Genomic DNA, 88,337 nt, shown 5'->3' with positions numbered 1-88,337 from the left:
CAACTGGCTCAAAGCAGTCCAGCGCACCATGGGCTGGACCCAGGACACCCGAACCGCTGACCAGTAGCGACCGCCGCCGTGCCGGGGTGCCGCGCGCGTGGGGCAGCACGTGCGCGGCGCGTACTATCGGCCATGGCGGCCCCCCTCCTCCCGCCGACCACGGTTCGCGAGACGAGGGAGAGCGAGCATGCCGCAGCCGGACGCCGCGCCGCCCGCCGACCGGACGATGTGCAACCGGCCGACCACCTCGGCCCGCTGGACGTTCATCCGCACCGAGAGCGGCAGCGCGGCGTTCCTCGTCGCCGCCGCCGTCGCCGCCCTCGTCTGGGCCAACGTCGCCCCCGGCACGTACACCGACTTCTGGCACACCCACCTCTCCGTCGAGGTGGGCGACCACGGCCTCTCCCTCGATCTGCGCGAGTGGGTCAACAGCGGGCTGATGACCGTCTTCTTCCTGGTCATCGGCCTGGAGGTGCGGCGTGAGTTCGACATGGGGGAGCTGCGGGAGCTGAACCGCGTGACGCTGCCGTTCATGGCCGGGCTCGCCGGCATGGTCGTGCCGGTGCTCATCTTCCTGGCCTTCAACGCGGGCGACTCCGCGGCCTCCGGCTGGGGCGTGGCGATGTCCACGGACACCGCGTTCGCGCTCGGCATGCTGGCGCTGCTGGGCAAGAGGTTCCCGCGCCGCCTGTACACCTTCGTCCTGACCATCGCCGTCGTCGACGACTTCGTCGTCCTCGCCGTCATCGCCTTCGTCTACAGCGACCGCGTGACCTGGCTCCCGCTGCTGGTCGGCGCCGTCCTCTTCGCGGCGATCGTGGCGCTGCGGTCCTCGGGCAGCCGCCGCGGCCCGCTCTACGCGCTGCTCGGTGTCGCGATGTGGCTGGCCTTCGAGGAGTCCGGGGTGGATCCGGTCGTCGTCGGGCTGCTGATCGGGCTCATGACCTTCGCCTACCCGGCGCCGCGCAGCGACCTGGAGCGGGCCACCGGGCTGTTCCGCTCGTTCCGCGAGCAGCCGACCCCCGAGCTGGAGCGGCAGGCGCGACAGGGCATCGCCTCGGCGATCTCCCCGAACGAGCGGCTGCTGCGGATCTACCACCCGTGGAGCAGCTATCTGGTCGTGCCGCTGTTCGCGCTGGCCAACACCGGTATCGAGCTCGACGGCAACGTCCTGTCGAGCGCGGTCACCTCGCCGCTGACGGTGGGCGTCTTCCTCGCCTTCGTCGTCGGCAAGCCGCTCGGCGTCGTCGGCGCGACCGCGCTGACGACCTGGTGGAGCAAGGGCAGACTGCGCCCGCCCGTCGGCTGGGCGTCCGTCGCGGGCGGCGGCGCCATCACCGGCATCGGCTTCACCATCGCCGTCCTGATCGCCACGATGGCGTTCGACGGCACGCAGCTGGAAGAGGCGAAGATCGGCATCCTCGCCGCGGTGCTCGGCTCCGTCCTCGTCACCGCGCTCGTCGCCCTGGTGACGAGCCGGCTGCCGAAGCAGCGGCGCATCCGCGCGCTGCTGGGCACCGCGCCCGTCATCGTCGACCTCACCGTCCCCGTGGACCCCGATCGCGACCACATCCGCGGCCCGTACGAGGCGCCGGTCACGGTCGTCGAGTACGGCGACTTCGAATGCCCGTACTGCGGCAGGGCCGAGCCCGTCGTACGCGACCTCCTCGCCGACTTCGGCGACATCCGCTACGTCTGGCGCCACCTGCCGCTCACCGACGTGCACCCGCGCGCGCAGCTCGCCGCGGAGGCCGCGGAGGCGGCGGCCGAGCAGGACGCGTTCTGGCCCATGCACGACCGGCTGCTCGCCCACCAGGACCGGCTGACGCCGCGTGACCTGGTGGAGCACGCGGCGGAGCTGGGGCTCGACGTCGACCGGTTCAGCCGGGCGCTGAACTCCCGCCACGGCGCGGGCCGGGTCGACGAGGACACCGAGTCCGCGGACCTCAGCGGGGTCGCGGGCACGCCGACGTTCTTCGTCAACGGGCGCCGCCACCGGGGTGCGTACGACATCGAGAGCCTGTCGGCGGCGGTGCGGGGGGCGCGGGCGCGGGCGACGCTGGACGAGGACGAAAGAGACGACGAGGACGACGCGAACGCCGAGGACGACGCGAACGGCGAGGACGACGCGAACGGCGAGGACACCGAGGCCGGCAGGGCCGGCGGCGGGGCGTGACCTCCGCGCGCCGGGCGCGGAGGTGGGGGACCGGGGGCGGCGGGCGTCAGGTTCCGCCGCCCCCGGAGACTGCGGTGAGCAGCGCCAGCGGCGTGGCTGCCGCCCACGCCTGCGGGGAGCAGGCGTGTGGATACGGTACGGGTGCCGGGTGGTCGCTGCGTGCGTAACCGGCCAGCACCTCCGGCAGCCGCCAGCCGTGCGCCTCCGCGGTGGCCAGGAGCCCCCGGGTCAGCGTGCGGACCTCGGCGCCGAGACCGTAGCGGGCCAGACCGAGGGCGATGACGGCGTTGTCATGCGGCCAGCAGCTCCCGCGATGGTACGACAGCGGGTGGTACGGCCGTTGACCGGCCGCCAGCGTACGGACCGCCCAGCCCGAGAAGAAGTCGTCGTCGAGCAGCCGCCGTCCGGTGCGGGCGCCCCGCCCGCGGTCCAGGATCCCGGACCACAGCAGGTGCCCGGCGTCCGAGGCGAGCGCGTCGACCTGCCGGCCCCGGCCGTCGAGCGCCAGCGCCGGGAAGTCCTCCGCGGACAGCCAGAAGTCGCGGTGGAAGCGGTCGCGCAGCCCGGCGGCGAGGGCGTCGAGGCGGTCGGCGTACGGGGCGTCGCCCCAGACGCCGCGGGCGAGCCGCGCGGTGCGGACGAGGGCGTCGTACGCGTAGCCCTGCGCCTCGGCGACGGCGACGGGGCCCTCGGCCTGGGTGCCGTCCGCGAAGCAGACGGCGCCCGCGGAGTCCTTCCAGTTCTGGTTGACGAGCCCGCCGGGGTCGGGGGTGTAGACGAGCCAGCCGTGCTCCGCCAGCCCGCCGTCGCCGAGCATCCACCCCACGGCGGCCCGCGCCTGCGGCTCCAGCCGTGCGGCGAGCGCGGTGTCGGCGGTGGCCTCGGCGTACGCCTGGAGCAGGACGAGGAAGAGGGGGGTGACGTCGACCGACCCGTAGTAACGCCCGTACGGCACCTGCCGGAAGGAGGCCAGCTCGCCGTGGCGTATCTCGTGCGCGATCCGGCCGGGCTGCTCGGCGGAGAACGCGTCGTGCCGGGTGCCCTGGGTGGCGGCGAGCGCGAGGAGGGTGTCGCGGGCGAGGGCGGGGCGGTAGGGCAGCGCGAAGAGGGAGGTGAGCACGGAGTCGCGCCCGAAGAGGGTGAGAAACCACGGGATCCCGGCCCCCGGCACGGTGAGCGCTTCCGCGCGGGGCCCCGCGGCGGGCACGCGCAGCAGCGCGAGGTCGGCGAGCCCGTGCGCGCACGCCCGTGCGAGCGCGGCACGCTCACCGGGGGAGAGGGCCGGTGTGTCTGCGGGCGGTGCGGGCTCGGCCGGCGGGTGCGTGAACGCCGCGATCCCGGCGCGGAGTTCGGCGGCGGCCTGTGCGGGGGTCGCGGCGACCCCGACGTCCGGCGCGCCCTGCGGGCGCGCCTCGACGCGCAGTGCCAGCTCCGCGGCCCCGTGCGGGGGCAGGGTCAGCGTCCACGCCAGCCGCCGGGCCGTACCCGCGCCGTACTCCGCGTGCTCCGTACCCGGCGTCACCTCCTCCGGGGCCGGGTGGCACCTGACCGCCGTACGGGACAGCCACCCCTCGCCGCGGCGGTAACTGAACTCCACGCCGTCCGGAAGCTCCCGGGACTCCCACGCCGCCTCCGGCGGGCGCGGGTACGTGCGGCCGTCCGACCGCAGCTCGAACAGGTCCGCGAAGTCCGCGTCCGCCAGCAGTTCCAGACGGGCCGTCACCTCCTCCGGGCGGTTGCTGACCAGCCGCAGGCGCTCCACCAGCACGCCCGAGGCGACGGCCTGTTCGCGGAAGACCGCGTACGGGGCGGGGGAGTCGCGGATGCCCGGCGGGGTGAGGACGCAGGCGGCCGGGAGCACGCCGTCGCGGGCCGGGGTGAGGATCACGGGTTCCGCGCCGTCGACCGTGAGCCGCCAGCGGCTCAGGTGCCGGGTGTCGTGGCGGAACAGCCCGTCGGGGGACGTGCCGCGGCGGCCCGTGACGCCGCCGCCCGGGGTGAGCGCGGCGAACGTGCCGTCGCGCGCGAGCAGGACGCGTCCGCCGCTCATCTCGCCACCGCCCCCGATCCGGGCACTGCTCCCGGCCCCGGCCACGCCCCGCCGTCCGCCGCCGCCAGGTCCAGCGCCAGCGCCGCCGTCCAGCTGAAGCCCCGTGCCCCCCGGGCCGCCCCCGTCAGCGGGTCCACGTACTCCGCGAACCCCGACGCCGCCGCCCCGTCGAGCACCGCCCGCCGCAGCGCGTCCGCCGTCCCGGCCGCCCCGTGCCCGCGAAGGCCCCGCTCCAGCAGCCAGGCGGTGTTGAACCACGCCGGGCCGCGCCAGTACCGGGTGCGGTCGAACGCCCGCCCCTTCAGGTCGTACGACGCGACCAGCGGCAGCTCCCCGAGGCGGAAGTGCTCGCCCGCCAGGGTGTCGCGCAGCCCCCGCACCACCGCCGGCGGCAGGCCGGAGGCGAGCAGCGGGGTCAGCCCGGCGACGCCGTACTCCTCGATGGCCCGGTCCGTCCGCAGGTCGCGGCTGCGGAAGATGCCGGCCCCGGCGTCCCACAGCCGGGCCACCAGCGCCTCCGTCAGCCGCGCGGCCCGCTCCCGGTGCACACCCGGGTCGGCACCGAGCTCCGCCGCGATCTCCGCCATCGCCTCCTCCGAGGCGATGAGCAGCGCGTTCACGCACGGGTCCTCCACGGCGAAGCCGTGCGCCACGCCCGCGTCGGCGTAGCCGGCGTCGCGGTAGTCGGCGGCGAGGCGCACGTAGCGCCCGTAGTCGAGGTCCGTCGGCCGGTCCGCGGGGTCGCCGTGGTCGAGGTCCGCCCGGCGGAACGACGCCGCCGGGGCGGGCTCGATCCGCGCCAGCGGGCCGTCCCAGCAGGGGCTGTTGTCCATCCCGGACTCCCAGGGGTGGACGATCGCGGCCAGGCCCGCGCCGCCGAGGTCGCGGTCCTCGGCGAGGTAGCGGTGCCAGGCCAGCAGCCGCGGGCGGACGCGCGCGAGGAAGCCGCGGCGCGCGGACGCCGCCGGGTCCGCCCGGTGCACCAGCAGCGCGGCGAGCGCGTGCACCGGGGGCTGCACGATGCCGGAGGTCTGGGTGTGCGCCGGGGCGCCGGCCCGCGCCCCCGCCGCCGTACCGCGGTCCCGGCCGGCCCCGCCGTATCCGCCCGTGCGCGCGGCGGGGGAGCCCGCCGAGCGCCAGAAGTCCGGGCCGGGGAAGTACGCGGCGTGCGGCACGGCCGGGTTGAAGACGATGTGCGGGATGCGGCCGTCGCCCCACTGCGCGCCGAGCAGCATCTCCAGCTCCCGCTGCGCCCGCCGCGGCGACAGGTGCCGCAGCCCGACGGCGACGAACGCCGAGTCCCAGCTCCACTGGTGCGGGTACAGCGTGCGCGACGGCACGGTGGAGGCCCCCGTCCAGTTGCCGAGCAGCACCGCCGCCGCGGCCCGCCACGGGTCCGCCGCGCCTGCGGGCCCCGGCCCCGCGCCGCCCGTCCCGCCGGCGGGCGCCGCCGACAGCGCGGTGGCGCCCCGCCCCTTCGCGGGCACCGCCGTCATGCGCCGGCCCTGCGCAGGAAGCCCGGCACGGCGGCGACGGCCGCCGCCGGGTCGCCGGTCAGCCGGCACTCGGCCGCGAGCCAGCCGGTGTAGCCGGCGGCCCGCAGCGCGCCGAGCCAGGCGGGCCAGTCGAGGTGGCCGGCGCCGGGCTGGAAGCGGTTGGAGTCGGAGACCTGCGCGTGGCCGATCCAGGGCGCGTTGTCGAGGATCGCGGCGGCGGGGTCGGCCTCCTCGATGTTCATGTGGTAGCTGTCGATGCCGATCCGCACGCTGTCCAGGCCGGTGGCGCGGATCAGTTCGGTGGCCTGCTCCAGCCGGTTGACCATGTGGTCCTCGTACCGGTTCAGCGGCTCCAGGAAGAGCGTGACGCCCTCCCGGCGCGCGTGCTCGCCGAGTTCGGCCAGCCCGTCGAGCAGTACGGCGCGGTCGCCGGCCTCGTCGCGCGGCGGGGTGAAGGGGGGCAGCCGGCGGGAGAACATCCCGTACGACGCGGGGGTCTGCGCGCCGACGCCGCCGATCTCGGCGATCACGGAGAGCTGGGACTTCAGCTGCGCCACCGCGTCGCGGCGCTGCCCGGGGTCGAAGGCGCCGAAGAAGTGCAGCATCTCGACGCAGACCGTGGGCATGACGACGCCGTCGGCCAGCGCCCGCTTCAGCTCGGGCAGCCGGGCGGCGAAGCGCAGGTCGCCCTGGGCGCGCAGCTCGATGCCGTCGTAGCCGGCGGCCTGCGCGAACTCCCACTTCTGCTGGAGGGTGTCGCCGGGCAGCAGCTGTTCCTGGGCCGCGAGGGAGAACATGGCGGGGCGGTCGGCCTTTCTGCGCGGGGGCGTGCGCGGATGCGCGGCGCGGGTTTCCTGGTCGGGCACGGTGTTCTCAGAACTCCAGGACGACCTGGAGCGCGGCCTCGGGCCGCTCGTCGAGCAGGGCGTACGCGTCCGCCGCCGCATCCGCCGGCACCACGTGGCTGACGAGCGGCAGCACCTCGACGCGGCCCTCAGCCACCAGCCGCAGGAACGTCTGCTGCAGCCGCTGCTGGTCCCACCGCCCGGCCAGCTCCGGCGGGACGCCGCCGATCTGGGAGCAGACGAGCCTGACCCGGTTGTGGTGGAACTCGTCGCCGAGCCGCAGCCCGACCGCGTCGCCCTGGTAGAAGCCGGCGGCCACCACCCGCCCGTCGACGACGACGGAGCGCACCGCCTCGTGCAGCGCCGCGTACGCGCCGCTGATCTCGATGGCGACGTCGGCGCCCCGGCCGTCGGCCGCCGCCCGGATCTCCTCGGCGACGCCGCCGGCGCGGGCGTTCAGCGTACGGGCCGCGCCGTGCTCCCGGGCCCGTTCCAGCCGGGCGTCGAGGGCGTCGACGGCGGTCACGGTGGCGCCGCTGAGCGCCGCGAGCCGGGTGGCGAGCAGCCCGATGACGCCCTGCCCGAAGACGGCGACGTCCTCGCCGACGTGGATGCCGGCGGCGAGGACCGCGTTGTATGCAATGGCTCCGACCCGGGCGAACGATCCGGCGAGCGGGTCGAGCCCGGCGGGCAGCGTGTGCCCGGTCAGCCGCTCGGCGGGGACGACGCCCTCGCTGCGGTGGCCCCAGATGCCCCAGACCTGGTCGCCGACCGCGGGCAGCCCGGGGGTGCCGGCCAGCTCGGGGGAGACCTCGGTGACCTCGCCGACCTCGGAGTAGCCCCAGCCGGCGACCGGATACGAAAGGCCCGCCGCGTCCTCGCGGAACAGCCGGGCCTCCGGGTCCCAGGAGCGGGTCAGATACGGGTTCGTACCCCGGTAGGCGGTGAGTTCGGTGCCGGCGGAGATGCCGGAGTACCGGGTACGGACCCGCAGGTGGCCGGGCGGCAGCGGGGCGCTCTCGTGCTCGGCGACCTCGACCTGGCGGGGGGCGGTGAACTGGACGACGCGTTCCACGGTGGGTGCTCCGGTTGGGCTGATCGGGGGCACGGCTGTTAACGACTTGCGTCGAAGATATCTCAGACTTATGTCTTGTCAACATGAAAAAGTAGTGGTGTGATGCAGTCCGCCAACGCTTAAGTCGATCCAAGGAACAGTCAAAGGATCAGAACATGCGCACGTGGACCCGGCGGTCGAGGATCTCGGCCCTACTCGCGGGCACCCTCGCCATGGGGGTGCTCGCCGGCTGTGCCACCGACGCCTCCGGTCCGGGCAAGCCCGACCGGAAGATCACCGTGTGGTCGGAGGAGAGCCTGACCGACCGCATCGCCCACACCAGGAAGGTCATCGACCGCTTCGAGGAGGAGAGCGGCGTCGAGGTCGAACTCGTCGGGGTGGACGAGAACCAGCTCCCGCAGCTCATCATGTCGGCCGCCGCCGCCGGCGACCTGCCGGACGTGATCGGGGCCGTGCCGCTCGGCCAGGCCTGGCAGATGTACAGCAACGAGTTGCTGGACACCCGCATCCCCGCCGAGGTCGTCGACCGGCTCGGCAAGGACACCTTCGACGCCAACGGGCTGCGTCTGACCGCCGACGGCGGCACCCGGCTCGGGGTGCCCTCCGACGCCTGGGTGCAGATCGTCGCGTACCGCCAGGACCTGTTCCGCGAGGCCGGCCTGGACGTCCCCGACGACTACGCGAGCCTGCTGAAGGCCGCCGAGGCACTGGACACCGAGGGCCGCGACGGCATCTCCGTCGCCACCGACCCCGCCGACGTCTTCACCCAGCAGAGCTTCGAGGACCTCGCCCTGGCGGGCGGCTGCGACCTCGTCGACGACGCCGGCGACATCCGCCTGGACTCCGCGGCGTGCCGCACCGCCTTCGAGGCGTACGACTCCCTCGCCCGCCAGTACGGCCCGCCCGGGCTGCAGACCGTCGACACCACCCGGGCAACCTACTTCGCCGGCCGGTCGAGCATGATCATCTGGTCCTCGTTCTTGCTGGACGAGCTGGCCGGGCTGCGGAACGACGCCCTGCCGAGCTGCGCCGAGTGCAAGGACGACCCCGGGTTCCTGGCGGAGAACAGCGGCATCGTCACCGCGCTGACCGGCCCCGGCGGCACCGAGCCCGCCCAGTTCGGCGAGATCACCTCGTGGCTGGCCACCAGGACCGCCGAGACCGAGGCGTCGACCGAGTTCATCGAGTACATGATGAGCGCCGGCTACGAGGACTGGTTCGGGATGGCCCCCGAGGGCAAGATCCCGGTCCGCACCGGCACCCCCGAGAGGCCCGAGCGCTACGTCGACGCCTGGCGCGCCAGCGACATGGGCGTCGACACCAGGAAGTCCATGGAGGAGGTCTTCTCCCCCGAACTGCTCGACCAGCTCGTCGCCGGCGTCGGCGACATGAAGCGGTGGGGCATCGACCAGGGCGAGGGCGCGCTCGTCGGCGCCACCAACGGCGAACTGCCCGTCGCCAAGGCCGTCGGCGCCATGACCTCGGGACAGACGAGTCCCGAGGACGCCGCGCGTGAGGCGTACGAGGAAGTCGACGCGCTGAAGACCTCCCTCGACTAGCCGGGATCCCCCCTTCCGCACCAGCCCCTCTGCCCCCGAGGAACCCTCACCGAGGAAACCGCACATGACCACGATCGACAGCCGCCCCGCGGCGGACTCCGCGGGCACGCCCCCGCCACCCGGCGGCCGGCCCCGCGCCCGCCGCCCCATGACCGCGAGCCGCCGCGAGAACCGCGCCGGCCTGGCCTTCGTCAGCCCCACCTTCCTGGTGGTGCTGGTCGTCGTGATCGTTCCGATCCTCTGGACGGTCCTGCTGGCCTTCCAGGACGCCAAGCTCGTCGACATCCAGGGCATGGGGCTCTTCGGCAACTGGTCGCTGGAGAACTTCTCCGACGTCTTCGCCTCGGCCGGCTTCTGGTCCAGCCTCGGTACCACCCTCGTCTACACCGTCGGCGCCACCGCGGGATCCGTGCTGCTCGGCCTCGTCGCCGCCCTCGCGCTGCGCCGCCCGTTCCGCGGCCGCGGCCTGCTGCGCGGCTCGATGCTCCTGCCGTACGTCGCGCCCGTCGTGGCCGTCGCGTTCGTCTGGGAGGTGGCGCTGAGCCCGCAGTACGGCGTGGTCAACGAGTGGGGCCGGGAGGCCTTCGGCTGGGACGACCCGATCGCGTTCCTGTCCACCCGGCAGTACGAGGTGGGCCTGCTCGGCTGGCACTTCGACATACCCCTGGCCCTGCTCACCGTCATCGCCTTCGAGATATGGCGCTACTTCCCCTTCGCCTTCCTCTTCCTCCTCGCCCGGCTGCAGGCCGTGCCGGACACCCTGGAGGAGGCCGCGACCGTGGACGGCGCGACGGTCTCGCAGCGCTTCAGGCACGTGCTGCTCCCGCAGCTCATGCCCGTGATCGCGCTGCTGTGCGTGCTGCGCTTCATCATGACGTTCAACAAGTTCGACGACGTCTACCTGCTCACGGGCGGCGGCGCCGGCACCGACGTGGCCGCCGTGCGCGTCTACGACTTCCTCACCTCGCGCTTCGACGTGGGCGCCGCCGCGGCCCAGGCGCTCGTCCTGGCGCTCGTGCTGACGGTGCTGCTGGGCGTCTACTTCAAGTTCTTCGCCAAGCGGGTCCAGGAGGAGGCGTGATGACGCGCGCGCAGTTCGAGGACCGCCTCTTCGGCACGCTCCGCTGGGTGGTGATCGCGTTCCTGGCGCTGATCACGCTGGTCCCCTTCTACTACATGGCCGTGCTGTCGCTGAAGCCCATCGACTCCCTGCTGGCCGACCCCGGGTCGATGTGGGTGTCGGCGAAGGAGCTGACGACCGCGACGTACCGGGACGTGCTCAAGCCCACCGAGGACGGCGGCCAGGGCTTCCTGAAGCTGATGCTCAACTCGGCGCTCGTCTCGCTGGGCACCGTGGCCCTCACACTGGCCGCCGCCGTGCCCGGTTCGTACGCCGTCAGCAGGCTGAGGTTCTTCGGCAGCCGCCAGGTCAGCGCCATGTTCCTGGCCGTCTACCTCTTCCCCGCCACGCTCCTCGCCGTCCCGCTGTTCGTGATGTTCGCGCGGATGGGCCTGTCCGGCAGCCTCGTGGGCCTGGCGATCGTGTACGTGGCGCAGACCGTGCCAGTCTCCATCTACATGCTGAAGAACTACCTCGTCACCATCCCGGCCTCCATCGAGGAGGCGGCGGCGCTCGACGGCTGCAGCAGGCTGCAGACGCTGCGCAGGGTGGTCCTGCCGCTGGCCGCGCCGTCGCTGATGGCCACCGGGCTCTACGTCTTCATGATCGCCTGGAACGAGTTCCTCTTCGCGCTGCTCTTCCTCGCCGCCGACCCGGAGAGCTGGACCGTCTCGCTGGGCCTGGCGCAGCTCTCCAACGGCATCGAGGTCTCCAAGACCGTGCTCATGGCCGGTTCGGTGATCCTGACCATCCCCGTGGTACTGCTGTTCTTCGCCGCGGAACGGCTCCTCACCGAGGGCCTGACCAGCGGCGCCGACAAGAGCTGAGCGGAGAGGTACGTATGCGCAACCAGGCCAGCGCGGGGCAGCTGCTCCAGCTCATCCGCACCGGCGAGGCCACCACCCGGGCCGCGCTGCAGGGCGCCACCGGGCTGTCCCGCTCCACCGTCGCGGGCCGGCTCGAAGCGCTCCAGGCCGCCGGCTGGCTGCGCGGCGCCGCCGGCGTCTCCACCGGCGGCCGGCCCTCCGTGCAACTGGAGTTCGACACCGGGCACGCCGTCGTGCTCGCCGCCGACCTGCAGACCCGGCACGGCCGCGCCGCGGTCCTCGACCTCGCCGGCCGGCCGCTCGCGGAGCGCACCGGCGAACTGCGCGTCGGCGACGGCCCCGAGGTGGTCCTCGACGAGCTGGGCCGCTGGTTCGGCCCGCTGCTCGCCGAGGCCGGGCGCGGTGCGGACGAGGTGTGCGGCATCGGCATCTCGGTGCCGGGGCCCGTCGACTTCGCCACCGGGCTCGTCGTGCAGCCGCCGATCATGCCCGGCTGGGACGGCTACCCCATCCAGGACCACATGCGCCGCTCCTTCGCCAAGCACGCCGAGGGCCCCGAGGACGTGCCGGTGCTCGTGGACAACGACGCCAACCTCCTGGCGTACGCGGAGCAGCGCGCCGGGTACGCCGACTGCGCCGCCTTCGTGCTCGTCAAGGTCTCCACCGGCATCGGCGCCGGCGTCGTCGTCGACGGCAGCATCTACCGCGGCATCGACGGCGGCGCGGGCGACATCGGGCACGTGCGGCTGCACGACGGGATGGACGCCCTCTGCGCCTGCGGCTCGTACGGCTGCCTCGCCGCCGTCGCCAGCGGGCGGGCGCTGGCCGGCCGGCTCACCGAGCTGGGCGTGCCCGCGACCTCCGGCTCCGACGTGCGCGACCTGCTGGCCGCCGGGCAGCCGGACGCGGTGCGGCTCGCGCGCGCGGCCGGGATGCGGGTGGGCGAGGTGCTGGCCACCGTCGTCACGCTGCTGAACCCGGGCGTCCTCATGATCGTCGGTGACCTCGCCGGCACGCCCTTCCTCACCGGGGTACGGGAGTTGCTGTACCAGCGCGCGATGCCGCGCACCACCGCGCACCTCCAGGTCGTCACGCCCCGCCTCGGCGACGGCGCGGGGCTCGCGGGCGCGGCGGCGCTGGTGGTGGAGCACCTGTACGCGCCCGGCCGCGCGGACGAGCGGCTGTCGGCCCGCGGCGCGGGCGGGACGCGATGACGGGCCGCGGGCAGGCCGCCGCCGCGCCGGCCCCGATACGGGTCGGGCTCGCCGGCGCGGGCCCCTGGGCCCGCGCCATGCACGCCCGGATGCTCGCCGCCGGGCCCGAGACCGAGCTGACCGCCGTCTGGGCCCGCCGCCCCGAGGCCGCCGCCGAGACGGCTGCGCCGTACGGCGCCGCGGTCGCCGGCTCGTTCGCCGAACTGCTCGACGGCTGCGAGGCCGTCGCCTTCGCCGTACCCCCGGCCGTCCAGGCGGAACTGGCCGTACGCGCCGCCGCCGCGGGCAGGGCGCTGCTGCTGGAAAAGCCGCTCGGCCCCGACCTCGGCGCCGCCCGCGCCGTCGCCGCCGCGGTCGCCGAGCACGGCGTCGTCTCGCAGCTCGTGCTCACCAAGCGGTACCACCCCGCCACCCGGGACTTCCTGCGCCGGGCCGCCGCCGCGGACGTCACCGGCGCCCGCTCCTGCTACCTGCACGGCGCCTTCCTCGGCGGCGAGTCCGCCACGGCCTGGCGGCTGGAGCACGGCGCCCTGCTCGACCTCGGCCCGCACCTGCTCGACCTCCTCGACGCCGCCGTCGGCCCCGTCGCCGCCGTCCGCTCCGCCGGCGACCCGCGCCGCTGGATCGAGCTGACCTGCGAGCACGAGAACGGCGCCGTCAGCCAGGCGTCGCTGTCCGGCAGCGTCCGGCTGCCCGCCGCCCGCACCCGCATAGAACTCTTCGGCCCCGGCGACGAGATCGTCTACGACACCGCCGGGCTCGACCACGAGGAGTGCTGGCCCGTACTGCGCCGCGAGTTCGCCGCCGCCGTCCGCGCCGGGCGCTCCGGCGGGCTCGACGCCCGCCGCGGCCTGCGCCTCCAGGAACTGCTGCACCAGGCGCTGCCCGGCTGAACCCGCGGCGGCGCCAAGCCGGTCGCACCGGTTGGGGACCGGTCCCCGGCGTACGCGGGACACTGGTGGGCACGTACCGCCACGAGCAACCCGGAGGCCGGCGATGCCCCTGCGAGAGAGCCTGGCGCGCGGTGCCGCGCCGTCGCCCCCCGGCACCCTGCACGCCCGCAGCGTCGCCGGCGGGATCCGGGTGCCGCCCGCCGCCGCGCGGGTCGTGCGCTTCGGGCGCGACAAGGACGAGGTCGACCTGTGCGTCGGCGAGGACGACCTGCGGGTCAGCCGCCGGCACGGCGAGCTGTCGTACGAGGGCAGCTCCTGGTGGCTGCGGAACACCGGGCAGCAGCTCGTCCGGCTGCCCCGCGGCCGGCTGATGCACCTGACCACCGAGCCCATCCCGCTCGCCCCCGGCTACACCCCGCTGTTCGTCAAGGGCTCGGGGCACCGCGAGCACCTCGTCGAGCTGTACGTCACGGACGCCGGCGAGGGCGGGCGGGTGCCGCGGCACCGCGCCGAGACCCTGCCGCCCAAACGCTGGACGCTCACGCAGCAGGAGAGACTGGTGCTCGTCGTGCTCGGACAGCAGTACCTGCAGTACGAGTCGGATCCGCGCCCGCTGTCGTACCGGCAGGCGGCCGAGCTGCTGGCCTTCCTGCCCGCCGGCGCGGGGATCACCAAGCGCGTCATCGAGCACCGGGTCGAGGACGTCCGTAAGCGGCTGGAGGGCGGCGGCTTCCCGTACCAGGTGACCCGCGGCGACGACGGCAGCGGCCCGAGCGACAGCGTCCTCAAGCACAACCTGCTGCGCGGACTGGTGGAGTCCACGACCCTGGTGCCGACCGATCTCGAACTCCTGGACGAGTATTTCGCGAGCTGAGCGGCTATTTCGCGGCTTCGGCGCCGCTGAGGCGGGGAAGTCGTGAAGACGTCGTGCCAGCGCCGCGCGCAGCCGATAAGTTTCGCCCTGCAGACGGGCGAGAGGAGTCGCGGTGCGCGTGGGTCAGCTGGTCGGTGACCGCTACCGGCTCGAGGATCCGGTCGACGACGAGGGCCGCGGCGAGGTGTGGTTCGCGGCCGACGAGCAACTGGGCCGCCGAGTCGTACTCAAACGCGGCGGCGCCATCGGGGAGCGCCCCCGGCTGCTCGGCGTCGCCCGCGCCCAGGCCAGGGCGACCCACCCGCATGTGGTCACGCTCTACGGCGTGGAGTTCATCGAGACCGGCCCGGACGCCGGCTGCTGGCTGGTGATGGAGTACGTCACCGGCGGCAGCCTGGAGAAGCAGCCGAGGATGGCGCCCGAGCGGGCGGCGCTGATCGGCGCGCAGATCGCCTCGGCGCTGGGGGCGCTGCACGCCAACGGCGTGGTCCACTGCGACGTCAAACCCGCCAACGTCGTCATCACCGACGACGGCACGCCCAAGCTCACGGACTTCGACTCCGCCCAGCGCACCGGCAGCAACGAGACCATCTCGCCGGACCGCCCGCTCAGTTACACCCCCGACTACGCCGCCCCCGAGGTCGTCAACGGCTCGCCCGAGCCCCGCTCGGACGTGTACTCCCTCGCGGCGATGCTCTACAAGGCGGTCACCGGCGTACCCCATGACGAGGTGGACGGGGCCGACGGGGCCGACGGCGGCGGGGCCGGCGGGACGGCCGACCCGGACGGCGAGGACGCGGCCAGCCTGCGGGAGTGGAAGGTGAGCCAGGGCGTGCTGCGCCGCGAGCGCGACACCGGTCCGCTCGCGGCGCCGCTCGAAGCGATGCTCCGCCGCCGCCCCGACCGGCGGCCCGACGCGGCCGAGGCGCGGCGGCTGCTCCAGGAGGCGGCGGGGCGGCGCCGTTGGACGCGGCGGCTCGCCCTGCCCGGCGTGCCGCGCCGGTACCCGCGGGCGACCGCCGCCGGTACGGCGCTGGTGACGGCGGTGGCGCTGGCCGCCGCCTGGTTCTGGTGGCTCGGCCCCGACCGAGACGACGGCGGGCCGGGCGTGGTGCAGGGGGGCGGCAAGGCGCGGGCCGGCTCCGTCATCGGCGACCCGCGCACCATGGACCCGTGCTCGCTGACCGACCCCGGCGAGTTCGCCCGGTTCGGCCGGGCCGCGGAGTGGGACCGCGACTACGGCAACTTCGACCGCTGCGACGTGCTGGTCTATCCGCAGGGCCTGGACGGCGAACACATCGACGTCCAGGTCCAGTTCGACTCCGGGCCCTCGCCCGAGTCGCCGGCCCCCGTGCGTACCTTCGGCGGCATCGGCATCATCGAGGAGCCGCCGGAGGGCCAGGAGTGCGCCCGGGCCCTCGTCCTGCCGGACGAGGCGGACAGCGACGTCAGCATCTGGATCTACGTCGACGGCGGGGACGCCCGGGGCTACGGCGGGGTCGGCACCCTGTGCGACATGGCCGACGTCGCCGCCAGGACCGCCAGCGAGACGCTGGGCAGGGCCCGCGCCGAGAACCGCACCGTCCCGCGCCGCGATCCGCCCGCGGCGGACGTGTCCCTGCTGTGGCTGGACGCCTGCCGGCTGCTCGACGCCCGCGCGCTGGAGATCGTGCCCGGCATCGACGCGGGCGACCCGGACGTGGGCTTCGGCAACTGGGACTGCGACTGGTACAGCACCACGCGCGACATAGAGGTCCAGCTGCGCTACGACCGCGACCAGCCGCTCAGCGGCGAGGACGGCAAGGTGACCGTGCTGGCGGGCCGCGACACCGTCGTCTCCCCGGAGTACGACGGCGAGGACACCTGCACGGTGCGGGTCGAGTACCGCGAGTACCCCGACGAGAACGGTCAGAAGGCCGTCGAACTGCTCTACCTCACCCTCGACGGCGACGACGAGTCGCCGGACGACCTGTGCGGGATGGCCACGCGGCTCGCCGAGACGGCCGCGGGGGAGCTGCCGAAGCTCTGAGGGACACGGTCCACGACTCCGGCACGGACCGCCCGCAGGGACCGGCCGCGCGGGTTCCGCCAGGCCCGTGACCGGCGGCGGGGAGGGGTCCCCGGGGGCAGGGAGCACGGTGGGGCGTCGGCAGCAGCCGGCCGCAGCCGAGGGGACCTGCGATGGACCGTATCCGAGGACACCGGTGATGAGCGCGCGCGACAGCCTGGCCCGTGGCGTGACGCCCGCGCGGCCGGGCACGCTGCACGCGCGCTCGGCCGCCGACGGCATCGAGGTGGCCCCGCTGCCCGGCCTGACCGTCCGGTTCGGGCGCGGGCCGGGGGACGAGGGCGCGGGCGGGGACGTCGAGTTGTACGTCGGCCGGCGCGACCAGGGCGTGAGCCGGCGGCACGGCGAGCTGACCTGCCTGGAGGGCGGCTGGACGCTGCGCAACACCGGCCAGCAGGCGCTGCGGCTGCCGCGCGGCCGGCTGCTGCCGCCGGGCTCGGAGCGCGTGCCGCTGGCCGGCGGGTACACACCGGTGTTCGTCAAGGGGACCGGCTTCCGCGAGCACCTGGTGGAGCTGTACGTGGTCCGCACGGAACCGGTGCCCGCGGGCAGCCTCCCCGGCACGCCGCCGGCGGCGTGGGCCCTCTCGGAGGACGAGCGGCTGGTGCTCGTGGTGCTGGGGCAGCGGTATCTGCGCCACGAGTCGGATCCGCGCCCGCTGCCGTACCGGCAGGCGGCGGAGGTGCTGGCGTTCCTGCGGCCGGGGGAGCGGTGGGGCGCGGCGGAGGTGGCGCGCCGGGTGGAGGACATACGCCGGCGGCTGGCGCGCGACGTGCCGCATCCGCCCGCGGTACGGGACGGGGAGGCGCCGGAGCCGCAGGGCTGCACACCGGACCACCGGCTGCTGACGGACCTGGTGGCGGCAACGGCGCTGGTGCCGCCGGACCTGGGGCTGCTGGACGGCGTCGGCGGCTGAGGGCGGCTGAGGTCCGTCGGGGCCCACCCTCGAAGCCGCCGCCGTACGGCCCTTCGCGGATCACCGCCGGGTCGCGCGGCGTTCACCTTGCGGCCCGACCCTCGGCAGCAGCCGCCGCGTCGGTACGCGGCACCCGGCACGACTGGGAGGGCGTCATGGGCCACGGACACCGACACCGCGACCACCGCCGGCCGGGCGCGGAGCCCGCCGCCCGCACCGCGACCCGCCACCGCGCATGAGCGGCGCCTACGTCCTCGGCGCCGACCCCGGACTGACCGAACTGCGCGACGCGGACCACCTGCTGCACGCGCTCGCCGGCGAACTGCGGCTGCCGCGCACCGCGTACGGCTGCACCCACCTCGTCGCGGGGGAGAGGCCCCGTATCGCCGTGTCCCTCGCCCTCGGCGGCGCCGGAGACGCGGCCGCCGCCTGGCGGTGGCTCACCGCGCGCGGGCACGCCGTCGCGGGGCTGCCCGGCGGCACCCGCCACGGCCCCGCCGAGCACGCCGAGGCGGCGGCCCGCGCCGCCGCCGAGCACGCCGCGCGCAGCGTCGGCCGCGCGGTGCTGTACCCGGGGGCGGACGCGCTGACCGGGACCATGACGGTCGGCGAGCTGCTGGACTCCTCGGCGATCGAGCAGGTCGTGCTGCTCGGCGCGCCGCACGGCCCGCCGGGGGAGGCGCGGATGGTCACCCGCGGGCACGTGCGCCCGCAGTGGCTCGACGGGCGGCTGGTGCTCGCGGTGATCCCGGCGGCGGCGGAGACGCTGATCCCGTTCGAGGCCCCGGCCCCGACCCCGTGCTGTACGAGCCGCTGACGGCCGGGCCCGTACGGACCGCCTGCCCGGGAAACGCCGCCCCCGCGAACCGCCGTCCGGCCTCCGCAGGTGCCGGCCCCCGGTCCGGTCAGCCCGCGCCGTCAGCCCGCGCCGTCCGCGGCCACCGTCCGGCTCGCCAGCACCTTCCCGTCCGCGTCCACCGCGCTGACGCGGACCACCTCCGCACCTCCGGGCACTGCCACCTCCGCCGTCGTGACGAAGCCGCTCCGCGCGACCGTGTCCGCCGTCGTCAGCGCCCGGCGCGACGTGCCCGCCTCGATCCGCCAGGCGTCGACCTCCGTGGCGCCGTTCCAGCTCATCGCGAGCGTGCCCGGCTCGCGCCACTCCACGGCCGGCCGCGTGGCGGGCGTGCCCGTCCAGTCCGTGCGTATCGCCCGGTAGCTGTACGAGCCCTGCGCGAACGTCCCCGTGAACACCGGCTCCCCGTCCGCGAACTCCGCCATCGTCCCCGAACTGCCGTAGCCGAGCAGGACGTTGCCGCCGGCCGTCTGCCGGGCGGAGCCCGCGAAGAGCGTGAACACCGGCTCCGGGGTCTGCAGGTCGTCGGCGAGCCGGGCGGTCATCGCCTCCTCGTCCAGCTCGTACACGGCGCCGCGGGAGCGCTGCGGGTCGTTCCTGTTGCCGTTGTCGAAGAGCATCAGCCGCCCGTCCGGCAGCCGCCGGGCGTCGTGCTGGTAGCTGGGGCGCTGGGCGGGGGAGGCGAAGGCGAAGTCGCTCGCGGCGCCGCCGAGGCGCCAGCGCACCGCGCCCGACTCCCGGTCGATCTTGTAGACGGTGCTGGTGTGCCGGGCGCTCATGAGCAGGTCGCCGTCCGTGTCGTACGCCAGGGAGTTGGCGTGCACGGGGTCCACCAGCTCCCCGGTGAGGGGCTCCTGGGTCTCCGTCAGCGGGATGTGGTCCAGCGCGCTCCACTCGAACAGCACCTCGCCGGTGGCCGCGTCCTGCTCCTGGACGACGGCGTCGATGACCTGCGCGTCCGGTTTGCCGCCGTACTCGGTGAGGTCGCGGGTGACGAAGGAGAAGCCGAGCAGCAGCACGCGGGAGCCGTCGGGGCTGACCTCGAACTCGTGGCTGTCGGTGAAGAAGCCGTCCATCCGGTACGAGGCGATCTCCTGGTAGGAGGAGTTCAGCAGGAGGTACTCGCCGCCGGCGTCGGTGTTGTCGAACACGCTCAGCGCGGGCTCACCGCGGAACGTGAGGGGCTCCAGGTTCATGTACGGGCCGGGCTTCCACCACACCGGCTCGCCGGCGTTGTCGTAGATCGCCGCGCCCGCGAGGTCGCCGCCGACCGGGGCCGGGGTGGTGAGGAGCACGCCGTCGTCCTCGCGGCCGGTGGTGGTCGTGGTGAGCGCGGGCGGGGCGGCGGCGTCCGGCCGCGGCGCGGTGCCGGTGAGCGGCGGGACGGCGCCGTCCGGAGCGGCCGGGCGGGGCGGCGGCGCCGCGGCGGCGGGTGCGGGGGCCGCGCCGCCCGCGAGGGCGACGGGGACGCACAGCACCGTCGCGGCGCCGAGCACCCCGGCCCGTAACAGCCGCGGTCGGGAGGGGGACTGCGGAGTCGGATGTGTGCCCTGGCGCACGGAAGCCTCCTGGCCGGTGGGGGGTGGCGCCGTCCGGGCCGTCGCGGGGACCGGGCGCGGCCGGCACGGCGGGCACCAGGCTGGTGCAGCGGGCGGCGGGAGACAAGACCCCCGCCGCCCCGGGCCGTCACTCGTCGGCGAAGATCTTGACCACGATCTCGCCGTCCGCGGTGGCGTAACCGCGGTACATGCCCGAGGTGTTGAAGGTGAACGCAAGGTTCTTTCGGGAGTCCAGGGCGATCACCCCGCCGGTGTCGTCGCCGCCGAGCACCTCGGTCCGGTCGATCGCCGCCCCGGCCGCCTTGGAGACCGACCGCCCCAGGTACTCGACCTGCGCGGAGATGGTGTGCGTGACGGCCTCGCGGATGAACAGCTCGCCGGTGCCGGTCGCGGACGCCGCGATGTTCCCGTTCTTCGCGTACGTGCCCGCGCCGACGATCGGCGAGTCGCCGATGCGGCCGACGGGCTTGTTCGTCAGGCCGCCCGTCGACGTGCCGGCGGCCAGGTCGCCGTTGCCGTCGATGCCGACGGCGCCGACCGTGCCGGTCTCGCCGAAGTCGAAGTCCGACTCGCCGCCCTTGGCGGCCATCAGGGACTCCCAGCGGCGCTCGGTGAAGAAGTAGTCCTGGGTCACCAGGTCCATCCCGCGGTGCTGTGCGAAGCGCTCCGCGCCCTCGCCGCTCATCAGCACGTGCCGGGAGTTCTCCATCATCTCCCGCGCCAGCGAGATCGGGTTCCTGATGTGGGTCACCCCGGTGACCGCGCCGGTGTCCAGGGTCGCGCCGTCCATGATGGCCGCGTCCAGCTCGTTCTCCGCGTCGGTGGTGAACACCGCGCCCTTGCCGGCGTTGAACAGCGGGGAGTCCTCCAGCACGTTGATCGCCGCCTCGACGGCCGCGACGCCGGACTCCCCGTCCGCCAGCGCCCGCTGCCCGGTCCGTACCGCCTCGGTGAGCTTGGCCCGGTACTCCCGCTCCAGCTCGGGGGTCATGTCCTCGCGCCTGAGGGTGCCGGCGCCGCCGTGGATGGCGAAGACGACGTCGCGCACCCGCTCGGAGGTGTTGGGGTCGCCGGACTCCTTCGGGTCCTGGACGGTACGGCTGCCGCCGGCCGCGGCCGGCGCCCGGTCGGCGGCCGTACCCTCCTGCGGCGCGGCCGCCGCGCCGAGTGCGGTGATGGGGGTGATCACGACCGCCGCGGCAAGCAGCGCGCCGCGCGCGAGCGTCGATGTCCTGCGAAACATGTGCCGCTCCTCTCGCTGGTGCACGTCACTCCTGGTGACCGGGCGCGCTGCCCGGCCGCCGGGGGTGATCATGGCGCCGTACGGGCCGGCTGCCAAGGCGTCGTACACGACCGATCGGCCGGGGCACACCCGTCAGCGGCGGGTGACGACGGCGGCGTTCGCGGTGACGATCACGGCGATCGCCGTCCATTCGTACGGGCCGAGGCGCTGGTCCAGCACCACCGTGCCGACGAGCGCCGCCAGCACCGGGTTGATGCTCATGAACATGCCGAACAGCCGGGCCGGCACGCGGCGCAGCGCGAGCAGGTCGGAGAGGAACGGCACGGCCGAGGAGAGCACGCCCGCGGTGACGGCGTAGCCGAGGGCCGCGGCGCTCGGCGGGCGGTGGGCCAGGACGACGGCGCCGACCGGGACGTACGCCAGCGCCGAGACGGCCGCTGCCGCCGCCGGGCCCTGGACGCCGGGCAGCCGGCGGCCGACGGTGCGGCCGAGCAGGATGTAGCAGGCCCAGCAGACGGCGGCGAGCAGGGCGAGCGCGATGCCCGCGTAGTCGGCGGCGGGGCGCGGACGGCTCAGGACGGCGACGGCCGCGCCGGCGGCCAGCGCGCACGCCAGGTCGGCGCGGCGGCGGGTGGCGGCGAGCGCCACGGCCAGCGGGCCGAGGAACTCCAGCGTCACCGCGAGGCCGAGGCCGATCCGGCCGATCGCCGTGTACAGCGAGAGGTTCATGACCGCGAAGACCGCGGCCAGCCCCAGCACGGGCCACCACTGCGCGCGTGTGAACGTGCGCATCCGGGGCCGGCCCACCGCCAGCAGTACGGCACCGGCCACCCACTGCCGCACGGCGACCACCCCGGCCGGGCCGACGACGGGGAACGCCAGCGCGGCGACGGCGGCGCCGGTCTGGTTCGACAGCCCGCTGCCGAGCATCATCGCGACTCCGGCCGCGCGGCCGGCGGGACGCGCCTGACCGGGGCGGCCGGCGTGCGGCCGGACGGCGGTGGCGGGCTGCGGCTGTGCGGTCATGGCACGGAGCATGCGCCCCCGGTTCGTATGCGCAAAATGCATGTGCCGCGCGTTCTATACGCTGAAGTCATGGATCTGGAGCTACGCCACCTGCGCTGCCTGGTCGCCATCGTGGACACCGGCAGCTTCACCGACGCCGCCATCGACCTGGGCGTCTCACAGGCGGCGGTCTCCCGCACCCTGCTGGCGCTGGAGCGGATCCTCGGCGTCCGGCTGCTCCACCGGACCAGCCGGAGCGTCAGCCCGACCACCGCGGGCGTCCAGGTGCTCGCCCGCGCCCGGCACCTGCTCGCCGAGGCGGACGACCTCGTCGGCGAGGCCACCACCGGCCACACCCGGCTGCGCATCGGGCACGCCTGGTCGGCGGCCGGGCGGCACACCGCGGAGTTCCAGCGCCGCTGGGCCGCCCGGCACCCGGACGTGGAGCTGCACCTGATCCGTACCAACTCGGCCACCGGCGGCCTCGCCGAGGGCCTGTGCGACCTGGCCATCGTCCGCACCGGCGTCGACGAGCGGCGCTACGCCCACGCCGTCGTCGGCCACGAGCGCCGCTACTGCGCCATGGCCGCCGACGACCCCTTCGCCCGCCGCCGGAGCCTGCTGCTCGCCGATGTCCGCGAGCGCACCGTCCTCGTCGACCGCCGCACCGGCACCACCACCGCCGGTCTGTGGCCGGAGGCGGAGCGGCCCGCGGTGGAGTACACCCGCGACGTCGACGACTGGCTCGCGGACATCGCCGCGGGCCGCTGCGTCGGCATCACCCCGGAGAGCACCGTGGCGCAGTACCGGCGCGACGGCATCGTCTACCGGCCCGTACGCGACGCGCCGCCGGTCGCGGTGCAGTTCGTCTGGCGCCGCCACGACCCGCACCCGGCCACGCACGCCGCGGTCGCGCTGCTCCAGGACCTCTACCGCGAGCACGAGGGGCGGCGCGCCGGCCGGTCCGCAGGCAGCACCCGGCCGGCGCACGGGCGTTGACACCCGCGGGGCGAGCGCGGAGACTCGGCGGGTAGCCCGAAGTGAACACTCGTGCGCCAGGCGCACGCGCGGATCGGACCCCGGGGACCGCGCCGGCGCCGGCCCCCGCCCCGCCTCCGGGAGGTTGCAGCAGCCGTGGCCGCCGGATCACCCCTGACGCAGCGTCAGGTCTCGGCCGAGATCGCCGAAGCCCACCGCGCCACCGCCGCCGCCGTGGCCGCCGGCGCCCCCGCGCCGCACCACCCGCCCCGCGACTTCGCCCCGTACCGCAGCACCGTCCTGCGCCACCCGCACCGCCCGCCGCTGCCGCTCGCCGACCCCGACGCCGCCGAGCTGCACGGCCCCGTCTTCGGCCGCACCGACGTCACCGAGCTGGACGGCGACCTGACCCGGCAGCACCCCGGCGAGCCGCTGGGCGAGCGGATCACCGTCACCGGGCGGGTACGCGACCGGCGGGGCAGGCCCGTACGCGGGCAGCTCGTGGAGCTGTGGCAGGCCAACGCCGCCGGCCGGTACGCGCACCCGTGCGACCGCCACCCGGCGCCGCTCGACCCGAACTTCACCGGCGCCGGCCGCTGCCTCACCGACGACGACGGCGCCTACCGCTTCACCACCGTGCGCCCCGGCGCGTACCCCTGGCGCAACCACGAGAACGCCTGGCGCCCCGCCCACCTCCACTTCTCCTTCTTCGGCAGCGCCTTCACCCAGCGCCTGGTGACCCAGATGTACTTCCCGGGCGACCCGCTCTTCCCCCACGACCCCATCCTGCAGTCCGTCACCGACCCCGCCGCACGGGCGCGGCTGGTGGCGGCGTACGACCCGGCGCTGTCCGTGCCCGAGTGGTCCCTCGGCTACCGCTGGGACGTCGTCCTCGACGGCCCCGCCGCCACCTGGGCCGAGCCGGGGGAGGCCGCCCGCTGATGGAGCCGCCCACCCCGTCCCAGACCGTGGGCCCCTTCTACGGCCACGCGCTGCCGTTTCCCGGCGGCGGCGAAGTCGCCCCGGCCGGGCACCCGGACACCGTCACCGTCCACGGCCGCGTGTACGACGGCGCCGGCGAGCCCGTGCCGGACGCGCTGCTGGAGTGCTGGCAGGCGGACCCCGGTGGCTCGCCCGCCGGCCGGCCCGGATCGCTGCGCCGCGACCCCGCCGCCGGCGGCCTGACCGGCCCGGGCGGTGCGGACTTCACCGGCTTCGCGCGCGTGGCCACCGACGCGGACGGCCACTGGTCGGTGCGCACGCTGCCGCCGCCGGCCGCGCGGCCGTACCTCGCCGTCTGCGTCTTCGCCCGCGGCCTGACCCGCCACCTGTACACCCGCGCCTACCTCGGCGCGCCGCCCGCCGGGGACCCGGTGGCCCGGCTGCCGCGGGAGCTGCGCGCGACGCTGCTCGCGCACGCCGAGGGGGACCGGACGTACCGCTTCGACGTGCACCTCCAGGGCGGGAAGGAGACGGTCTTCCTTGACATCCGCGCGCTTCCCGGGCCCCGTTGAGGACGGCCGGCGGGTGACCGGGGTACGCGGCGGCGGCACCGGCAGCCGGATGCCCGCGGCCGGGGCCCGCGCCGCCGCGAGGCCCGGGCTGCACCACCGCGTCGAAGGGCCCGAGGGCCGGCCCGTCCTGGTCCTCGGGCCGTCCCTCGGCACGACCACCGCCGTCTGGGACGCCCAGGCGCCGGCTCTCGCGCAGGTGTTCCGCGTGGTGCGCTGGGACCTGCCGGGACACGGCCGTTCGCGGGCCGGGCTGCTCGCCCCCGGCGGCACCGTCGCGCAACTCGGCCGCCTCGTCCTCGACGTCGTCGACGCCCTCGGCGTCGCCCGGTTCCGCTACGCCGGCATCTCGCTGGGCGGCGCCGTCGGCACCTGGCTCGCCGCCCGCCACCCCGGCCGCGTCGACTCCCTCGCCCTGGTCTGCACGTCCGCCCGCTTCGGCCCGCCGGCCCGGTGGCGCGAACGGGCCGCCCTGGTACGGGCGGAGGGCACCGGGCCGGTCGCCGACACCGCCGCGGAGCGCTGGTTCACCCCGGAGTTCGCGGAGGGCGGCGATCCGGCCGTACGGGCTCTGACCGCCGGCCTGCGCGCCGCCGACCCGGCCGCGTACGCCGCCTGCTGCGACGTCCTCGCCGCCCTCGACCTGCGCCGGGACCTCGCCCGCATCGCCGCCCCCACGCTCGTCGTCGCCGGCCGGAACGACGTGGCGACCCCGCCCGCGCACGCCCGTGCGCTGGCCGACGGCATCGCCGACGCCGCCCTCGTCGAGCTGCCCCGCACCGGCCACCTCGCGCCCGTCGAGCGGCCCGCGTCCGTACTGGCCGCGCTGCTCGCCCACTTCGAGCCCGCCGGACACGGCCCCGCCAACTGGTACAGCCCGGGCTGAAACCGGCACCCGGCCGCCCTCCCGCTGCCGGGCGCCCGCTGTCGTACAGGCGACATGTCGCAAGCCCGGCACGGCAGAGATCGTGACAGCCGGCCCGTCCGGGCCGAAAGCTTTTGCCTGTGCATCTAAGACGAGTAAAGCTGCCGGCGCTCGCCACCGCGGGCGCGCTCCTGGTCACGCTGGCGCCATCCGCGACCCACGCAACCGCCTCACCCGGCGGCACGGCGGTCACGGACCGGGCGGCCGGCTCCTCGCTCAGCGTCGTCACGCTCGTCACGGGCGATCGCGTACGGCTCGAGCGCTTCCCCGACGGCCGGCAGGCCGCCACCGTGACGCCACGGGACGGCGGTGCCGACGGCGGCAGCGCGGCCGGCGGCTTCGAGCAGCTGGAGATCGACGGCGACCTGCACGTCATCCCCTCCGACGCGATGCCGTTCGTCGGCACCGGCGCCCTGGACCGCGACCTGTTCAACATCAGCGAACTGGTCGAGCAGGGCTTCGGCGACGGGCACAGCAAGCGGATCCCCCTGATCGTGTCGTTCGCGAAGGGCGCCCGCACCGCCGACGCCGCGGAGCTGCCCGGAGTGCGGGCGGGCGCCGCGCTGCCGAGCCTGAACGCCCGCGCCGTCGAGGCCGGGAAGGACAAGGCCGGCCGCTTCTGGGAGGCCGTCGACGACGACCGCGAGAACGCCAGGACGGCGGCCGAGCCGAAGCTCGCCGGCGGCATCGCGCGGATCTGGCTGGACCGCAAGGTCAGCGCCTCGCTCGACCGCAGCGTGGCGCAGATCGGCGCCCCCGAGGTCTGGCAGCGCGGCACCGACGGCAAGGGCGTCACCGTCGCCGTGCTCGACACCGGCGTCGACGCAGCACACCCGGACCTGGCGGGCAAGGTCGACGAGGCCCGCAACTTCTCCGACAGCCCCACCACCGGCGACGCCTTCGGCCACGGCACGCACGTCGCGGCCACCGTCGCCGGCACCGGCGCCGGCTCCGGCGGCTCCCGCAAGGGCGTCGCCCCCGGCGCCCGGCTGCTGGTCGGCAAGGTGCTCGGCGACGACGGCTTCGGCTCCGAGTCGCAGGTGCTCGCCGGCATGGAGTGGGCCGCCGGCGCCGGCGCCGACGTGGTCAACATGAGCCTCGGCACCGACGCGCCCACCGACGGCACCGACGCGCTGAGCCTCGGCCTGAACCGGCTGACCGCCGAGACCGGCACGCTCTTCGTCGCCTCGGCCGGCAACAGCGGCCCGGGTTCCGCCACCGTCGGCTCGCCCGGCGCCGCGGACGCCGCGCTCACCGTGGGCGCCGTCGACCGCGACGAGTCACTGGCCGGCTTCTCCAGCCGCGGCCCGCGCGTCGGCGACCTCGCAGTCAAGCCCGACATCACCGCGCCCGGCGTCGACATCGTCGCCGCCCGCGCGGCCGGCACCGCCATGGGCACGCCCGTGGACGACCTCTACACCGCCGCCTCCGGCACCTCCATGGCCGCGCCGCACGTCGCCGGCGCCGCCGCGCTGATCGCCCAGCGCCACCCCGACTGGACCGCGCAGCAGCTCAAGGACGCCCTGGTCAGCACCGCGAAGCGGCACGACGACCTGACGGTCTACGAGCAGGGCGGCGGGCGCGTGGACGCCGCGCGCGCCGACGCCCAGCAGGTGTACGCCACCGGCACCCTCGGCTTCGGCGGCGTCGACGAGGGCGGCGAGCCGGTACGCCGCGAGATCACGTACACCAACGCCTCCGACGCGCCCGTGAGCCTGCGGCTCGACGCCTCCCTGCGCGCCGCGAGCGGCGAGCCGGTCCCGGCCGACGCCGTGGGCCTGCCCGACGGCGACACCGTCGAGATAGCCGCGGGCGGCACCGCGACCGTCCCCGTCACCCTCGACCCGGCGGGGCTGCGCCCCGGCCGCTACGGCGGGTACGTCACCGCCACCACCGGCGACACCGTCGCCCACACCACCATCGGCGCGGTCCGCGAGGCGCCCACGCGCACCGTCACCCTGCGCGGCATCGACCGCGCCGGGGAGCCCGCCTTCGTCAACCCCGTCACGCTCTTCGGCGAGGACGACCGCTACGACGTCGTCAAGTACATCCCCGCGGGCAAGTCGCTGACGGTCGAGGTGCCGGAGGGCGACTACTTCCTGCACGCGGTGATCTCCGACAAGATCCCGGGCGGCAGCGTCGACAGCCTCATCGTCGACCCGCAGCTGAAGGTGGACCGCGACCTGGAGGTCGTCCTCGACGCACGCGAGGCCAACGAGGTCGAGATCGAGACGCCGAAGCCCGCCGTGCAGGAAGCCGTCATGAGCTTCTACAGCCACCGCGAGTTCGGCAGCCGCAGCATCTCCCACGGGCACATGGAGTTCAGCGTCGACGGCCGCAAGCTCTACGTGACGCCGACCGACAAGGCCCGCGACGGCGTCTTCGAGGTCTCCTCCCGCTGGCAGCTGGAGGCCCCGATGCTGACGGGCACCGTCCGCGGCACCGGGTCGCAGCGCCGCGCCGACATCGAGGCCGTGCGGCTGATGGGCCGCTCCCCGGCCGTGGACGGCACCCTGCGGCTGCCGCTGGTCGACGCCGGGGCGGGCACGGAGGCCGACTTCGCGGCCCTCGCCGGCGACGGCGCCGACCTGTCCCGGGCCGCCGTGCTGGTCGACGGCGACAGCCCGCAGGACGAGGACGCCGTGCGCCGCGCCGCGGCCGCCGGCGCGCGCCACGTCATCGTCATCTCCTCGGAGGGCTCGGCCGGCTGGAGCGTCTGGCGGCCCGGCGGCGACCGGCTGCCCGCGGTGGGCGCGATGGTCCGCCACGACGTCGGCCAGGAGCTGCGCGCGGTGCTCGCGGAGGGCCGGGCGACGGTCGAACTGCGCGGCACGCCCTCCAGCCCGTACATGTACGACGTGATGCAGGTGGCGAAGCAGCAGGTGCCCGAGCGCGTGGTGCACCGGGTGACCGGCTCGAACACCGCCACCGTCCAGACGGGTTACCGCGACAGCGGCGGCAACCCCTGGACGAAGGAGCAGCGCTTCGGCTGGCGGCCGTGGATGGGCACCGCGATCAACCAGTACCAGCGGCACGTGCCCACCCCGCACAAGCGCACCGAGTACGTGAGCGCCGGTGACACGATCTGGCGCCACAACGTCCACCACCGCTACACCCAGGACACCATGAACCCGCTGGCCGGCGGCATGATCCAGGAGGCCCGCAGCTACCGTGCGGGCGAGCGGGTCGAGGAGACCTGGTTCGCGCCCGTGGTGCGGCCCGCGATCCCGCGCGGCGTGGCGGGGCTGACCTCGTACCGCGAGGGCGACCAGCTCACCATCCGCATCCCGGAGTTCGCCGACTCCGAGGAAGGGCACTACAGCCGCCTGGACGGCGGCGAGTGGAGCGCGCCGGCGGACAAGTCGTCCGCGGTGCTGTACCGCGACGGCGAGAAGCTGGCCGAAGGCCGCACGGCGTGGGGCGCGTTCCCCGCGGGCGGCGCCGGGAAGGGGACGTACCGCCTCGACCTCGCGGTCGACCGGACCACCCCCGAGTGGCGCACGGGCGTCAGCTCGCGCACCAGCTGGTCGTTCGCGGCCGAGCGCCCGGCGGCGGACGAGCAGGACCTCCTGCCGCTGCTGCAGCTGGACTACGACGTGCCGACCGACGCGCGCGGCGCGGCGCCCGGCGGGCGGCTCGTGCCGATCGGCATCACGGCGCGGCACCAGGACGGCCTCGACGGGCGGCGCATCAAGGGGATGGAGGTCTCCACGTCCCTCGATGACGGCACCACCTGGAAGAAGGCCGTGGCGATGCCCTGGTGGGACGGGAGCTACCGCCTCTGGCTGCTGCACCCCCCGGTGGGTGACGACGGCGGCTTCGTCTCGCTGCGGGTGAAGGCGTGGGACGACGCCGGCAACCGCGTCGAGCAGACGGTGAAGCGGGCCTACGCGCTGAAGTGACACCGCCCGCCACCGGTGCGGCCGGAGCGATCCGGCCGCACCGGTGCGGGTGCCCCGCGCCCTGCCGGGGACACCCCGGGGCGGGGCGCCGGTGCCGTACGGGCACGCGTGTTCCGAGGGCGCACGCGCACGTGCGTCCTCCGTACGGACACGGGCCGGCGCTCAGCCGTCCGCGATCTCCCCTGCGGTCCTCCCCGCGGCCTTCCCCGCCGCCGTCACGGCAGCCAGTCGCGGCGGGCGGCCTGCCACACCAACTGCGCCCGGGTGTCCGCACCCACCCGGCCCATCATGTCCCGCAGCCGGCGCTGCACCGTGCGCTGGCTGATGCCGAGCTGGGTGGCGATCGCCTTGTCCGCGAGTCCCGCCACCACCAGCGACAGGAGATAGCGCTCGTCCTCCGCCAGCGCCGGCCCCGGCGGCCCCGCACCGTCGCCGAGGCCGGCCAGCTCGCCCGCCCCGGTGACGTGCAGCGGCGACGCCGCCGCCCACTGGCTCTCGAAGAGGGCGATCAGCGCGTCCAGCAGGGCGCTGCTGCGTACCACCGCGACCGTCGGCTCGCCGAACCTGCTGTCCGCGTTCGGCACCAGCGGGCACAGCGCCAGCGCCCCGTCCGCGATCATCAGCCGCACCGGGAGCGCGCTCGCCGCCCGCGCCGCCTCGCCCGCGCGCACGCCGAGGGCGACGTTGCCCAGCATCCCGGGCTCCTCCAGCAGCGCGCGCTCGTAGATCACGCGGTAGCGCACGCCCTTGGCGAGCATCTCGAACTCCTCGTCGTTGTCCTCCGAGGGCATCGCCACGTGGCCCGCCTTGCACAGCGCCAGCACCTCCCTCCGCGCGCCGTAGGCGAGGTCGCGTATCTGCTGCCGGATCGCCGCCACGCCGGTGACGACCTCGACGAGCTGCCGCGCGTCGCGGCGCCGCCCGCCCGCCCGGAACTCCTCGGCCAGCTCCGTCACCCCGCGCCTGGCCCGCTCCAGGGCCTCCTGCCCGCGCAGCAGCCGCGGCCCGAGCGCCACGTCCGGCGCCACGGGCACGAAGTGCCCGGAGCCGTCGGCGCGTTGCTCCGGGCCGCTGACAAGTCCCTTCTCCCGCAGCGACGTCAGCAGTGACTCCGCCCGCCGCCGGTCGAGGCCCAGCTCCCCGGCCACGGACTCCGCGTCCGCGCCGTGCAGCCCGACCAGCAGCCGGTACACCCGTTCCTCCGTCGGTTCGACGCCTGCCGGCTCCAGCACCGTCTCTCACGCTCCTTCCCCACGGGCCTCCGCCGCCCCTGCACCCTGTCTGGCCAATGGCCGACATGGCGACAAGTCGCCAACGGAAACCGCTTCCTAGGCGCCGGACGGGCGGGTTACAACCCGAGTCATGCATCGTTCGCCCCGGCGTCATCTGCCCGTCCGCGCCGCCGTGCTCGGCTGCCTCGCCTCGTTGCTGGCCTCCGTGCCCTCTCTAGCCACAGCGCTGCCGGAATCGCCAGTGTCACACCCGGCGGCATTCGCCACCGCAACCTCAACCGCCCCGGGGGCCCCGCAGGCCGCCCCGTCCGGCCCGGACGACGGCCCCGCCGCCGGGGCCCGGCCCGGCACCGAGGTCACCCTCGTGACGGGCGACACCGTCACCCTCGGCCCCGCCGCCGGCGGCCGCCCCACCGTCTCCGTGGCGCCCCCCGAAGGCTCCGGCGCAAAGCCTTCGTTCACGACCCTGCACGAGGGCGGCGACGTGTACGTCGTCCCCGACGCGGTGGCGGGACTGGTGCCCCGGGTCCTGGACGTCGAGCTGTTCAACGTCACCGCGCTCGCCGCGATGGACTACGACGACGCGGCCACCGACACCCTCCCGCTGATCGTCCGCGGCCCGCGCCCGCTGGCCGCCCTCGACGCGGCGGCCGGCGCGCGCAGGCTGCCCAGCGTCGACGCCACCGCCGTCGAACTGCCCAAGGACGCCGCCGCCGGCTTCGCCGAGCGGCTGGCCGCCCCCGCCGGGCCCCGGGCCGCGGCCGGGGTGACGAAGGTGTGGCTCGACCGCGAGGTACGGGCCGCCGAACTCGACTGGAACCTCGGCATGATCGGCGCTCCCGAGGTCTGGGAGAGCGGCCTGAGCGGCGCCGGCGTCGACGTCGCCGTGCTCGACTCCGGTATCGACACCGACCACCCCGACCTGCACGGCCAGGTCGCCGCCGCCGCGGACTTCACCGGCAGCGGCACCACCGGCGACCCCAACGGCCACGGCACCCACGTCGCCTCCCTCGTCGCCGGCACCGGCGCCGCGGCGGACGGCGCCCGCCGCGGCGTCGCCCACGGCGCCCGGCTGCTCAACGCCCGGGTGCTGGACGACGCGGGCCGGGGGCAGCAGTCCTGGGTCATCGCGGGCATGGAGTGGGCCACCGAGCAGGGCGCGGAGGTCGCGAACCTCAGCCTCGGCGCGCAGCCGGGGAAGGGCGACGACCCGGTCGCCCTCGCCCTGGACCGGCTCACGGCCGACACCGGCACCCTCTTCGTCGCCGCGGCCGGCAACGCGGGCCCGTTCGGCGGCTCCATCCAGTCGCCCGGCATCGCGGACAGCGCGCTGACCGTCGGCGCCGCGGTCCGCACCGGCAAGACCGCGCACTTCTCCAGCGTCGGGCCGACTTCCGGCACCTTCCGCGCCAAGCCCGACCTGATCGCGCCCGGCCGCGAGATCGCCGGCGCCCGCTCCGGCGGCGGCACGGCCGATCCGTACACGGTGATGGAGGGCACCTCGCAGGCCGCGCCGCAGGTCGCCGGGGCCGCCGCGGTGCTGCTGGAGAAGCACCCCGACTGGAGCTGGGAGCGGGTGAAGACCGCGCTCATGACCACCGCGGACGGGGAGGCGGACAAGACCCAGTCGCAGTACGCCGGCGCGGGCGTGCTCGACCTGCCCGGCGCCGTCTCCGACACCCTCGAATTCGACCGCGGCAACGTCGACTTCGGCTACCTGCGCTACCCCGAGAGCACCGAGCCGCGCACGGTCGAGTTCGCCGTCACCAACAACGGCACCGAGCCCGAGGAGCTGGACCTCTCCGACAACGCCCGCGACGTGTACGGCGACGAGGCCCCCGACGACCTGCTGACCCTCAGCCCCGCGCGGGTCACCGTGGCGCCGGGCGAGAAGCGGACGATCACGGCCACCCTCACCCCCGCGGCGGCGCAGCCGCGCGTCTACGCCGGCGGGGTCGTGGTCGGGCGCGCGGGCCACGACACCGTCACCCTCCCGTTCAACGCCTACCTCGAACCGCCCCGGTACGACATCCGGCTGACCGTGCTCGACCGGAACGGCGAGCCCTGGGCCGGCGGCACCGTGTGGCTGGCCAACATGAAGGAGTACCGCCCGGTGACCGGCGGCGGCTCCCAGGCCGTGCAGCTCGACGGGAACGGCCGGGGCACGGCCCGCCTGCTGCCCGGCCCGCTCAGCGTGATGGCGAAGGTGGAGACACCGGCGCGGGACGGCTCCCCGGCCACGGTGGCGTTCGCCGGCTCGCCCGAGGTCGTGCTCGACGGCGACATGGAGTACACCATCGACGCCCGCAAGGCGAAGCAGCTGCGCCCCGCGCAGGTCGCGGGGGAGGAGACCGAGGTCGGGCACGTCTCCATCCACTACCAGCGCGGCGACGCCGCGAAGGGCTCGGGCATCGGCGACGGCATCTACGCCGACGGCGAGGAGGTCGCCGACGGGCGGGTGTTCCTCCAGCCGACCGGCCCGGTCGACAGCGGCACCGTGGCGTTCGAGACCCGCTGGCGGCTGGAGGCCACGGGCCCCGCGCGCGGCCGGCAGGCGGACCTGTACGAACTCGTCCTCGGCGGCGAGGAGGTCGCCGACCCGCCGGTCTACGACGTCTCCCGCGCCGAGGCCCGGCGCCTCGCCCGGCTGACGCCCGACTACCGCTCGCTGCACGGCCGCCCCGACCGGTACGTCGAGACCCGCTTCACCTACACCGACCGGATCCACGCCTCGTACGCCATGAGCGAGCCGCTGGACGTGCCGCAGCGCAGGACCGAACTGGTCACCGCGGGGCCCGAGGTGCGCTGGAGCCACTGCGTGACCGCGCCGCCGGCGCAGATCTCGCTGTGCGACAGGATGACGTCGTACGAGCAGGGGGAGCGCCGCTCGCCCGCGTGGTTCCGCGGCGTGGCACCGGCGGTGGTCGCCGGCAACCACTACGGCAGCAGCCTGTCCGTACCCGCCGACCTCAGCGACGGCGAGCACAGCGGGCAGGAGCCGACCGACGGCGCGTTCGGCGACGAGACCCTGCGGCTGTACCGCAACGGCACCGAGGTGCAGGCGCGCGCGCCCGGCAGCTCGTACTTCGACGTACCGCCGGAGCCGGCGGCCTTCCGCCTGGAGCACACCGCGAACCCGGACACCTCGCGGCTGCCGATCGGCAGCAGGACGCGGACCAGTTGGACGTTCCCCTCCCAGGGGCCGGAGCCCGGCAGGTCGGCCACCCATCCGCGGCTGCTCACCGTCGACCACCGGCCGCCGACGCGCGACGACGGCTCGCTGCGCGCAGGCGTGCCGCTGGTGCTGGAGGCCCGGCTGGTGTCCTCGGAGACCCCGGGCGACTGGCGCAAGGAGAAGGGCACGCTGCGGCTGTGGGTGTCCACGGACGCCGGCGGGCGCTGGCACCGCATGCTGGCCGTGCCCATGCCGGACGGATCCGTGAAGGCCGTCGCCCCCGGGGTGCGGCTGCGCGCGGGTGACTCCGTCTCCGTACGGGTCGCGGGCTCGGCCGCCGAAGGCCGGACCGTCGACCAGACCATCGTCGACGCCTACCCGGTGCGCTGAGGCGCACCGGGGGCGGCGACGGTGGCGGGGGCCGCTGCGTGACCGGCGGGCGCAGCGGCCCCCGACCCCGCCGAGGCGATGCGCAGGGCCTCCACCAGGTCGCGGTAGAGCGCGTCGGCGGCCAGTAGTTCCCCGTGCGTGCCGCGGGCGCGGATCCGGCCGGCCTCCATCACCACGATGGTGTCCGCGTCGATCACCGTCGACAGCCGGTGGGCGATGGTGACGACGGCGCCGGCCCGCGCCCGGGCGCGTATGCACTCGTGCACCGCTGCCTCGGTGAGCGCGTCGAGCTGGGCGGTGGCCTCGTCCAGCAGCAGCACGTCGGGCTCGCGCAGCAGCGCGCGGGCCAGCGCGATGCGCTGGCGCTCGCCGCCGGAGACGGCGGCCGAGGACAGCTCGGTGTCCAGCCCGTCGTCGAGGCCGTCGACCTTCTCGGCGAGCCGCACGTCGCGCAGCACCCGGCGCAGGTCCTCCTCGCCGGCGTCCGGGCGGGAGAACAGCAGGTTGTCCCTGATGGTGCCGGGGACGACCGGGGTGTCCTGCTCCACGTACGCCATCCGGGCGCGGATGTCGGGGTGGCGCAGCTCTTCGTACGGCCGCCCGTCGAGCGCCAGTTCGCCCTCCTGGGGCTCCAGGAAGCGCAGGACCAGCGACAGGAGCGTCGTCTTGCCGGCGCCGGACGGGCCCACGATGGCCGTGTGCCCGCGGCGCGGGACGGCGAGGTCGATGCCGCGCACCGCGGGCTCGCGGCCCGGTCCGTACCCGGCGGTGACGCCCCGCAGTTCGAGCACGGCCCCGCCGGCCCCGGTGCGCGCCCGGCCGTCGGTCCGCCCGCCGCCCTGCCCGGCCGCCGCACTCGCTGACCCCTCCTCGGTGGCCAGCTCCTCGATCGCGCGGATGCGCTTGGCCGCGGCGATCCCCGACTGCAGCTCCGAGGTGTGCTCGCTCAGCTCGGTCACCGGCCCCATCAGACCGAACGCGTAGAGCAGGAAGGCGATCAGCCCGGAGACCTCCAGCGTCCCGGCGTCCACGCGCCACGCGCCGATGCCGAGCACGAGGATGATCGCCAGCTCGATGCCCGTCCATGCGATCACCCAGACCGCGGCCTCCAGCCGGACCGCCTTCAGGCCGTGGTCGGCGGCGGAGCGGGCGTCCTGGGCTATCCGGTCGGCCTGGCGCTCCTCGGCGCCGCTGGCCTTGACCGTACGCACCGCGCGCAGGGCCCCTTCGAGCCGGCCGCCGAGCCGGCCCACGTGCTCCTGCGCCTGCTCCTGCGCCCGCGCGATGGCGGGCATCAGCGTGGCGAAGAGGACGACGACGAGGATCACCGACGCGACCGTGGTCGCGAGCAGCACCAGGTCGAGCACGGCCATCATCGCCAGCGTGCCGACCAGCATGACCACGGCGTTGACCAGGCCGACGACGGCGCCCGAGGCGGAGGCGTGCAGCAGGGTCGTGTCGGAGACGGCCCGGGAGACCAGCTCGCCCGGCGGCCGCGCGGTCACGCCCGGCACCGTGGCACGGAAGAAGCGGCGCACCATCGACTCGCGCGCGTCCAGCACCACCCGCTCGCCGACCGCGCCGAGGATGACCCACTGCCGGTGCCCCAGGACGGCGCCGACGACCATCAGCACCAGGAGCGTGACGACGGGGCCGGTGAGCGAGGCGTCGCCGGCCAGGGAGTCCAGCACCCACTTCGTCACCATCGGGGACGCGAGGCCGAGGGCGGAGCCGGCCAGCGCCAGCAGCAGGCCGAGGGCCAGCACCCGCCGGTGGGGCCTGGCGAACGACCAGAGGATGCGCACGCTTTCCGGAACACTCATGCCCGGCAGTAGAACATCGCTGTTCCATTCTCGTCAAGCAAGTTCCATTCTGGGGGTGGCGGTACGGTATGGGCATGGACACCGCAGTGAGCAGCACCGGCGCCCGGGCGCGGACCCGGCGCGCCATCCTCGACGCCGGCACCGCCGTGCTCGCCCAGAACCCGACGGCCTCGCTGGCCGACGTGGCGGCGGCCGCGGGCGTCGGGCGCACGACGGTGCACCGCTACTTCGCCGAGCGCTCCGACCTGGTCGATGCCATCGGCGTGGACGTCCTCGAGAAGATCGGCGCCGCGACCGACCGCGCCCGGCCCGACGACGGCCCCGCGCTCACCGCGCTGGAGCGCGTCTGCCAGGAGTACTTCGAGCTGGGCGAGAGCCTCGCGATCATCTTCGACGAGTCGATGGCCGCGACCTGGAACTGGGCGAGCTGGGAGGAGGACACGGAGGCCGACCTGGCGCTGGCGCGGCTCGTCGACCGCGGCCGGGAGGAGGGCACGCTGGACGGCCGGCTGGACACCGACTGGATCGTCCAGGTGCTCTGGTCGCTGCTGTACGTCGCCTGGCAGCGCAACCGCGGCGGGGACACCAAGCACAACGCGCTCAGCCTGTGCCTGTACACGCTGCGGAAGTCCGTGGGCGTACCGACGTAACTCGGCAGGGTCAGAGATCCGACCAATGTGGTCGGAGGGCATCTGAATCTTCCCCGGCGGGGTGTCGCAGGCGTCATCCGATCTGGTAAATATGCTGATCGTGCTACGTGCTCAGGCGTGCCGCGCCTGACGGGTTCGCGCCCGCCGGGGAAATCATCGGATGACAGGAGGCCATCTCAGGATGAAGGACTTCGACGGGCTCAAGGCCGTGGTGACCGGCGGGGCTTCGGGGATCGGACTGGCCGCCGCGCGACTGCTGGCCGAGCGCGGCGCCCTGGTCGCTGTCCTCGACCTCAACCCCGACGACGTACCCCAACCCCTGCGCGGCTACCGGGCGGACGTCTCCGACGACGCCTCCGTGGTCGCCGCCGTCAGCGACGCGGCCGGCGCGCTGCGCGGCATCGACGTCCTGGTCAACAACGCCGGCATCGGCGCCGCCGGCACCGTCGAGGACAACGACGACGCCGAGTGGCACCGCGTGCTGGACGTCAACCTCCTGGGCGTCGTCCGCACCACCCGCGCCGCACTGCGCCACCTGCGCCGCTCCGCGCACCCCGCGATCGTCAACACCTGCTCCATCGCCGCCACCGCCGGCCTGCCGCAGCGGGCGCTGTACTCCGCCACCAAGGGCGCAGTGCAGTCGCTGACGCTGGCGATGGCCGCGGACCACGTACGCGAGGGCATCCGCGTCAACTGCGTGAACCCCGGTACCGCGGACACCCCGTGGGTCGCCCGCCTCCTGGAGAAGGCCCCCGACCCGGCCGCGGAGCGCGCCGCGCTCCAGGCCCGCCAGCCGATGGGCCGGCTCGTCACCGCCGACGAGGTCGCCGCGGCCATCGCCTACCTCGCCAGTCCCGCCGCCGCCTCCGTCACCGGCACGGCGCTGGCCGTCGACGGCGGCATGCAGGGCCTGCGCCTGCGCGCCCCGGAGCCGGGCCGATGAGGATCGCCCTGCGCACGAAGGTCCGCGCCGACCGCATCGAGGAGTACGAGGCCGCCCACCGCGAGGTCCCCGGGGAACTGGTGACGGCCATCCGCGCGGCCGGCGCCACCTCCTGGACCATCTGGCGCAGCGGCACCGACCTCTTCCACGTCATCGAGTGCGACAACTACGCCCGCCTGCTGGCCGAGCTGGAGCACCTCCCGGTGAACGTCGCCTGGCAGGCCCGCATGGCCGAACTCCTGGACGTGGTGCACGACTACACCGACGAGGGCAGCAGCGCAGGCCTCCCCGTCGTCTGGGAACTCTGAGCCCCCGCGCCACCCGGGAGACAAGCCTCAGCCGCGCCGAACGGCGCGGCTGAGTCCGTCGTACGCAGCTTGCACCGGCCCGCCCGGCCCGCCCTCAGACGGTCGCCTCCTCGATGGCGTCCGGGGTCGTCGTCCACTCCACCCCGCCGCCCACCGGGACCAGCCAGGCCATCCGGGGACCCGCCACCTGGCGCAGTACGGGTGTCGACCACACCCGGTGGGCCTCGGGCTCGGGGCAGATGGCGCGGAGCACGCCTGTGCGGCCGGAGGTCCGGTCCAGCACCAGCTTGCCCAGCAACGGATGGCGTTCGTGCCCCAGGCCGAGGCCCAGTCTGCTGCTCACGATGCGCTCCTCGGAGTTTCGTACGCGGTCGAGGATTGCCCCCTCCCGGCGGTGGTCGGCCGACGGGTCCCGGAGTCGCCAACTGCCGTGCGGCCGGACCGCGGTGGGGGCGTGAGCGCGGTCGGCATGGTCGGCAGTCCCCTCACTATGGCGGCCGACAACAACAGTCCGCAAGCATCGCCCTGATAATTTCAGAATGTGCGCGGACACCCCTGTCAGCCTCATGCCGTCCGTGACACACTCCCGGGGTAGCAGCCGTGCCGGGAGGTCAGGAAGTGAGCGAAACCCGCTCGGGTGGCGGCAGCGCCCCGACCGTGCTGCGCATGGTTCTGGGCAAACGGCTGCGGCACCTGCGGGAGCAGGCGAAGGTGAGCTTCGACCAGGCCGCGGAGGCCATCGACGTCACGCCGTTGACGGTGCGGCGGATGGAGAAGGCGGAAGTCGGCCTGCGCATCCCGTACGTGCGGGAGCTGCTGCGCACCTACGGCGTCTCCGGCGCCGAGACCGACGACTTCCTCAGGATGGCCAAGGAGGCCAACCAGCCAGGGTGGTGGTACAAGTACCGCAACGTCCTTCCCGACTGGTTCCGGGCGTATGTGAGCCTGGAGACCGACGCCACCGTCATCCGCATCTACGAGCCGCACTACGTCCCCGGCCTGCTGCAGACCGCGGACTACGCCCGCACGCTCTTCCGTATCGGTTTCCCCAACGAGCCCGACGACGCCCTCGAGCGGCGTGTGACGCTCCGGACGACCCGCGCGGACCTGCTGAACTCGGCCAGGGCGCCCGCGATGTGGGCCGTGCTGGAGGAGTCGGTGCTGCGCCGGCCCGTCGGCGGGCGGGAGGTGATGCGGGCCCAGATAGACCGGCTGATCGAAGCCATCGAGCAGCCGAACGTGAAGCTGCAGATCATGCCGTTCTCGGCCGGGCCGCACCCGGGCGCGTTCGGCCCGTTCCACTACTTCCGCTTCGGCTTCACCGAACTGCCCGACATCGTCTACACGGAGAACCTCACCGGCGCCGTCTACGTGGACCAGCCGGAGGACGTCGTCGGGTATCTGGAGACACTCGACCGGATGGCCGTCCAGGCCGATCCGGTGGACCGGACCAGGTCACGCCTGGTGGAGATGCGTAAGGAGTACGACTGACCATGCGAGCCGACCCCCCGAACTTCCGCAGCGGCATCCCGGCAACCGAACTCGGCACCGAGGGCTGGCAGAAGCCCTGGAGCGGCACCAACGGCGGCAGCTGCGTGGAGGCCAAGCGCCTGCCCGACGGCAGCATCGCGCTGCGCCAGTCCACCGACCCGACCGGCCCGGCCCTCGTCTACACCCGTGAAGAGATGGTCGCCTTCCTGGAGGGCGCCAAGAACGGCCAGGCCGACTACCTCGTCGACTGACGACCGGCCCGGCACACGCCGGCCGCGGGCGCGGACCGCGGGCGGCCGCGGGCAGTCGCGCGCGAAACGCCGTGCGTACGCTCGCCGTCCGCCCCGATCCGCTCCCGCGGAACCGGCGGAACACCCCTCGCACGACCGCGAAGTGACAGTACGTTAGGCGGCGGCAATGACGCGCGCCGCAGGGCAGGAGATACCCGATGGCAGAAGGCCAGTCCACCCCCGCCGAGGGGGCGCTCTCCAAGATCGACACTTCCGTGCCGCACTCGGCGCGGATCTGGAACTACTGGATGGGCGGGAAGGACAACTACGCGGTCGACCGGCAGGCCGGTGACGAGTACCGGCAGATCGCCCCGAACATCGAGACGATGGCCCGGGCGTCGCGCGACTACCTGATCCGCACCGTGACCCACGTGGCGGGCGAGGCCGGCATCCGCCAGTTCCTGGACATCGGCACCGGCCTGCCGACGTACGACAACACCCACCAGGTCGCCCAGCGGCTGGCGCCGGAGTCGCGCATCGTCTACGTCGACAACGACCCGTTAGTCCTGCGGCACGCCCAGGCACTGCTGACCAGCACCCGCGAGGGGGTGACCACCTATGTCGACGCTGACCTGCACAAGCCCGAGTCGATCCTGGAACAGGCGCGCGAAACGCTCGACTTCGACCGCCCCGTGGCCCTGATGCTGATGGGGATCCTCGGCCACATCCAGGACTACGAAGAGGCCAAGTCCATCGTGCGCCGCCTGCAGGCAGCGCTGCCCTCCGGCAGCTACTTCGTGCACTACGACAGCACGGCGACCGACCAGGCGCTCCAGGAGGCCCAGCAGGGCTACGACGACACCGGAGCCATCCCGTACGTCCTGCGCACGCCCGACGAGATCAGCGCGTACTACGACGGTCTGGAGCTGATCGAGCCCGGGATAGTCTCCTGCCCCCGGTGGCGGCCCGAGCCCGGCACCGACCCGGAGCCCACCGACGTCTTCGGCGGCGTCGCGCACAAGTCCTGACCCCGGCCCGGCCGTTCGCGCCGCGGCCGCACTCCCGCCGCCGTTCGCCGTGCCGTGCCCGTAGCGCCGTCTGCCGCCGCGCTACGGGCGCCGCCCGGCCTCCAGCGCCTCCACCGCCCGCGCCAGCTGCGCCGCCCGGTTCTCCGCCGTCCGCGCCCGCAGCAGCCGCAGGATGACCCCGTAGCGGTCCGTCCTGCCGAGCCCGTCGAAGAACGCCGCCGCCCGCGGGCTGCCCGCGAGCGCCTCCGCGAGGTCGGGCGGCACCTCGGCGTTCTTCTGCGACTCGTACGCCGCCTCCCACCGCCCGTCCGCCTGCGCGGCCCGCACCGCCGCGAGCCCCGGCTCGCGCATCCGTCCGGCCGCGGTCAGGACCCCGACCCGGTCCACGTTCACCCGCGACCACTGGCTGCGCGGCCGGCGCGGGGTGATCTTCTGCAGGTAGTGGGTGTCGTCGTACCGCCTGCGCAGGCCGGTGATCCAGCCGTAGCACAGTACGGCGTCGTCGACCTCGGCCGAGGTGACGGAGGCGATCCCCGACCCCTTCTTCGCGACCTTGAGCCACATCCCCGACCGCAGGCCGTGGTGCTCGTCGAGCCAGGACTCCAGCGCGGCCTGATCGGCGAAGGCGCGGACGGGCGCACCGTCGGGGGAGTCCGCGCCGGGCGCCGCGGCGGGGGAGCCGGCCCCGGGGGACTCGTCGCCGGAGGATGCCATGTCACGTGTCCTTTCGCCGCCGCTACGGCCACCGTACGTCGCGCCGGCGATCTCCGGCGCGGCCCGCACGGGCGGATGTCGTACCCCGCGGTGAGGGTCTGTGCCCTAGCGTGGGGGACATGACGACGCACGACGAGAAGCCGCTGCTGCGGCCCGCCCGCCCCGAGGACGCGGCGGCGGTGGCGCGGATCTGGGAGAGCGCGTGGCGGGACGCCCACCTGGGGCACGTCTCGGACGAGCTGGTGGCGATGCGCACGCCGGAGTCGTTCGCCGCCCGGGCGGCGGCGCGGGTGCCGCAGACGGCGGTCGCCGAGACGGGCGGTGTGATCGCGGGGTTCGTGACCGCCGCGGGGGACGAGGTGGAGCAGCTCTTCGTCGCCGCGGAGCACCGCGGCACGGGCGTCGCCGCGCTGCTGCTCGCCGAGGGCGAGCGGCGGGTGGCCGAGCAGGGCCACGGGCGGGTGTGGCTGGCGGTCGTGACGGGCAACGCGCGGGCGCGCCGGTTCTACGCACGCCAGGGCTGGGCCGACGAAGGCCCGTTCGACTACCGGGCGGAGGGCCGGGACGGCCCGGTGACGGTGCCCTGCCACCGGTACACGAAGGCGCTGGCCGGCGGCGGGACTTCCGGGGGGTGACGCGGGAGGGTCACGGCTCGCGCCGGGGGACCACCAGGATCGCGTCCGTGCGCGGATGGCGGAGGACGTCCACCGGGTGCCGGTAGACGTCGCCGAGCAGCGGGCCGTCGAAGACCTCCGCCGGCGGCCCCGAGGCCGCCACCCGGCCGCCGTCCAGCACGGTGACCTCGTCCGCGTACGCCGCCGCGAGGCCCAGGTCGTGCAGCACGACCACGACGGCGTCGCCCGCGGCGGCGCGCTCCCGGGCCAGCCGCAGCACCAGCTCCTGGTGGCGCAGGTCGAGCGCGGCGGTCGGCTCGTCGAGCAGCAGCAGCCCCGCCCGCTGGGCCAGTACGCGGGCGAGGGCGACGCGGGCGCGCTCGCCGCCGGACAGCTCGGCGAAGGGGCGCGCGGCGAACTCCGCGGTCTCCGTCACCGCCAGCGCCCACGCCACCGCCTCGTCGTCCGCGTCCTGCGCGGGCGTGCCGGACCAGGGCGCGCGGCCCATCCGTACGACGTCGCCGACCGGGAACGGGAAGGCCAGGGTGGCGGACTGCGGCAGTACGGAACGGCGCAGGGCCAGCTCCGCCGGCGCCCACGCGGCGATGTCCCGGCCGCCGACCAGCACCTCGCCGGCCGCCGGCGCGAGGTCGCCGGCCAGCGCGGCGAGGAGCGTCGACTTCCCGGCGCCGTTCGGCCCGACGAGGGCCGTGAGCCGGCCGGCGCGCGCGGCCAGGTCGACGCCGTCGAGCACCGCCCTGCCCCCGAGCCGTACGACCAGGCCCCGCGCCTCGGCGGCGGTGCCGCCCGCCGGCAGCGGCTCCGGCAGCCGCCGGTCCGCGCGGGCGCCGAGCAGCGTGCGGATCATGCCCAACCCCCCTGCCTGCGGCGGGTCCTGCGCAGCAGCCAGAAGAAGAACGGACTGCCCACCAGCGCGGTCAGCACGCCTAGCGGCAGCTCCGCCGGCTCCGCGACGGTACGCGCCGCGAGGTCCGCCACCACCAGCACCAGCGCGCCGCCGAGCGCGCTGCCCGGCACCAGGAACCGGTGCCCCGGGCCCGCCGCCATCCGCAGCAGGTGCGGCACCAGCAGCCCCACGAAGGTGATCACACCGGCCACCGCGACCGCCGCGGCCGTCAGCAGCGCGACCACGAGCACCAGCGCGATCCGCAGCCGCTCCACGTCCACCCCGAGGTGGCGCGCGGGCCGCTCGCCGAGGGCGAGCAGGTCCAGTTTGCGCGCGTACATGGGCGCGATGACCAGGCCGGCCGCCGCGCACGGCAGCACCGCCAGTACCTTCGGCCACGTCGCCTGGGAGAGCGAGCCGAGCTGCCAGAAGGTGATCTGCGTGACCTGCGCGTTGTCCGCGAAGAAGATGAACAGGCCGATGAGGGCGCCCGCGAAGGCGTTGACGGCGATGCCCGTGAGGATGAGCGTGACGACCTCCGTGCGCCCGCCGGAGCGGGAGAGCGCGTAGACCAGCAGCACGGTCGCGAGCCCGGAGGCGAACGCGAAGGCCGAGACCGTCCAGTTGCCGAAGACGTCGATGCCCAGCGCGATGGCCGCGACCGCGCCGACCGCGGCGCCCGTCGAGATGCCGATGACACCGGGCTCGGCCAGCGGGTTGCCGAACACGCCCTGCATGAGCGCGCCGGCGCAGCCGAGCGACGCGCCGACGAGCAGGGCGAGCACGACGCGGGGGAGGCGCACGTTCCACAGCACGCTCTCGCCGACGCGGCCGAGGCCGTGGCCGCCGAGGTGCAGCCGGTGGGCGGTGGAGGAGAGCACGTCGCCGGGGGAGATGTGGTACGCGCCGACGCCCGCGGCGAGCACGGCGGCGGCCAGGAGCGCGACGGCGAGCGCGGCGGTCAGGAGGGCCGCCCGGCCGCGTACGACCGGGGGCGCGGCGGGCTTCGACGGCGCCGGGCCGGCGCCGCCCGTACGGTACGGGCGCGGGCCGTCCGCCACCTCCCCGACCCCGCCGCCGCCCGGCGGGAGTTGTGCCGAGGACGTCATTCCGCCGCGCCCGGGCCGTGGATCTGGGCCACCAGGCTCCGCAGCACCGCGTCCGTGCGCGGCCCGTAGTTCAGCAGCACGCCGTCGTCCACGGACGCGATCCGCCGGTCCATCGCCGCGGGCGTCTGCGCCACGCCCGGCAGCTGCACGAGGCCGTCGACCCCGCCCACCGACTCCAGCCCCTTCGTCATCACCAGCAGCACGTCCGGGGCCGCCTTCGCCAGCGCCTCGCTCGTGATCGGTGTGAAGTCCTTGTCGAGACCGGACTCCTTCCCGGCGTCCACGCCGCCCGCCGCCTCGATCAGCGAGGCGGCACCGGAGCGAGCGCCGCCCAGCATGTACACGGACGCCGACCCCCGTACGTACAGGAACGCCACCCGTGGCTTCCCGCCGCCGGCCGGGATGTCGCGGCGGGCCGACTCGATCCGCTCCGCGGTCCGTTCGCGCAGCTTCGTGCCCTCGTCGGCGACGCCGAGCGCGGCGGCGACCGCGTCGATGCGGCTGCCGACGTCGTCGAGATCCTGCGCGGGGTCGAGGACGACGAGGGGCACGCCCGCGGCCCGGATCTGGTCGACGGCCTCCGCGGGGCCGGTGGTCTCCTCGGCCAGCACCACGTCCGGCTCCAGTGAGAGCACGCTCTCCGCGGAGACGTCGTGCGCCTGCGTCACCACCGGGAGGTCGCTCGCCTGCGCGAAGGTGGCGGTGACGTCGCGGGCGACGACGCGGTCGCCGAGGCCGAGGGAGAAGACGAGTTCGGAGATCGAGCCGCTGAGCGGGACGATGCGGTCCGCGTCCGTCACCGTGACCTCGCGCCCGTCGGCGGACGGCACGGTCGCGGGCAGCTCCGGTACGGCTCCGGCGGTGATCGGCTCGACGCGGTCGGCCGGCGCCCCGCTCCCGGTACCGCCGCCGCTGCCGTCGCCGGAGTCCGCTCCGGACGTGCCGCCGCAGCCGGCCAGGGCGATCGCCAGGGCGGCCGCGGCCGCAAGGGCGCGGGGGATGCGGGTAGTTCGCGGCACCGGTTCCACCTTCGGCGTTCCAGGGGGCTCGCACGGCCGGGGGCTTCCGGCCTGCTCGGCGATAGCTTAGGTTAGCCTCACCTAAGAAACCAGACCGGGAGGGGATCCATGCTGCGGCGCCTGCGTGCCCTGGCCGCCACCCTGCTGCCGCGCCGGCGCGTCGTCGCCGTCGCCGCGGCCACGCTGCTCACCAGCACTCTTGCCGTGGGCACCGACCTCGCCGGCGCACCGCCCGCGCACGCGGCGGCCCGCACCGTCGACGGCGGCCGACTCGACTGGGGCATCAAGGAGTCGTTCCTCACGTACGTCACCGGCCCCATCGCGCAGGGCGAGTGGACGCTGCTCGACGGCGCCGCCTCCGGATTCCGCTTCCACTCCGCCACCGGCTCGTACGACCCCGAAACCGGCGCCCTCACCGCCGCCTTCGGCGGCGGCGTGCGCTTCACCGGGCACGAGGAGGACGGCACCCACCGCCTCGACCTGACCCTGCGCCGCTTCACCGTCCGCATCGCCGACGGCCGCGGCACGCTGCACGCCGACGTCGCCGGGAAGGACCGCGAGACGGGCCGGATGAGCACCTCCGGCCAGACCGCGCTCGCCGACCTCGACCTCGGCGGGCTCGACATGCGCGGCGGCGGCAGCCCGTTGAGCCTCGACGGCGTGCCGGCCACTCTCACCGCCGAGGGCGAACGCGCCTTCGGCGGCTACTACCCGGCCGGCACCGCGCTCGACCCGGTGAGCCTGTCGGTGGACGTACGCGCGGCCGCCCCCGACGGCGACCCGTCCGGGCCGCCGGAGGAGCCCGGGAAGGACGGCGCCGGGAACGGCGAGAACGGCGAGAATGGTGAGAAGGGCGATGGTGCCGCCGCGGGCGGCATCGTCGACGGTGCCGTCGACTGGGGCGTGCGCCGCACCTTCCGCGACTACGTCACGGGTCCCGTCGCGCAGGGGAGTTGGCGGCTCGGCGGCGGCGCGCGGGACGGCGGGGCGCTGTTCCGCTTCGGGGCTGCGAAGGGCTCGTACGACGCGGGGAAGCAGCGGCTGGAGGCCCGCTTCTCCGGCACCCTGCACTTCACCGGCGAGCACCTGGACCTGCGGCTGAGCGACGTGTCCGTGACCGTCGAGGACGGCAGCGGCACGCTCGTCGCGGACGTCGCCGACGGCGGCGCCGCGTCCGGGGACGTCCCGCTCGTCACCTTCGCGACCGGGCGGCTGACGGCGAAGGACGGCCTCGTCGCCGTCGCGGAGGCGCCCGCGAAGCTCACCGCCGAGGGCGCGCGGGCGTTCGGCGGCCTGTACGGGGCGGGCACCGGGATGGACCCGGTGTCCGTCGCGGTGGCGCTGGACCCCGGCGCCCGCCTCCCCGCCCTCCCCGACCTTGGCAGCGACCCGGGCCCGAGCGCGCAGGCGGCCGGGCCGGCGGACCGGGCGCGCGCCGCGGAAGACCCGGAGCCGGCGGGCTCTTCGGGCACGTCGCCCGCCGTGCCGCTCGGCGTGGGCGGGGCGGCCGTGCTCGCCGCGGCGCTGCTCGCCCACACCCTCATGCGCCGGCGCCGGGCACGTACCGCCGCGCCCGCGACCACCCCCGCGACCGCCTCCGAAGCAGGCGAAGCCACCGAAGCCACCGATGCCGCCGGGAATCCCGGCACGTCCGACTGAAGCACCGAGAAGTCCAAGGAGATCCACGAGATGACCGTCACCCCGCTGCGCCTGACCGCAGCCATCGCCGCCGCCACCGCGCTGAGCGCCGTCGCCCTGGCCCTGCCCGCCGCGGCCGACGGCGCGGAGGCCGGGACCGCGGCCGTCGACCTCACCGACGGCACCCTGACCTGGGGGGTCAAGGAGTCCTGGCGCACGTACGTGGTGAACACCGCGCACGGCGAGATCACCGCCGCGGACGGTGCGGAACAGGCCGCGGACAACGGGCCGTTCACGTTCACGGGCGGCACGGGCACGTACGACGGGACCACGCACGCCGTCGACACGTCCTTCGACGGCAGCGTGCGCTTCACCTCCGCGCGCCACGGGTTCGACATCACGCTGGCGGACGTGAAGCTCACCACGGAGAACACCACCACCGGGGCGATCACCGCCGACGTCACGGCCGCCGGAGCGACCGCGCAGGACGTGGAGTTCGCCGACCTCGACCTCACCGACGTGCGGCCGGGCGGCGGCGCGGACGGCGCGATGACCTTCGCCGACATCCCGGCCACGCTGACCGCGGAGGGGGCGGAGGCGTTCAACGGCATGTACGAGGAAGGCACCGCGCTCGACCCGGCGACGCTCTCCGTGAAGCAGGCGGGCGACGACGGCGGGACCGATGGCACCGCGTCCGGCGGCTCGACGGGCGGCAGCGGCACGGGCGGAACGACCGGCTCGGGCGGCAGCGGCGGCGGGGACCAGGGCGGCACGACGGGGACCGGCGGCAGCACCGGTACCGGCGGCACCGACGGCGGCACCACCGGCGGTTCCGACCGGCCGTCGCCGCAGACCCCCGGGGCGATCGTCGACGGCCGGCTGGACTGGGGCGTGAAGAAGTCCTTCCGCGAGTACGTCACGGGCCCGATCGGCCACGGCAGGATCGAGGTCTCGGACGGCGCCGCCCAGCAGTCCGGCGGCTTCCGCTTCCCGGACGGACAGGGGGAGTTCGACGCGGACGCGCCGTCGCTCGACGCGGCGTTCGGCGGCACCGTGCGCTTCCTCGCCCACGAGGAGGACGGCTCGTACGCGCTGGACCTGAAGTTCAGCGACCTGAAGGTCCGGGCGGACGGCGACGGCGCGGCGCTGGTCGCGGACGTCTCGTCCAAGGACCGCGACAGCGGCGAGGTCACCGAGAGCGACGACATCGCGGTCGCCGACCTCGAACTCGACCCGGCCGAACTGACGGCGACCGACGACGTCGTCCACCTGACCGACATCCCGGCGGCCCTCACCGAGGCCGGCGCCGGCGCCTTCGGCGGCTTCTACGACCCGGGCGCCGCCCTCGACCCGGTCGGCCTCGCCGTCACCCTGGACGAGAACGCCGGGCTCCCCGGCGACGACGGCCCCGCCTCCGGCGGCACGCAGTCCACCGGCGGCCCCGCGGCCACCGCGGGCGCCCCGGCCTCGGTGGGCGGCACCGGCGGCTCCCTCGCCGCCACCGGCAGCGGCACCCCCGCCACCCCCCTGATGGCCGGCGCCGCGGCCCTCACCGCGGCCGGCGCCGCCACCCTCTACCTCACCCGCCGCCGCCGGCCCACCACCTGACCCGCCGGCCGAACGGAGCGCCGCGCGCCCCCTTTCCGTGGCGCGCGGCGCTCAGAGCCGCCCGGCCGGCAATAGGGCCGGCGGCGTAGAACACACTCCCCGTGTGCAATTGCGCCCTTAGTGCGGTGCGCATGCCCTTCGTCGGGAAACGCGGCATTGGGCCTTCCGCACCCGCCCGCGGGACCCGGATCTGCCCGGGGATACGCGGGCTGACCTGCGGGGCACGTACCCTGCACGAGGGGCCGGACGGCGGTCGGCGGTCCAGACCTTGCATTGCTAGTCGGCAACATTCCGCGGTGGATTACACAGACGGCGCTCCTGTCGCTACGATCCCCTCGACCCCATCACGAACATCCGTTGGAAAGCCGCGCACGAGTACCACGCACCACTCCCGTGCGCGTGCCCGAGGTTTCGATGAACATCGCATGGCAGTCGCCGAGGTGCGCCCGCTTAGTCGGTCCGCCCCGCCCCCTGTCGCCTGGCCCCGGCCCCGGCGCGCCCTGCCGCGCGCAGCGCGGGGGGTGGTGATGGCCCGCGGTTCCGGGCGCGGCGGGGAGTTCCGGCCCGTTTACCATCTCGCCGGGCTCGACGACGACTTACGCGCCGTGGTCGACGACCTGCGCGTCGGCCGGTGGATGTCCATGCGCGCGCTCCTGGCCCGTACCGGCGCCGACTGGACGGCGCGGACCGCGCGTTCCCAGGTGCTCGGCGTGGTCGCCGCCAAGTCGGCGGTGGTGCAGATCTGGCTGGACGAGGAGCCGGAGAGCGCCGACGCGCGGATGATGCTGGCCCGCGTCGCCGTCGGCCGGGCCGTGCAGGCGCACCGGCAGCGGCATCCCAGCAGCGGGCAGTTGGAGGAGGACGCGCGGCAGGCGTGCCGGGAGGCGGCGCTGCTGCACCCCGGGGATCCCGTGCCGTGGGTGTGCCTGCTGGCGCTGGCACAGGTCGACGTGCGCCGGCAGCGCCCCGAGCACCGCGTGGCCCCGCCGGAGAACCTGCTGCCGGAGGGGCCGTGGGGGCTGCTGGACGAGGTCGTCAAGCGGGACCGGTACAACCGCGAGGCGTACCACCGCGTGCTGCAGATCTGTTCGTCCGACAGCGGCTCGCAGGCGCACGCGATGGACTTCGCCCGCTGGGTGGGCTCCTGGGCCCCGCTCGCCTCCCCGCTCCTCGTGCTGCCGCTCTTCGCGCACGCCGAGCACCACCACTTCGAGCGCCGCCGCGGCCGCGGCGACGCGCTCGTGCACCGCCAGTGGACCCGCGAGGACATCCTGCGCGACACGAAGCGCGCCCTGGACGGCTGGTTCGACCTCACGAACGCCGACGTGCGTTCCGTGCTGGACCTGAACCACCTGGCCCACGCGCTCAGCGCCGCCCGCGAGTCCGCTGGCGCCGCCCGCGTCTTCACCGCTCTCGGTCCGTACGCCACCCTCCTGCCCTGGGCCTACGTGACGGAGGACCCCGACCGGCACGACCTGGCGGAGGCCGAGTTCTTACGCGCCCGCTCGGCAGCCCTCGGTAGCGGGTGACCCGGCGCTTCTGCCCGATTTGCCTGTCATGCCCCCGCCATTCCCCATCGGAGGTCACTCCATGTCACAAGCGCCGGTCAGCGCCGCCGGCACGCCCCGGCGCAAGGACGACGACGCCCACCTCCGCGATCTCGGCTACGAGCCGGAACTCGCGCGGCGGATGGGCCCGTTCGGCAACTTCGCCATCTCCTTCTCGGTGATCTCGATCCTCTCCGGCTGCATGACCCTGTACGGCTTCGGGCTCAGCACCGGCGGGCCGGCCGTGATGATGTGGGGCTGGGTGGCCGTCGGCCTCTTCGTGCTCTGCGTCGGCATGGGCCTGGCCGAGGTGACCAGCGCGTACCCCACCTCCGGCGCGCTCTACTACATGGCCCACCAGCTCGGCGGCCCCCGCTGGGGCTGGTACACCGGCTGGCTCAACCTCCTCGGCCTGCTCGGCGCCATCGCCGGCATCGACTACGGATGCGCCCTGTTCATCGGCGCGTTCTTCAACCTCCAGTGGGGCTTCGAGCCCACCGCGGAGAAGACGCTGCTGATCTTCGCGGTCATCCTCGTGCTGCACATGACCCTGAACCTGCTGCGGGTGCGCGTCGTCAGCATCCTCAACTCCATCAGCGTCTGGTGGCACCTGGCCGGCGTCGCCATCATCGTGGGCGTCCTGATCGTCGTCCCCGACCACCACCAGTCCGCCGGCTTCGTCTTCGGCGAGTTCAACAACGACACCGGCTGGAACAACCCGTTCTACGTCACCGCCATCGGACTGCTGCTCGCCCAGTACACCTTCTCCGGCTACGACGCCTCCGCCCACCTCTCCGAGGAGACCACCCAGGCGCAGGTCAGCTCCGCCAAGGGCATCGTCCGCGCGATCTGGGTCTCCTGGGTCGCCGGATTCGTGCTGCTGGCAGGGCTGACCTTCGCCATCCAGGACTACGTCGGCACCCAGGACTCCGCGACCGGCGTGCCACCCGCGCAGATCTTCATCGACGCCATCGGCGAAGGCGGCGCCAAGGCCCTGCTCCTCATCGTCATCTGCGCCCAGCTCTTCTGCGGCAACGCCGAGACCGCCGCCACCGCCCGCATGGTCTTCGCCTTCTCCCGCGACGGCGCGCTGCCCGGCTCCAAGCTGTGGCGCCGCGTCTCGCCGCGCACCGGCGTGCCCACCCGGGCGGTCATGCTGTCGGTCGCGGTCGCGTTCTGCCTGGCGCTGCCGTCGCTGTACTCGGCGACCGCGTACGGCGCGGTCACGGCCATCAACGTCATCGGGATCACCCCGGCCTACGCCATCCCCATCTACCTGCGGCTGCGCGCGAAGAACCGCTTCGTGCCGGGGCCGTGGAACCTGGGCAAGTGGAGCACGCCGATCGGCTGGGTCGCGGTGTGCTGGGTGGCCGTGATCACGGTGATCTTCTGCCTGCCGCAGGCGTCACCGGTCACCGTGGACACGTTCAACTACGCCTCGGTGGCCCTGGCCGCCGTGCTGCTGCTCGCCACCGTGTCGTGGTGGGTGGCCGGCCGGCGCTCGTACAAGGCCCCCGTCTACACCGCCGACCCCGAGATGGCAGAGCTCGGCAAGGACCTGGTGTGAAGCGCGCCGGGCCGCCGCCGCAGCACCGGCGGCGGCCCGGCGCCCCGCCCCGACCGCAAACGACCAGCGCTCCGTGAGGTCCGATGTCCGCAACAACTCCCCCCGCTCCCGGCGGGCGCCCCATGCGCCTGCGCACGCTCCTTCGCATCCTGGCCGCGGTCGTCGCGGCCGGACTGGCGGCCCTCGCCGCCGCCGGCGCCGTCCGGGAGCTGAACCGGGCCGCGGCCGTGCAGGACTACGCCGACACCCTCGACCGGCTCGAACAGCCGTCGCTCGCCCTCGTCGCCGAACTGCAGGCCGAGCGCCGGATGGCCGCGCTGCACTGGGCCGGCGGCCCGGTCAACGCCGCCCAGCTCGGCAACCAGCAGGCCCTGACCGACGAGGCCGCCGTCGCGCTGCGCGAGGTGGCCTCGGACGCCCCCGACGCCGCCGCGCGACCACCGCTGCAAGCCGCGCTGCGCGACGTCGAGGCGTTCGACGGCGTACGCGAACGGGCCGCCGACCGCACCGGCAACCGGGAAAAGCTGCTGCAGTCGTACACTCTCGCCATCGAAAAGATCATCACCGTGCACACCCGGCTGCAGGCCCACGACGGCAGCCTCGCCGAGGGCTCCCGTCCGCTGGCCGGCCTGCTGCACGCCGGCGAGGCGCTGGCGATCCAGGACACCCTGCTCGCCGGCGCCCAGGACGGCCGGCTGCCCGCCGCGGACCACGGCCGCTTCGCCAAGTCCGTCGGCATGCAGTGGTTCGCGTACGAGATGCTCGCCGGACCGCTGCTGCCCAGCGACGAGAAGGCCCGCTACGAGGCCATCACCACCTCCGCGGAGTGGGCCGAGAAGACCCGCATCGAGGAAGCGGTGCTGGGCGTGAGCCGCGAGGCCGGCAGCCCCGTGGACCTGCCCGCCGCGGCCGACGGGTGGCAGCGGACGTACGAGCGCCTCGGCCCGTCCCTCGCGGGTCTGGCCACCGCCCGGATCCAGGCGCTCGCCGACGACGCCGACGGCCGCGCCGGAGAGCTGCGGAGGACGGCGTACGTCACCGTCGCCGTCGCCCTCGTGCTGGTCGCGCTCGTCCTGGTCATCGTGGTGGGGATCAGCCGCACCATCGTGCGGCGGGCCGAGCACGTGCGCTCCAGCGCGCTGGCCGTCGCCCGCCGGCAGCTGCCGCAGATCATCGTCCGGGTGCAGCGCGGCGAGGACGTCGACCTGTCGGGGCTGCCCGGACAGGTCGCCGCCACCGACGAGTTCGGCGAGATCTCCAACGTCGTCGGCCGGCTCGCGGAGGAGGTGGTCGAGGCGGCGCGGCAGGTGCACGAGGAGCGCTACGGCTTCGAGAAGTTCGCCGAGGGCGTCACCATGCGGTCCGTCACGCTCATCCTCGCCGTCCTGCGCACGCTGGACGAGCTGCAGCACCGCTACGCCGACACCGACCCCGCGCTGCTGTCCGAGCTGTACGAGCTGGACCACCTCACCGTGCGGGTGCGCCGCCAGCTGGAGAACCTGCTGGTGCTCTCCGGCGGCTCGGTCGTGGGCCCGCACACCGAGCCCGTGCACATCGCCAACCTGATCGTGGACGCGGCCGGCGAGGCCCGCGGCTTCGCCCAGGTCACCAAGGAGTTCCAGGCCGAGGCGTGGGTGGTGCCCGAGGTGGCGGGGGAGCTGACCCACCTGATCGCCGAGCTGATCGAGAACGCCACCACCTTCTCGCCCAGCGGCTACGAGGTCTTCGTCCGCGCCACCCACACCGCCACCGGCGTCGCCATCGAGGTCGAGGACAAGGGGCGGGCGCCGGAGAACTGGTACTTCGACGCGCTCAACGGGCGGCTCCTGGACGCGCCCCCGTACTCGGTGCTCGCCAAGTCCTCCGACCAGCTCGGGCTGTTCGTGGTCGGGCAGCTGGCGAAGCGCCACGGCGTCCGGGTCACGCTGCAGCAGGGCCGCTTCGGCGGCGTGCTCGCGGTGGTCCTGGTGCCGACCGTGCTGCTGACGGGCGCGCCGGAGCAGTTGGAGTCCCGCACTCCGGCGCGCCGGCCGCTGCCCGGGCGCTCCGGTCCGCGGCCCGCGAAGCGGAGCGAGCCGACGGCGGCCGGCCTGGTACGCCGCGAGCCGGCGCGCGCCGGCGGGCCGGACGGCCCCGTACGCCCCGTCGACCCGGCGCCGGGTGTGGCGCCGGCCCGCCCCGCGGACGCCGAGGCGCCGCTCCCGCGACGGCACGGCCTGCCCACCCGCCCCACGGCACCGGCGGCACCCGCCGCGCCCGCGGCCCCTGCCGCACCGGCCGTCCCCGCCGGGCCCGCCGGTCCCGGGCCCGCCGCGGACACCGCCGCCCCCGAGCACGTACGGGCCGCGGAGCCCCTGCCCGTACGGACCCGGAGGCCCCACCCGGAGCCCGCTGCCGAACCGGCGGCCGAGCCGGCCCCGCAGCCGGCGTACGAACCGACCGAGGAGTTGCCCCTGCCCGTCCCCGCCACCCCCGAGACCGCGGCCGAGCCGCCCCGCGAAGCCGAGCCGCCCGGCGAGGCCGAGCAGGCGCCCGCACCCGCGCTACCCGCCGCCCGCGCCGGCGGGCTGCCGCAGCGCGTACCCGGCACCAGCATGGCCGGCCAACTGCGCGACGGCAGGCGCCGGCCCACCGCCATGGACCGACGTCCGCTCGACAGCATCGAGTCGGCGTTCACCCAGCTTCAGGAAGCCCTGACCGACCCGGAGGAAGACAGCGACCGATGAGCAGCCTCAGGCACGTGAAGAACGTCATCCCCGCGAGCCCGCAGGACGCGGCGGTCTTCGACAACCTCCGCAACAACCTGCAACTCGTGCCGGACCTCACCGGCTTCGTGCTGCTCGCCGACGACGGCCTCGCTCTCTGCGGCTACGGCCTGGACTGGACCCGCGACGACGTCCAGACCATCGCCGCCGCCTGCTCCGGCCTCGCCAGCCTCGCCGACGGGCTGTCGATGCCGGTGGACGGCGGGTCCGTACTGCACCTGAACATCACCATGGAGCACAGCCACCTGATCCTCACCGCCTGCGGCAACGGCAGCACCCTGGTCGTCTACACCTCGGGACCGGAGTCCATCGGCCTCGCCATGCGCGAGACCGTCCGTGTCGCCCGCGCCTTCAAGCACCAGTTGGGCGTCGGTGACCGCGGGGCTCGAATCCGGTAATGAGCGCGCCACGGGGAACGCGCAGAACGCGGACGTTCGCGCTCACCGGATCACGCACCGACAGGGCGCCCGGTGAGCAGTTCACGATGCACTCCACGGTCCGCGCCGCCGTGCCGGCCGACGACGCGCGCAGCATTCCGGCGGAGTGGCAGACGATCCTGCGGCTGTGCGCGGGGCCCGGCATCGCCGTGGCCGAGCTCGCGGCCCGCCTCGACATGCGGGTCACGCCCGCCGCCGTCCTCCTCGCCCAGCTGCTGGAGCAGGGGCTCATCGAGCACAGACCGCCGATGAGCGATCCGGACGCCATGAACATCGACTTCCTACGACGAATAAGGAGCGGCCTTGAACGAGCCTGACACCCTGGCCCCCGACGCCGTCCGGGACGCCTACCTCCCGCCCGTGAAGATCCTCGTGGCAGGCGGGTTCGGGGTGGGCAAGACCACGGCGGTCGGCGCCGTCAGCGAGATCACCCCGCTGCGCACCGAGGAGCGGCTGAGCGCGGCCGGCGTGGGCGTGGACGACCTGTCCGGCATCGAGCAGAAGTCCGCCACCACGGTGGCCATGGACTTCGGCCGGATCACCCTGGACGTGGCGGTGCTGATGCTGTTCGGCACGCCCGGCCAGGAGCGGTTCTGGTTCATGTGGGACGACCTGCTGCGCGGCGCGCTCGGCGCCGTGGTGCTCGTCGACACCCGGCGGCTGGACCGCTCGTTCGCCGCGGTCGACTTCTTCGAGAGCCGCGACCTGCCGTTCGTCGTCGCCGCCAACTGTTTCCATGGTGAGCAGGACTACGATCCGGAGGAGATCCGCGACGCACTCACCCTGAGGGAGCCCAGCACCCCGATCGTCATGTTCGACGCCCGCAGACGCGATTCTGTACGCGGCGTACTGCTCGCCCTGATGGACCACCTGATCGCGTCCGCGCAACCCGCCCACGCCCAGCGAACGTAGGAGGCCCCGCCCCGCCATGACGACCGTGCTCGCCATCGACCAGGGCACCTCCGGCACCAAGGCCCTCGTCGTCGACCCGGAGGCGCCGGAGGGGGGCGGCGGCAGCGGCGTGGTCGCCCTCGCCGAGGTGCCGGTGACGCCCGACTACCTGCCGGGCGGCGGGGTGGAGCAGGACCCGGCGCAGCTGCTGGCCTCGGTGCTGGCCGCCGGGCGGCAGGCCGTCGAGGCCGCGGGCCGCCCGGTGCACGCGGTGGCGCTCGCCAACCAGGGCGAGACGGTCCTGGCCTGGGACCGCGCCACCGGCAAGCCGCTGTCGCGCGCGGTGAGCTGGCAGGACTCGCGCGCGCAGCGGCAGTGCGACGCGCGCGCGGACGCCGCCGAGTGGGTCGCCCGGCGCACCGGGCTGGTGCTCAACCCCTACTTCTCCGCGCCGAAGATGACCTGGCTGCGCGAGAACGGCGCCCGCGAGGGGGTCGTCACCACCACCGACACCTGGCTGCTGCACCACCTCACCGGTGCGTTCGTCACCGACGCCGCCACCGCCAGCCGCTCCCTGCTCCTCGACCTCGACGCCGTCGACTGGGACCCCGAACTGGTCGCCCTCTTCGGCCTCGACCCCGCGGAGCTGCCCCGGATCGTGGCCTGCGACGAGGTGGCCGGCACCACCGCCGCCTTCGGCGCCGAGGTGCCCGTCGCCGGGCTCGTGGTCGACCAGCAGGCGGCGCTGTTCGGCGAGGGCTGCCTGACCGCGGGCACCGCCAAGTGCACGTACGGGACCGGGGCGTTCCTGCTCGCCAACACCGGCGGGGCCGCGGTGCGCTCCGGTTCCGGGCTGACCACGTCGGTCGCCTGGCGGGCCCGCGGCGCCACCCCCTACTGCGTGGACGGGCAGGTGTACACCGCGGCCTCGGCGGTACGCTGGCTGACCGAACTGGGCCTGGTCGGCTCGGCCGCGGAGCTGGACGACGTCGCGGCCGAGGACGCCGCGGGGGTGGTGTGCGTGCCGTCGTTCGCGGGGCTCGCCGCGCCCTGGTGGCGCTCGGAGGCCACCGCGTCGTTCGCCGGGCTGACGCTGGCCAGCCGCCGCGAACACCTGGTGCTCGCCGTGCTGCAGGGCGTCGCCGCGCAGGTCGCGGAGGTGACGGGGCTGGTCGCCGCCGACCTCGGCGCACCGCTGACCCGGCTGCGGGTGGACGGCGGGCTGACCCGCAGCCGCACGCTGATGCAGGCGCAGGCCGACCTCTCGCAGGTGCCCGTCGACGTCTACCCCTCGCCGCACGCCACCGCGCTCGGCGCCGCGGCGCTGGCCCGGATGGCCCTGGAGCCGGACCTGGCGGCCGCGGACGCTGTGCCGCGGTGGACGCCGGGCAGGACGTACGAGCCGCGCTGGCCGCGGGCGCGCGCGGAGGAGTTCCTCGACCGCTGGCGTACGGCCGCGGCCGCGGCGCTGCCGCGGCAGGACGTGCCGCCACCCGCGCCTGCGGACCCCGGGCCGGACGCCCCGGGACCGGCGGCGTCCGAGGCCGCCCCCGGTCCCGCCGCGCCGGCCGGGGACGGCCGTGGCTGAGGCGGCGGGGGACGGCACGTACGCGGTGGGGGACGGCCCGTACGACGTGGCGGTGATCGGCGCCGGCGTCGTCGGCGCCGCCGTCGCCCGCGAACTCGCCGGCCACGAGCTGTCCGTCGCCCTCCTCGACGCCCGCGACGACGTCGGCGCGGGCACCAGCAAGGCCAACACCGCCATCCTCCACACCGGCTTCGACGCCACCCCCGGCACCCTCGAATCCCGCCTGGTGCGCCGCGGCTACGCGCTGCTGTCGGCGTACGCGGAGGCCACCGGCATCCCCGTCGAGCGCACCGGCGCCCTCCTCGTCGCCTGGACCGACGAGGAACTGGAGACCCTGCCGCGGCTGCACGACAAGGCGGTCGCCAACGGCTACGACGACTGCGTGCCCCTGACCGCCGACGAGGTCTACGCCCAGGTCCCCGCGCTCGGCCCCGGCGCGCTCGGCGGGCTCGCCGTCCCCGGCGAGTCCGTGATCTGCTCCTGGACCACCACCCTGGCGCTCGCCACCGAGGCGCGGGCCCGCGGCGCCGCCGTCCTGCTCGGCCGCCGCGTCGAGGCCGCCGAACCCGGCCCGGCCGGCACCACCCTGCGCACCCCCGCGGGCGACGTCACCGCCCGCTGGGTCGTCAACGCCGCGGGCCTGGCGGCCGACACCGTCGACGCGCTCTTCGGGCACGACCGCTTCACCGTCACCCCGCGCCGCGGCGAACTCCTCGTCTACGACAAGCTCGCCCGCCCCCTCGCGCCGCGCATCGTGCTGCCCGTGCCGTCCTCCCGCGGCAAGGGCGTGCTCATCAGCCCCACCATCTACGGCAACGTCATGCTCGGCCCCACCGCCGAGGACCTCGCCGACCGCGGCGACACCGCGACCACCGCCGCCGGCTACGACTTCCTACTGGCCAGGGGCGAACGGCTGATGCCCCGGCTGCTGAGGGAGGAGGTCACGGCGGCCTACGCGGGGCTGCGCGCGGCGATCGACCGCGACGACTACCTCGTCGAGGCCGACGCCCGGCGGCGCTACGTCCTCGCCGGCGGCATCCGCTCCACCGGCCTGTCCGCCTCCCTCGCCCTCGCCGAACACGTCCGCGACCTGCTCGGCGCCGCCGGCCTCGCGCTCGAACCGCGTACGGAACTGCCCGCGCCGCCGCGGATGCCGAACCTCGGCGAGGCGGCGCCACGCCCGTACCGCGACGAGGAACTGATCGCAGGGGACGGTGCGTACGGCCGCGTCGTCTGCTTCTGCGAGCGCGTCACCGAGGGCGAGATCCGCGACGCCCTGCGCTCCCCGCTGCCGCCCGCCGACGTCGACGGGCTGCGCCGCCGCACCCGTGCCATGAACGGCCGCTGCCAGGGCTTCTACTGCGCCGCCGAGGTCGAAGCCCTGCTGGGGGCCGACCGGTGACCGCCCGTACGCGCCCGCCCGCCGGGCCCGGCCGCCGGCACCACCCCGACCACGTTCCAGGAGCGGAGCCCGGCCGATGAGCACGATCCTCACGCCCGACGTGGTCGTCGTCGGCGCCGGCCCCGCCGGGCTGACCGCCGCCGCCCGGCTGGCCCCGCGGCTGCCGCCCGGCCGGGTCCTCGTGCTCGACCGCGAACGCGAGCCCGGCGGCATCCCCCGGCACAGCGACCACACCGGCTACGGACTGCGCGACCTGCACCGCCTCCTCACCGGCCCCGCCTACGCCCGCGCGCTGACCGAGCGCGCCGTCGCCGCCGGCGCCGCGATCCGCACCGAGGCCACCGTCACCGGCTGGGCCGGCGAGCGCGCCCTGGAGGTCACCACGCCGCAGGGGCTGCTGCGCGTCGAGGCCCGCGCCGTGGTGCTGGCCACCGGCGCCCGCGAACGCCCCCGCTCCGCCCGCCTCGTCCCCGGCGACCGGCCCGAGGGCGTCCTGACCACCGGACGGCTGCAGAACCTGGTCCACCTGCACGGCCGGGCGCCCGGCCGCCGCGCGGTGATCGTCGGTGCCGAGTCGGTCAGCTGGTCGGCGGTGCTCACCCTGCGGTCGGTGGGCTGCACGACGGCGCTGATGACGACGGAGCTGGACGTGCCCGAGTCGTACGCCGCGTTCACCCACCCCGGGCGGCTGGTGCTCGACGTGCCGGTCGCCACCCGCACCCGCGTCGTGCGGGTCGTCGGCCGGGGCCGGCTGACCGGCGTCGAGATCGAGCACCTGGACACCCGGCGGCGCCGCATCGTGGACTGCGACACCCTCGTCTTCACCGGCGACTGGCTCCCCGACAACGAACTGGCCCGCACCGCGGGCCTCGACCTCGCCCCGGGCAGCGGCTCGCCGCTGACCGACACCGCGCTGCGCACCAGTACCCCCGGGGTGTTCGCCGCCGGCAACGTGCTGCACCCGGCCGACACCGCCGACGTCGCCGCGCTCGACGGGCGGCACGTCGCGCACCAGGTGCTCCGCACGCTCGCCGGGCAGCAGCCCGCGCCGGGCCCCGGCGTGCCGCTGATCGCCGACGCGCCGTTCCGCTGGATCGCCCCCGGGCTGCTGCGCCCCGGCGATCCGGCGCCGCCCCGGAGCCGGCTGCTGCTGTGGTCGGCCGAGCTGGTCCGCATACCGCGGGTGACGGTGTGCCAGGACGGCCGGGTCCTCGGCCACCGCACGCTGCCGTGGCCCGCCTCGCCGGGCCGGGTCTTCCGGGTCCCGTGGCGCCTGGCCGCGGGCGCCGACCGGCGCGGCGGCCCTGTACGCATCGGCCTGTGACGCCCGGGCGCCACGCGCCACCGCGCCGCCCGCACCCGCCCGGGGAGACCGGGGCAGGACCCGCGCCCGCTACCGCCGGGCGCCGAGCCGGAGTTCGGTGACCACGCCCGCGTGGTCCGACGGCCAGAACCCCGTCGGCGCCGAGCGGTCCGCCTCCCGGTCGCCGACCACCTCGGCCGCGACCGCCCGTACGCCGTCCGGCCGGTACAGCACGTGGTCGATGCGGTGGGACAGCGCGTCGTCCTCCAGCAGCGACCCGCTCTGCCCCGCCGTCCAGCCGCCGTCCGGGTCGCCGCCCGCCGCCGTCCAGGCGTCGGCGTAGCCGGCCCCGGCGAGGATCCCGTAGGCGCCGCCGCCGTCTCCGGGGCGGGAGTTGAAGTCGCCGGCCAGGACGACGGGGTGGGGCGAGTCCGCGAACGCGGCGGCCAGCTCGCGGGCCTGGGCCGCGCGCACGCCGGGGCCGCCGAACGCCTCCAGATGGGTGCTCACGAACCGGAAGGTCCCGCCGGGCACCGTGACGTCGGCGGCCGACCAGCCGCGCGGCACCTCGAAGGAGAGCCCCGGGATGCGCGAGGGCAGCGTGACCCTCGCGGCGTACGCGGCGGAGGCCGGCCGCGACGTACGCAGCCGGGCGGCGGGCAGCCCGTCCCGTACGACGACCACGTCCCGGTCGGTGAACCGCGCCTCCTCGGCGGCCGAGACGGGCATCCGGCCGGTGAAGTTGTCGTTCGCGGCGACGGCCCGGTACGGGGTGCCGCGGGCGGCCAGCTCGTCGAGCAGCAGCCGCAGGAAGTCGTAGCGCACCGTCAGCTCGCCGCCGGCCGGCCCCTTCTCCCAGCGGGCCACCTCCTGGAGCGCCACGACCCCGGGCTCGCTCTCCGCCAGCAGGTCGGCGATCGCCGCCGCCCGCTCGCGGAAGTCCGTCGCCTCCATCGCCGCGTACACCTCGCCCGCGCGCTCGACCAGCTCGGCCCGGCTGCCCGCGGAGAACAGCGGCTGCAAGTCGGCGCCGAGGTAGACGTTGTACGTGGCCACGCCCACGGCGCGCGCCCCGCGCCCCGGCCCCTCGCGCGCCTGCCGGCCCTCCCGCGCCCGATCGGTGCCGCGCGCCTCGTGCTCCCGCCCGCCCTCGTCCGGCTCCTGCCCCTGCCTGCCCGGCGCGCCGCAGCCCGCCGCGAGCGCTGCGACCAGCACGGCCAGCACCACAAGACCGACCGGCTTCCCGCCGCGCCGTACGCTCCGCATCGCTCCGCCTCTCCGCCGCACCGGCCGTCCGCCCGGCCCGTACGCGCACACCGCATCCCAGCATCCGGGACACCCCCGGGCAAGCATCGTCATGTCCCGACCACGGCCCCTTTACGTGATCGTCCGTCTTGTTTAACGTCACGTCTTCAGCCTCGGCAGCACCACCAACACCACGAGAGCGAAGGTCAATTGTGAAGCTCGTGAGATCCCTGCTGCGGGCGGCGCCCGTCCTCGCGGCCCTGACGGCCGCCGGCATCCTCGCCGGCGCGTCCGCCGCCCAGGCCGCGCCCGCCGGGCCCGACGTCATCGCCCACCGCGGGTCCTCCGGCGTGGCGCCCGAGAACACCGCGGCGGCGACCCGGCTGGCGGTCCGCCAGGACGCCGACTTCGTCGAGATCGACGTACAGCGCACCAAGGACGGCAAGCTCGTCAACTTCCACGACTGCACGATGGAGCGGACCACCGACATCGAGGAGGTCTACCCGGGCCGGCCGAGCTACCGCGTCTCCGACTTCACCTGGGCCGAGCTGCGCGGCCTGGACGCCGGCTCCTGGTTCTCGGCGAAGTACGCCGGCGAGCCGATCATCACCGTCGACCGGGTCATCGACCTCGTCGACAGGAAGTCGGGCCTGCTCGCCGAGATCAGCCCGTGCGGCCACTACGACGCCAGCCTGCCCGCCGACCTCGCCGCACTGCTGCAGGACCGGCCCGGCTACACCGGGCGCGCGCTCGCGAACGGCCAACTCGCCGTGCAGTCCTTCGAGCTGGACGACGCGCAGGGCTTCAAGGACCTCATGCCCGAGGTGCCGATCGGCTTCCTCGACGCCGACCTCCCCACCGAGGACGAACTGCTCGCGCTGAGCGAGTGGGCGGACCAGGTCAACCCGCAGTACACCGTCACCGACCAGGCCCTGGTCGACCGCGTCCACGAGCTGGGCATGGACATCAACGTCTGGACCGTCGACGAGCCCGGCGCCATGCGCAAGATGGCCGGCCTCGGCGTCGACGGCATCATCACCGACTACCCGCAGTCCCTCACGTAGCGACCGGCGCGACCACGAGGCGGCGGCGCGGCAATGGCACACCCCGCCAAAGACCCGCGCCGCCGCTTTGATGGATCTCCACTGCCCAACCCGCGCCATACCCGGCAGACTCGAAGGGAGCGCAGGAACAGCCACACTCGCTAAGGCGGCCCCATGACCGGATCGCGGATCCTCGCCCTCGGCCACTACCAGCCGGGGAAGGTGCTGACGAACGACGACCTGGCGGAGTTCGTCGACACCAGCGACGAGTGGATCCGCAGCCGGGTGGGCATCCGCACCCGGCACGTCGCGGGCGACGACGAGACCGTGGACATGATGGCCGCGCACGCCGCGGCCAAGGCGCTGGCCGGCGCCGGCACCAAGACCGAGGACGTCGACCTCGTGATGGTCGCCACCTGCACCGCGGAGAACCGGGTGCCGAACATGGCCGCCCGGGTCGCCGACCGGCTGGGCATCCCCTCGCCCGCCGCCATCGACGTCAACGTCGCCTGCTCCGGCTTCTCCCACGCCCTCGCCCAGGCGGACCACACCATCCGCGCCGGCGCCGCGAGCCGGGCCCTGGTCATCGCCGCGGAGCGGCTGACCGGCGTCACCGACTGGAACGACCGCTCGACCGCAGTGCTCACCGGCGACGGCGCCGGCGCCGCCGTGGTCGCCCCCGCGGCCGGCGCCGACGAGGCGGGCGCCATCGGCCCCGTCGTGTGGGGGTCCGCGCCCGACATGGGGCCCGCGGTACGCATCGAGGGCTCGCCCCCGGTCTTCGCCCAGGAGGGCCAGGCCGTCTACCGCTGGGCCATCAAGGAGCTGCCGCCCATCGCCCGGCGCGTCCTGGAGCGCGGCGGCGTGGACCCCGGCGACCTCGCGGCGATCGTGCTGCACCAGGCGAACCTGCGGATCATCGAACCGCTCGCCCGCAGCCTCGGCGCGCCCCGGGCGGTCGTCGCCACCGACGTCACCGAGTCGGGCAACACCTCGGCGGCAAGCGTGCCGCTGGCGTTCTCCAAGCTGGTGGCGCGCGGCGACATCCCCTCCGGCGCGCCGGTGCTGCTCTTCGGCTTCGGCGGCAACCTGTCGTACGCGGGCCAGGTCGTGCGCTGCCCCTAGCCTCCGGCCCGCTGCCCCCGGCCCCGGTCAACCGCCGAGGGCCGACAGCCGCGCGAACTGGTCGTCCGACATGGTGAGATCCAGCGCCGCCACGTTCTCCGCCAGGTGCCCGAGCGACGTCGTACCCGGGATGGGCAGCACGTTCCGCGCCCGCCGCAGCAGCCAGGCCAGCGCCGTCTGCGCCGTGGTGGCACCCAGCTCGGCCGCCACCTCCGCGACCGGCACGCCGGGAGCGGCCAGCTCGCCGACGGCCATCGGGAAGTACGGCAGGAAGGCGATGCCCTCGGCGGCGGTGTAGTCGACGACGGCCTCGTGCTGCCGCATCGCGAGGTTGTAGAGGTTCTGCACGGAGGCGATCTCGGCGGTCCCGCGCGCCTCGCGCACCTGGTCCACGTCGACCTCGGACAGGCCGATGTGCCGCACCTTGCCCTCCTCCTGCAGCTCCCTGAGCGCGCCGACCTGGTCGGCGAGCGGCACGCCGGGGTCGACGCGGTGCAGCTGGAACAGGTCGATGCAGTCGGTACGCAGCCGGCGCAGGCTCAGCTCCGCCTGCTGCCGCAGATACTCCGGCCGCCCCAGCGGCACCCACTTGCCCGGGCCCGGCCGGGCGAGACCGGCCTTCGTGGCGACGACGACCCCGTCCGCGTACGGGTACAGCGCCTCGGCGACGATCTCCTCGACGGCGCCGAGGGCGTAGGAGTCGGCGGTGTCGACGAGCCCGACGCCCAGCTCCACCGCGCGGCGCAGCACGGCGACGGCGCCGGCCCGGTCCCGCGGCGGCTCCCAGATGACCGCTTCCGACGGAGGGATGCCGGGGTGGTCGGTGAGCCGCATCGTGCCGTAGCCGATGCGGCCGACCGGCATGTCGCCGCCGAGGTCGAACGTGGTGCCCGCGGGGCCCGGCGGCGGGGCGGTCGGTGAGTGCGTCATGCGGCGACGCTACAACCTCCGACCGCGGCCGGGCGGGCACCGACGCGGGGGAGCGGCGGGTCAGCCGGCGGCGTTCGGGAAGAGCGTGGTGAACGGCTCCAGCATGCCGGCCGAGTCGCGGACGTAGGGCTGGTCGAACTCCCAGACCAGGAAGAGCAGGAACGCCAGCAGCCCGCTGTGCAGCCCCGCGAGGATCAACTCGCGCGCCGAGCGCTGGATCTGCAGCGCGAACACCATCCCCATCGCCACCAGCCCGCCCGAGATCAGCCCGAACCACACCAGGGAGGGCATCGTGGGGCCCGAGTTCAGCGCCCGCTCGTTGCGGGCCTCCTCGGCCGCCGCGATCTGGTCGCCCAGCGCGTAGGCGGCGCGGTTCTCGGCGTCGGTCTCCGGCACGTACGCGTCGAGCCCGCGGCGCACGTCGTCGAGCAGTTCGTCGCCGCGCTCGCTCAGCCCGTCGCCGTCCTGCATCGCCGGCCACTCGTCGTGCACGGCGTAGCCGACGTACGCCGCGATGTCGGCGCGGATCTCCTCGCGCACCGGGGCCGGGTACTGGGCGAGCCGCTCGCTGGTCTCGTGCAGCGCGAACGCCTCCCGCTGCACCGAGTCCTCCGCGCTGCCCTTGGCCTCCCAGACGCCGGCGATCGCCAGGCCGAGCACGATCGCGTACACCACCCCGATCATCATCGTCATGTACTCGATGACGTCGGGGGTCTCGTCGGGGTCGAACTCCTCGTCGGGGCGGCGGTGCCGGAGGACCGTGATGAGGACGACGACCGCGATGGCCGCGGCCATCGCGAGGGTGAGCATGAGCCATTCGGACACGGGCTGCCTCCGGCGGTCGGGCTGCGGGGCGGTCAGGAGCGGTTGCGGGCCGCGCCGGAGCCGCCGAGCGCGGCGGCGGCGAGGATCGCGGGGGCGACGAAGAGAAGCATTCTGGTGACGGGCGAGGTGCCCTCGTCGACCGCGCGCGGCGGCGGCTCGTGGTAGAGGGGCCGCAGCGAGGGCGAAGGAGTGGGGGCGGGGCTCGGCTTGGGCGGGCGGCTGGGCGAGGGAGTCGGTGTGGGCGTGGGCGTGGGCCGTACCGGCACGGCTGCCGGCGGCACCGGGGGCACGGGTGCGGCCGGCTCCGGCGGGGCGGGCGCTTCGGGCTCGGTCGCAGGGGACGCGGGCGGCGGCGCCGGGGGCCGTGGCGTGGGGGTGGGGGTGGGAGTCGGCGCGGGCGGCTCCGGCTTCCCGCCGCACCCCTGCCGCACCGCCTCCCCGACGCCCTGCTCCCGCGCGATGCGTCCCAGCTCCTCCAGCGGCAGGTCCCCGCCGACGCGCACGCATCCGTCGCCGGGCAGTGCCCACGCCCGTACGGGGGCGGTCCGCGGGGCGTCGGCAACGGCGGCGCCCGGCACGGCCGGGCCGGCGGCGGCGAGTGCGGCGAGCACCACGGCGGCGCGTACGGCGGACCGCGCGGTGCGCGGTGTGTTCTCCCGGGTCACGGCCGGAAGTTGCTCCGCGCCGCGCCCGACTACGCGCCGCGCGCCCGCAATCCACCCGCAGGCGCGTTCCGGCGTGCGCGCCCGTCGCACGAACGCTCGCTCCTCGCGCCGGGATTCGCCACCGGGCGCGGGCCGGGCCGAAGGCCCGTACGCCCTCCGGGTGGTTTCACGAGTTCTTCACAAACGGGCAATGGTGTTCTGCGGACGGGCGCCCGGATGATCGACGTCATGCCGACATCGCGCCCGTCCGACGAGACCTCGTACGACCGCCGCCGCCTGCGCCAGTGGCTCGACGGCGACGCCCGCACCCCGGGCGTCGCCAGGCGCGACATGCTGCGGCTCCTCGCCGCCGCCGGCGGGGCCGGCGCCCTGGGCGCCCTCGGCGCCCCATCCGCCGGGGCGGCGCCGTCCGCGCCCCGGGCCGGCGGCATCGTCAAGCCGCTGCCGCCCGAGCTGTTCACGGTCCGCGGCACCAACGCCGAGACCAACTGGCCCGCCCTGAAGGGCACCGGCTACCACACACCCGCCGACCGCTTCTTCGTCCGCAACCACACCGCCACACCCCTGCTCGACGCCGCCGACTGGAGCCTGCGCGTCTGGGGCGACGGACTGCGCGGCGGCGCGGCGGAGTTCGGGCTCGACGACCTCAAGGCGCTGCCCACCGCGGTCCGGTCGGCGTTCGTGGAGTGCGCCGGCAACGGGCGCAGCTTGTTCGCCACCCAGCAGGGCGGCACCGTCTCCGGCACGTCGTGGACCCTCGGCGCCATCGGCGTCGCCCGCTGGCGCGGCGTGCGCCTGGGCGACGTGCTGCGGCGGGCCGGGCTGACCCGGCGGGCGGTCGACGTGATGCCGAGCGGGCTGGACGACGAGTACGTGGCGGACGGGATCAACCTCGGCCACGTGCGCCGCCCGCTGCCGGTGGCCAAGGCGCTGGACGACGTGATCCTCGCGTACGAGATGAACGGCGAGCCGCTGCCCGCCGACCACGGGCACCCGGTGCGCGTGCTCGTACCGTCGTGGGTCGGCATCTCCTCGATCAAGTGGGTCGGGGATGTGCAGGTCTCCGCCGAGCCGCTGTACTCCCCGTGGAACACCGACTTCTACCGCCTCTTCGGCCCCTCCTACCCGCCCGAGGGCAGCGAGCCGCTGAGCCGGCAGACCCTCAAGAGCGCCTTCGAACTGCCGTGGAACGCCACCCTCGCCGCCGGCGAGACCCACCGGCTGACCGGCCGCTCCTGGTCGGGCGCCGGCGGCGTGCGCAAGGTCGAGGTCAGCACCGACGGCGGCGCCACCTGGCGCCGCGCCGAACTCGCGGACGGCCCGCGCGCGGACGGCTGGGTGCGCTGGTCGGCCACCTGGCGGCCGGAGCGGCCGGGCCCGGCCGACGTACGGGCCCGCGCCACCGACGTGAGCGGCCGGACCCAGCCGGCCACCACCGTCCACAACGACCAGGGCTACCTCTTCGACGCGGTCGTCCGCCACCCGGTCACCGTCGCCTGAGCCGGCGGGGCCCGGCCGCGCCCCCGCGGCCGGGCCCGCGGCGGGGTCCGCTACCGCCCCGCCGGTACGCCGGGGCTCAGCGGAGGCCGGGGGCGTCGAAGCGCACCGAGCGAAGCTCCAGGGCGTCCCTGGTGGGCCGGCCGTGCTCCCGCAACCGCCATTCGGGCCCTGTGCAGTTGGCGCCGACGTAGACGGTCGCGGCGGTGTCCGTCTCGTTGTGCGGGGCGTAGCCGGGCGGCACCTCGTCGTCGCCGACCCCGTGGAGGTTGATGCACTTGCCGCTGACCGGGTCGTGCAGGTCGACCAGGCGCTCCTGGCCGAAGCCGTCCACGTACGTGTAGTGGAAGTCGCCCTGGGCGGCCTGGGCGGGTCCGGCCAGCGGCAGGACGAGGGCGAGGGCGGCGAGTGCGGAACCCAGGGCGGTGCGCAGCTTCATGAGGGCCTTTCCGAAGACGATCGGGTGTCCGTGCGGGCCCGACCCTAGAAGGGCGACCCGGGACGAACCGGTTCACCGGGACCCACCGCCCCGCGCGTCACGCCAGTACCACCCCATCGGATGAGAATGATCACTATGCGACAAGCGGCAGTTCGGACCGCCTCCGGCCATGGCTGACCACGTGGAGTGACGCGGCGTGTCCCCGCGGCGGACCGCCGCCGGGCGCGGGCCTGGATGAATCCCGTGGGCCACCGCCTGGTTCCCCCGTCCCGGATGCGGTCCTACAGTGGCGCACATCACAGCGCCACGGACCCGTCCGATCCGGGGAGGGCACATGAGCCGCATCTCGGTCACAGTCGACGGCACGACCTACGAGGACGACGTGGAGCCGCGCCTGCTCCTCGTGCACTACCTGCGCGACCGCCTGGGCCTGACCGGCACACCCGTCGGCTGCGACACCGGCAACTGCGGTGCCTGCACGGTCGACGTGTCGGGCGCCAGCGTCAAATCCTGCTCCATGCTGGCCGTCCAGGCCGACGGGGCGGAGGTGACGACGATCCAGGGGCTGGCCGCCGACGGCCGGTGGCACCCGCTCCAGCGGGCCTTCCACGAGGAGCACGGGCTGCAGTGCGGCTACTGCACCCCCGGGATGATCCTCGCCGCCCGCGACCTGCTGCGGGCCAACCCGCACCCCACCGCGGAGGAGGTCAGACACGGCCTGGAGGGCAACCTCTGCCGCTGCACCGGCTACCAGAACATCGTGCGCGCCGTCCTGGCCGCGGCCGACGCCGGAGCCGGAACGGGCGCCGATTCCGGGGCCGACACCGGCGGGGAGGCCGCGATATGACCACCGCAGAGCGCCCCGCACCCGCCGTCGGCCGCTCCCACCCCCGCAAGGAAGACGCCCGCCTGGTCACCGGCCGCACGAGCTGGACCGACAACCTCACCCTGCCCGGCATGCTCCACATGGCGGTGCTGCGCAGCCCGATGGCGCACGCCCGCATCGACCGCCTCGACCTCACCGCCGTACGCGAACGCCCGGGCGTCGTCGCCGCGTTCGGGGCCGCGGACCTCGACGGCGAACTCGGCTCCCTGCCCTGCGCCTGGCCGGTCACCGAGGACATCGTCCACCCCGACCACCCGCCGCTCGCCGCCGACGAGGTACGCCACGCCGGCGACCCCGTCGCCGTCGTCGTCGCCCGCGACCGCTACGCCGCCGCCGACGCGCTGGAGGCCGTCGAGGTCGACTACACCCCGCTGCCGCCCGTGCTCGACATGGAGGCCGCGCTCGCCGACGGCGCCCCGCTCGTCCACGCCGCCGAGGGCACCAACCGCTGCTTCGACTGGCCCCTGGCGAGCGGCGACTACGCCGCGGCCAGGGCCCGCGCCGACGTCGTCGTCACCCGCCGGTACGTACAGCAGCGCCTCATCCCCAACGCCATGGAGCCCCGCGCCGTCCTCGCCGCCCCCGCGGCCACCGGCGCCGACGAGTACACCCTGTACTCCGCCACGCAGATCCCGCACATCCTGCGCCTGATGCTCGCCGTCGTCACCGGCATCCCCGAGCAGAAGATCCGGGTCATCGCCCCCGACGTCGGCGGCGGGTTCGGCTCCAAGCTCCAGGTGTACGCGGAGGAGGCCCTCGCGCTCGTCGTCGCCAAGCGCCTCGGCCGCCCGGTGAAGTGGACCGAGTCCCGCTCCGAGGGCTACCTCGCCACCCACCACGGCCGCGACCAGATCCAGGACGTCGAGGTCGCCGCGACCGGCGACGGCAGGCTGCTGGGCATGAAGGTCGACCTGCTGGCCGACATGGGCGCGTACCTCATGCTCGTCACGCCCGGCATCCCCATCCTCGGGGCCTTCATGTACCCGGGCATCTACAAGATGGACGCCTACGCCTTCCACTGCACCGGCGTCTTCACCACCAAGACCCCCACTGACGCCTACCGCGGCGCCGGCCGCCCCGAGGCCACGTACGCCGTCGAGCGCGTCATGGACGAACTCGCCGCCGAACTCGGCCTCGACCCCGTCGAGCTGCGCCGGCGCAACTGGATCGGGCACGGCGAGTTCCCGTACACCTCGGTCGCGGGCCTGACCTACGACAGCGGCAACTACGAGGCCGCCACCGACAAGGCCCTCGCCCACTTCGGCTACGACGCGCTCCGCGCCGAGCAGCGCGAGCGGCACGAGCGCGGCGACACCGTGCGGCTCGGCGTCGGCGTCTCCACATACACCGAGATGTGCGGCCTGGCCCCCAGCCGGGTGCTGCGCGACCTTCGGTACGCGGCCGGCGGCTGGGAGGCGGCGAGCATCCGGATGCTGCCCACCGGCAAGGTCGAGGTCATCACCGGCACCAGCCCGCACGGCCAGGGGCACGCCACCACCTGGAGCCAGATAGCCGCCGACGTGCTCGGCGTCCCCGTCGAGGACGTCGACGTGCTCCACGGCGACACGCGCGTCGCGCCGCAGGGCATGGACACCTACGGCTCGCGCTCGCTGGTCGTCGGCGGCGTCGCGGTGCACGAGGCGGCGGTGAAGGTGGTGGGCAAGGCGCGCCGGGTCGCGGCCCACCTGATGGAGGCGAGCGAGGAGGACCTGGAGTTCACGGCGGGCACCTTCGCCGTGCGCGGCTCGCCGGAGGCGGCGAAGACGATCCAGGAGGTCGCCTTCGCGACCTTCACCGGCCACGACCTGCCCGACGGCATGGAGCCGACGATCAACGCGGGACACGTCGTGGAGCCGGACAACTTCTCCTATCCGCACGGCACCCACCTGTGCGCCGTCGAGGTGGACACGGAGACCGGCGCGGTCCGCATCCGCTCGTACGTCGCCGTGGACGACGTCGGCAAGGTCGTCAACCCGCTGATCGTGGAGGGCCAGGTGCACGGCGGCCTCGCGCAGGGCATCGCCCAGGCGCTGTACGAGGAGGCCGTCTACGACGACGACGGCAACCTCGTCTCCGGCACCCTCGCCGACTACCACGTGCCCGCCGCCCCCGACCTGCCCGACTTCGTCACCGACCGCACCGAGACCCCCGCCACGTCCAACCCGCTGGGCGTCAAGGGCGTCGGCGAGGCCGGCACGATCGCCTCCACCCCCGCGGTCGTGGGCGCGGTCGTGGACGCGCTGCGGCCCCTGGGCGTCACCGACGTGCGGATGCCCTGCACGCCGGAGCGCGTGTGGCAGGCGATCCAGGAGGCGCGGGCACGGAAGGGAGACCCGGCATGATCCCCGCGGCATTCGACTACGTACGCCCCGAGTCGGTCGGCGAGGCCGTCGGCGCCCTCGCCGGCGCCGAAGCCGCCGGGAGCGAGGCCAAGGTGCTCGCCGGCGGGCAGAGCCTGCTGCCGCTGCTGCGGATGCGGCTCGCCTTCCCCGACCTGGTCGTGGACGTGGGCCGGATCCCCGGGCTGCGCGGCGTACGCGACGACGGCGACGCGCTGCTCATCGGCGCGATGACGACCCACCACGAAGTCGTCGCCGACCCGCTGGTACGCCGCCACGCCGGGCTGCTCGCCGCGGCCACCGCCACCGTCGCCGACCCGGCCGTCCGGCACCTCGGCACCCTCGGCGGCTCGCTGGCCCACGCCGATCCCGCCGCCGACCTGCCGGCGGTGGCGCTCGCGCTGGACGCCGAGCTGACCGCGGTCGGACCGCGGGGCCGGCGGACGGTCCCGGCCCGGGAGTTCTTCACCGACTACCTGACCACGGCGCTGGAGCCGGGCGAACTGCTGACCGGGATCCGGGTGCCCAAGTACGACGGCTGGGGCTTCCGTTACGAGAAGTTCAGCCGGACTGCGCAGGCGTGGGCCCTCGTCGGCGTGGCCGCGGCGGTGCGGTGCGCCGGCGGGCGGATCGCCGAGGCGCGCATCGGGCTGACCAGCATGGGCCCGACGCCGGTGCGTGCGGCGGCCGTCGAGGCGGCGCTCGCCGGGGCACAGGCGGCGGAGGAGCCGGTCGCGGAGGCGGCGTCCGCCGCGGCCGAGGGCACCCGCCCGGCGGCGGACCTGTCGGGTTCCGCCGCGTACCGCGCCCACCTCGCCCGGGTGCTCACCCGCAGAGCGGTGCTCGCGGCGGCCGGGCCGGCGTGACGGGCGGCCGGAACGGGACGGCCGGGGCCGGGGGAGGCGAGCCCGGTGGCGCGTGAGGAGCCGGCGGGGGAGCCGGAGAGGCGCGGGCCGCACGGCGGCGCCCGCGACGCGCGGGTGCCGGAAGCCGTGCGGTCCGCGTCAGGGGGCGCCCGGCCCGTGCCCGCGCGGGCGCCGCTGCCCGCGTCACCCGGGGAGCTGCGGGACCGGCTGGAGTCGACAGGCTACCTCGCCGACGACGGCCTGGCCGTCGCCTGCCACCTCGCGCTCACCCTGCACCGCCCGCTCTTCTGCGAGGGCGAGGCCGGCGCGGGCAAGACCGCGCTGGCCGCCGCGCTCGCCGACGTCCTCGGCGCGCCGCTCGTCCGGCTCCAGTGCTACGAGGGCATCGACGCCTCCCAGGCGCTCTACGACTGGGACTTCCCGCGCCAGCTGCTGCACCTGCGGGCGGCCGAGGCGGCCGGCGTCACGGACGCCGGCCGGCTGGAGGACGAGCTGTACGGCGAGCGGTTCCTCGTCGCCCGGCCGCTGCTGCGCGCGCTGCGGACGAGCCCGAGCGTGCTGCTGATCGACGAGATCGACCGCGCGGACGACGAGTTCGAGGCGTTCCTGCTGGAGCTGCTCGCCGACTACGCGGTGACCATCCCGGAGCTGGGCACACTGCGGGCCGAGACCCCGCCCGTGGTGGTGCTCACCTCCAACCGCACCCGCGAGGTCCACGACGCGCTCAAACGGCGCTGCCTCTTCCACTGGTTCGCCCACCCCGGCTACGCCCGCGAACTGGCGATCGTCCGCAGCCGCCGCCCGCTGGTCGCGCGGCGCCTGGCGGCGCAGGTGACCGCGGCGGTGCAGCAGCTGCGCGGCATGGACCTGGTCAAGCCGCCGGGGGTGGCCGAGACGATCGACTGGGCGGAGGCGCTGGCGGCACTGGGCGCGACGGAGCTGGACGCGGACCTGGCGGTGGCGACGCTGGGTTCGGTGCTGAAGTACCGCGAGGACACCCAGCGGGCGGTGGCGCTGGACCTCAAGGGGCTGCTGGCCGCGGCGCGGGGGAGCTGACCGCGGTGGCGGACGGGCGGATGCGCGGGCGCGGCGGCAGCGGCACGGACCGGGGCGGACCGGACGCGGCCGGGCCGGACCCCGGCCGCGCGGAAGCGGGCCCGGACTGCGCCGCTACGGGCCTAGCCGGACCCGGCGCGTGGGGCGACGGCGTCGCCGTGCTCGTCGGGTTCGCACGGACGCTGCGGGAGGCGGGAGTGCCGGCCGACGGCGAGCGGGTGCAGACGTTCCTCGGCGCCGTGGACGCGCTCGGCACCGGGCGGCGCGAGGTGTACTGGGCCGGGCGGGTCACACTCTGCGGCCGGGCGGAGGACCTGGCGCACTACGACCGGGCGTTCGCCGCGTACTTCGGCGACCGCACGGCGCCGCCGCCCCGGCCCCGTACCGCGCCGCCGCCCCGCGTCCGCCCCACCGCGCACGCCGCGGCCGAGGCGCCCGGTGACGACGGCGGGCGCACCGCCCCCGCGGTCCCGGCCGCCGCCCGGGCCGCTGCCGCCGAGGTGCTGCGGCACCGCGACATCGCCGGGCTCACCGCCGCCGAGCGCGCCGAACTGCACCGGCTGCGCACGGCGTTCGCGCTCCGCGGCGAGCAGCGCCGCACCGCCCGCCTGCGCCCCGCCCGCCGCGGCGCCGTCGACCCGCGGCGCACCGTACGGGAGCTGCTGCGCGGCGGCGGCGAGCCGGCCGCGCTGCGCCGCCGCACCCCCGCGCACAAGCCGCGCCGCGTCGTCCTGCTGCTCGACGTCAGCGGCTCCATGTCCCCGTACGCCGACGTCCTGCTGCGCTTCGCCCACGCCGCCCGGCACGCCCGCACCTCCGGAGCCGCCCCCGCCACCGAGGTCTTCACCCTCGGTACCCGGCTGACCCGCGTCACCCGGCAGCTGTCCCACCGCGACCCCGACGCCGCGCTGGCCGCGGTCGGCACCGCCGTGCCGGACTGGAGCGGCGGCACCCGGCTCGGCGAGACCCTGCGGGCCTTCCTCGACCGGTGGGGGCAGCGCGGCCTGGCGCGCGGCGCTGTCGTCGTCGTGCTCTCCGACGGCTGGGAGCGCGGCGACACCACCCTCCTCGGCGGCCAGGCCCGCCGGCTGCACCGGCTGGCGCACCGCGTGGTGTGGGCCAACCCGCGCAAGGCGCGCCCCGGTTACGAGCCGCTCGCGGGCGGCATGGCCGCGGTGCTGCCGCACGTCGACGCCTTCGTGGCCGGGCACAGCCTCGCGGCGCTCGAACGGCTGGCCGCGGTGGTGCGGGGGGCGGCCGGCGCATGACGACGAACCCGGCGACGAAGGGACCGCCATGGAGCTGCGGCACGAGTTCACCGTTCCCGTACCGGCCGACGAGGCGTGGCGGGCGCTGCTCGACATCGAGGGCATCGCCCCCTGCATGCCCGGGGCGGCGGTCGAGAGCTTCGACGGCGAGACGGTGCGCGGGACGGTGAAGGTGAAGGTCGGCCCGATCACGCTCACCTACCGGGGCACGGCGTCCTTTCAGGAGAAGGACGAGGCGGCCCGGCGCATGGTGCTCTCCGCGAACGGCAAGGAGGCCCGCGGCACGGGCACGGCGCGGGCCACGGTCACGGGCGAGCTGGCGGAGGCCGACGGCGGCACGCGGGTGTCGGTGGTGACGGACCTGGCGGTCACGGGCCGGCCCGCGCAGTTCGGGCGCGGGGTGCTGGCGGAGGTGGGCGACCGGCTGGTGGGGCGGTTCGCGGAGTGCCTGGCGGGGAAGCTGGCGGACGGCGGGGCGCGGGGGGAGACGGGCGCGGGGCAGGACCCGGAGCCGGCCGGCGAGAGAGCAGGAGCAGGAGCAGGAGCCGGGGCCGGCGTGGCAGCCGGAGCGGGGGCCGGGGCCGCGGCCGACGACGTAGGGGCCGCCGCCCCCGCGACGGAGCCGCTGGACCTGGTCCGTACCGCCGGTGTGCCGGTCGCCAAGCGGGCCGCCGCCGGGGCCGCGGCCGCGGCGGCGCTCGCCGCAGCCGTCTTGGCCGTACGCCGCGTGCGCCGCCGCCGCTGAACCGCGGCCCGGTGCCGCCGGACCCCGCCCCGCGCGGCGGTTGCCGGCACCGCGTGGTACTCCTGTTCCCGGGGGGAGCGCGCCGCCACCGGGCGGTGCGCGGGCACCGGCCGACCGGCCGGCGCACCGTCGCGGCGGTGCGCCGACGAGCAGGGGACAGGGAGGACGATGGCGGCGAACCCGGCAAGCGCGGGGCGACTGCTGCGCCTCATCCGCAGCGGCGAGGCGCCCACCCGCGCCGAGTTGCAGCGGGCCACCGGGCTGTCCCGGTCCACCGTCGGGCTCCGCCTCGACCAGCTCTTCCGCGCCGGCTGGATCCGCGAGGCGGCCGGCACCTCCACCGGCGGACGGCCCTCCGCACGGCTGGAGTTCGACGACCGGCACGCGGTCGTCCTCGCCGCCGACCTGGAGACCCGGCACGGCCGCGCCGCCGTGCTCGACCTCGCCGGGAACTTACTCGCCGAACGGAACGGCCCGCTGGTCATCGGCGACGGCCCGGAGCCGGTGCTGGCGGAGGTGTGCCGCTGGTTCGGCCCGCTGCTGGCGGAGGCGGGCGAGAGCGCGGCACGGGTCTGCGGCATCGGCCTGTCCGTGCCCGGGCCCGTGGACACCGCCGCCGGCCGCGTCGTGGAGCCGCCGATCATGCCCGGCTGGGACGGCTACCCGATCACCGCGCACCTGCGGCGCACTTTCGCCGCCCGGCTCGGCGGCGCCCCGGACGTCCCCGTGTTCGTCGACAACGACGCCAACCTCATGGCGTACGGCGAGCAGCGCGCCGGCTTCGCCGACTGCGCCGCGTTCCTGCTCGTCAAGGCGTCCACGGGCATAGGCGCCGGGGTCGTCGTGGACGGCGGCGTCTACCGCGGCATCGACGGCGGCGCCGGCGACATCGGGCACATACGGCTGCACGACAGCCGGGAGGCGCTGTGCAGTTGCGGCTCGTACGGCTGCCTGGCCGCCGTCGCCAGCGGGCACGCGCTCGCGGCCCGGCTCGACGCCCTCGGGGTGCCCGCGACGTCCGGGTCCGACGTGCGCGACCTGCTGACCGCCGGGCACCCCGAGGCGGTGCGGCTGGCCCGGGAGGCGGGGCAGCGGGTGGGGGAGGTGCTGGTCACGGTCGTCACGCTGCTCAACCCCGGCGTGCTGATGATCGCCGGCGAGCTGTCGTCCGTGCCGTTCCTCACCGGCGTGCGCGAGCTGCTCTACCGGCGGGCGATGCCCCGCACCACGGCGCACCTCGACGTCGTGACCGCCCGGCTCGGCGACCGCTCCGCCCTCGTCGGCGCCGCCGCCATGGTCGTCGACGACCTCTACGCCCCGGACCGCGCCGACGCCCGCCTCCCCGGTTGACCGCTGCCCACCGCCGCGGTCGTACGCTGGCTGCCGCGCAACCGTAGGAGGGCCACGTGTCGTCATTCATCGTCTTCGACCTGGAGTTCACCACGTGGCCGGGAGCGCCGGAGCGGGACTGGTCCGCGCCGGGCGAGCTGCGGGAGATCGTGCAGATCGGCGCCCTGCGGCTGGACGCGGACCTCGCGGTGGCCGACGAGTTCGAGACCCTGGTACGGCCCGTCGTGAACCCGCGGCTGTCCCCGTACTTCACCGAGCTGACGGGCATCGGGCAGGAGGCCGTCGACCGCGAGGGCCGCGCGCCGGCCGCGGCGCTCGGCGACTTCCTCGGCTTCTGCAAGGGCCGCTCCGTGCTCTCGTACGGCAACGACATGGTCGTGCTCGGCGAGAACGCCGGGTGGGCCCGCGCCCGCGGCGAGCAGGTCGCGAACGGCTTCCTCGACAACGGGTTCCTCAACGTCCGCCCCTGGATCAACACGCTGGCCCCGCAGACCGCCTCGGCCAACTCCGGCCGGCTCTGGCAGGCCCTCGGCCTGCCGAAGCCGGCCGCGGGCGCCGAGCACTCGGCGCTCTTCGACTGCCACTCCATCGCCGCCGCACTCCGCCACCTCAGCGCCGGCGGCGCACGGCTCCCCGCGGGCTGGGTATAGACCCACCGGCCCCTGTCGCGTGCAGACCGGGCTCGTACGCTCCAGTGCATGACACCACTCAGAGCGAAGGACATCACCGGGGTCTGGGGGACGCTGCTCCTGCCCCTGGACGACGGCGAAGCGATCGACCGGGGCCGGCTGGCCGCACAGCTGGACGCGCTGCTGGACGCGGGCCTGCACGGGATCTACGCGCACGGCACGGCCGGCGAGTTCCACACCCTGGCCGAGGACGAGTTCGACGGCATCAACGAACTGCTCGCCGAGCGGTGCACCGCCGCGGGCGTGCCCTTCCAGATCGGCGCCTCCCACCCGGTGGCGCAGACCGCCGTCGCCCGGGTGCGCCGCGCACGTGAACTGTCCCCCGGCGCGCTGCAGGTGATCCTGCCGGACTGGCTGCCGCTCTCCGACGACGAGGCCGTCGCTTTCCTCGCCCGGATCGCCGAGGTGGCGGACCCGGTGCCGCTGGTGCTCTACAACCCCCCGCACGCCAAGACCCCCGTCTCGCCCGCGCTGCTCGGCCGGCTGCTGGACGAGGTGCCCGCGCTCGTCGGCCTGAAGACCGCGGGCGGCGACGACGCCTGGTACGACGCCGTGCGCCCCCACACCGCGCGCTGCTCCGTCTTCGTCCCGGGCCATCTGCTGGCCACCGGCATCGCGAACGGCGCGCAGGGCAGTTACTCCAACGTCGCGGCCCTCGCACCGGCCGGCTCGGTCCGCTGGTACGAGACGATGCACACCGACCCGGCCGCGGCCCAGGACGTCCAGCGCCGGCTGGCCGAGCTGTTCCGCCGGCACGTCGCGCCGCTCCAGGCCCGCGGCCTGTCGAACCCGGCGCTCGACAAGTTCCTCGCCGCCGTCGGCGGTTGGGCCGACACCGGGGTGCGCCTCCGCTGGCCGGCCACCCCCGCGCCCGAGGCCGCGGTGCTCCCCGCCCGCCGCGATGCCCACGACCTGGTCCCGGAACTTTTTTCTCTCGGATGACAAAGTATGGACACGCCCGGACGAAGTCTTTAGGCTCAGCGCCGCACCCGCCCGGAATCTGAAGGTTCTTCCCGCCCTCTTTCGCGTATGGAGGAACGAATGTCCGCACGGCTGTACCCCCGTGTCCGCAGACGGATGACCACGGTGCTCGCGGCGGCCTTCCTCGTCGGCGGCTTCTGGGCCGCACCCGCCGGCGCCGACCCCGCACCCGACCCCGAACGGGCCCCCGGCCCGCAGAACGAGCAGAACCAGCAGAACCAGCCCTTCGCCGAACTCCCTCCGCAGGAGCCCGGCGTGACGCTGCGCACGTACGACGTGCAGGTCCCGCTCGACGAGATCTGCGCACTCAAGCCCGCGCAGACCCCGAACGTCGACAAGCTCATGCCGCAGATCGACTTCTCGACCGCCGAGGACTTCGGCTTCGAGGACAACTTCGTCTCGCACACCATCGCCAACGTCAACGTGCCCCAGGACGGCACGTACACCTTCCGCCTCACCAGCGACGACGGCTCGCGGCTGCTCATCGACAACCAGGTCGTCATCGACCACGACGGGCTGCACGGCACCGATCCGCCCAAGGACGGCACCGTCGAACTGACCGCCGGCTACCACTCGCTGTTCATCGAGCACTTCGAGCGCGGCGGCGGCCAGCAGGTCACCCTGGCCTGGCAGCCCCCGGGCGCCGACGGCTTCACCACTGTGCCGAACTCGGTGCTCAGCACCGACGCCGGCGTCGTCCGCGTCACCGCGCCGGGCCGCAAGGAGTGCGAGGGCTACACCGACTCGCCCGGCGACGGCCTGCCGCTCAACGACGTCCACCCCGACTTCAAGCTGACCGACCTGCGCCCCGAGGGCTTCGAGCCGCAGGTCTCCGCGATGGACTGGCTGCCCGACGGCCGGCTCGCGGTCACCACCTGGGGCGGCACCGACAACGTCACCGGCGAGGTCTACCTCCTCGACAACGTCACCGGCGACACCTCGCCGGAGGAGGTGACCGTCAAGAAGGTCGCCGAGGGCCTGAAGGAGCCGCAGGGCATCAAGTACGTCGACGGCGACCTCTACGTCTCGCAGAAGCACGAGCTGACGCGGCTGAAGGACGACGACGGCGACGACGTCGCCGACGCCTACGAGACCGTCGCCACCTGGCCGTTCAGCAACAACTTCCACGAGTTCGCCTTCGGCCTGCTCTACAAGGACGGGTTCTTCTACCTGAACCTGTCCGTCGCCATCAACTACGGCGGCGCCACCACCGACCCGCAGCCGTCCGAGAACCGCGGCACGACCATCAAGGTCAACCGCAAGACCGGCAAGGTCAGTTACGTGGCCGGCGGCCTGCGCACCCCCAACGGCATCGGCTGGGGGAAGAACGACGACCTGTTCGTCCTCGACAACCAGGGCGGCTGGCTGCCGTCGTCGAAGCTCCTGCACATCAAGCAGGACCGCTTCTTCAACCACTACACCAACCCCGACGGGCCGTTCGACGACCGGCCCGTCACCCAGCCCGTACTCTGGCTGCCGCAGAACGAGATAGCCAACTCGCCCAGCACGCCGCTGTACATGGACAAGGGCACCTTCGCGGGCCAGCTCCTCTTCGGCGACGTCACCTACGGCGGCATCCAGCGGGCCGATCTGGAGAAGGTCAAGGGCGAGTACCAGGGCGCGGTCTTCCGCATGACCCAGGGCCTGGAGGCCGGCGTCAACCGCATCAGCATGGGCCCCGACGGCGCGATCTACGCCGGCGGCCTGGGCGCGGGCGGCAACTGGGGCCAGCCCGGCAAGCTGACCCACGGCCTGCAGAAGCTGACGCCCGGCGGCAGCGAGGCGTTCGACATCGTCTCGATGGACGCCACCGAGACCGGCTTCGAGATGAGCTACACCAAGCCCCTCTCCCAGGAGACCGCCGACGCGCTCGCCGAGCACTACACGGTGACCCAGTGGCGCTACGTCCCCACCCCCGAGTACGGCGGCCCCAAGGTGGACGAAGAGGTGCTGCCGGTGACCTCCGCGGAGCTCTCCGACGACCGCAAGAAGGTCACCCTGGAGATCCCCGGCCTCAAGCCCGGCCACGTGGTGCACGTGCGCTCCCCGCGCCCGTTCACCGCCGACGGCGGCCAGGAGCTGTGGAGCACCGAGGCGTGGTACACGCTGAACAACATCCCCGGTGACGGCGCGCCCGTGCCCACCGCGTACGAGGCCGAGGAGGCCCGGCTCGACGGCGGCGCGCGGCTCGCCGACGACCACGACGCCTACACCGGCCGCGGCTTCGTCGCTGGCTACGGCACGAAGGGCGCGTCCACCACGTTCGACGTCACGACCCGGAAGGGAGGCACCTACGACGTCGGACTGCGCTATTCCAACGGCCCGAACCCCTTCACCGGCACCAAGACGGTCAGCATGTACGTCAACGGCGAGAAGGTGAAGCAGACGCAGCTCGCGTCCACCGGCACCTGGGAGGAGTGGACGACGAAGACCGAGAAGGTCTCGCTGCGCGCGGGCAGTAACACCGTCCGGTACGTCAACGAGGAGGACGACACCGGGCACGTCAACCTCGACATGCTCAGCGTCCACCGCAGCGGAGAGCCCGTCACGCTCTTCGACGGCGCGGACCGCTCCGCCTTCCAGCACCTGGACGGCAGGACGCCGGAGTGGCCGCTGCTCGACGGCGAGGCCATGGAGGTCTGCTGCGGCGACATCCGCACCAAGAAGGCGTACGAGGACTTCAAGCTGCACGTGGAGTTCTGGCTGCCCGAGCTGCCGCCGGACGTCACCGGGCAGGACCGCGCCAACAGCGGCGTGTACCTCCAGGAGCGGTACGAGGTCCAGATCCTCGACTCGTACGGCAAGGACCCGCTGGCGAACGACGACGCCGCCGCCATCTACAAGAAGAAGGCGGCCGACGTGAACGCGGCGAAGCCGCCGGGGACCTGGCAGACGTACGACATCACCTTCCGCGCCGCCCGCTTCGACGCGGACGGCAAGAAGACCGAGGACGCACGTATCTCGGTGGTGTGGAACGGCGTGAAGGTCCAGGACGACGTCGCCGTCGACGGCCCCACCGGGGCCGGGAAGCCGGAGACGCCGGTCGCCGGCGCCATCCGCTTCCAGGACCACGGCAACGCGGTCCGCTACCGCAACATCACCGTCCAGCCCCTGTGACGCGGCGGTGACCCCGACCGGCCCCGGAGCCCACGGCTCCGGGGCCGGTTGCGTGCCGCCGCCCGCGGAAAGCGACCAAAGTCGTACCCGCCGCCGTGCCCCGCAGACCTTCGGCCGATCCGCCGCCCCGCCCCGCGTCCGTAGCGTCGCGGGGGACCGGCAGGAAGGACGACCGACGATGGATTCCGGAGCACCCCCGATGTCCCGTGACGACCGCCGCGGCGGCGGACCCGACGGCGGCCGGCCCGCCAAGCGCCCCGCCGCCACCGTGGGCCCCGGCCTGGCGTACCGGCTGCTGCTGCTCGCCGGCCTGCCGGCGCTCGGCCTGCTGCTCGGCTGGCTCGTGCCGCTGATCGCGGACGAGGTCGCCGGGTGGGAATGGGCGCCGATGCGGGGGCCGTTCGAGCTGGTGGCCTCCTTCGACGACGGCTGGACGGCGGTCGCGGGGCCCGTGGCCGGGCTGGTGCTGGGGACGGGCGGCGGGCTCCTCGCGTACGTGCTGGCGATGCGCGTGACCTTCGAGGGCGACACCGTACGGATCGACAAGGACGGCGAGTCCCGCATCCTGGCCCGCGCCGAGGTCGCCGCCGCGTTCCTCGACAAGGACCGGCTGGTGATCCTCGACGCCGCCTCCCGCCAACTGCTGCGCAGGCCCACCGACCTGGAGCCCGCCGACCTCGGCCGGGGCTTCACCGCGCACGGCTACCGGTGGCTGCACGAGGACCCGTACGCCGGCTGCTACCACCGCTGGGTCCCCGGCTCCGCGGAGCTGAGCGCGGCGGCCAACGCCGTGCTCAAGGCCCGCGAGCACGCGCTCGGGAAGAAGAACGCGACGGACGTCGAGGAACTGCGCGAGGAGGCGCAGCGCCTCGGCTACGTCGTACGCGAGGAGGGCACCCGGCAGTACTGGCGTCCGCTGCGGCCCGAGGCCGCGCCGGACTGAGCGGGGGCGGTACGGCACGGACCCGGCCCCGGCCGCAGGGACGGCACCGTACGGGCCGGAGTACGGGCCGTACGGGCCGCGCCCGCCGTCAGTCCAGGCCGGGCAGCGCCGCGAGGCGGCGGTGGTCGGCGGGGGAGTCGCGGCGGTCGAGCCGGGTCTCCAGCAGCTGCCGCGCCGCCTCGCACCGGCCGCCCGACACCAGCGCGAACAGCAGTGTCTCCTCGACCACTTCGCGCTGCGCCGCGCTGCCGCCGACCTTGCGCAGCACCGGCCGGATCGGCTCCAGGCGCGCCACCGCGTCCGCCCAGCGCTCCTCCACCACCGCCTCCAGCGCCTCGCACAGCGGCGCCACGACCTCGCGCATCACCGGGTCCGCGCCCGCCGCGTGCGTCCGCAGCCGGCGCAGCGCCGCCACGTCGCCCGCGGCCGTCAGCGCCACCGCGCTGTGCATCGCCGTGAACGGCGTCGCCGGCCGCTCCACGACCTCCCGCTCCACCGCCGCCAGCACGCCTTCCACCGGCTGCTCGCCCGTCCAGCACCCCGACATCCGGGCCCGCCACAGCAGCGACCCCGAATCCACCAGCGCCCGCACCCCGTTCACCCGGCCCGGCGCCAACTGCGCGAACCAGCGCCGCCGTACCGCGTCCGGGTCGTCGAGCGCCAACTCGTGCAGGGCGACGTGCCAGGAGAAGTGCGCCCGGTGCGTGGCGCCGCGGCCCTGGTCGCCGATCCAGCCGTCCAGCCAGTCGCGGCCGCGCTCGTGGGCCCCCGTCTCGTAGTGCACATGGGCGAGCGCGTGCACGGCGTGGCCCGCGGCCGGCTCCACGGCCAGCGCCCGCCGGGCCAGCTCCCCGGCCTCGTCGAAGCGGCCGTCGTCCTGGCGCATGAAGGCCAGCAGCGAGGTGTGGAACCAGTGCCCCTCGTACGCGGACGTGGTGCGCTCCACCAGCCGGCGGGCCATCGCGCCGTCGAGGTCGGTGACGCCGGAGAACGCGATGGTCGGCACGGCGACGCTCAGCGCCAGCGCGTCGCCCGGGTACGCGGCCAGGTGCCGCGTCAGCGCCTGGTCGCCGCCGGAGCCGGCGATCCGGCGGGTGACGACCTCCACGAACGCCCGCTCGCGCTCGTCCGCGCGCTCGCGCGCGGCGCGCTGGGCGTCCGCCAGCGCCCGCGGCACGTCGACCTCGGCGCCGCACTCGTGTCCGACGAGCGCGAGCGCCGCGTGCCCGAGCGCGAACCCGGGGTCCAGCTCCACCGCGCGGGCGAGCGCGGTCTCCGCGCCGGCGCGGACCTTCAACAGCCGCTCCAGGCCGGTGCGGTACGAGGCGGCGGCAGCGGCGTGCGTGGACAGCGGCAGCCCGTTGACGTCGGTGGGCCGGCGGCGGCCGCGTACCGGCTCGCGCAGCGGCTCCAGCACGGCCGCGGCGACCTCGGCTGCCTGGACGCGGATCTCCGGGACGGCGGTGGTCTCCCACAGCTCGCCGCGGCGGGCGGAGCCGAGGGTGAACAGCGGCGGCCAGGCGGGGGAGCCGGCCCGTATCGCCGGGCCGCCGGCGCCGGCCGGGCGCAGCCGCCCCGCGTCGGTGGCCACCCCGATGCCCAGCGGGCCCGGTGTGGCCGCGCCGTCCGCGAGCAGCCCCCGCCACAGCGGGTCGGCGCACTCCTCGATCCGCAGCCCCGGCCCGGTGCAGTCGACGACCCAGCCGACGTGCAGCGTCCGGCCGCCGGTCAGCGTGACGGCCAGGCCGCCGTCCGGCCCGTCCGCGACGTCCTGCACCCGGCCCGTGTGCAGCCGCAGCCGCCGGGCGGCCAGCGCCCGGCGGACCGACTCCGCGGTGGCCGGGGGCATGCGGTGGCGGTGGACGTTCCAGCGGGAGGCGTCGCGCGCCAGGAACTCGGCCCGGTCCTCGTCGGAGAGCCGGGCCCACACCGCCTGCGTCAGCGGGCGCAGCCCGTCCACGGCGGGGCGCCAGTCGCCGTGGGTCCGGGCGGCGGCGGCCACGTGGCGGCGTACGGCGGCGCGCAGCTCCGCCAGCGGCAGGCCGGGCAGGCCGGGGTCGGCCTGGAGGGGCGGCAGCGCCGTCAGCGCGTGCGGCCGGGGCAGTTCGCCGCCGCGGGAGACGGCGTGCACCCCGCGGCCGGCGCGCTCCAGGGTCAGCGCCATGTCCACGGCGGTCAGGCCGGTGCCGACGAGCAGCACGTCGTCGGCGGCGTGGCCGTCCCCCGTGAGCGCGTCGAGGGCGCCGGGCGCCCAGGGGTCGGGGACGAAGCGGTCGCTCGTGCCCAGGGCCTGCGGCACCCAGCCGCGGAGGCCGGGCGCGGGGCCGGTGGCGATGACGACGCTGTCGGCCCGCTGGGTGCGACCGTCGGCGAGGCGCAGGGCGGCGCGCCCGCCGGCGGTCCAGGTACAGCCGGTCGCCCTCGTCCGCAGCCGGCTCACCGCGACGGTGCCGTGGGCGCGGACGACGGCCTGGCCGAGGGAGTCGGCCAGGTACGCGCCGTAGCGGTGCCGGGAGACGAAGTCGCAGGCGGAGGCGGCCGGCTCGCCGTGGGCGTGCAGCCAGCGCACGAAGTGCGTGGGGTCGTCCGGGTAGCAGCTCATGCCGCCCGCCGGGACGTTCAGCCGGTGCCGCGGGTCGGGGGTGGCGTACGCGACGCCGCGTCCTGCCTCGGGCGCCGGGTCGATCAGCACCAGCTCCAGCGGCGTGCTGCGCCGGATCGCGGTCTCGCAGAGCTGCATCGCGGTCAGTGCCCCCGCGGCGCCGGCGCCGACGACGGCCACGACGTGGCGGGCGGGACCCGCGGCGGGGGGAGACGAAGACGCGGCCACGGTACCTCCAGCTGAGCCGGGAACGAACTCTTCCATGATCTCGCGTCCCGGGGACCGGTCCACCCCCCGGGCACCTGTTGACGTGACGAGGCTACTGCTTCCATAATTCCTAGCACACCGATGGGAATACTAGGAATCGATGGGAGCCGGTGACCGGACCTCGGGGAACGCGGGGCGGCGCCGGGCTCCACACAGACGGGCAGGGCCCTTCGCTAACCCGGAGGAGTGCGAAGGGCCCTGCTCCCCGTCCGTCGGCTGCCCGGCCGCGTTCGCCGCCGCCCACGGACGTGCCTGTACGGCCACCGGTGTCCCCCCACAGGACGCCCCGGCCGGTGCCAGCACCGCCGGCCGCGGGCGGCACGGCAACGGCCCCGTACGGCTCGTCGAGCCGTACGGGGCCGCTGCGCTGCCGGAGCCCCGGTCCTCCCGCGGGGGCCGGCGGTCAGCCGGTCACGCGGTCGGTGCCAGGTGCTCGCGGAGCGTCCGCCCGCGGTAGCCGGAGCGGAACACCCCGCGCTCGCGCAGCCGGGGCACCAGCCCGTACACGACCGCGAGCAGGTCGGTGGCCGCGTGCGCCGGCAGCAGGTGGAACCCGTCGGCCACCCCCTCCGCGTGCCACTCCGCCAGCAGTTCCGCCAGTTCGGCCGGCGGCCCGGCGAAGTGCAGCGTCTCCGCCCGGGGCCGCAGCCCGCGCCCGCCGCCGCGGCCGAGGTCGACCCCGAGGCGCAGCAGCACCCGCAGCGCGTGCGGATCACGGCCCGCCTGCGCCGCCTGTTGCTTGAGCGCGGTGCGGCAGACCTGGGCGGCGGCGGGGTGCTCGGCGTTCAGGAGCACCACGTCGGCGTGCCGGGCGGCCTGCAGCCAGCGGCGGTCGGGCCCGTGCACGTCGAGCACCACCGCCACCGGCGGCCGGTGCGGCCGGCGCAGCCGGGCGCCGGACAGCGGCCGGCGCCCGCCGGGGTGCCGGCCCGGCGTACCGGCGCCGGACGCGGCGCGGGAGTGCGCCTGCGCCCCGGACGGGCCGTCGCCGGGCAGCGCGGTCCGTACCAGCCAGCCGGCCCGCCCGTCGACGGCCATCCGCGCCGCCGCCGACGTCAGCGGCGCGAACCGCCCCGCGGGCAGCGCCGCGACGGCCGGGACGAGCCCGATGCGGCTGGTGGTGCCGGCGGCGCGGGCGAGCACGGCCAGCACGTCGAGCCGCCCGGGGCCGCCGGCGGGGCCGTCGAGCGTGACGAAGTCCAGACCGCCCTGCTCGGCCAGCCGCACCAGCCGGGTCCAGCGCGCGTACGGCGGCGGGCCGGCGCCGCCGGCGCCCGCGGTGAGGTGGTCGGCGGTCGCATCGTCGAGGGCTGCGGAGAGGTGCAGTTGGGCGGCCATGGGGAGCACGCCTTTCGGTGTCGGAGGGGCCGGAGGGCAGGGATACTTGGCGGGCAGGGAGGCGGGGGGCGCGTCAGGGCTCGATCGGCTCGTACTTGTAGCCCATGCGCCGGACCGTCACGATCCGGTGCCGGTGGGCCGCGCCGAGCTTGCGGCGCAGCCGCGCGACGTGGACGTCGACCGTGCGGCCGTCGCCGACGTGGCTGTAGCCCCAGACGGTGGTCACCAGCGACTCGCGCGAGTGCACCCGCCGGGGGTGGGCGACGAGGTGGGCCAGCAGCTCGAACTCCAGGAACGTCAGGTCCATCGGCTGCCCGTCCACCTCGGCCACCCGGCGCTCCACGTCGATGCGCACGGGGCCGCCGCCGGGCGGCGGGTCGGGCGGGCCCGCGCTGTACGCCGCCCGCTGCAGCGGCGCGGCGTCGGCGCCCTCGGCGAGGAGGTCGGCGGGGTCGAGGCCCGGCGGCACGAGCACGACGTAGCCGACGAGCGGCTTGCCGTCCGCGGTGCGCTCGCCGTGCCGCACGGGTTCGCGGACCAGGCGCAAGTGGCGTACGGCGCCCGCGGCTTCGCCCCCGGCTGCCGGGGCGGGAAGTGAGTGGGTCATCGGTCGGTCTCCTTCGGGTGTCGGAGCGGGGCGGGCGGTCAGCCGGCGGCCGGTGCGGGGTACGGCAGCAGGCCGGCGTCCGTCTCCTCCCACGCGGTACGCAGCCGGGCCAGCAGTTCGGGCCGTACGGTCGACTTGTCGGCCCGCTCGCGCGGGTCGTGGGCGAGGTCGAAGAGGCGGTCCGCGCCGTCCTTGCCGCGGTGGTACTTCCAGTCGCCGCGGCGCAGCGCCCGCTCGCCGCGCACCCGCCAGAACAGGTCGCGCCCGGGCGGGTCCTCGCCGCGCAGCAGGTAGCCGGCGAGGCTGCGGCCGTCCAGCGGGTGGGAGACGGCCGGACGGGCACCGCCCAGCTCCAGCAGCGTGGCGGTCCAGTCGGGGGAGTACAGCGGCACGTGGCTGACCTGGCCGCCGTCGAGCCGCGCGGGCCAGCGGGCGATCTGCGGTATGCGTATCCCGCCCTCCTGGAGCGACGCCTTCTCACCGGACAGGGGCCACTGGTGGGACCAGCGCTCGCCGCCGTTGTCGCTGGCGAAGACGACGAGGGTGTCCCGCTCCTGCCCGCCCGCGCGCAGCGCGGCGAGCACCTGGCCGACGGAGCGGTCGAGGTCCTCGACCATCTCGCGGTACTTCTCCAGCGACCCGCCGTCGGCGTGCCACAGGGCGCGGCGGTCGCCGGCCTTGATGCGGCGGACGATCTCGGCGCTCTCCGCCTCGTCGCCGTCGGCGATCCACGGCCAGTGCGGGGTGGTGAAGTTGAGGTTGAGCAGCCAGGGCCGCTCGTCGCGGGTGCGCAGGTGCCGTACGGCCCGCTCGGTGAGCACTCTGGTGTAGTAGCGCAGGTCGCGGTACTCGACCTCGCCCTCGTACAGGTCGTACTCGCCGCCGGAGCCGAGCTTGGAGTAGTACTCCAGGGCGCCGCCGAAGTTGCCGAAGAAGCTGTCCCAGCCGGAGCGGGTGGGGCTGTAGTCGGGCAGGAAGCCGCAGTGCCACTTGCCGATGAGCGCCGTGTCGTACCCGGCGTCGCGCAGCAGCGACGCCAGCGTCGGGTGGCCGGGCTCCAGGCCCGCGGATTTGTCGGCGATCGGCTCGGCGAGCCCGCCCTCCGTACGCCCGGGGTGCCGGCCGGTGTAGAGGGAGAAGCGGGTCGGCGAGCAGGTCGCCGAGCCCGAGTACGCCTGGGTGAACCGCACGCCCTGGCGGGCGAGCCGGTCCAGGTGCGGGGTGCGGATGTGCGGGGACCCGTAGCTGGAGAGGTCGGCCCAGCCGAGGTCGTCGGCGAGTACGAAGAGGATGTTGGGCCGCCGCCCGGTGCGGTGGGCGGCGGCGCGGAACGGGGTCTCGGAGGTTTCGGCGGCGGCGGGCGGGGCGGCGGCGCCGAGGGCGGCCGCGGTGGCGGCGGAGCCGAGCAGTCCGCCGAAGGCGCGGCGGGACGGCGAGGAGGACATGGGTCTCCCGAGGACGGAGGGCAGGGGGAGGCGGCCCACCGGCGCACGGACGGCGACGGCCGCGGCGCGGGTGGGTCACGGAAAGCGGAGGAGGCCGACCGGCGGCTAGCCGTGACGGCAGACCGCGCTGGCCACGTGACAGAAGTCGACGTGCCTGCGGCGGAAGAGAGGCGCCCGCGTCGAGGACATGCCCACCATCCTCCGTACCGCGCTGGCCTGCGTCAATGGTTTTCCTAGAAAATTGGTCGGAAAACTGTGGAACGACCGAATGCCGACCCCCGGCCGGGGGTACGGGCGGGTCGTGGAAGCCTCGCTAGCGGGGCGGGTCGGGCTCCAGGCGCAGCGCTGTGATGGTGGTGGCGAGCATCTCGTAGTGCCCGGCGAGCAGCAGCAGTTCGATGGCGGCCTTCTCGTCCAGATGGGTACGCAGCCGCCGCCAGAGCGCGTCGTCCAGGTCCCGGTGCCGGTGCAGCGCGTCGACGGCGGCCAGCAGCGCGCGCTCCCGCTCCGTCCAGCCGGCCGCCTCGGGGCCGGCCTCGACGCGCTCGACGTCGGCGGCGGTCACCCCGGCGCGGCGGCCGAGCCTGCGGTGGTGCTC

The 88,337-nt window shown here is 75.3% G+C and carries 72 protein-coding genes (1 of these 72 only partly in view); 48 read left to right on the top strand and 24 right to left on the bottom strand.

Annotation, left to right across the window (positions count from 1 at the left end; genetic code table 11):
- Nucleotides 1-187: 187 nt before the first annotated feature.
- On the top strand, nt 188-2,176 hold the full coding sequence (gene nhaA, locus LG396_RS24915) for a Na+/H+ antiporter NhaA (RefSeq protein WP_225796464.1): 1,989 nt from the start codon (nt 188-190) through the stop codon (nt 2,174-2,176).
- A 46-nt stretch (nt 2,177-2,222) separates the two neighbouring features.
- On the opposite strand, the gene LG396_RS24910 is transcribed toward nhaA, so the two are convergent.
- The 4 genes from LG396_RS24910 to LG396_RS39805 form a co-directional block, all read right to left on the bottom strand.
- Nucleotides 2,223-4,226, bottom strand: coding sequence for an amylo-alpha-1,6-glucosidase (locus tag LG396_RS24910; RefSeq protein WP_225796463.1), 2,004 nt, complete (start codon nt 4,224-4,226; stop codon nt 2,223-2,225).
- Complete coding sequence (locus LG396_RS24905; RefSeq protein ID WP_225796462.1) at nt 4,223-5,722, bottom strand: MGH1-like glycoside hydrolase domain-containing protein; 1,500 nt, start codon at nt 5,720-5,722, stop codon at nt 4,223-4,225. The genes LG396_RS24910 and LG396_RS24905 overlap by 4 nt, the downstream gene beginning before the upstream one ends.
- Nucleotides 5,719-6,519: a sugar phosphate isomerase/epimerase family protein gene (locus tag LG396_RS24900; RefSeq protein WP_026276461.1), complete on the bottom strand. Its 801-nt coding sequence runs from the start codon at nt 6,517-6,519 to the stop codon at nt 5,719-5,721. The genes LG396_RS24905 and LG396_RS24900 overlap by 4 nt, the downstream gene beginning before the upstream one ends.
- A 76-nt stretch (nt 6,520-6,595) precedes the next feature.
- Nucleotides 6,596-7,642 (bottom strand): zinc-dependent alcohol dehydrogenase, encoded by a 1,047-nt coding sequence (locus LG396_RS39805; protein ID WP_018838312.1) that lies wholly within the window; start codon nt 7,640-7,642, stop codon nt 6,596-6,598.
- 155 nt (nt 7,643-7,797) lie between these two features.
- Between LG396_RS39805 and LG396_RS24890 the strand changes: the two genes are divergently transcribed.
- The 9 genes from LG396_RS24890 (at nt 7,798) to LG396_RS24850 (ending at nt 17,930) form a co-directional block, all read left to right on the top strand.
- A complete protein-coding gene (locus LG396_RS24890; protein WP_225796461.1) occupies nt 7,798-9,201 on the top strand; it encodes an ABC transporter substrate-binding protein in 1,404 nt (467 codons plus the stop codon).
- Between the two features lie 64 nt (nt 9,202-9,265).
- Nucleotides 9,266-10,282, top strand: coding sequence for a carbohydrate ABC transporter permease (locus tag LG396_RS24885; RefSeq protein ID WP_225796460.1), 1,017 nt, complete (start codon nt 9,266-9,268; stop codon nt 10,280-10,282).
- Nucleotides 10,282-11,148 (top strand): carbohydrate ABC transporter permease, encoded by an 867-nt coding sequence (locus tag LG396_RS24880; protein WP_018838309.1) that lies wholly within the window; start codon nt 10,282-10,284, stop codon nt 11,146-11,148. Before LG396_RS24885 ends, LG396_RS24880 begins: the two co-directional genes overlap by 1 nt.
- Nucleotides 11,149-11,162: 14 nt before the next feature.
- A complete protein-coding gene (locus tag LG396_RS24875; RefSeq protein WP_225796459.1) occupies nt 11,163-12,362 on the top strand; it encodes an ROK family transcriptional regulator in 1,200 nt (399 codons plus the stop codon).
- Nucleotides 12,359-13,255, top strand: a complete 897-nt coding sequence (locus LG396_RS24870; RefSeq protein ID WP_037754556.1) for a Gfo/Idh/MocA family protein — start codon at nt 12,359-12,361, stop codon at nt 13,253-13,255. Before LG396_RS24875 ends, LG396_RS24870 begins: the two co-directional genes overlap by 4 nt.
- A gap of 103 nt (nt 13,256-13,358) precedes the next feature.
- Nucleotides 13,359-14,129: an FHA domain-containing protein gene (locus tag LG396_RS24865; RefSeq protein ID WP_037754554.1), complete on the top strand. Its 771-nt coding sequence runs from the start codon at nt 13,359-13,361 to the stop codon at nt 14,127-14,129.
- Between the two features lie 118 nt (nt 14,130-14,247).
- Nucleotides 14,248-16,158 carry a protein kinase domain-containing protein gene (locus LG396_RS24860; protein ID WP_225796458.1) on the top strand — a complete coding sequence of 637 codons (1,911 nt, stop codon included), beginning with the start codon at nt 14,248-14,250 and terminating at the stop codon, nt 16,156-16,158.
- 178 nt (nt 16,159-16,336) lie between these two features.
- Nucleotides 16,337-17,113 (top strand): FHA domain-containing protein, encoded by a 777-nt coding sequence (locus LG396_RS24855; RefSeq protein WP_225796457.1) that lies wholly within the window; start codon nt 16,337-16,339, stop codon nt 17,111-17,113.
- A 235-nt stretch (nt 17,114-17,348) separates the two neighbouring features.
- Entirely contained in the window at nt 17,349-17,930 is a 582-nt protein-coding gene (locus LG396_RS24850) for a hypothetical protein (protein ID WP_037754546.1), read from the top strand.
- A 101-nt stretch (nt 17,931-18,031) separates the two neighbouring features.
- Here the strand turns inward: LG396_RS24850 and LG396_RS24845 are convergent, their stop codons facing one another.
- The 3 genes from LG396_RS24845 to LG396_RS24835 form a co-directional block, all read right to left on the bottom strand.
- A complete protein-coding gene (locus tag LG396_RS24845; RefSeq protein ID WP_225796456.1) occupies nt 18,032-19,528 on the bottom strand; it encodes an arylsulfotransferase family protein in 1,497 nt (498 codons plus the stop codon).
- Nucleotides 19,529-19,655: 127 nt separating this feature from the next.
- Nucleotides 19,656-20,771: an isoaspartyl peptidase/L-asparaginase family protein gene (locus LG396_RS24840; RefSeq protein WP_225796455.1), complete on the bottom strand. Its 1,116-nt coding sequence runs from the start codon at nt 20,769-20,771 to the stop codon at nt 19,656-19,658.
- Between the two features lie 132 nt (nt 20,772-20,903).
- Nucleotides 20,904-21,809, bottom strand: coding sequence for an EamA family transporter (locus tag LG396_RS24835; protein ID WP_225796454.1), 906 nt, complete (start codon nt 21,807-21,809; stop codon nt 20,904-20,906).
- A gap of 57 nt (nt 21,810-21,866) precedes the next feature.
- On the opposite strand from LG396_RS24835, the gene LG396_RS24830 reads away from it, so the two are divergent.
- From LG396_RS24830 to LG396_RS24810, 5 genes are all read left to right on the top strand, one after another.
- Nucleotides 21,867-22,775 carry a LysR family transcriptional regulator gene (locus tag LG396_RS24830; protein WP_037754534.1) on the top strand — a complete coding sequence of 303 codons (909 nt, stop codon included), beginning with the start codon at nt 21,867-21,869 and terminating at the stop codon, nt 22,773-22,775.
- A 135-nt stretch (nt 22,776-22,910) separates the two neighbouring features.
- Entirely contained in the window at nt 22,911-23,696 is a 786-nt protein-coding gene (gene pcaH / locus LG396_RS24825) for a protocatechuate 3,4-dioxygenase subunit beta (RefSeq protein WP_225796453.1), read from the top strand.
- Nucleotides 23,696-24,268, top strand: a complete 573-nt coding sequence (pcaG, locus tag LG396_RS24820) for a protocatechuate 3,4-dioxygenase subunit alpha (protein WP_225796452.1) — start codon at nt 23,696-23,698, stop codon at nt 24,266-24,268. The genes pcaH and pcaG overlap by 1 nt, the downstream gene beginning before the upstream one ends.
- Complete coding sequence (pcaD, locus tag LG396_RS24815) at nt 24,237-25,151, top strand: 3-oxoadipate enol-lactonase (protein WP_225796451.1); 915 nt, start codon at nt 24,237-24,239, stop codon at nt 25,149-25,151. The genes pcaG and pcaD overlap by 32 nt, the downstream gene beginning before the upstream one ends.
- 119 nt (nt 25,152-25,270) lie before the next feature.
- On the top strand, nt 25,271-29,092 hold the full coding sequence (locus LG396_RS24810) for a S8 family serine peptidase (RefSeq protein WP_225796450.1): 3,822 nt from the start codon (nt 25,271-25,273) through the stop codon (nt 29,090-29,092).
- A 215-nt stretch (nt 29,093-29,307) separates the two neighbouring features.
- On the opposite strand, the gene LG396_RS24805 is transcribed toward LG396_RS24810, so the two are convergent.
- Nucleotides 29,308-30,324: a helix-turn-helix transcriptional regulator gene (locus LG396_RS24805; protein WP_225796449.1), complete on the bottom strand. Its 1,017-nt coding sequence runs from the start codon at nt 30,322-30,324 to the stop codon at nt 29,308-29,310.
- Between the two features lie 130 nt (nt 30,325-30,454).
- Here LG396_RS24805 and LG396_RS24800 point away from each other — a divergent pair, with 130 nt between their 5' ends.
- Nucleotides 30,455-33,889 (top strand): S8 family serine peptidase, encoded by a 3,435-nt coding sequence (locus LG396_RS24800; protein ID WP_225796448.1) that lies wholly within the window; start codon nt 30,455-30,457, stop codon nt 33,887-33,889.
- On the opposite strand, the gene LG396_RS24795 is transcribed toward LG396_RS24800, so the two are convergent.
- The gene (locus LG396_RS24795; protein ID WP_225796447.1) at nt 33,874-35,712 is read right to left on the bottom strand and encodes an ABC transporter ATP-binding protein; all 1,839 of its coding nucleotides are present in this window, start codon (nt 35,710-35,712) and stop codon (nt 33,874-33,876) included. The two genes, LG396_RS24800 and LG396_RS24795, sit on opposite strands and share 16 nt — an antisense overlap.
- A gap of 74 nt (nt 35,713-35,786) precedes the next feature.
- Here LG396_RS24795 and LG396_RS24790 point away from each other — a divergent pair, with 74 nt between their 5' ends.
- The 3 genes from LG396_RS24790 to LG396_RS24780 all read left to right on the top strand — a co-directional run bounded on the left by LG396_RS24790 (nt 35,787) and on the right by LG396_RS24780 (nt 37,613).
- Entirely contained in the window at nt 35,787-36,362 is a 576-nt protein-coding gene (locus tag LG396_RS24790) for a TetR/AcrR family transcriptional regulator (RefSeq protein ID WP_100301691.1), read from the top strand.
- A 181-nt stretch (nt 36,363-36,543) separates the two neighbouring features.
- The gene (locus LG396_RS24785) at nt 36,544-37,305 is read left to right on the top strand and encodes an SDR family NAD(P)-dependent oxidoreductase (RefSeq protein ID WP_037754512.1); all 762 of its coding nucleotides are present in this window, start codon (nt 36,544-36,546) and stop codon (nt 37,303-37,305) included.
- Nucleotides 37,302-37,613 (top strand): L-rhamnose mutarotase, encoded by a 312-nt coding sequence (locus tag LG396_RS24780; protein ID WP_225796446.1) that lies wholly within the window; start codon nt 37,302-37,304, stop codon nt 37,611-37,613. The genes LG396_RS24785 and LG396_RS24780 overlap by 4 nt, the downstream gene beginning before the upstream one ends.
- Before the next feature lie 94 nt (nt 37,614-37,707).
- Here LG396_RS24780 and LG396_RS24775 read toward each other — a convergent pair whose 3' ends face one another.
- Nucleotides 37,708-37,956 carry a hypothetical protein gene (locus LG396_RS24775; protein ID WP_037754508.1) on the bottom strand — a complete coding sequence of 83 codons (249 nt, stop codon included), beginning with the start codon at nt 37,954-37,956 and terminating at the stop codon, nt 37,708-37,710.
- Nucleotides 37,957-38,231: 275 nt separating this feature from the next.
- Between LG396_RS24775 and LG396_RS24770 the strand changes: the two genes are divergently transcribed.
- From LG396_RS24770 to LG396_RS24760, 3 genes are all read left to right on the top strand, one after another.
- Entirely contained in the window at nt 38,232-39,104 is an 873-nt protein-coding gene (locus LG396_RS24770; RefSeq protein WP_504968343.1) for a Sco1979 family transcriptional regulator, read from the top strand.
- 2 nt (nt 39,105-39,106) lie between these two features.
- The gene (locus LG396_RS24765) at nt 39,107-39,355 is read left to right on the top strand and encodes a DUF397 domain-containing protein (RefSeq protein ID WP_225796445.1); all 249 of its coding nucleotides are present in this window, start codon (nt 39,107-39,109) and stop codon (nt 39,353-39,355) included.
- A 197-nt stretch (nt 39,356-39,552) separates the two neighbouring features.
- Nucleotides 39,553-40,362, top strand: a complete 810-nt coding sequence (locus LG396_RS24760; protein WP_037754503.1) for an SAM-dependent methyltransferase — start codon at nt 39,553-39,555, stop codon at nt 40,360-40,362.
- 81 nt (nt 40,363-40,443) lie between these two features.
- On the opposite strand, the gene LG396_RS24755 is transcribed toward LG396_RS24760, so the two are convergent.
- A complete protein-coding gene (locus tag LG396_RS24755; protein WP_037754500.1) occupies nt 40,444-41,076 on the bottom strand; it encodes a YdeI/OmpD-associated family protein in 633 nt (210 codons plus the stop codon).
- A gap of 119 nt (nt 41,077-41,195) precedes the next feature.
- Between LG396_RS24755 and LG396_RS24750 the strand changes: the two genes are divergently transcribed.
- On the top strand, nt 41,196-41,711 hold the full coding sequence (locus tag LG396_RS24750; protein ID WP_225796444.1) for a GNAT family N-acetyltransferase: 516 nt from the start codon (nt 41,196-41,198) through the stop codon (nt 41,709-41,711).
- A 10-nt stretch (nt 41,712-41,721) separates the two neighbouring features.
- Here the strand turns inward: LG396_RS24750 and LG396_RS24745 are convergent, their stop codons facing one another.
- From LG396_RS24745 to LG396_RS24735, 3 genes are read right to left on the bottom strand one after another with little or no spacing between them, the layout of a single operon-like run.
- Complete coding sequence (locus LG396_RS24745; RefSeq protein WP_225796443.1) at nt 41,722-42,558, bottom strand: heme ABC transporter ATP-binding protein; 837 nt, start codon at nt 42,556-42,558, stop codon at nt 41,722-41,724.
- Nucleotides 42,555-43,706: a FecCD family ABC transporter permease gene (locus tag LG396_RS24740; RefSeq protein ID WP_225796442.1), complete on the bottom strand. Its 1,152-nt coding sequence runs from the start codon at nt 43,704-43,706 to the stop codon at nt 42,555-42,557. The genes LG396_RS24745 and LG396_RS24740 overlap by 4 nt, the downstream gene beginning before the upstream one ends.
- Nucleotides 43,703-44,725, bottom strand: coding sequence for a heme/hemin ABC transporter substrate-binding protein (locus LG396_RS24735; RefSeq protein ID WP_225796441.1), 1,023 nt, complete (start codon nt 44,723-44,725; stop codon nt 43,703-43,705). Before LG396_RS24735 ends, LG396_RS24740 begins: the two co-directional genes overlap by 4 nt.
- Nucleotides 44,726-44,833: 108 nt before the next feature.
- Here LG396_RS24735 and LG396_RS24730 point away from each other — a divergent pair, with 108 nt between their 5' ends.
- The 11 genes from LG396_RS24730 (at nt 44,834) to LG396_RS24675 (ending at nt 59,492) form a co-directional block, all read left to right on the top strand.
- Complete coding sequence (locus tag LG396_RS24730) at nt 44,834-46,384, top strand: HtaA domain-containing protein (RefSeq protein ID WP_225796440.1); 1,551 nt, start codon at nt 44,834-44,836, stop codon at nt 46,382-46,384.
- A 30-nt stretch (nt 46,385-46,414) separates the two neighbouring features.
- A complete protein-coding gene (locus LG396_RS24725) occupies nt 46,415-47,971 on the top strand; it encodes an HtaA domain-containing protein (RefSeq protein WP_225796439.1) in 1,557 nt (518 codons plus the stop codon).
- Between the two features lie 527 nt (nt 47,972-48,498).
- Entirely contained in the window at nt 48,499-49,500 is a 1,002-nt protein-coding gene (locus tag LG396_RS24715) for a hypothetical protein (protein ID WP_225796438.1), read from the top strand.
- Between the two features lie 61 nt (nt 49,501-49,561).
- Nucleotides 49,562-51,085 (top strand): amino acid permease, encoded by a 1,524-nt coding sequence (locus LG396_RS24710; RefSeq protein ID WP_018838276.1) that lies wholly within the window; start codon nt 49,562-49,564, stop codon nt 51,083-51,085.
- A gap of 122 nt (nt 51,086-51,207) precedes the next feature.
- Entirely contained in the window at nt 51,208-53,811 is a 2,604-nt protein-coding gene (locus LG396_RS24705; RefSeq protein WP_037754492.1) for a sensor histidine kinase, read from the top strand.
- Nucleotides 53,808-54,248, top strand: coding sequence for a roadblock/LC7 domain-containing protein (locus LG396_RS24700; protein ID WP_018838274.1), 441 nt, complete (start codon nt 53,808-53,810; stop codon nt 54,246-54,248). The genes LG396_RS24705 and LG396_RS24700 overlap by 4 nt, the downstream gene beginning before the upstream one ends.
- The gene (locus LG396_RS24695; RefSeq protein WP_018838273.1) at nt 54,248-54,604 is read left to right on the top strand and encodes a DUF742 domain-containing protein; all 357 of its coding nucleotides are present in this window, start codon (nt 54,248-54,250) and stop codon (nt 54,602-54,604) included. Before LG396_RS24700 ends, LG396_RS24695 begins: the two co-directional genes overlap by 1 nt.
- Nucleotides 54,591-55,199, top strand: coding sequence for a GTP-binding protein (locus tag LG396_RS24690; protein WP_018838272.1), 609 nt, complete (start codon nt 54,591-54,593; stop codon nt 55,197-55,199). Before LG396_RS24695 ends, LG396_RS24690 begins: the two co-directional genes overlap by 14 nt.
- A 16-nt stretch (nt 55,200-55,215) precedes the next feature.
- Nucleotides 55,216-56,766, top strand: a complete 1,551-nt coding sequence (locus tag LG396_RS24685) for an FGGY family carbohydrate kinase (RefSeq protein ID WP_225796437.1) — start codon at nt 55,216-55,218, stop codon at nt 56,764-56,766.
- Between the two features lie 25 nt (nt 56,767-56,791).
- Nucleotides 56,792-58,168, top strand: coding sequence for an NAD(P)/FAD-dependent oxidoreductase (locus LG396_RS24680; RefSeq protein ID WP_225796469.1), 1,377 nt, complete (start codon nt 56,792-56,794; stop codon nt 58,166-58,168).
- Nucleotides 58,169-58,244: 76 nt separating this feature from the next.
- Entirely contained in the window at nt 58,245-59,492 is a 1,248-nt protein-coding gene (locus LG396_RS24675) for an NAD(P)/FAD-dependent oxidoreductase (RefSeq protein ID WP_225796436.1), read from the top strand.
- A gap of 69 nt (nt 59,493-59,561) precedes the next feature.
- Here the strand turns inward: LG396_RS24675 and LG396_RS24670 are convergent, their stop codons facing one another.
- Nucleotides 59,562-60,737 carry an endonuclease/exonuclease/phosphatase family protein gene (locus tag LG396_RS24670; RefSeq protein WP_225796435.1) on the bottom strand — a complete coding sequence of 392 codons (1,176 nt, stop codon included), beginning with the start codon at nt 60,735-60,737 and terminating at the stop codon, nt 59,562-59,564.
- 200 nt (nt 60,738-60,937) lie between these two features.
- On the opposite strand from LG396_RS24670, the gene LG396_RS24665 reads away from it, so the two are divergent.
- Nucleotides 60,938-61,780 (top strand): glycerophosphodiester phosphodiesterase, encoded by an 843-nt coding sequence (locus LG396_RS24665; protein ID WP_225796434.1) that lies wholly within the window; start codon nt 60,938-60,940, stop codon nt 61,778-61,780.
- Nucleotides 61,781-61,933: 153 nt separating this feature from the next.
- On the top strand, nt 61,934-62,884 hold the full coding sequence (locus tag LG396_RS24660) for a beta-ketoacyl-ACP synthase III (protein WP_225796433.1): 951 nt from the start codon (nt 61,934-61,936) through the stop codon (nt 62,882-62,884).
- 27 nt (nt 62,885-62,911) lie between these two features.
- Here LG396_RS24660 and LG396_RS24655 read toward each other — a convergent pair whose 3' ends face one another.
- Genes LG396_RS24655 through LG396_RS24645 form a run of 3 tightly spaced genes read right to left on the bottom strand, consistent with a single transcriptional unit; the run spans nt 62,912 to nt 65,304 of the window.
- On the bottom strand, nt 62,912-63,814 hold the full coding sequence (locus tag LG396_RS24655; protein ID WP_225796432.1) for an aldo/keto reductase: 903 nt from the start codon (nt 63,812-63,814) through the stop codon (nt 62,912-62,914).
- Between the two features lie 60 nt (nt 63,815-63,874).
- On the bottom strand, nt 63,875-64,639 hold the full coding sequence (locus tag LG396_RS24650; protein WP_225796431.1) for a bestrophin-like domain: 765 nt from the start codon (nt 64,637-64,639) through the stop codon (nt 63,875-63,877).
- A gap of 32 nt (nt 64,640-64,671) precedes the next feature.
- A complete protein-coding gene (locus tag LG396_RS24645) occupies nt 64,672-65,304 on the bottom strand; it encodes a hypothetical protein (RefSeq protein WP_225796430.1) in 633 nt (210 codons plus the stop codon).
- A 216-nt stretch (nt 65,305-65,520) separates the two neighbouring features.
- On the opposite strand from LG396_RS24645, the gene LG396_RS24640 reads away from it, so the two are divergent.
- Nucleotides 65,521-66,804, top strand: coding sequence for a sulfite oxidase (locus tag LG396_RS24640; protein ID WP_225796429.1), 1,284 nt, complete (start codon nt 65,521-65,523; stop codon nt 66,802-66,804).
- Nucleotides 66,805-66,880: 76 nt separating this feature from the next.
- Here the strand turns inward: LG396_RS24640 and LG396_RS24635 are convergent, their stop codons facing one another.
- Nucleotides 66,881-67,240, bottom strand: coding sequence for a hypothetical protein (locus LG396_RS24635; RefSeq protein ID WP_018838262.1), 360 nt, complete (start codon nt 67,238-67,240; stop codon nt 66,881-66,883).
- Nucleotides 67,241-67,574: 334 nt separating this feature from the next.
- On the opposite strand from LG396_RS24635, the gene LG396_RS24630 reads away from it, so the two are divergent.
- The 11 genes from LG396_RS24630 to LG396_RS24580 all read left to right on the top strand — a co-directional run bounded on the left by LG396_RS24630 (nt 67,575) and on the right by LG396_RS24580 (nt 81,480).
- On the top strand, nt 67,575-68,087 hold the full coding sequence (locus LG396_RS24630; protein WP_037754473.1) for a (2Fe-2S)-binding protein: 513 nt from the start codon (nt 67,575-67,577) through the stop codon (nt 68,085-68,087).
- A complete protein-coding gene (locus LG396_RS24625; RefSeq protein ID WP_225796428.1) occupies nt 68,084-70,468 on the top strand; it encodes a xanthine dehydrogenase family protein molybdopterin-binding subunit in 2,385 nt (794 codons plus the stop codon). Before LG396_RS24630 ends, LG396_RS24625 begins: the two co-directional genes overlap by 4 nt.
- On the top strand, nt 70,465-71,331 hold the full coding sequence (locus LG396_RS24620; RefSeq protein WP_225796427.1) for an FAD binding domain-containing protein: 867 nt from the start codon (nt 70,465-70,467) through the stop codon (nt 71,329-71,331). Before LG396_RS24625 ends, LG396_RS24620 begins: the two co-directional genes overlap by 4 nt.
- Before the next feature lie 45 nt (nt 71,332-71,376).
- A complete protein-coding gene (locus LG396_RS24615; RefSeq protein ID WP_027743810.1) occupies nt 71,377-72,387 on the top strand; it encodes an AAA family ATPase in 1,011 nt (336 codons plus the stop codon).
- Nucleotides 72,388-72,392: 5 nt separating this feature from the next.
- Nucleotides 72,393-73,655: a vWA domain-containing protein gene (locus LG396_RS24610; RefSeq protein ID WP_225796426.1), complete on the top strand. Its 1,263-nt coding sequence runs from the start codon at nt 72,393-72,395 to the stop codon at nt 73,653-73,655.
- A 28-nt stretch (nt 73,656-73,683) separates the two neighbouring features.
- Complete coding sequence (locus tag LG396_RS24605; protein ID WP_225796425.1) at nt 73,684-74,400, top strand: SRPBCC family protein; 717 nt, start codon at nt 73,684-73,686, stop codon at nt 74,398-74,400.
- Nucleotides 74,401-74,568: 168 nt separating this feature from the next.
- Nucleotides 74,569-75,750 (top strand): ROK family transcriptional regulator, encoded by a 1,182-nt coding sequence (locus LG396_RS24600; RefSeq protein WP_225796424.1) that lies wholly within the window; start codon nt 74,569-74,571, stop codon nt 75,748-75,750.
- A 56-nt stretch (nt 75,751-75,806) separates the two neighbouring features.
- Nucleotides 75,807-76,400 (top strand): 3'-5' exonuclease, encoded by a 594-nt coding sequence (locus LG396_RS24595; RefSeq protein ID WP_225796423.1) that lies wholly within the window; start codon nt 75,807-75,809, stop codon nt 76,398-76,400.
- 48 nt (nt 76,401-76,448) lie between these two features.
- A complete protein-coding gene (locus LG396_RS24590; protein WP_018853616.1) occupies nt 76,449-77,381 on the top strand; it encodes a dihydrodipicolinate synthase family protein in 933 nt (310 codons plus the stop codon).
- A gap of 99 nt (nt 77,382-77,480) precedes the next feature.
- Nucleotides 77,481-80,537 carry a 3-keto-alpha-glucoside-1,2-lyase-like domain-containing protein gene (locus LG396_RS24585; RefSeq protein ID WP_225796422.1) on the top strand — a complete coding sequence of 1,019 codons (3,057 nt, stop codon included), beginning with the start codon at nt 77,481-77,483 and terminating at the stop codon, nt 80,535-80,537.
- A 199-nt stretch (nt 80,538-80,736) separates the two neighbouring features.
- On the top strand, nt 80,737-81,480 hold the full coding sequence (locus LG396_RS24580; RefSeq protein WP_225796421.1) for a YqeB family protein: 744 nt from the start codon (nt 80,737-80,739) through the stop codon (nt 81,478-81,480).
- An 88-nt stretch (nt 81,481-81,568) separates the two neighbouring features.
- Here LG396_RS24580 and LG396_RS24575 read toward each other — a convergent pair whose 3' ends face one another.
- The 5 genes from LG396_RS24575 to LG396_RS24555 form a co-directional block, all read right to left on the bottom strand.
- Complete coding sequence (locus LG396_RS24575) at nt 81,569-84,262, bottom strand: FAD/NAD(P)-binding protein (protein ID WP_225796468.1); 2,694 nt, start codon at nt 84,260-84,262, stop codon at nt 81,569-81,571.
- Between the two features lie 498 nt (nt 84,263-84,760).
- Entirely contained in the window at nt 84,761-85,687 is a 927-nt protein-coding gene (locus LG396_RS24570; RefSeq protein WP_225796420.1) for an LLM class flavin-dependent oxidoreductase, read from the bottom strand.
- A 73-nt stretch (nt 85,688-85,760) separates the two neighbouring features.
- A complete protein-coding gene (locus LG396_RS24565) occupies nt 85,761-86,294 on the bottom strand; it encodes a winged helix-turn-helix domain-containing protein (RefSeq protein WP_027743820.1) in 534 nt (177 codons plus the stop codon).
- Between the two features lie 38 nt (nt 86,295-86,332).
- Nucleotides 86,333-87,739, bottom strand: a complete 1,407-nt coding sequence (locus LG396_RS24560) for a sulfatase family protein (RefSeq protein WP_225796419.1) — start codon at nt 87,737-87,739, stop codon at nt 86,333-86,335.
- Between the two features lie 313 nt (nt 87,740-88,052).
- Nucleotides 88,053-88,337, bottom strand: partial view of a carboxymuconolactone decarboxylase family protein gene (locus LG396_RS24555; RefSeq protein WP_018838246.1) — the 3' portion only. The gene runs 255 nt beyond the window's last position; 285 of the gene's 540 nt are visible here — the last part of the coding sequence; its start codon lies off the right edge, out of view; the stop codon is at nt 88,053-88,055.

The organism is Streptomyces aculeolatus (assembly GCF_020400605.1).
Classification (GTDB): domain Bacteria; phylum Actinomycetota; class Actinomycetes; order Streptomycetales; family Streptomycetaceae; genus Streptomyces; species Streptomyces aculeolatus.
The sequence above is the reverse complement of the archived record's forward strand: the minus strand, read 5'-3'. Positions and strand labels throughout refer to the sequence as shown.

Bases quoted from the DNA above. Each gene is read 5' to 3' on its own strand.
- nhaA (WP_225796464.1), top strand. From the start codon at position 188: ATGCCGCAGCCGGACGCCGCGCCGCCCGCCGACCGGACGATGTGCAAC.
- LG396_RS24910 (WP_225796463.1), bottom strand. From the start codon at position 4,226: ATGAGCGGCGGACGCGTCCTGCTCGCGCGCGACGGCACGTTCGCCGCG.
- LG396_RS24905 (WP_225796462.1), bottom strand. From the start codon at position 5,722: ATGACGGCGGTGCCCGCGAAGGGGCGGGGCGCCACCGCGCTGTCGGCG.
- LG396_RS24900 (WP_026276461.1), bottom strand. From the start codon at position 6,519: ATGTTCTCCCTCGCGGCCCAGGAACAGCTGCTGCCCGGCGACACCCTC.
- LG396_RS24890 (WP_225796461.1), top strand. From the start codon at position 7,798: ATGCGCACGTGGACCCGGCGGTCGAGGATCTCGGCCCTACTCGCGGGC.
- LG396_RS24885 (WP_225796460.1), top strand. From the start codon at position 9,266: ATGACCACGATCGACAGCCGCCCCGCGGCGGACTCCGCGGGCACGCCC.
- LG396_RS24880 (WP_018838309.1), top strand. From the start codon at position 10,282: ATGACGCGCGCGCAGTTCGAGGACCGCCTCTTCGGCACGCTCCGCTGG.
- LG396_RS24875 (WP_225796459.1), top strand. From the start codon at position 11,163: ATGCGCAACCAGGCCAGCGCGGGGCAGCTGCTCCAGCTCATCCGCACC.
- LG396_RS24870 (WP_037754556.1), top strand. From the start codon at position 12,359: ATGACGGGCCGCGGGCAGGCCGCCGCCGCGCCGGCCCCGATACGGGTC.
- LG396_RS24865 (WP_037754554.1), top strand. From the start codon at position 13,359: ATGCCCCTGCGAGAGAGCCTGGCGCGCGGTGCCGCGCCGTCGCCCCCC.
- LG396_RS24855 (WP_225796457.1), top strand. From the start codon at position 16,337: ATGAGCGCGCGCGACAGCCTGGCCCGTGGCGTGACGCCCGCGCGGCCG.
- LG396_RS24850 (WP_037754546.1), top strand. From the start codon at position 17,349: ATGAGCGGCGCCTACGTCCTCGGCGCCGACCCCGGACTGACCGAACTG.
- LG396_RS24840 (WP_225796455.1), bottom strand. From the start codon at position 20,771: ATGTTTCGCAGGACATCGACGCTCGCGCGCGGCGCGCTGCTTGCCGCG.
- LG396_RS24835 (WP_225796454.1), bottom strand. From the start codon at position 21,809: ATGCTCCGTGCCATGACCGCACAGCCGCAGCCCGCCACCGCCGTCCGG.
- LG396_RS24830 (WP_037754534.1), top strand. From the start codon at position 21,867: ATGGATCTGGAGCTACGCCACCTGCGCTGCCTGGTCGCCATCGTGGAC.
- pcaG (WP_225796452.1), top strand. From the start codon at position 23,696: ATGGAGCCGCCCACCCCGTCCCAGACCGTGGGCCCCTTCTACGGCCAC.
- LG396_RS24800 (WP_225796448.1), top strand. From the start codon at position 30,455: ATGCATCGTTCGCCCCGGCGTCATCTGCCCGTCCGCGCCGCCGTGCTC.
- LG396_RS24795 (WP_225796447.1), bottom strand. From the start codon at position 35,712: ATGAGTGTTCCGGAAAGCGTGCGCATCCTCTGGTCGTTCGCCAGGCCC.
- LG396_RS24790 (WP_100301691.1), top strand. From the start codon at position 35,787: ATGGACACCGCAGTGAGCAGCACCGGCGCCCGGGCGCGGACCCGGCGC.
- LG396_RS24785 (WP_037754512.1), top strand. From the start codon at position 36,544: ATGAAGGACTTCGACGGGCTCAAGGCCGTGGTGACCGGCGGGGCTTCG.
- LG396_RS24780 (WP_225796446.1), top strand. From the start codon at position 37,302: ATGAGGATCGCCCTGCGCACGAAGGTCCGCGCCGACCGCATCGAGGAG.
- LG396_RS24765 (WP_225796445.1), top strand. From the start codon at position 39,107: ATGCGAGCCGACCCCCCGAACTTCCGCAGCGGCATCCCGGCAACCGAA.
- LG396_RS24760 (WP_037754503.1), top strand. From the start codon at position 39,553: ATGGCAGAAGGCCAGTCCACCCCCGCCGAGGGGGCGCTCTCCAAGATC.
- LG396_RS24755 (WP_037754500.1), bottom strand. From the start codon at position 41,076: ATGGCATCCTCCGGCGACGAGTCCCCCGGGGCCGGCTCCCCCGCCGCG.
- LG396_RS24750 (WP_225796444.1), top strand. From the start codon at position 41,196: ATGACGACGCACGACGAGAAGCCGCTGCTGCGGCCCGCCCGCCCCGAG.
- LG396_RS24745 (WP_225796443.1), bottom strand. From the start codon at position 42,558: ATGATCCGCACGCTGCTCGGCGCCCGCGCGGACCGGCGGCTGCCGGAG.
- LG396_RS24740 (WP_225796442.1), bottom strand. From the start codon at position 43,706: ATGACGTCCTCGGCACAACTCCCGCCGGGCGGCGGCGGGGTCGGGGAG.
- LG396_RS24730 (WP_225796440.1), top strand. From the start codon at position 44,834: ATGCTGCGGCGCCTGCGTGCCCTGGCCGCCACCCTGCTGCCGCGCCGG.
- LG396_RS24725 (WP_225796439.1), top strand. From the start codon at position 46,415: ATGACCGTCACCCCGCTGCGCCTGACCGCAGCCATCGCCGCCGCCACC.
- LG396_RS24715 (WP_225796438.1), top strand. From the start codon at position 48,499: ATGGCCCGCGGTTCCGGGCGCGGCGGGGAGTTCCGGCCCGTTTACCAT.
- LG396_RS24710 (WP_018838276.1), top strand. From the start codon at position 49,562: ATGTCACAAGCGCCGGTCAGCGCCGCCGGCACGCCCCGGCGCAAGGAC.
- LG396_RS24705 (WP_037754492.1), top strand. From the start codon at position 51,208: ATGCGCCTGCGCACGCTCCTTCGCATCCTGGCCGCGGTCGTCGCGGCC.
- LG396_RS24700 (WP_018838274.1), top strand. From the start codon at position 53,808: ATGAGCAGCCTCAGGCACGTGAAGAACGTCATCCCCGCGAGCCCGCAG.
- LG396_RS24695 (WP_018838273.1), top strand. From the start codon at position 54,248: ATGAGCGCGCCACGGGGAACGCGCAGAACGCGGACGTTCGCGCTCACC.
- LG396_RS24685 (WP_225796437.1), top strand. From the start codon at position 55,216: ATGACGACCGTGCTCGCCATCGACCAGGGCACCTCCGGCACCAAGGCC.
- LG396_RS24675 (WP_225796436.1), top strand. From the start codon at position 58,245: ATGAGCACGATCCTCACGCCCGACGTGGTCGTCGTCGGCGCCGGCCCC.
- LG396_RS24670 (WP_225796435.1), bottom strand. From the start codon at position 60,737: ATGCGGAGCGTACGGCGCGGCGGGAAGCCGGTCGGTCTTGTGGTGCTG.
- LG396_RS24660 (WP_225796433.1), top strand. From the start codon at position 61,934: ATGACCGGATCGCGGATCCTCGCCCTCGGCCACTACCAGCCGGGGAAG.
- LG396_RS24655 (WP_225796432.1), bottom strand. From the start codon at position 63,814: ATGACGCACTCACCGACCGCCCCGCCGCCGGGCCCCGCGGGCACCACG.
- LG396_RS24640 (WP_225796429.1), top strand. From the start codon at position 65,521: ATGATCGACGTCATGCCGACATCGCGCCCGTCCGACGAGACCTCGTAC.
- LG396_RS24635 (WP_018838262.1), bottom strand. From the start codon at position 67,240: ATGAAGCTGCGCACCGCCCTGGGTTCCGCACTCGCCGCCCTCGCCCTC.
- LG396_RS24630 (WP_037754473.1), top strand. From the start codon at position 67,575: ATGAGCCGCATCTCGGTCACAGTCGACGGCACGACCTACGAGGACGAC.
- LG396_RS24625 (WP_225796428.1), top strand. From the start codon at position 68,084: ATGACCACCGCAGAGCGCCCCGCACCCGCCGTCGGCCGCTCCCACCCC.
- LG396_RS24620 (WP_225796427.1), top strand. From the start codon at position 70,465: ATGATCCCCGCGGCATTCGACTACGTACGCCCCGAGTCGGTCGGCGAG.
- LG396_RS24605 (WP_225796425.1), top strand. From the start codon at position 73,684: ATGGAGCTGCGGCACGAGTTCACCGTTCCCGTACCGGCCGACGAGGCG.
- LG396_RS24600 (WP_225796424.1), top strand. From the start codon at position 74,569: ATGGCGGCGAACCCGGCAAGCGCGGGGCGACTGCTGCGCCTCATCCGC.
- LG396_RS24590 (WP_018853616.1), top strand. From the start codon at position 76,449: ATGACACCACTCAGAGCGAAGGACATCACCGGGGTCTGGGGGACGCTG.
- LG396_RS24585 (WP_225796422.1), top strand. From the start codon at position 77,481: ATGTCCGCACGGCTGTACCCCCGTGTCCGCAGACGGATGACCACGGTG.
- LG396_RS24580 (WP_225796421.1), top strand. From the start codon at position 80,737: ATGTCCCGTGACGACCGCCGCGGCGGCGGACCCGACGGCGGCCGGCCC.
- LG396_RS24570 (WP_225796420.1), bottom strand. From the start codon at position 85,687: ATGGCCGCCCAACTGCACCTCTCCGCAGCCCTCGACGATGCGACCGCC.
- LG396_RS24565 (WP_027743820.1), bottom strand. From the start codon at position 86,294: ATGACCCACTCACTTCCCGCCCCGGCAGCCGGGGGCGAAGCCGCGGGC.
- LG396_RS24560 (WP_225796419.1), bottom strand. From the start codon at position 87,739: ATGTCCTCCTCGCCGTCCCGCCGCGCCTTCGGCGGACTGCTCGGCTCC.